This is a genomic window from Stomatobaculum longum (assembly GCA_000242235.1).
In the GTDB taxonomy this organism is placed as follows: Bacteria; Bacillota; Clostridia; order Lachnospirales; family Lachnospiraceae; genus Moryella; species Moryella longum.
The window spans coordinates 1-115,343 of sequence record JH590863.1 but is presented as its reverse complement, the minus strand read 5'-3'; the positions used below and the strand labels follow the sequence as shown (position 1 = coordinate 115,343).

General features: G+C 58.0%; 97 protein-coding genes, 5 tRNA genes and 1 rRNA gene (1 of these 103 running past the window's edge). 14 read left to right on the top strand and 89 right to left on the bottom strand.

Annotated elements, in window-relative coordinates:
* The 7 genes in view from HMPREF9623_RS06320 to HMPREF9623_RS06290 are tightly spaced (at most 39 nt apart) and all read right to left on the bottom strand, a layout consistent with a single transcriptional unit that may run on beyond the window.
* Window positions 1–508, bottom strand: the 5' portion of a protein-coding gene (locus tag HMPREF9623_RS06320; RefSeq protein WP_009533062.1) for an NUDIX hydrolase. It extends 5 nt beyond the left edge of the window; the window shows 508 of its 513 coding nt (coding positions 1–508); its start codon is at window positions 506–508; its stop codon lies beyond the left edge, outside the window.
* 39 nt (window positions 509–547) lie between these two features.
* The gene (locus HMPREF9623_RS06315) at window positions 548–1,333 is read right to left on the bottom strand and encodes an ABC transporter ATP-binding protein (RefSeq protein ID WP_009533061.1); all 786 of its coding nucleotides are present in this window, start codon (window positions 1,331–1,333) and stop codon (window positions 548–550) included.
* Window positions 1,330–2,325 carry a FecCD family ABC transporter permease gene (locus tag HMPREF9623_RS06310; protein ID WP_040799851.1) on the bottom strand — a complete coding sequence of 332 codons (996 nt, stop codon included), beginning with the start codon at window positions 2,323–2,325 and terminating at the stop codon, window positions 1,330–1,332. The genes HMPREF9623_RS06315 and HMPREF9623_RS06310 overlap by 4 nt, the downstream gene beginning before the upstream one ends.
* The gene (locus HMPREF9623_RS06305) at window positions 2,322–3,500 is read right to left on the bottom strand and encodes an ABC transporter substrate-binding protein (protein WP_009533059.1); all 1,179 of its coding nucleotides are present in this window, start codon (window positions 3,498–3,500) and stop codon (window positions 2,322–2,324) included. Before HMPREF9623_RS06305 ends, HMPREF9623_RS06310 begins: the two co-directional genes overlap by 4 nt.
* A complete protein-coding gene (locus HMPREF9623_RS10895) occupies window positions 3,497–4,660 on the bottom strand; it encodes a nitrogenase component 1 (protein WP_009533058.1) in 1,164 nt (387 codons plus the stop codon). Before HMPREF9623_RS10895 ends, HMPREF9623_RS06305 begins: the two co-directional genes overlap by 4 nt.
* Window positions 4,657–5,898 carry a nitrogenase component 1 gene (locus HMPREF9623_RS06295; RefSeq protein ID WP_009533057.1) on the bottom strand — a complete coding sequence of 414 codons (1,242 nt, stop codon included), beginning with the start codon at window positions 5,896–5,898 and terminating at the stop codon, window positions 4,657–4,659. The genes HMPREF9623_RS10895 and HMPREF9623_RS06295 overlap by 4 nt, the downstream gene beginning before the upstream one ends.
* The gene (locus HMPREF9623_RS06290) at window positions 5,895–6,659 is read right to left on the bottom strand and encodes a nucleotide-binding protein (protein WP_009533056.1); all 765 of its coding nucleotides are present in this window, start codon (window positions 6,657–6,659) and stop codon (window positions 5,895–5,897) included. Before HMPREF9623_RS06290 ends, HMPREF9623_RS06295 begins: the two co-directional genes overlap by 4 nt.
* A gap of 135 nt (window positions 6,660–6,794) precedes the next feature.
* Between HMPREF9623_RS06290 and HMPREF9623_RS06285 the strand changes: the two genes are divergently transcribed.
* Window positions 6,795–7,445, top strand: a complete 651-nt coding sequence (locus HMPREF9623_RS06285) for a Crp/Fnr family transcriptional regulator (protein WP_009533055.1) — start codon at window positions 6,795–6,797, stop codon at window positions 7,443–7,445.
* 32 nt (window positions 7,446–7,477) lie between these two features.
* Here HMPREF9623_RS06285 and HMPREF9623_RS06280 read toward each other — a convergent pair whose 3' ends face one another.
* The 17 genes from HMPREF9623_RS06280 to HMPREF9623_RS06200 form a co-directional block, all read right to left on the bottom strand.
* The gene (locus HMPREF9623_RS06280; RefSeq protein ID WP_009533054.1) at window positions 7,478–7,894 is read right to left on the bottom strand and encodes a hypothetical protein; all 417 of its coding nucleotides are present in this window, start codon (window positions 7,892–7,894) and stop codon (window positions 7,478–7,480) included.
* Between the two features lie 183 nt (window positions 7,895–8,077).
* A tRNA-Ser gene (locus HMPREF9623_RS06275) sits at window positions 8,078–8,165 on the bottom strand.
* A gap of 58 nt (window positions 8,166–8,223) precedes the next feature.
* Window positions 8,224–8,691 (bottom strand): hypothetical protein, encoded by a 468-nt coding sequence (locus HMPREF9623_RS06270; RefSeq protein WP_009533053.1) that lies wholly within the window; start codon window positions 8,689–8,691, stop codon window positions 8,224–8,226.
* Entirely contained in the window at window positions 8,681–9,766 is a 1,086-nt protein-coding gene (gene mnmA, locus HMPREF9623_RS06265) for a tRNA 2-thiouridine(34) synthase MnmA (RefSeq protein ID WP_009533052.1), read from the bottom strand. Before mnmA ends, HMPREF9623_RS06270 begins: the two co-directional genes overlap by 11 nt.
* A gap of 19 nt (window positions 9,767–9,785) precedes the next feature.
* Window positions 9,786–10,871 carry a DUF1189 family protein gene (locus HMPREF9623_RS06260; RefSeq protein WP_009533051.1) on the bottom strand — a complete coding sequence of 362 codons (1,086 nt, stop codon included), beginning with the start codon at window positions 10,869–10,871 and terminating at the stop codon, window positions 9,786–9,788.
* On the bottom strand, window positions 10,864–12,024 hold the full coding sequence (locus HMPREF9623_RS06255; protein ID WP_009533050.1) for a cysteine desulfurase family protein: 1,161 nt from the start codon (window positions 12,022–12,024) through the stop codon (window positions 10,864–10,866). The genes HMPREF9623_RS06260 and HMPREF9623_RS06255 overlap by 8 nt, the downstream gene beginning before the upstream one ends.
* Window positions 12,021–12,944, bottom strand: a complete 924-nt coding sequence (gene metA / locus HMPREF9623_RS06250; protein WP_009533049.1) for a homoserine O-acetyltransferase MetA — start codon at window positions 12,942–12,944, stop codon at window positions 12,021–12,023. The genes HMPREF9623_RS06255 and metA overlap by 4 nt, the downstream gene beginning before the upstream one ends.
* Window positions 12,945–12,995: 51 nt before the next feature.
* Window positions 12,996–14,960, bottom strand: coding sequence for an NAD-dependent DNA ligase LigA (gene ligA / locus HMPREF9623_RS06245; protein WP_009533048.1), 1,965 nt, complete (start codon window positions 14,958–14,960; stop codon window positions 12,996–12,998).
* Complete coding sequence (locus tag HMPREF9623_RS06240) at window positions 14,942–15,811, bottom strand: pseudouridine synthase (protein WP_009533047.1); 870 nt, start codon at window positions 15,809–15,811, stop codon at window positions 14,942–14,944. The genes ligA and HMPREF9623_RS06240 overlap by 19 nt, the downstream gene beginning before the upstream one ends.
* Before the next feature lie 157 nt (window positions 15,812–15,968).
* A complete protein-coding gene (queA, locus tag HMPREF9623_RS06235; protein ID WP_009533046.1) occupies window positions 15,969–16,994 on the bottom strand; it encodes a tRNA preQ1(34) S-adenosylmethionine ribosyltransferase-isomerase QueA in 1,026 nt (341 codons plus the stop codon).
* Window positions 16,994–17,833, bottom strand: coding sequence for a hypothetical protein (locus tag HMPREF9623_RS06230; RefSeq protein WP_009533045.1), 840 nt, complete (start codon window positions 17,831–17,833; stop codon window positions 16,994–16,996). The genes queA and HMPREF9623_RS06230 overlap by 1 nt, the downstream gene beginning before the upstream one ends.
* An 844-nt stretch (window positions 17,834–18,677) precedes the next feature.
* Window positions 18,678–18,751 (bottom strand) — tRNA-Arg (locus tag HMPREF9623_RS06225).
* A 51-nt stretch (window positions 18,752–18,802) separates the two neighbouring features.
* Window positions 18,803–20,869, bottom strand: a complete 2,067-nt coding sequence (gene uvrB, locus HMPREF9623_RS06220) for an excinuclease ABC subunit UvrB (protein WP_009533044.1) — start codon at window positions 20,867–20,869, stop codon at window positions 18,803–18,805.
* Window positions 20,866–21,681, bottom strand: a complete 816-nt coding sequence (locus tag HMPREF9623_RS06215) for a tyrosine-type recombinase/integrase (RefSeq protein WP_009533043.1) — start codon at window positions 21,679–21,681, stop codon at window positions 20,866–20,868. Before HMPREF9623_RS06215 ends, uvrB begins: the two co-directional genes overlap by 4 nt.
* Window positions 21,682–22,011: 330 nt before the next feature.
* Window positions 22,012–22,584, bottom strand: a complete 573-nt coding sequence (locus HMPREF9623_RS06210; protein ID WP_009533042.1) for an NUDIX hydrolase — start codon at window positions 22,582–22,584, stop codon at window positions 22,012–22,014.
* Window positions 22,585–22,588: 4 nt separating this feature from the next.
* Window positions 22,589–23,455 (bottom strand): hypothetical protein, encoded by an 867-nt coding sequence (locus HMPREF9623_RS06205; RefSeq protein ID WP_009533041.1) that lies wholly within the window; start codon window positions 23,453–23,455, stop codon window positions 22,589–22,591.
* Window positions 23,456–23,703: 248 nt separating this feature from the next.
* Window positions 23,704–25,398 carry a cell wall-binding protein gene (locus HMPREF9623_RS06200; protein WP_009533039.1) on the bottom strand — a complete coding sequence of 565 codons (1,695 nt, stop codon included), beginning with the start codon at window positions 25,396–25,398 and terminating at the stop codon, window positions 23,704–23,706.
* A gap of 456 nt (window positions 25,399–25,854) precedes the next feature.
* On the opposite strand from HMPREF9623_RS06200, the gene HMPREF9623_RS06195 reads away from it, so the two are divergent.
* From HMPREF9623_RS06195 to HMPREF9623_RS06185, 3 genes are all read left to right on the top strand, one after another.
* On the top strand, window positions 25,855–27,654 hold the full coding sequence (locus HMPREF9623_RS06195) for a phosphotransferase (RefSeq protein ID WP_009533038.1): 1,800 nt from the start codon (window positions 25,855–25,857) through the stop codon (window positions 27,652–27,654).
* Between the two features lie 119 nt (window positions 27,655–27,773).
* Entirely contained in the window at window positions 27,774–28,742 is a 969-nt protein-coding gene (locus tag HMPREF9623_RS06190; protein ID WP_009533037.1) for an N-acetylmuramoyl-L-alanine amidase family protein, read from the top strand.
* A gap of 8 nt (window positions 28,743–28,750) precedes the next feature.
* The gene (locus HMPREF9623_RS06185; protein ID WP_009533036.1) at window positions 28,751–30,610 is read left to right on the top strand and encodes a GH25 family lysozyme; all 1,860 of its coding nucleotides are present in this window, start codon (window positions 28,751–28,753) and stop codon (window positions 30,608–30,610) included.
* A 97-nt stretch (window positions 30,611–30,707) separates the two neighbouring features.
* Here HMPREF9623_RS06185 and HMPREF9623_RS06180 read toward each other — a convergent pair whose 3' ends face one another.
* From HMPREF9623_RS06180 to rpoB, 11 genes are all read right to left on the bottom strand, one after another.
* Entirely contained in the window at window positions 30,708–30,971 is a 264-nt protein-coding gene (locus tag HMPREF9623_RS06180; protein WP_009533035.1) for a hypothetical protein, read from the bottom strand.
* A gap of 62 nt (window positions 30,972–31,033) precedes the next feature.
* Window positions 31,034–31,303, bottom strand: a complete 270-nt coding sequence (locus HMPREF9623_RS06175; protein ID WP_009533034.1) for a hypothetical protein — start codon at window positions 31,301–31,303, stop codon at window positions 31,034–31,036.
* A gap of 13 nt (window positions 31,304–31,316) precedes the next feature.
* Window positions 31,317–31,994, bottom strand: coding sequence for a hypothetical protein (locus HMPREF9623_RS06170; RefSeq protein WP_009533033.1), 678 nt, complete (start codon window positions 31,992–31,994; stop codon window positions 31,317–31,319).
* 152 nt (window positions 31,995–32,146) lie between these two features.
* A complete protein-coding gene (locus HMPREF9623_RS06165) occupies window positions 32,147–32,341 on the bottom strand; it encodes a hypothetical protein (RefSeq protein WP_009533032.1) in 195 nt (64 codons plus the stop codon).
* A 117-nt stretch (window positions 32,342–32,458) separates the two neighbouring features.
* The gene (locus HMPREF9623_RS06160; protein WP_009533031.1) at window positions 32,459–33,931 is read right to left on the bottom strand and encodes an alanine/glycine:cation symporter family protein; all 1,473 of its coding nucleotides are present in this window, start codon (window positions 33,929–33,931) and stop codon (window positions 32,459–32,461) included.
* A gap of 192 nt (window positions 33,932–34,123) precedes the next feature.
* Window positions 34,124–35,323, bottom strand: a complete 1,200-nt coding sequence (gene tuf, locus HMPREF9623_RS06155) for an elongation factor Tu (RefSeq protein WP_009533030.1) — start codon at window positions 35,321–35,323, stop codon at window positions 34,124–34,126.
* A 99-nt stretch (window positions 35,324–35,422) separates the two neighbouring features.
* Complete coding sequence (gene fusA, locus HMPREF9623_RS06150) at window positions 35,423–37,546, bottom strand: elongation factor G (RefSeq protein WP_009533029.1); 2,124 nt, start codon at window positions 37,544–37,546, stop codon at window positions 35,423–35,425.
* A gap of 15 nt (window positions 37,547–37,561) precedes the next feature.
* Complete coding sequence (gene rpsG / locus HMPREF9623_RS06145) at window positions 37,562–38,032, bottom strand: 30S ribosomal protein S7 (RefSeq protein ID WP_009533028.1); 471 nt, start codon at window positions 38,030–38,032, stop codon at window positions 37,562–37,564.
* Window positions 38,033–38,205: 173 nt separating this feature from the next.
* Window positions 38,206–38,625: a 30S ribosomal protein S12 gene (rpsL, locus tag HMPREF9623_RS06140; RefSeq protein WP_009533027.1), complete on the bottom strand. Its 420-nt coding sequence runs from the start codon at window positions 38,623–38,625 to the stop codon at window positions 38,206–38,208.
* 138 nt (window positions 38,626–38,763) lie between these two features.
* Window positions 38,764–42,456 carry a DNA-directed RNA polymerase subunit beta' gene (gene rpoC, locus HMPREF9623_RS06135; protein WP_009533026.1) on the bottom strand — a complete coding sequence of 1,231 codons (3,693 nt, stop codon included), beginning with the start codon at window positions 42,454–42,456 and terminating at the stop codon, window positions 38,764–38,766.
* A 44-nt stretch (window positions 42,457–42,500) separates the two neighbouring features.
* Window positions 42,501–46,340, bottom strand: coding sequence for a DNA-directed RNA polymerase subunit beta (gene rpoB / locus HMPREF9623_RS06130; protein WP_050806344.1), 3,840 nt, complete (start codon window positions 46,338–46,340; stop codon window positions 42,501–42,503).
* Window positions 46,341–46,582: 242 nt separating this feature from the next.
* Between rpoB and HMPREF9623_RS06125 the strand changes: the two genes are divergently transcribed.
* Window positions 46,583–47,029, top strand: coding sequence for a hypothetical protein (locus HMPREF9623_RS06125; RefSeq protein WP_040799980.1), 447 nt, complete (start codon window positions 46,583–46,585; stop codon window positions 47,027–47,029).
* 48 nt (window positions 47,030–47,077) lie between these two features.
* Here the strand turns inward: HMPREF9623_RS06125 and HMPREF9623_RS06120 are convergent, their stop codons facing one another.
* From HMPREF9623_RS06120 to HMPREF9623_RS10885, 10 genes are all read right to left on the bottom strand, one after another.
* On the bottom strand, window positions 47,078–47,530 hold the full coding sequence (locus tag HMPREF9623_RS06120) for a DUF1934 domain-containing protein (protein ID WP_009533023.1): 453 nt from the start codon (window positions 47,528–47,530) through the stop codon (window positions 47,078–47,080).
* A 14-nt stretch (window positions 47,531–47,544) separates the two neighbouring features.
* Window positions 47,545–48,438 carry a glutamate racemase gene (gene murI, locus HMPREF9623_RS06115; protein WP_009533022.1) on the bottom strand — a complete coding sequence of 298 codons (894 nt, stop codon included), beginning with the start codon at window positions 48,436–48,438 and terminating at the stop codon, window positions 47,545–47,547.
* Window positions 48,439–49,500: a D-alanine--D-alanine ligase family protein gene (locus tag HMPREF9623_RS06110; RefSeq protein WP_009533021.1), complete on the bottom strand. Its 1,062-nt coding sequence runs from the start codon at window positions 49,498–49,500 to the stop codon at window positions 48,439–48,441.
* Complete coding sequence (locus HMPREF9623_RS06105; RefSeq protein WP_009533020.1) at window positions 49,497–50,213, bottom strand: GntR family transcriptional regulator; 717 nt, start codon at window positions 50,211–50,213, stop codon at window positions 49,497–49,499. The genes HMPREF9623_RS06110 and HMPREF9623_RS06105 overlap by 4 nt, the downstream gene beginning before the upstream one ends.
* A 25-nt stretch (window positions 50,214–50,238) precedes the next feature.
* Window positions 50,239–51,153, bottom strand: coding sequence for a 4-(cytidine 5'-diphospho)-2-C-methyl-D-erythritol kinase (gene ispE, locus HMPREF9623_RS06100; RefSeq protein ID WP_009533019.1), 915 nt, complete (start codon window positions 51,151–51,153; stop codon window positions 50,239–50,241).
* A gap of 47 nt (window positions 51,154–51,200) precedes the next feature.
* Window positions 51,201–51,869, bottom strand: a complete 669-nt coding sequence (locus tag HMPREF9623_RS10890; RefSeq protein ID WP_009533018.1) for a GNAT family N-acetyltransferase — start codon at window positions 51,867–51,869, stop codon at window positions 51,201–51,203.
* On the bottom strand, window positions 51,866–52,399 hold the full coding sequence (locus HMPREF9623_RS06090; RefSeq protein ID WP_009533017.1) for a peptidylprolyl isomerase: 534 nt from the start codon (window positions 52,397–52,399) through the stop codon (window positions 51,866–51,868). The genes HMPREF9623_RS10890 and HMPREF9623_RS06090 overlap by 4 nt, the downstream gene beginning before the upstream one ends.
* Before the next feature lie 173 nt (window positions 52,400–52,572).
* On the bottom strand, window positions 52,573–53,175 hold the full coding sequence (locus tag HMPREF9623_RS06085) for a Maf family protein (protein ID WP_009533016.1): 603 nt from the start codon (window positions 53,173–53,175) through the stop codon (window positions 52,573–52,575).
* A complete protein-coding gene (locus tag HMPREF9623_RS06080; protein ID WP_009533015.1) occupies window positions 53,175–54,278 on the bottom strand; it encodes a ComEC/Rec2 family competence protein in 1,104 nt (367 codons plus the stop codon). Before HMPREF9623_RS06080 ends, HMPREF9623_RS06085 begins: the two co-directional genes overlap by 1 nt.
* 19 nt (window positions 54,279–54,297) lie before the next feature.
* Window positions 54,298–54,951: a hypothetical protein gene (locus tag HMPREF9623_RS10885; RefSeq protein WP_009533014.1), complete on the bottom strand. Its 654-nt coding sequence runs from the start codon at window positions 54,949–54,951 to the stop codon at window positions 54,298–54,300.
* A gap of 159 nt (window positions 54,952–55,110) precedes the next feature.
* Here HMPREF9623_RS10885 and HMPREF9623_RS06070 point away from each other — a divergent pair, with 159 nt between their 5' ends.
* A complete protein-coding gene (locus tag HMPREF9623_RS06070; RefSeq protein ID WP_009533013.1) occupies window positions 55,111–56,646 on the top strand; it encodes a BCCT family transporter in 1,536 nt (511 codons plus the stop codon).
* Between the two features lie 287 nt (window positions 56,647–56,933).
* On the opposite strand, the gene HMPREF9623_RS06065 is transcribed toward HMPREF9623_RS06070, so the two are convergent.
* The 32 genes from HMPREF9623_RS06065 to HMPREF9623_RS05910 all read right to left on the bottom strand — a co-directional run bounded on the left by HMPREF9623_RS06065 (window position 56,934) and on the right by HMPREF9623_RS05910 (window position 94,941).
* Window positions 56,934–57,551, bottom strand: coding sequence for a superoxide dismutase (locus HMPREF9623_RS06065; RefSeq protein WP_009533012.1), 618 nt, complete (start codon window positions 57,549–57,551; stop codon window positions 56,934–56,936).
* A gap of 124 nt (window positions 57,552–57,675) precedes the next feature.
* Window positions 57,676–58,656 (bottom strand): glycosyltransferase family 2 protein, encoded by a 981-nt coding sequence (locus HMPREF9623_RS06060; protein ID WP_009533011.1) that lies wholly within the window; start codon window positions 58,654–58,656, stop codon window positions 57,676–57,678.
* Entirely contained in the window at window positions 58,649–59,488 is an 840-nt protein-coding gene (locus tag HMPREF9623_RS06055; protein ID WP_009533010.1) for a LicD family protein, read from the bottom strand. Before HMPREF9623_RS06055 ends, HMPREF9623_RS06060 begins: the two co-directional genes overlap by 8 nt.
* A 9-nt stretch (window positions 59,489–59,497) precedes the next feature.
* The gene (locus tag HMPREF9623_RS06050; RefSeq protein WP_009533009.1) at window positions 59,498–60,841 is read right to left on the bottom strand and encodes a glycosyltransferase family protein; all 1,344 of its coding nucleotides are present in this window, start codon (window positions 60,839–60,841) and stop codon (window positions 59,498–59,500) included.
* Window positions 60,826–62,718 carry a hypothetical protein gene (locus HMPREF9623_RS06045; protein WP_009533008.1) on the bottom strand — a complete coding sequence of 631 codons (1,893 nt, stop codon included), beginning with the start codon at window positions 62,716–62,718 and terminating at the stop codon, window positions 60,826–60,828. Before HMPREF9623_RS06045 ends, HMPREF9623_RS06050 begins: the two co-directional genes overlap by 16 nt.
* Before the next feature lie 22 nt (window positions 62,719–62,740).
* On the bottom strand, window positions 62,741–64,942 hold the full coding sequence (locus HMPREF9623_RS06040) for a hypothetical protein (RefSeq protein WP_009533007.1): 2,202 nt from the start codon (window positions 64,940–64,942) through the stop codon (window positions 62,741–62,743).
* On the bottom strand, window positions 64,923–65,705 hold the full coding sequence (locus HMPREF9623_RS06035) for a glycosyltransferase (RefSeq protein ID WP_009533006.1): 783 nt from the start codon (window positions 65,703–65,705) through the stop codon (window positions 64,923–64,925). The genes HMPREF9623_RS06040 and HMPREF9623_RS06035 overlap by 20 nt, the downstream gene beginning before the upstream one ends.
* Window positions 65,702–66,352, bottom strand: coding sequence for a D-sedoheptulose-7-phosphate isomerase (locus tag HMPREF9623_RS06030; protein WP_009533005.1), 651 nt, complete (start codon window positions 66,350–66,352; stop codon window positions 65,702–65,704). Before HMPREF9623_RS06030 ends, HMPREF9623_RS06035 begins: the two co-directional genes overlap by 4 nt.
* 44 nt (window positions 66,353–66,396) lie before the next feature.
* The gene (locus HMPREF9623_RS06025; RefSeq protein ID WP_009533004.1) at window positions 66,397–67,647 is read right to left on the bottom strand and encodes an LL-diaminopimelate aminotransferase; all 1,251 of its coding nucleotides are present in this window, start codon (window positions 67,645–67,647) and stop codon (window positions 66,397–66,399) included.
* 105 nt (window positions 67,648–67,752) lie between these two features.
* A tRNA-Ala gene (locus HMPREF9623_RS06020) sits at window positions 67,753–67,825 on the bottom strand.
* 90 nt (window positions 67,826–67,915) lie between these two features.
* Window positions 67,916–69,157, bottom strand: coding sequence for a peptidase T (gene pepT / locus HMPREF9623_RS06015; protein WP_009533003.1), 1,242 nt, complete (start codon window positions 69,155–69,157; stop codon window positions 67,916–67,918).
* 73 nt (window positions 69,158–69,230) lie between these two features.
* Complete coding sequence (locus tag HMPREF9623_RS06010) at window positions 69,231–70,307, bottom strand: hypothetical protein (protein ID WP_009533002.1); 1,077 nt, start codon at window positions 70,305–70,307, stop codon at window positions 69,231–69,233.
* A complete protein-coding gene (locus HMPREF9623_RS06005) occupies window positions 70,304–71,476 on the bottom strand; it encodes an ABC transporter permease (protein WP_009533001.1) in 1,173 nt (390 codons plus the stop codon). The genes HMPREF9623_RS06010 and HMPREF9623_RS06005 overlap by 4 nt, the downstream gene beginning before the upstream one ends.
* Window positions 71,473–72,144: an ATP-binding cassette domain-containing protein gene (locus HMPREF9623_RS06000; protein ID WP_009533000.1), complete on the bottom strand. Its 672-nt coding sequence runs from the start codon at window positions 72,142–72,144 to the stop codon at window positions 71,473–71,475. The genes HMPREF9623_RS06005 and HMPREF9623_RS06000 overlap by 4 nt, the downstream gene beginning before the upstream one ends.
* Window positions 72,145–72,147: 3 nt before the next feature.
* The gene (locus HMPREF9623_RS05995) at window positions 72,148–73,641 is read right to left on the bottom strand and encodes a hypothetical protein (RefSeq protein WP_009532999.1); all 1,494 of its coding nucleotides are present in this window, start codon (window positions 73,639–73,641) and stop codon (window positions 72,148–72,150) included.
* A gap of 132 nt (window positions 73,642–73,773) precedes the next feature.
* Window positions 73,774–77,613 (bottom strand): glycosyltransferase, encoded by a 3,840-nt coding sequence (locus HMPREF9623_RS05990; protein ID WP_009532998.1) that lies wholly within the window; start codon window positions 77,611–77,613, stop codon window positions 73,774–73,776.
* Complete coding sequence (locus HMPREF9623_RS05985) at window positions 77,610–78,914, bottom strand: ABC transporter ATP-binding protein (RefSeq protein ID WP_009532997.1); 1,305 nt, start codon at window positions 78,912–78,914, stop codon at window positions 77,610–77,612. The genes HMPREF9623_RS05990 and HMPREF9623_RS05985 overlap by 4 nt, the downstream gene beginning before the upstream one ends.
* A gap of 18 nt (window positions 78,915–78,932) precedes the next feature.
* Window positions 78,933–79,736, bottom strand: coding sequence for an ABC transporter permease (locus tag HMPREF9623_RS05980; RefSeq protein WP_009532996.1), 804 nt, complete (start codon window positions 79,734–79,736; stop codon window positions 78,933–78,935).
* A 12-nt stretch (window positions 79,737–79,748) separates the two neighbouring features.
* On the bottom strand, window positions 79,749–81,749 hold the full coding sequence (locus tag HMPREF9623_RS11715) for a DUF2142 domain-containing protein (RefSeq protein ID WP_009532995.1): 2,001 nt from the start codon (window positions 81,747–81,749) through the stop codon (window positions 79,749–79,751).
* Window positions 81,733–82,125: a DUF2304 domain-containing protein gene (locus HMPREF9623_RS05970; RefSeq protein ID WP_009532994.1), complete on the bottom strand. Its 393-nt coding sequence runs from the start codon at window positions 82,123–82,125 to the stop codon at window positions 81,733–81,735. Before HMPREF9623_RS05970 ends, HMPREF9623_RS11715 begins: the two co-directional genes overlap by 17 nt.
* Window positions 82,122–82,835, bottom strand: coding sequence for a glycosyltransferase family 2 protein (locus HMPREF9623_RS05965; protein ID WP_009532993.1), 714 nt, complete (start codon window positions 82,833–82,835; stop codon window positions 82,122–82,124). Before HMPREF9623_RS05965 ends, HMPREF9623_RS05970 begins: the two co-directional genes overlap by 4 nt.
* Complete coding sequence (locus tag HMPREF9623_RS05960) at window positions 82,832–83,779, bottom strand: glycosyltransferase family 2 protein (protein ID WP_009532992.1); 948 nt, start codon at window positions 83,777–83,779, stop codon at window positions 82,832–82,834. The genes HMPREF9623_RS05965 and HMPREF9623_RS05960 overlap by 4 nt, the downstream gene beginning before the upstream one ends.
* A 2-nt stretch (window positions 83,780–83,781) precedes the next feature.
* A complete protein-coding gene (locus HMPREF9623_RS05955) occupies window positions 83,782–85,068 on the bottom strand; it encodes a lipopolysaccharide biosynthesis protein (RefSeq protein ID WP_009532991.1) in 1,287 nt (428 codons plus the stop codon).
* On the bottom strand, window positions 85,065–85,964 hold the full coding sequence (locus HMPREF9623_RS05950) for a glycosyltransferase (protein ID WP_009532990.1): 900 nt from the start codon (window positions 85,962–85,964) through the stop codon (window positions 85,065–85,067). The genes HMPREF9623_RS05955 and HMPREF9623_RS05950 overlap by 4 nt, the downstream gene beginning before the upstream one ends.
* On the bottom strand, window positions 85,961–86,959 hold the full coding sequence (locus tag HMPREF9623_RS05945; RefSeq protein WP_009532989.1) for a glycosyltransferase family 8 protein: 999 nt from the start codon (window positions 86,957–86,959) through the stop codon (window positions 85,961–85,963). Before HMPREF9623_RS05945 ends, HMPREF9623_RS05950 begins: the two co-directional genes overlap by 4 nt.
* 58 nt (window positions 86,960–87,017) lie before the next feature.
* Window positions 87,018–88,691: a 2-isopropylmalate synthase gene (leuA, locus tag HMPREF9623_RS05940; protein ID WP_009532988.1), complete on the bottom strand. Its 1,674-nt coding sequence runs from the start codon at window positions 88,689–88,691 to the stop codon at window positions 87,018–87,020.
* 63 nt (window positions 88,692–88,754) lie between these two features.
* The gene (glmM, locus tag HMPREF9623_RS05935; RefSeq protein ID WP_009532987.1) at window positions 88,755–90,116 is read right to left on the bottom strand and encodes a phosphoglucosamine mutase; all 1,362 of its coding nucleotides are present in this window, start codon (window positions 90,114–90,116) and stop codon (window positions 88,755–88,757) included.
* A complete protein-coding gene (gene rfbD / locus HMPREF9623_RS05930) occupies window positions 90,116–91,036 on the bottom strand; it encodes a dTDP-4-dehydrorhamnose reductase (RefSeq protein ID WP_009532986.1) in 921 nt (306 codons plus the stop codon). The genes glmM and rfbD overlap by 1 nt, the downstream gene beginning before the upstream one ends.
* Window positions 91,036–92,058 carry a dTDP-glucose 4,6-dehydratase gene (rfbB, locus tag HMPREF9623_RS05925; protein WP_009532985.1) on the bottom strand — a complete coding sequence of 341 codons (1,023 nt, stop codon included), beginning with the start codon at window positions 92,056–92,058 and terminating at the stop codon, window positions 91,036–91,038. The genes rfbD and rfbB overlap by 1 nt, the downstream gene beginning before the upstream one ends.
* Before the next feature lie 22 nt (window positions 92,059–92,080).
* A complete protein-coding gene (gene rfbA / locus HMPREF9623_RS05920) occupies window positions 92,081–92,962 on the bottom strand; it encodes a glucose-1-phosphate thymidylyltransferase RfbA (RefSeq protein ID WP_009532984.1) in 882 nt (293 codons plus the stop codon).
* Window positions 92,963–93,019: 57 nt separating this feature from the next.
* Window positions 93,020–93,844: a class B sortase gene (locus HMPREF9623_RS05915; RefSeq protein WP_009532983.1), complete on the bottom strand. Its 825-nt coding sequence runs from the start codon at window positions 93,842–93,844 to the stop codon at window positions 93,020–93,022.
* Window positions 93,845–93,918: 74 nt separating this feature from the next.
* A complete protein-coding gene (locus HMPREF9623_RS05910; protein ID WP_009532982.1) occupies window positions 93,919–94,941 on the bottom strand; it encodes an ATP-grasp domain-containing protein in 1,023 nt (340 codons plus the stop codon).
* A 137-nt stretch (window positions 94,942–95,078) separates the two neighbouring features.
* Here HMPREF9623_RS05910 and HMPREF9623_RS05905 point away from each other — a divergent pair, with 137 nt between their 5' ends.
* Together HMPREF9623_RS05905 and HMPREF9623_RS05900 are read left to right on the top strand one after the other, a co-directional pair.
* Window positions 95,079–95,558 carry an S-ribosylhomocysteine lyase gene (locus HMPREF9623_RS05905; protein ID WP_009532981.1) on the top strand — a complete coding sequence of 160 codons (480 nt, stop codon included), beginning with the start codon at window positions 95,079–95,081 and terminating at the stop codon, window positions 95,556–95,558.
* Between the two features lie 189 nt (window positions 95,559–95,747).
* Entirely contained in the window at window positions 95,748–97,598 is a 1,851-nt protein-coding gene (locus tag HMPREF9623_RS05900) for a L,D-transpeptidase family protein (protein ID WP_009532980.1), read from the top strand.
* Window positions 97,599–97,696: 98 nt separating this feature from the next.
* Here the strand turns inward: HMPREF9623_RS05900 and HMPREF9623_RS05895 are convergent, their stop codons facing one another.
* Window positions 97,697–98,113, bottom strand: a complete 417-nt coding sequence (locus HMPREF9623_RS05895) for an acyl-CoA thioesterase (protein ID WP_009532979.1) — start codon at window positions 98,111–98,113, stop codon at window positions 97,697–97,699.
* Between HMPREF9623_RS05895 and HMPREF9623_RS12150 the strand changes: the two genes are divergently transcribed.
* From HMPREF9623_RS12150 to HMPREF9623_RS05875, 4 genes are all read left to right on the top strand, one after another.
* Window positions 98,112–98,705, top strand: coding sequence for a Y-family DNA polymerase (locus HMPREF9623_RS12150; RefSeq protein WP_083826778.1), 594 nt, complete (start codon window positions 98,112–98,114; stop codon window positions 98,703–98,705). The two genes, HMPREF9623_RS05895 and HMPREF9623_RS12150, sit on opposite strands and share 2 nt — an antisense overlap.
* A gap of 270 nt (window positions 98,706–98,975) precedes the next feature.
* The gene (locus HMPREF9623_RS05885) at window positions 98,976–99,677 is read left to right on the top strand and encodes an NYN domain-containing protein (protein ID WP_009532978.1); all 702 of its coding nucleotides are present in this window, start codon (window positions 98,976–98,978) and stop codon (window positions 99,675–99,677) included.
* 360 nt (window positions 99,678–100,037) lie between these two features.
* Window positions 100,038–101,426: a Y-family DNA polymerase gene (locus HMPREF9623_RS05880; RefSeq protein ID WP_009532977.1), complete on the top strand. Its 1,389-nt coding sequence runs from the start codon at window positions 100,038–100,040 to the stop codon at window positions 101,424–101,426.
* Window positions 101,427–101,601: 175 nt separating this feature from the next.
* A complete protein-coding gene (locus HMPREF9623_RS05875; RefSeq protein ID WP_009532976.1) occupies window positions 101,602–102,984 on the top strand; it encodes an aminotransferase class I/II-fold pyridoxal phosphate-dependent enzyme in 1,383 nt (460 codons plus the stop codon).
* 4 nt (window positions 102,985–102,988) lie between these two features.
* On the opposite strand, the gene HMPREF9623_RS05870 is transcribed toward HMPREF9623_RS05875, so the two are convergent.
* Complete coding sequence (locus HMPREF9623_RS05870) at window positions 102,989–103,459, bottom strand: hypothetical protein (RefSeq protein ID WP_009532975.1); 471 nt, start codon at window positions 103,457–103,459, stop codon at window positions 102,989–102,991.
* Between the two features lie 289 nt (window positions 103,460–103,748).
* On the bottom strand, window positions 103,749–104,597 hold the full coding sequence (locus HMPREF9623_RS05865; protein WP_009532974.1) for a patatin-like phospholipase family protein: 849 nt from the start codon (window positions 104,595–104,597) through the stop codon (window positions 103,749–103,751).
* A 235-nt stretch (window positions 104,598–104,832) separates the two neighbouring features.
* Between HMPREF9623_RS05865 and HMPREF9623_RS05855 the strand changes: the two genes are divergently transcribed.
* Window positions 104,833–105,456: an ECF transporter S component gene (locus tag HMPREF9623_RS05855; RefSeq protein WP_009532973.1), complete on the top strand. Its 624-nt coding sequence runs from the start codon at window positions 104,833–104,835 to the stop codon at window positions 105,454–105,456.
* A gap of 98 nt (window positions 105,457–105,554) precedes the next feature.
* Here HMPREF9623_RS05855 and HMPREF9623_RS05850 read toward each other — a convergent pair whose 3' ends face one another.
* From HMPREF9623_RS05850 to HMPREF9623_RS05840, 3 genes are all read right to left on the bottom strand, one after another.
* Window positions 105,555–105,860 carry a hypothetical protein gene (locus HMPREF9623_RS05850; protein ID WP_009532972.1) on the bottom strand — a complete coding sequence of 102 codons (306 nt, stop codon included), beginning with the start codon at window positions 105,858–105,860 and terminating at the stop codon, window positions 105,555–105,557.
* A 10-nt stretch (window positions 105,861–105,870) separates the two neighbouring features.
* Window positions 105,871–106,224 (bottom strand): hypothetical protein, encoded by a 354-nt coding sequence (locus tag HMPREF9623_RS05845; protein ID WP_009532971.1) that lies wholly within the window; start codon window positions 106,222–106,224, stop codon window positions 105,871–105,873.
* A gap of 286 nt (window positions 106,225–106,510) precedes the next feature.
* Window positions 106,511–108,703, bottom strand: a complete 2,193-nt coding sequence (locus HMPREF9623_RS05840) for a Tex family protein (RefSeq protein WP_009532970.1) — start codon at window positions 108,701–108,703, stop codon at window positions 106,511–106,513.
* A 315-nt stretch (window positions 108,704–109,018) separates the two neighbouring features.
* Here HMPREF9623_RS05840 and HMPREF9623_RS05835 point away from each other — a divergent pair, with 315 nt between their 5' ends.
* Complete coding sequence (locus HMPREF9623_RS05835) at window positions 109,019–110,434, top strand: amidophosphoribosyltransferase (RefSeq protein WP_009532969.1); 1,416 nt, start codon at window positions 109,019–109,021, stop codon at window positions 110,432–110,434.
* A gap of 854 nt (window positions 110,435–111,288) precedes the next feature.
* On the opposite strand, the gene HMPREF9623_RS05830 is transcribed toward HMPREF9623_RS05835, so the two are convergent.
* The 6 genes from HMPREF9623_RS05830 to HMPREF9623_RS05805 form a co-directional block, all read right to left on the bottom strand.
* Window positions 111,289–112,662 (bottom strand): MATE family efflux transporter, encoded by a 1,374-nt coding sequence (locus HMPREF9623_RS05830; protein ID WP_009532968.1) that lies wholly within the window; start codon window positions 112,660–112,662, stop codon window positions 111,289–111,291.
* A gap of 745 nt (window positions 112,663–113,407) precedes the next feature.
* Window positions 113,408–113,941: a folate family ECF transporter S component gene (locus HMPREF9623_RS05825; RefSeq protein ID WP_009532966.1), complete on the bottom strand. Its 534-nt coding sequence runs from the start codon at window positions 113,939–113,941 to the stop codon at window positions 113,408–113,410.
* 88 nt (window positions 113,942–114,029) lie between these two features.
* Entirely contained in the window at window positions 114,030–114,395 is a 366-nt protein-coding gene (locus HMPREF9623_RS05820) for a DUF488 domain-containing protein (protein ID WP_009532965.1), read from the bottom strand.
* Window positions 114,396–114,503: 108 nt separating this feature from the next.
* Window positions 114,504–114,574: transfer RNA gene (locus tag HMPREF9623_RS05815), tRNA-Cys, on the bottom strand.
* An 8-nt stretch (window positions 114,575–114,582) separates the two neighbouring features.
* Window positions 114,583–114,655: transfer RNA gene (locus HMPREF9623_RS05810), tRNA-Asn, on the bottom strand.
* A gap of 62 nt (window positions 114,656–114,717) precedes the next feature.
* Window positions 114,718–115,343 (bottom strand): 23S ribosomal RNA (locus HMPREF9623_RS05805); the annotation flags it as partial.

The window sequence follows — 115,343 nt, the reverse complement described above, 5'->3', positions numbered from 1 at the left end:
CTGGTATTTCCCCGGCTTCTGTCTCTTTTTGCCGAGTTCGGAGGGGCAGCGGACTGCCGTTTAACTTTGCCGCCGTCAGGGCATCGCCCTCATAGCACAGTTTCAGCGAAAAGAACGGGATATTCCGCTGTAACAGGGGCAGGAAAATGCGGTCGCCCTCCCAGAGCGGCAGCTTTAAGACCTCCTCCTTCGGAACCCAGGAAGAAATGCCCTCCTCCGTATCGTGGTATTCCCCCGTGAAGCCGTCCGCCAAAAAGAGGTGCATGTGTTCCGCCTCATAGCGGTCGGAAACAAAGGTCACGATACCCGCATAGCGGTAATGCGTGAGGGTGTAGCCGGTCTCCTCAAATACCTCGCGCGCCGCGCACTCCTCCGGGCTCTCCCCTTCCAAAAACTTGCCGCCGACACCGACATACTTGCCCTCGTTGATATCGTTCTTCTTGGTCACACGGTGTAGCATGAGCCACTTCCCGTCGCTCTCCAGATAGCATAGACTTGTGCTGTACATGCTTGTCTCCTCCGACTGTTTGCCTTTTATTATAACGGCTCAGAGAACAAAGGGGATGACGGTGCGGTAGTTTTTTTGACCGAGCTGCAGCTCGGCAATTTGCACGGGGAGGCTGTAGAGCTTTTGCAACTTTTCCTCGGTGAGCAGCTCCGCCGCGAGCCCGCTCTCACTGCAACGCCCCGGATACAGCAAGAGAACGCGGTCGGCCAGTTGCAGCGCATGTTCCGGGAAGTGGGTGTTGATGAAAAACGCCAACCCTTCCTGCTCTTTCAGTTCCTGCACGGTCTTCAAAATGCGATACTGATTTTTAAAGTCCAAATTGGCCTCAGGCTCATCGAGTACCATGAGTTCCGGTTCTGCCGCCAAAGCGCGCGCAATCAGTGCCATCTGCAATTCACCGCCGCTGATACGCGAGCAAAGTTTTCCCGCGATATTCGTGATTCCGATTTTTTCAAGACAATTGCGCGCAATGTGCTTATCGTGCTCGCGCGGTTGGGAAAAAAGCCCCACATGTACCGCTCGCCCCAGTAGGACAAGTTCTTCCACGGTATAGGCAAAGCTGTAACGCCTCGCCTGCGGAACATAGGCAATCCTTCGAAACAGTTCTCGCGCCGAAAACTCTCCCACCGGCTTTCCGTCCAGAAAACTACCCCCGCGTTGAAAGGGTGCAAATCCCAGTGCAGCTCGGAGAAGACTGGTTTTACCTGCGCCGTTCGGGCCGAGCACTGTGAGTATTTCACCCTTTGAGAGCGATAGGTTGATGTGTTCAAAAAGGGGCTTATCCGCCCCGTAGGCAAAGCAGGCATCTCGAAGTTCAAATTTCATTCCTGAATTCCTCCGGTTTTTCGGAGCAACACAATAAACACCGGTGCACCGATTGCCGCCGTGAGTACCGAAAGCGGCAATTCCGACGCGCTCACACTCCGCGCAAGCGTGTCGATGCAGAGCAAGAAAAGAGCACCCAGAATTGCAGAGCTCGGCAATACCAGGCGATTGTCGTTTCCGAAGAGCATTCTCGCTCCGTGCGGCGCGAGCAAGCCCACCCAACCGACTTTCCCCGCAAGAGACACAACCGAAGCAGTAATCAACGCCGAGAATAGAATTATCACCGCGCGGAGCCGCTGTACTTTCAGTCCCAGTGCTCTGGCCTCATCCTCGCTGAGCGAAAGCGCATTGAAACGCCAGCGCAGGGCAAGCAAGACCGCAATCCCGAGAAGAATCGGGATACTGCCGAGCAGCACGGCGCGCAGTCCCACTCCCGAAAAGCTTCCCATCAACCAAAAGGTAATTTGCGGCAGTACATCCTGCGGATCGGCCGTATATTTCATAAGCGAGACCATGGCTTCGCAAAGTGCCCCGATGACGATGCCGGAGAGCACCAACATCATCGCCGAACTCTGTCCCCTAATTTGACTTAAGCGGCACACCAGTCCGATTGCCAGTACCCCAAAGACAAAGGCGAGTGCCTGTATCCCTGCCCCGTTTAGGCGAAGCAAAATGCCAAGGGTGGCACCGAGAGACGCTCCGGTTGCCGCGCCGAGTGTATCCGGGGTTGCCAACGGATTTGAGAACATACTTTGAAAGGCCGCTCCCGCGACCGATAGTCCCGCTCCGGCGAGTGCCGCGAGCAAAGCCCGCGGCAGACGCACCTGCATTACGACCGCATACAGTCTGCTATCCGCAGGCTCCCGCCCGAGCAGCACGCGGGCGCACTCCGAGAGTTTTAACGGATAGCGCCCGATACACAATGCGACAATAAAAGCCAACAACAGCGCCGTAAGAGAGAGCAGGAGCCACAAGCCGACTCTCCGTCTCATTTCTTGACCATCCCCTCCGCAGCCTGTTTCGACGGGTTGTACATCTTCTTAAGCATCTCATCCGTAAGCTCTACATTGTAGTACTGTGCGAAATACTCACGCGTAATCCGATCGATGTCCAAATCCGCAAATTTTTCAGGATAAACTGTCTTCGCAAGCCACTGCAACGTGACCGGCGTATCTGCACCCGGCGTAAAGGTACGGTAAATTCCGAGCGGCATCTTGTAGACTTCATGGTTCTGCACAGCCTTTACCTTAGACCAATCATCCGAGCCGATACGGTTCTCATAGAGATCTTCCGGCTGTGTACCGGTGAAGTTCGTAATCAGAATCAAATCCGGATTCCACTGATACACCTGCTCCATATTGATCTGCACCGTTTTACCGTCCGGAATCTCTGCCGCCACATTGATTGCACCGACGGCATCCGTCCAGTACTGTCCGAAGAAGTTCTTACCGGAGGCCACCATGCCGGAGTCGTCATAGCGGAACAAAACCAGTACCCGCTTTTTCTCTTCTTCCTTAAGGCTTCCGACCCTCTCTTGCACCAGCTCATAGGCCTTTCGACTGTAAGCTTCAATTTGAGCGGCTTTTTCACTGCCGCCGAATATCTGATCCAACAGGGAAATCCATTGTTCGTAAGTTGCAATCACATCAAAATTATACTTGGACGGAATTACACAGATGGCCGGGATACCCGCATTCCGCAGCGCCTCCGCGTTATCTTTCGTGACGCCGATTACAATATCGGGATTCAGCTTCATAACTTCTTCGACATTGAGCTCGTTCCCCTTTGCAAAGCCGGTCTCCGCCTTCAGAATCTCCGGGTAGATGTCCCCCAACAAACCGTTCTGCGCCGCACTCATGGACACCGGATGAATGCCGACAATCTTATCCGCCGAGCCGAGATACACACTGAGCACCGAGGCCATCGGGTAGACATCTCCGACTACGATACGGTCAATCTTCTCCGGAATTTCCGTAACCGCTCCGCTGTCATCCGTAACTGTACGGCGCGCTGTCTTAACAAGCTCGGTCTCAGAAACGGCAACCGTCGTACTCTCCGTTCCGCTCGCAGCGTTCCCCGATGTTTCCGACGCCTGTTGTTTTCCGCAAGCGACTGCCAGTGCCGCCGTGCAGATCAATGCAAGCAAATACAATGGACGCTTTTTCATCTTTCTTCCTCCGATTCTATTCTGTACTTCCACGCTTCTTCATCCAGTAAATTCCATCTCTCTTTTTCACACACACGACTTGATACCGCATGCTGCGGCAGAGAGAGCTCCGCAATTCCTTTCTTGGATCTGAGAGCGAGCAACAGCGGATCCGCAGCGATGCCATCGAACCCTTCCTCATTGATTCGCTCGGCGATACGCTCTTCCTTCACACAAACTTCCACTCCCAAGTCCTCGGCCTCCTGTCCCGGAAACACCGTTTTACAGTGTACTTCCTTGCCTCGGCTTCTGAGATAGTTTCGTAGTGAATGAGCAATTAATGCGTCGTGAAAGAGTAACCACGATGCCTTTGTTTGATGCTTCTCTTCCCCGCCCGCTTCCGGCGCAAAAACGCGAGACACGCCGCTCTCTTCAGTCGCAAAAAGCATTTCAAAATAGGACTTCCATGCTTCCTCTCCGATCGGAAAACCTGCGAGATACGGCGTTCCGAAAATTTTTTCTGCCTCCTTTGCAACACGAAATCCCGCTGTAGTAAGCGCAAGGTTCACCGTCGCACTGCCGAAATGCCGTATGTTATCAAGCCCTGTAGACCGCACTCGATATCCCGCCGAACGGAGCCGCGCCGCAAAGTAAGCTTCCTCCGTCTCCGTAAGATCCAGGGGGGAGAGACCGCAAAGATTGAGCGTGCGCGCTTCACGTGACTGCTTTCCTTGCGCAAAACGCGCAAACAGCGTATGCCAAGCTTCCGCAATCCCGTCCTGATAGGAACCCTCCATACCCGCGGTCGGAAAACCAAAGGCCGGAATTCCGAGCTCCGCCTCCAACTCTCGCGCGACGCCTCGAAAATCAAAGCCGATAACATTGGGCACCGGGCTCCCGACAATCGCAATAAAGGCCGGTTTCAACTCATGTGCAGCTGCGCATATCTTCCTGATCAGCTTCTCATCATCCCCAAGTGCGGCATCTGTTTTTCTAAGCCCCGTGCAGTAGACCGAAGAACAGCTTCCGTACCAACGCGGCTCATCAAAGAGCGCGTAGTTTCCCGTGCAACCGGAGGCGTCGTGGATACAAATCATACCGCCGAGCGGGAAGAGCGCCGAGCACACGCCGGAATAATCTGCCGCAAAAGGCGGTAGGTACATGGCAAGACGACTTCTCATACGATTCCTCCGTAGGCCTCTATGCTTGTGCGGAGATCTGCTTCTTCCGCCGCACTCTCTCGTAAGCTGCGCATCAGCCGTATGAGGCCGTCATAACCGTACATGCCTTCATCGGACGCGAGATCTAACAGGTGGCGACTACCCGCATAGTAGGCAACCTCACTGCCGATTGCGAGCGTATCGCTCCTCTCCTGTTGCGCGTAATCCAGCGTTCTCTCAGGCGCCAATGCTTCACGAATCCTGAGGGAAGGTAAGCTCTCCGAGAGTCTTGTTTTCGCCTCACGCTCTATGGGCAACAGCTTACTGAGAGAGACCTCCCGCACACAGAATCCGTAAGCATGTAGAGTTTCCGCCAGTGCAAACGGACGCCGCACCGCACTGTCGGAAATCAGCAGCGGAAGTTCGCCCAACGCCTCCCGGGTCTTTGCGATTTCCGCCTTTGCTTTTTCCTCCCAGTCTATAAGCTCTCCCGAAAAATCATGCCCGAGTGCCTGCCCAAGCGCTTCATAATTCTGTTTGATCTCCGAAAGCGAATAACTGACCGGTTGAAAGAGAGCCGGGATTCGGTTGCGCTCCGCAAGCCGCGACGCCCCCGGCTTTGCATAGGGCTCCGTGATAATTGCCGCTCGCACCGCGCCGAGTCGCTGAAAAGAGGCAAAATCTTCCATATCGGGAAGCTCAATCAGTTCTTCTCCGATGCGACTGAGCAATAGGCGTAGATCCGAGCTCTCCGGAAGTTTCACATTGTTTCCAAACAGCCCTACAGCTCTATGCTTTGTCTCGGCAATCGGAAGTAAACTCATCATGCTCTGATACGCCGTGACCAGCGGCGGCAACTTGGTGTCCGCGGCAATCGGATTCATATGGCAGGCTCGGAATATAATATCCGGATGCCGCTCCGATAGTTCCGCCAAGATAGCTTCTAAGTCTGTGCCGATGAAGTCGTCCAGACAGGAGACAAAGAGGAACAGGACCTTCAATCTCTCCTCCAGACGACAGAGATACTCCTCGGCACCCTCCAACAGAATATCGTCATAGCCTCTGATAATGTCCTCTCTCGTTAGGTAGAGATAGGCCATGCGGTTCTTGTAGCCGTGTTGGAATGCCCCCAGGGCACCGTGTCGAAAGCAGGCACTGGGGCAGCAGAACAGAAGCTGACTTTCCGGCACCAACTGTGTCATTCGTATGGGGCCCCAACCGCCGTGTGCCGGAGAACAGTAATGCAAACTCTCTTTCATACTTTCTCCTCTCCGTTCATTAAGCCTGCTACAAGCTCAGCCAACGCAAAGTAATCCGCCGCCACCTCACAGTCCGGAAAGGCTTCTATGACGGTACGTCCACTCTCCTCAGCTCGTTGAACATCATCGCTTCGGCGTATTGTTTGTAAAATATTGAGTCCGCTCTCCTCCGCAAATCGTTCCACCAGTGCCCTCTCATCCTTGACACGTCGCTCGTTCAAAATGAGACCGCGCACTCGCGCATAGCCGCGCTTTTCGAAATGTTTGACCGCGCGGTTGATGTTGTCGGCTGCAAAGAGTGCCATCATCTCGCCGGATGTCACAATCAGCACATGTTCGGCATAGCCGTCACGTATCGGCATTGCAAAACCACCGCAGACCACATCTCCCAGCACATCGTAGAGCACGATGTCCGGCCTATAAATTTCAAACGCTTCCAATTCCTCCAGCTTTTGAAAGGCCGAGATAATACCCAGACCTGCACAGCCCACACCGGGCATGGGCCCCCCTGACTCGACGCAGAGCACACCGCCATACCCCTCGTGCACCAAGTCTTTGAGCTCGATTTCATCTCCCGTCTCCCGCAGTGCTTCCAAAACCGAGCATATCTTTTTTCCACCCAATAGGTTCTTGGTCGAATCAGCCTTCGGATCACAACCGATCTGCATGACACGGTAACGCTTGCTGAGCGCCGCCGCCAAATTTGAGCAAGTGGTTGACTTTCCGATTCCTCCTTTTCCGTAGATTGCAACTTTTAACACAAAGTTCCCCTTTCCCTTGCTTTTTTGACCGCCTTACTCTACACTTCAGTTAGTTATTGTTTGCTAACTACTTTAGTTTACTTGAACTAACACCTTTTTGCAGTTGCACACGCAACAGTGCGGAAATGAGGCCCCATGCTAACTCCTGCTCACTTGCAACGCGCTTCTTGCTTTCAGCATTTTTCTGACGAGGACTGTGTCCGTTTCTTAGACGCCGTGCCACACAGTACGCGCTGTTTTGCCCCCGGGGAGACTGTTTTTCTCCCCGGAACGACCATTCGCCGCAGCGCATTGATACTCTCAGGCCACGTTCACATCTGCCATGCCGCCGGCGATACGGAAACCATTGCCGCCGTGTACGGTCCCGGCGAATTGATCGGTTGCTCCTTTGAGCTTTCCGGCACGGTCAATGACTGTTGCTGCATACGCGCTGCGGTCCAAAGTCAATTGCTTTTTTTCTCCATCCTTGACTTTATTCGCAACGGAACACAGCTCAACTTTTACTCCAGATTTATTGAGGACTTTCTTCGTTCTTACGCACAGGCCCCCATCTCATTGAACCGAACCATACAAGTGATGAGTGAAAAGACCCTGCGAGAAAAGCTTCTGCGCTTCTTCTCGGATTTGTCCCGTGACGCAGACTCCCGCCGATTTTATCTATCGCTAAATCAAGAGCAACTTGCCCAGCGCATCGGCTCGGAGCGCAGCTCTGTCTGCCGCGAGCTCGGAAAACTGCGCCAAGAAAGAATTCTGAAATTAGAAAACGGGTGGGTGGAACTTTTATAGTTCCACCCACCCGTTTTTCTTTTTGATTTACTTTACTGCACCCTGTCGCGGAATTCCCGCACCGCCGCCTCGCGGTAAATCTTCCGGCCGCGCTCGGAGAGCCGCACAAAGGTGATGTTGTCGCGGAGTTCCAGAACAATCGCGTCGAAGGCGTCCAAGTACTTATAGACCGCCTCGTTGTCCATGCGCACCTTGCCGTCCACATAGGCGCGCTCCAGACCGCTGTTCTCGTGCTGACGGATAAAGCGCCGCGAGACACGGTTTCGAAGCTCGTCAAAGAGCCAGTCGAGGGTTTTGACCGTCGGGGCAATGTAGCCGAGCAGATTGACCGCCTCAATCATGCGGAGCGGCGCTTCTTCCTCGTGCTCCCGCTTGTCCTCATCCATCCAGAAGAGCTTAATCGGCATCTCCCGCTCAAACATTGCGACAATCTCTGCGATATCTCCCATCTTCTCTCCTCTGCGCTTCGCGCACCGGTATCGTTTGACTGGTATCGCTGTCATTGTAACACGCCGCCCCCGGCTTTCCAAGGGACGAGACAGAGACACGCCCGCGGAAGAAACCGGGCACAGCTTGTCCGGAACGACAAAAAAGAGCTGTAGAGAACTTCTTCTCTACAGCTCTTTACTTCGCGGAGAGCATGGGATTCGAACCCACGCACCGGTCACCCGGCCTAACGCATTTCGAGTGCGCCCCCTTGAACCGCTTGGGTAACTCTCCGAATACCCAAAAAGTATAGCAGAGCTTTCCGGCTTTGTCACGCAAAATTTTGCAATTCTCAGTGCGGTGCGACGCCGACCTCCGCGCTCTCATATTCGGTCTGTACCTCGGTGCCCGGGGCGCTGTGGTCTGCCGTCTCAAAGTCCTCCGCCGCGCCGTAGACGATTTTCCCGTTCCGGTCAAAGCGGAGCCAGCGCACATTGACCGCGGTGCAGCGCAGTGCGTCGCCCCGCTTTACCTTGCCCGCGACGGTTCCGTCCGTGCCGGGGCGGTCGCGGAGCTCGCTCTCCTCTGTCTTGCAGTAGACAATCTGATTGCTGTCGCTGAAGCGGTAGCCGTTTACAATGTCCTCCGGGCGCGCTTCTACGGTGCCCGTACCGTCCGCGCTCTCGCTGCCGCTGTGCAGTTCCATCACGGAAGAGCTCTCCGCAAGGCTTATGGTCACCTGCTTCTTTTTGCCGCAGGCCGTGCACATCGCGAGCGCAAGCGACAGCGCGAACACCGCCGCAATTCTTCTACTTCTCAATGGTCCCTCCTCCGAGCACGATGCCCGCCTCCGTATAGAGCACAACGGCCTGTCCCGGCGTCACGGCGCGCTGCGGGGTCGGAAACATGACCTGTATCTTCCCGTCCGGCAGCACGAGAACCTCGCAGTCCGCACCGCCGTGGTTATAGCGTATCTTCGCGCGGCAGCGAAGCTTTGTCCCGCTCTCCGGCGGCGAAACCGCCATCCAGTTCACATCGTCCGCGAGAAGCTTTGACGCAAAGACCTCCTCGCCCGTGCCGAGCACGACTTCATTGGTTTCGGGGCGAAGCGCGGTCACATAGCGGGGCTCCCCGAAGGCGATCCCGAGCCCCTTCCGCTGTCCGACCGTATAGTGGGTAATGCCTTTATGCCGCCCGAGCACCTGCCCCGCCGTGTCCACAAAATTGCCCGCCGCACTCGGCTCTCCCGTGCTCTCGTCGATAAAGCGCGCGTAGTCGCCGTCCGGCACGAAGCAGATTTCCTGGCTGTCGGGCTTCGCGGCGACCGGAAGCCCGGCTGCCGCCGCAATCGCGCGAACCTCCGGCTTCTCATACGCCCCGATCGGCATCAGGGTGTGCGAGAGTTGCCGTTGCGTCAGATTGTAGAGCGCATAGGTCTGATCCTTGGCGGCGGTCTTCGAGAGACCGAGCGCATAGCGCCCGTTCTCCAGGCAATGTACCTGCGCGTAGTGGCCGGTCGCGATATACTCCGCGCCGAGCAGGAGACTCCGCTCAAGCAGCGCCTCCCACTTCACAAAGCGGTTGCAGGCGATACAGGGATTCGGGGTGCGCCCCAGGCGGTACTCCCGCACAAAGTAATCGATGACATCGCGCTTGAATTCCGCGCGAAAGTTCATCACATAGTAGGGAATGTCCAGCACCTCGGCGACACGGCGCGCGTCCTCCACGGCGGAAATACCGCAACAACCGCCCTTTTTCTCGACCTCGCACTTTGTCTCGCTCTGCCAGATCTGCATGGTCACGCCGATCACCTCATAGCCCTGCTCTTTCAGGAGATAGGCCGCGACCGAGCTGTCCACGCCGCCGGACATCCCGACGACCACCTTCTTTCCCATCCTGTACTTCCTCTCTGTCTCAGAAACTCCAGCCGTCGCTCGGCGTGATGTCGTCTCGCGGCGGTGTTTCCGCCGTATTGTCCGCGGCTTTCTTCTCGCCCGCGCTCTCATCCGGCGCTGTATCTTTGTCTCCGCTGTCGTTTGCTTCCGTCTCTGCTTCCGTCGCAGTCTGTGCTTCTGTCTCGGTCTGCGCTTCGGTCTCACGCTCTGCGCCGGACGCTGCCTCGTCCTCGCCGCTCTGCTTCTCTTCCGGCGCGAGTTCCGGTGTGACCGCGCGAACACTTGTATCGCTCGTACGCGGCGCGCGGTCGTCTCCGGTGTTCCGCGCGTTTCCCGCAGCTCGCATGCACTGCGCGGCGCGCGCCACGATAAAGAGGTCCAGAACAACCGCCGGATACATGGTGAGATCCGTGTCAAAACCAAACAGCGCAAGCAGCGCGACAATGAGCGTGGACATGGTCCGCGCGTAGCCGGTCAGGCGGTAGGTGCTGCCGAAATCGGTATAGACGCCGACAAAGCGCAGAAGCAGCGCCGCGAGCACGGCTTCCACGAGATTCAGCAGGAAAAAGCCGATCAGGAAACCGGCGTAGATAATCACGCCCGCGATGATGAGCCCCCATTTGACATAGCCGGTGAGGGAGAGCAGCGTTTCTTTGCTGATACCGTCCCGAAAATCGTGAAACTGAATGGTCCGCAAGTCTGCGGCAATGCCGCCGCTGTCGTTTTTCATCACAAGCTGATCCGCATCGCCGAGAAGCACGACCGATTTCAGCGCCATCAGCGTGCGTGTCTCCTGCGCATTTAAATCAATCTTGTGGCTCGCATCCGTATTGATGTCCACATAGTAGTCCGCGCCCTCCCGATGATAGCCGCCGGGCACCGAGAGCTTGCCGCTTTGAATCGTGAATTCGGGGATATTGGCCTCAAAGAAATGACGCACGCCGCCTTGCCGCTGCCAGAACATGCCGAGCGGCAGCGCAAAGCCCGTGAGCCAGGTCAGCAGGCAGAGAAAGGCGCAGTAGGCGAAAAAGCGGCCCGTCCGCCGCCGCATGAGCTGCCGATAGTCTTTTAAGCGAAACAAAGCACTCCGAAAGTCTTTAAACATTTTGTTCCTCCTGTAAGCCTTTGACGCAGTTTGTGACGATCTGTGCGGCTTTCCGCACTTCCTCCTCCGTATTCTCCGCGCCGAAGCTGAAGCGAATCGAGGCGCGCGCCTCTTTTTCGCTTCGCCCCATCGCGAGGAGCACATGAGAGGGCTCGAGCGCACCGGAGGCGCAGGCCGCGCCCGCGCTCGCCGCAATGCCCGCCTGATCGAGGAGAATCAGCAGAAGTTCCGCCGAGACACCGGGAAAACAGAGATTTAGGTGTCCGGGAAGCCGCGCGGTCTCGCTGCCGTTTCGGTATACGGCGGGAAGCTCTTCCCGCAGCAGGCGGAAGAACAGCTCCGTGAGCACCCGCTTCTTTTCTCCGCTCTCCGCCATCTCCGCGAAGGCGACCTTCGCCGCCGCTGCCATCCCGACGATTCCGGCGACATTTTCGGTTCCGGCGCGCCGCCCTCTCTCCTGCGAGCCGCCGTGTAAAAGCGCGCCGACAGCAAGACCGCGGCGTATATAGAGAAAGCCGACGCCCTTCGGCCCGCCGAACTTGTGGGCACTCACCGAAAAGAGATCCGGCAGTTCTTCGCCGAGTAAGCTCTTAAGCGGTAACTGCCCGTAAACCTGCACGAGGTCGCTGTGCAGCGGAACATTCCGCTCCCTGCAGCGCGCGAGCAGTTCTCCGAGCGGTTGCAGCGCGCCGGTCTCGTTATTAGCCCCCATACAGGAGACGAGCGCCGGTCGCTTTGCCAACAGGGCGTCGAGCCCCGAAAGTGCTGCGACGCCGTCCCCGGTGACCGGGAGCAACGCATAGTCGAGAAGTCCGGTCTCTTTGCCGTAGCGCAGGGTCTCGAGCACCGCGTGGTGCTCAATCGCCGCGCTGACGAGAAAAGGCGCTTCGCCGCGCGCCCGTGCGGCTTCCGCCATCGAAAGCAGCGCCCAGTTATCCGCCTCCGTGCCGCCGGAGGTGAAGTAAAGCTCTTCCGGCAGGCAGCCGAGGGTCTCCGCGATCTCCCGTCTCGCCCGGCTGACCGCCTGCCGCGCCCTTCTGCCGCTCTCATAGAGCGCCGACGGGTTTCCGCACTGCGCCGTCAGGTACGGGAGCATGGCTTCGAGTGCCGAAGGGCAGAGCGACACAGTCGCCGCATGGTCCAGATAAATCACGGCTTCTCTCCCTCTTCGAGGAGATAGGGCGTGACCTGGTACACATAATAGTTCAGCCAGTTCGTGTAGAGCGTATTTGCCATGTTCCGCCAGGAGAGCAGGGGACGGCCGCTCGGGTCATCGTTCTCATAGTAGTGGAGCGGAATCTTCGGCTCCATGCCCCGCGCCTTGTCGCGCCGATACTCGCTGTCCAAGGTCATGCGGTCGTACTCCGGATGCCCCTGCACAAAAATCTGCCGTCCGGTCTCGTCCATGAGGAGAAGCACGCCCGCCTCGTCCGACTCCGCCAGAATCGTGAGCTCCGGGTGCTTTACAATGTCCTCGCGCCGCACCTCGGTCCAGCGGGAGTGCGGGCAGTCCATGTAGTCGTCCATGCTCCTGACCAGCGGCACCGAGTGGTGCAGCACCTTGTGGCAATAGACACCGGAGAGCTTCTCCTTTCGCGGGTACTTCTGAATCCCGTAGTGATAGTAGAGCCCCGCCTGCGCGCCCCAGCAGATATGGAAGGTCGAGGTCACATGGGTCTTTGACCACTCCATGATTCCGCAGAGTTCCTCCCAATAGCTCACTTCCTCGTAGGGCAGGTTCTCGACCGGCGCCCCCGTGATGATGAGGCCGTCGAAGTGACGGTGCTTGACCTCATCAAAGAAGACATAAAAATTCGAGATATGGCTCTTACTCGTGTGGGTCGCCTCGTGGGAACTGGTCATCAAAAAGGTGCAGTCCACCTGAAGCGGCGTATTTGAGAGCGCGCGGAGCAGCTGGAGTTCCGTGTCCTCTTTGAGCGGCATCAGGTTCAGAATCAGGATCTGCAGCGGGCGAATGTCCTGCGACACCGCGCGTTTTTCGTCCATCACGAAGATGTTCTCCTGTTCCAAAATTGCCTTTGCCGGCAAATCGTTCTGTATGCGTATGGGCATTGCCGCACCTCCTGTTCATTGCTTTGACTCAGCGGCCTTGCCGCTGTCCGCTCACGACTCCGCCGCGAGAAATTCCGCCTCGCTCAGAATCGGAATGCCGAGCTCGTGCGCCTTCTTGTTTTTGCCGGAAGTCGAGTGAATGTCGTTGTTGATGAGCGCCGTGGTCTTTGCGGAAACCTCTCCCGCAACCTTGCCGCCGCGCGCCGTGATATAGTCCTTGAGCGCCGTCCGGTTCGGGAAATTCACGAGACTGCCCGTGATCACATAGGTCTGTCCCGCATAGCGCTGCGCCTCCGCACCCGCACTCGCCTCGGGTTCCAGCGTCACCTCTTGCAGGAGTTCGTCAATAATCTCCCTCTCCTTCGGGTCCCGGAAAAAGGTCACAATGTCCGCCGCCATCACTTCGCCGATGCCGTCAATGCCGGTCAGCGTTTCGACATCGGCCGTGAGCAGCGCCTGTATATCGCCCTGAAACGCCTTTGACAGCACCTTGGCATTCTGCACGCCGACGCCCGGAATGCCGAGCCCGTAGACAAAACGGGACAGGGGCAGGTGCCTTGCCTTCTCGGCCGCCTCGATCAGTTTTGCCGCCGAAGTCTCGCCGAAGCCCTTCATCGCCGCAATCGCGGCCTCCGCGCGCTTTAAGTGAAAGAGATCCGCGTAGCGGTGGATGAAGCCCTCCTGAATCAGTTTTTCGAGCGTGGTCTCCGAGAGCCCGTCGATATGAAAGGCGTCGCGGCTTGTCATCAGCGCAAAGCGCTTCACGCGCTTAATCGCACAGTCCGGGTTCACACAATAGAGAGTCTCGGCGTCGTTCTCCTTGCGGCGTTCCGTCGCCGTGCCGCAGACCGGGCAGTGCGCGGGCGGCTCTGCCGTGTCGCTCTTGGTTAAATTTTCCGCAATCTGCGGGATTATCATATTCGCCTTGTAGACCAGAATGTGGTCGCCGAGGCCCAGTTTCAGGCTGCGCAGCACACTCACATTGTGGATGCTCGCGCGCCGCACTTCGGTGCCCTCAAGATCCACCGGGTCAAAGATTGCAACCGGGTTGATGAGCCCCGTCCGCGAGGGGCTCCACTCGATTTCGCGGAGCACAGTCTCCGCCTGTTCATCCTGCCACTTGAACGCAATCGCATTCCGCGGAAACTTTGCCGTTCTGCCGAGCGAGTCGCCGTAGGCGATGTCGTCGAGCAGGAGCACCAGTCCGTCCGACGGAAAGTCATTCTCCGGAATTTTCGCCTCAAAGCGCGCCACGGCTTCCCGGAGCATGTCCGCCGTCACCGCCTCAAACTCGACGACCTCAAAGCCCTGGTCTCTAAGCCACGCAAACTGCGCGGCGCGGGAATTGTTGAAATCAACCCCCTCTGCCTCCACCAGGGAGAACGCGTGAAAGTAGACGCCGCGCGCGGCCGTGACCGCCGGGTCGAGCTGGCGCACCGTACCCGTGCAGAGATTGCGCGGGTTCTTGTACTTGGCGTCGGTATCCGGCAGTTCGCGGTTAATCCGGCCAAAGTCCGAATAGCGCATCAGCGCTTCGCCGCGGAGCAGGAGCTCTCCCTGATAGGGAATGCGGAGCGGCACATTGCGGAACGCGCGCACATTGTTGGTCACGAGTTCGCCGATGTAGCCGTTACCGCGCGTCACCGCCTGGTAGAGTTCGCCGTTCCGGTAGCGGAGCACAATCGTGAGGCCGTCCATCTTCCAGGAGAGCAGGGCCTTCTCCGCGCCGAGCCAGGCGATCAGCTCATCCACACTCTTTGTCTTGTCGAGCGAGAGCATCGGCTTTTCGTGCGTGATTTTCGGGAGCGACGAGACCACCTCATAGCCGACGCGCTGGGTCGGCGAGCCGGAGAGCACAATGCCGCTCTCCTCTTCGAGCTTTTGCAGGCGGTCGTAGGCGCTGTCGTACTCAAAGTTACTCATGAGCTCGCGGCTCTCCTGGTAATAGGCACGCGCCGCGGGGAGCAGGCGATCGATTAACGCCTGCATCTCTTCTCTTACTTTTCTCTCTTCCATGCCCCGCCATCTCTTTCTCTGCGCTGAAAGTACGCCTTTTGCCGCGCCGCATAGTTTTTCTTTCGCCGCGCTTCCGTGCGCGCGGTTTTCGCGCTCCTGCCGGTGAATGCCTTCGGCTTCTCTTCGAGCAGGGACAGCAAGGTCTTCTGCTCGGCCGCCGTCACATTCCGGAACGCGCCGCTGTGGAGATTGCGCAGGGAGATATTCATGATGCGGATGCGCTTTAAGCTGATCACATGATAGCCGCAGGCCTCGCACATGCGGCGAATCTGCCGGTTTAAGCCCTGCTTCAAAATAATCGAAAAGCTCGTCTTGTCGCGTGCCTCCGCCTTGCAGGGCAGCGTCGTGACCTGCAGTTCCTCGAGGTGCACGCCGCGCCTTAATTTCTCCAGAAAAGCCGGCGTCAGCGCCTTATCGACCCGGACAATGTACTCCTTCTCGTGCCCGTTCTCGCAGCGGAGAATCTGATTCACAAGTTCGCCCTGGTTCGTGAGGAGCAAAAGTCCCTCCGAGTCCTTGTCGAGCCGCCCGATCGGATAAACACGCTCCGGGTAGTCGATTAACTCCACAATATTCGGCGCGCGGTCGTTGTCCGTCGTCGTGCAGACCACGCCGACCGGCTTATTCACCGCAAGCAGAACCTTCTTTTTGGACGCCAGTTCCTCGACCGCGCCGACCCGCCTGCCGTTCACCTTCACTTCCATACCGGCAGAGACCAGCGTCCCGAGTTCCGCCGTTTCCCCCGCGACCGTCACCTTGCCCGCCGCAATGAGCCGGTCGGCTTCCCGGCGCGAGCATACGCCCGCCGCACTCAAGAATTTGTTGATGCGCATTCCCTCGCTCTGATTCACTGTTCTCCCCCTCCGGCGCTGCTTTGCGCCGCTCTCCTACCGCTGTAACTTATAATTATAGGCAAAGCTGTCCCTTTCAGTCAAGTTTAGCCGCCCTGCCGCGCTGTACAGAAAAAGACCGGTGCTCTCGCCCCGGTCCTCTCCCGTTTGTAACATCTCACTCGATCAACATCGCATCCCCGAAGCTGAAAAAGCGGTAGCGCTCCTGCACGGCCTCACGGTAGGCATTTAAAATCTTCTCTCTCCCGGCGAGCGCACTGACCAGCATGACCAGGGTCGACTCGGGGAGATGGAAATTGGTAATCAGGCAGTCCAGAATGCGGAAGCGATAGCCCGGGTAAATAAAAATTTTGGTGTAACCGCTCTCGGCACGGAGCGTTCCGTCCTCATTCGCCGCGGATTCGAGCGTACGGCAGCTCGTCGTGCCGACACACACAATGCGGCCGCCCGCCGCCTTTGCGCGGTTCACGGTCTCTGCTGCCTCCTCGCTCACCACATAGAACTCCTCGTGCATGTGGTGTTTCAGAATATCCTGCTCCTTGACCGGGCGGAAGGTGCCGAGTCCTACATGGAGGGTAATGCGGACAATGATAACGCCCTTCTCCTCCAGCGATTTTAACAGAGCCTCGGTGAAGTGAAGCCCCGCGGTCGGCGCCGCCGCACTGCCCTCGTGCGCCGCGTAGACCGTCTGGTAGCGGTTCTTGTCCTTTAACTGATGGTGAATGTAGGGCGGCAGAGGCATCTGCCCGAGCTCGTCGAGAATCTCCTCAAAGACGCCCTCGTAGGAGAAGCGCACAAAGCGGTTGCCGTCCTCGGTCTGCCCCACAATTTCGCCAATCAGTTTCCCCTCGCCGAAGCTGATCTTCGTGCCGATCGGGCACTTTCTGCCGGGCTTCACGAGAGTCTCCCAGGTTCTGTCCTCTTTTCGCGTGAGGAGCAGCACTTCGATCTTCGCGCCGGTGCCGACCTTCTCACCGATGAGGCGCGCCGGAATCACCTTCGTATCGTTTAAGACCAGGCAGTCGCCGGACTTCAGGTACTCTGCAATGTCCCGGAAATGTCTGTGCTCAATCTCGCCGCTCTCCCGGTGCAACACCATGAGCCGCGAGGAAGCTCTGTCCTCGAGTGGATCCTGCGCAATCAGCTCCTCCGGCAACTCGTAGTAAAAATCTTTTAACTCCATCAGCCTTCCGTCCCTTCCGAAGCCGCCGTGGTCGCTGTGGTCTCTGCGGTCGTCTCTGCCGCGCTTGTCTCCGCCGCGCTCGTGCCCGGAATTTCGATGACCGCATCGGTCACCGCCTCCGTGCTCTCCTCGGTTGCTTCCTCCGCGGCTGCGGCCGCGCTGCCGCCCGCGCGGAGTTTCTGGTAGAGCGAGCCGAGTTTTGCGTCGCTCACAATCGCCTTTGCGAGCGCCGTCCGGTAGTCATTGTTCATCTTCTTGACCGCCTCGCTGCCCTCGGCCGCCTTAATTGCCGCCCGCTCCGCCTCCGTCAGCGACTCGTCCGGCTTCATCTGCAGCCCGTCGCCGGTGCTCACAATGTAAGCGCGCAGCAGCACGGGTGCCGGCGTCTGAATCTTTTTGAACCACGCCTGACTCTCGATGTAGGCGATGTAGCTCCCCGTCTCAACGCCCGGAATCACATAGGTGATTGTGTTCTCGAACGCGTCGTAGAGCTTCTTCTCCGCCGCCATCTGCTCCTGCAGCGCGGTCGGCAGTTCCTGCCCGCTCATGCCGAAGACGCGGTACAGCTCCTCCGCGTCGCCCTGGGAGCGCGCGGTCAGGTAGTCCTGCACGAGCGTGTTGATTGCGTCATCCGTGCACTTCTCGGGCGCGGCGGCCGCATAGTCGTAGCCGCTCTTCCCGGCCTTTTCCGCCTTCGGCTTTGCCGTCTTTTTGTGATCCAGCGCGAGAATCACGAGAATCAGGATGAGCGCCGCAAGCGGCAGCAGGAGAAAACGCCCGAAACGCTGCAGTGTGAGCTCATCGACCCCAAATATCTTTCTATCTTTTTCGTATCGCACTCGTTTAACCTCCGTTGTAATTCACCTATTTTACCATGATTCCAAAACAGACTCCAGTCCGCAATTTTCGACCCGCCGCCTGTCGCTTCACCCTGCCTTTCCCGCAAGGTTTGTCCCGGGAAGGTAAGCTCTGCGCCTATCGCCTTCCTCTCGAAACATACGGTTTCCAAACTGCGCAGCGCGACATGATGCCTTGCATCGCAATCATTTGCGGCGGCAAGGCCGCCCCGTGCCGCCTGCTGTATTGCACTGCCGCGTCATCTTCCGTCCCGCCTTTCCCGCAAGACCTGTCACAGGAAAAGAACTTCCGTACCTCCCGGCCTTCCTCTCCCAACCTACCGTTGCCGAAAAACCGTACACGGCGAAAATGTCTTGTATCGCAATCATTTGCGGCGGCAAGTCCGCCCCCGTACCGCCTGCTGTATTACACTGCCTGCGTCATCTTCCGTCCCGCCTTTCCCGCAAGGTTTGTCTTGGGAAGGTAAGCTCTGCGCCTCATCGCCTTCCTCTCGAAACATACGGTTTCCAAACTGCGCAGCGCGACTTTATGCCTTGTATCGCAATCGGCGGCGGCAAAGCCGCCCCGTGCCGCCTGATGTATTGCACTGCCGCGTCATCTTCCGTCCCGCCTTTCCCGCGAGGTTTGTCCCGGGAAGGTAAGCTCTGCGCCTCATCGCCTTCCTCTCGAAACATACGGTTTCCAGACTGCGCAGCGCGACATGATGCCTTGTATCGCAATCGTTTACGGCTGCACGGTGCCGTTCCCGTGCCGCCTGCCGTCTCGCGCTTTCCGGCAAAATCCACACAAAAAAAGAGAAGCCCGGTTCGGGGCTTCTCTCATGTCTGTGTCTGGCGGGATTCGAACCCGCGACCTTCAGAGTCGGAGTCTGACGCGCTATCCAGCTGCGCTACAAACACAAAGTACCCTACTACTATACCTTGTTTTGCGCCGGAGAGCAAGGCTATCTTTTACCCCCGCTTGTTCCGCTTGTGTTCCGCCGGTTTCTCGTAGCGCACCTGGGCGGCGCGCTGCACTTCCGCCGCCTTCTCGCGGCTCTCGGGGTCGCTCCGAAGGCGCAGCACCTCTCCCATGCGGTCGCGGAGTCGCGCGGCCTCCTCGAAGTTCAGTTCGGCCGCGGCCTGCCGCATCTTCTTCTCGAGTTCCTTCGAAAGGCGGCGAAGCTCGGCGTCGCTCATCGACTCCGGGTCCTTCTCCCAGGTCTTCTCGTCCGCAATGACCGCCTTGGTCAGCATAATCACATCGCGAACCGCCTTTTTGATCGTGGTCGGCGTGATGCCGTGCGCCTTGTTGTAGGCCTCCTGCACCGTGCGGCGCCGCTCGGTCTCCGAGATGGCGCGGCGCATCGAGTCCGTCATGTTGTCGGCGTACATGATGACATGCCCCTCGGCATTTCGCGCCGCGCGGCCTATGGTCTGCACGAGCGAGGTCTCCGAGCGCAGGAACCCCTCCTTGTCGGCGTCCAGAATCGCGACCAGCGAAATCTCCGGAATGTCGAGCCCCTCGCGGAGCAGGTTGATGCCGACCAGCACATCGAACTCGTCAAGGCGCATCGCGCGAATAATCTGCGCGCGCTCCAGGGTATCGATGTCCGAGTGCAGGTAGCGGACGCGGATGCCGACCTCGCGGAGATAGGTCGTTAAGTCCTCCGCCATGCGCTTGGTGAGCGTCGTGACCAGAATCTTATTCTTCTTCTCAATCTCTTTGTTGATCTCGCAGAGCAAATCGTCAATCTGCCCCTCGACCGGGCGCACCGAAATCTCGGGGTCAAGAAGACCGGTCGGGCGTATCAGCTGCTCGGCGCGCAGTAACTCATGCTCTGCCTCGTAGCGGTTCGGCGTCGCCGAAACAAAGAGCATCTGGTTCATGCGCTCCTCGAACTCCGCAAAGTTCAGCGGGCGGTTGTCCATGGAACTCGGCAGACGGAAGCCGTACTTCACAAGCGTCGACTTTCGCGCAAAGTTGCCGTTGAACATGCCGCCGATCTGCGGAATCGTGATATGGCTCTCGTCGACAATCGTGAGAAAGTCCTTCGGAAAATAGTCAATCAGCGTAAACGGCGGCTCGCCCGGCTTCTGTTCGGTCAGAAAGCGCGTGTAGTTCTCAATGCCGGAGCAAAAACCGGTCTCCCTTAACATCTCGACATCGTAGTGTGTCCGCTCCTCAATGCGCTGCGCCTCGAGAAGCTTATCCTCGCTCTTTAAGAGCTTCACATAGTCCTCGCACTCGGCGAGAATTTCCCGCGCCGCCCGCTCGATTTTTTCGCGCGGCACCACATAGTGGTTCGCCGGGTAAATCGAGATGTGCAGAACTTCCGCGAGCGGATTGCCGGTCAGCACATCCGTCTCGGTGATTTTGTCGATTTCATCGCCGAAGAACTCAATCCGGTAGGCGAGCTTGTCCTGATCCGCAGGGAATATCTCGATCACATCGCCGCGCACGCGGAAGGTGCCGCGATGAAAGTCGAGGTCGCTCCGGTTGTACTGGATGTTGATGAGCTCCGCAATGACCTCGTCCCTGTCCTTCTCCTGCCCCGGCCTGAGGCTCACCATCATGTTCTTATAGTCGGTCGGGCTGCCGAGACCGTAGATACAGGAGACACTCGCAACCACAATCACATCCTCCCGCTCGAGAAGGGCACTCGTCGCCGAATTCCGGAGCCGGTCAATCTCCTCATTGGTCGCGGCATCCTTCTCGATGTAGGTGTCGGTCTGCGGCACATAGGCCTCCGGCTGATAGTAGTCGTAGTAGGAGACAAAGTACTCAACCGCGTTGTTCGGAAAGAACTCCTTCATCTCGCTGTAGAGCTGCGCCGCGAGCGTCTTGTTGTGGGAGATGATGAGCGTCGGCTTCTGCAACTCCTGAATCACATTTGCCATCGTAAAGGTCTTGCCCGAGCCCGTCACGCCGACCAGGGTCTCAAACTGATTGCCCGCGCGAAACCCGTCGGCCAGTTCTCGTATGGCCTTCGGCTGGTCGCCCGTCGGCTGAAACTCACTGTGCAGTTCAAATTTCATCGCTTGCCTCCGCTCCGCGCTCTCACGGCTCTCTGCTTTGCCGCGCGGCTCTCGCGGAGCATGCGGTGCACGGCATAGCTGTTCTTTAAGGACTGGGGCGTCACCTCGCCCGCAATGCCCGCTTTTTGCCCGTAGGCGCGTATCATCTTCCACACGCCCTGACGGCTCAGCGCGCCGCCGCTCAGGTTAAAAAAGAGATGCTCTTCTTCCGCGGTCTTTAAAAGTAACGGCCGCCCGGACTCGAGGTACAGACAGAGTGCCTGCCGAAGTTCCTCGTCAAACGAGACCACGCGCTCCCGTCCTCTCGACTGCTGCCGTACATAGCCGAGCTGTACATCCACATCACCGGTCTTCAGCGAGATGAGCTCGGAGACTCGGAGACCCGTCGCGCAGAGAAGCCCGAGCATCGCGCGGTCGCGGAGCTGCTTTGCACTGCTCCCCTCGGTCTCGCGGAGAAAGCTCTGAATCTCCTCCTCCTCGAGAATATACGGATCCCGGTGTTCCTGCCGCATGCAGCGCAGTCCCTCCGCCGGGGAGGTGAGATAGCGGCCGCCCGCCGTCTCATACGCAAAAAAAGCGCGGATCGAAGCCGCCGCGCGGTTAATGGTCGCCGCCGAAAAGCCCTCCCGCTCGAGCCAGAGCAGATAGGAATTCAGTCTGAGCTCGCTGACTGTCGAGAGGGAAGTGACCCCTTCCTGCCGAAACCAAGCAAATAGTTTTTTTAAATCCCGCTCATAGGAGAGCAGTGTATTCTCCGCCATGTGCCGCTCTTCCCGGAGCGCGCGCAAAAATGCCCGCAACGCTTCTTCCATTCCGATCGCCCCCTCACCCTCATTGGTCACACCAGTATAGCGGTGCGGCACCAAAAAAGCAAACCGCGCGACAGCCGCTTTTTGGCAGCTGTCGCGCGGTTTGCCTGTCCTGTTTCAAAATATGGGATTTTCCTTTATGTAAACCTCATATCTTGCGCTTTTGTTCTTAATTTTACCCCGGACATCCGCCATTATTTTTTTAAACTTCTTTTTTCTCCGAAATCTACGATCCCGAGGGCAAAATTCCGAAGGCTGCCCCGCTTCCCGTTTTCTCTTCGGAAAACAAAGACACCCGGGCGCCGTCACTTACCGGCGCTTCCGGGTGTTTCATCAAGTTCTGTTTGATCGGCTCTGCTTCAGCGCATAGGCCGTGAGCCCGGCGACCGTCTTCGCGTCCCGGATCTCGCCGCGCTCAATCCGCGCGAGGAGTTCCGAAAGCTCATAGGTCTGCACATCGATCACCTCGTCGGGGTCCAAATGCTGCTCCCCCGGCAGGAGATTTTGCGCGACAAAAATATCAATCTCCTCGTCGCAGAAAGCGACGGTCGTGTCAATCCGCAGCAGAAATTCGAGCGCCTCGGGACTCTCCGCCCGCATACCGGTCTCTTCCGAAAGTTCACGGAAGGCGCAGAGCACGCGCGGTTCTTCGGGGCTGTCCACCTTGCCGGCCGGCAGTTCCAGCGTAAAGCGGTCCAGCGCATTCCGGTACTGCCGCACCATCAGGATGCCCCCGTCCGGGAGCACCGGCACCACGGCGGCGGCGCCGTCGTGGTGAATAAAGTCCCAGCTTTCTTCTCTGCCGTTTGCGACCACGAGGTCACGGTACACCTTTAGAATCGTGCCCTCGTAGGCGAGCTCCCGCTTCTTTCGCAGAACCCTGCCTCTCTCCCGGTCCGCTTCCATCGCTTTAGTACTCGTTCTTATTCGCGAGGTGACCGTGTCCCGCGTCAGCGCTGTACACCGGCGTCGTGGTCGTGTCGTAGTTGTAGACCGTGTCCTTCAGCTCGACAATCTCGCTGCCCTTCAGCGTCGCCTCGAACATCATCTTGTTCTCGATCATCTTCTTCGTGGAGCTGTAGTGGCTCGTACCGTTCACGCGCTGCGAGCTTCTATAGGTCGGAAGCGTGAGTTCAATGCCGGTCGCAACCGGGCGCAGAATCACTTCCGAAGTCGAGCTGTCCGCATTGACCTTGCGGAGGCGCTGCGCCGAGAGCATGTAGTGGTTGCCCGCCGCATCCGTGAGGCGCACCGAGTAGCCGGACTCCTTCGGCGTTGTGCCGTCCTTCTTCGGCGTGTTGCTTGCACGCAGCACACCGCGGCCCGCATTGTTCTCGGCGGTCAGTTTGCCGACGCCCGGGAGCTCTACGGTGTCGCCCTTCTTGATTGCCTTGATCTCGTCGTTCGTCTTGAACGCCGTGTCAAAGAGATCCGCCTTAATCTTATAGCTGTTCGAAGCCTCGTCGAGGCTCGCCTCGGTGATCTTAAAGATACGGTTGCCGTTCACCTTATACTGCGAGACTGCGCTCTCGCCCTGATCCTGTGCATTGCCGCTCGCCTGCTGCGCTGCCTTGGTGCTCGGCTGGCCGTTCCAGTAGCCGTTCACATCGACCTGATAGCCGTCCGGCGTCGTGGTGCTCGTGAGCCAGGTGCTGTCACTTGTCATGTAGCGCCACTGTCCTGTCTTGTCCTGCTTCCAGGCTGCCGCAAATGCCGTGGTACTCATCGCAAGGGTCAGCGCCGAAGCGGCTGCGACTGCAAATAATTTTCTCATCATTTCTTACCTCCGTTCCGCCGGAACTGTTCCGGCACTGTCCGCATTATAGCGAAGCTCTCCCCGAAAAGGCAAGGGTGTTTCCGGGATTGTAAGACTTCTTCCCTGTTTCGTAAGAGTTTTGCAAGCTTCAATGCACAGAAATTTCACCGTTTTTACGTCAGCAAAACAGGAGGGCATTTCTGCCCTCCTGCTGCCGCAATTAGTATTTCATTTCGAAATGATGATACTGAAACTTACTGCCGCTGAAATTAGTTGGTGCCGATGATCTGCTTGACCTTGTTGTTGCCGTCAAGCACAACCTTGAAGCCGTCGCCGTCAACCTTAGAGCCGCTCTTCACGACATTACCGGAGACATTGATGACAACATAGTCGCTCGTGAGGCTCGAGATGTCAAGGCCGGTAGCCGTACCGGTCGTGCCGGTCGTGCCGTCCGTGTAGACAACATCGCCCTTGTTTGCCTGGCCGACCTTGCCCGAATTCACATCCTTGCCAACAAGGTGATTGTCGAGGACAAACTTGCCAACCGTGACTCTCTCAAGCGTGTTCTTGTTGAGGAGCTCAATCTTGTTATCAGCATCAGCCGTCATCAGCATGCCGCCGAGGTAGTACTTCTTCTCGTTCATGCCGTTGATACCCTGGCCCTTCTTTGTGCCGCCCTTCTTGAAGCTGAAGGTGAAGCTCGTGCCATCCAGCGTAATTCTCTGGTTGCCGGTCTTCATGGAGCCGTCCTTATCCTCGTTGTCCGAGAAGTAGTAGAAGCCCCAGTCGCTGCTCGGGGTGTTGATGCGTCTAGCCGCTTTCTCGAAGGACTCCTGGCTGTCATACTTGCCGTCGTTGTCAGCGTACTCGAGAATATCGTTGCCGCTGGTGCGGAGCATAGCAAGGCCGGAAATCATGCCGCCCTTGAGGTCGAACGCGTACTTCTTGCCCTTGATGGCCTTGATCTCGCCGGCAGCAATCTTGCCGTCGCCGGTTGCATAGTACCATCTGTCAGTGCCGTCATCGTAGTCCTTGTAGTTGAGGTAGTAACCCGGAACCACCTTGAACCAGCCCTTGGTGAAGCGAGCGCCGTCCTCCGGAGAGGAGAAGTACATGAACTCCTTCGCGTAGCTCTTGGTTGCAGTTGCGGTAGCATTGTTGTTGGAACCTCTTCTGCTCAGCTGGTTGTCAGCATCATTTGCCGTAGCAGCGTGCCAGTCAGCAATCATGCGGCCGTACTCGTCAAAGCCGTACTTTCTGCCGTTGATGGTCTTGTTGGTGCTGGAGGTCTGCTTCACGCCCGAGGACTTGAAGTAGAACCAGCGAACCTGGTCGGAATCCCAGTAGGAATCGCCCGGCTGCTCGGTCTCAGCATCTGCGACATCGGTCAGTGCAATCTCTCTCCAGCCGACGCTCATTGCGCCGTCGTTCTCGTCGCCGAAGTAGTAGTCGCACTCCTGGTAAGCGTTGTCATCGTAGTTCGTGACGCCGTCTTCCTTCTTGACCCAGCCGTACTGCATCTTGCCGTCCTCATCGAAGGCATAGGTCTTGCCGTTGATGACCTTCTTGAAGATGTTGCCGGAGCTGTGGCTGTTCTTGTAAGCCTTGCCGTTTGCCTGGAAGTAGTACCACCAAACATCCGGCTGGTTCTCCTCGCCAGCTTCCGCGTTGTCGATTGCGACCCAACGGTTGCGAACCATAGCGCCGTTTGCATCGACATAGTAGTAATCATCGTTGTCCTCGATCAGGCTGTCGGTAGCCATGTTGCCTGCATCATCGAGGTAGAAACGGTTGTCGCCGGAGTACTCCCAAGCGTTTGCAACCTTCTCACCCGCTCTGTTGTAGTACACCCACGTTCCGTCCTCTTCCTGCCAGCCGGTAGCTGCGAAAGAAGTCATGGATGCACCGATTGCAAGAAGCGCTGCTGCGGAAACGACTGCAGCAATTTTTGTCTGCTTTCTCATAATAAATGCACTCTCCTTTTCACTGTTGTTTTGAAACCACTGAAATCCCTAATTGCGTACGAAGAGATTTTACCGCGCTTTGGCGTAAAAATCAACTTACAAATACCGCCCAGCGGTTCCTCTCTTGCTTACAGGACACAGTATAGACCTAGTCTCGCAAAATATCTATAGCTTTTCTCTGGCTATTTCCTTACAGAAATATTACAAAGACACGCTTTTTCCGCATTTTTGTATTTATATCCGTACAATCCTGTGTTTTACCCCCGAAAGCGGTGGAAAAGCCCCCGCCGTCAAGTCTTCTTTTCTTTTTTTCTCCACCTGCATAAAAAGACTTTTTCTCTGCCTCGCTATGCACGCTCCGCTACCCACTTTCCGCACACTCTGCTATACTGTTCATATATTTTGATTTTCAGTTGCGGATGAACACTCTTCACCCTGTGCAAAGGAGATGATTCCATGGATAAACTTGCTTTTCTGCTCCGGGAACTCGCAGCCGAGCCTGCCCTGACCCAGCGCGCCCTGGCATTCCGCCTGCGGAGTTCTCTCGGCAGCGTCAACGCGCTCTGCGCCGAGGCCAAGGAAAAGGGGCTTTTAACGGAGACGGCGGCGTCCGGACAGCAGCTCACGGAGGCCGGTTTTGCCTACCTATTACCCTACCGCGTGGACGGCGCGGTGATTCTCGCGGCGGGTTTCGGCTCCCGCTTTGTGCCGCTGACCTACGAGCGCCCGAAGGGACTCCTCAAGGTAAGCGGCGAGCGCATGATCGAGCGGCAGCTTCGGCAGCTCCGTGAAGTCGGCATCACCGACATCACCCTCGTGGTCGGCTACTTAAAAGAGGCCTTCGAGTATCTGATCGATAAGTACGGCGTGAAACTCCTCTATAACCCCGACTATGCGACGATGAACAATATCTCCTCGGTCTACCGCGCGGCGCAGCTCTTCGAGGGTAGAAACATGTATCTTCTCTCCTCCGACAACTGGATGCGGGAGAATCTGTTCCACACCTACGAGCCCGGCAGCTGGTACGCGGCGGTTCACGCGGACGGCGAAACCCGGGAATGGGTTTTACACTATAATAAGAAAGACCTCATCACTTCGGTCGAAATCGGCGGCCGGGATGCCGATGTGATGTACGGACCGGTTTACCTGTCCCGCGACTTTAGCGCAGTTCTTCTCCCCGCCCTGAAAGAAGCCTACCGTACCCCCGGCAAGGAGCAGTATTACTGGGAAAATGTGTACCTCGATCTCCTCGCCGCCAAAAAGGCGCCGCCGCTCAGTGTGAATTTGCAGCCGGACGGCGTGATCTACGAATTCGAAAATCTAGAAGAACTCCGCGCCTTCGACGCCTCCTATCGCGACCACTCGGACAGCAAGGCCATGGCGCTGATTGCCGAGGTGCTGAAAGTCCCGGAGTCCGAGATTACCGGCATCGAGTGCCTGAAGGCGGGCATGACAAACCGCTCCTTCTTATTCCGGGTCAAGGGCAAGGCCTACATCTGCCGTATTCCGGGCGAAGGCACGGCACAGCTCATCGACAGAAAGGCCGAGGGCGAGTGCTACCGCGCGATTGCGCCGCTTCACCTCGCCGAAGAACTGATTTATTTTAATCCGGACAACGGCTATAAAATCTCGGTCTACTATGAAAATGCGCGGACGGCCGATCCCGATTCCGAATCGGATCTCCGCGCCTGCATGGCAGTCCTAAAGAAACTGCACGAGGCTCCCTGCCGCGTGTCCCAGCGCTTTGACCTCGGCGAGCGCATTGCCTTTTACGAGTCTCTCTGCCTCAAAAAGGGTGAGATTCCGTTCCTCGACTACGCCGAAGTCCGCGAAAAAATGAATCGCCTGCTCACTTGGATTCACAGCTTACAGCGTCCGGAGACCCTCTCCCATATCGACCCCGTCTACGCGAACTTTCTTTTTACCGGGGAGGGCATCAAGCTCATCGACTGGGAATATGCCGGTATGGCGGATCCGCTGATTGATTTTGCGATGGCGACCATCTACGCGGAAAAGGATTTTGGCTACGCTTTCCGTCTCCTCGACTACTACGGTGACACCGATGTGCCGCGGGATAAGGCCGAGCAACTTGTGACCGCCTACATGGCGCTCGGCGGCTTCCTCTGGGCGCTCTGGGCTGTCTACAAAGAGGCGCTCGGCGTCTCGTTCGGCACCTACCCGCTCACGCAGTACCGCTACGCAAAAGAGGGCTACCGGCGCTTCACCGAGCGCGAAAGTGACGCGGACAGCCTGTGACTTCATTGAAGAGTAAAGCAACTGTAAGGATTCTTACCGCGCGGAAGCTTTCTCGCACTTCAAATATCTGCTACAATGAAACAGATAAGTTCGAAGCACACAAAAAGGAGGACTTTTTCATGAAGAAAAAATATCTTGCGGCTGCGGCGCTCCTCGCAGCGCTTGCGCTCACGCCGACCATGAACAGCTTTGCGGCGAGCGGCTGGACTTCCGAGAACGGCAACTGGGTCTACTACGATAACGACGGCAACCGCCATAAAGGCTGGATTCAGACCAAGGACGGCTACTACTACATGGATACCGCGAGCGGCGTCATGCTGAAGGGCTTCAAGAAGATTGACGGCAAGTGGTACTACTTCAGCAGCGACGGCCTCATGCAGACCGGCTGGATCAAGGACGAGGGCAAGTGGTACTACTGCCTCGAGGACGGCGTCCTCGTGCAGGAGAACTGGCTCAAGGTCGGCGAAAACTACTTCTTCATGCGCGGCACCGGCGAGCTCGCCGTGGGCTGGCGCAACATGAGCGGCAGCTGGTACTACTTCAAGGCGGACGGTCGCTGTGCGTTCAAATGGATGAAGATCGGCAACGACTGGTTCTGGATGGGCACCGACGGCAAGATGAAGACCGGCTGGCAGCAGGTCGAGGGCATCTACTACTACTTCGGTCAGGACGGCAAGATGAAGACCGGCTGGCTCTCCGACGGCACCAACCGCTACTACATGGATCCCGAGAGCGGCAAGATGGTTCACAACTGGAAGCAGATCAACAATGCGTGGATGTTCTTTGACGCAAACGGCCACATGATGACGGGCTGGATTCATGTGAACGACCACTACTACTATCTCGGCACCGACGGAAAGATGGTCAGCAATACAACCCTCACCTTAAACGGCGTGAGCTATACCTTCGACGGCAACGGCGCTTACACCGGAAACGAGAGCGTTCCGGCAACCGAGGTGAGCCTTTACAAGGAGCCGAAGCAGGAGGCCGAGACCGCGAGCAGTGACACGAAGAGCGGCGCTTCGAACGGCAAGAAGGGCCTCCCGAGCGACAAGACCACAGGCCCCGGCGTCAAGAAGAATAACTGAGGCCCGCCATGCGAAGAAAGGGTAAGCAGCTCACCGCCGCAGTACTCAGTCTTATCTGTTTCTTTTCTCTCTGCCTGAGCTCTTACGGCGCCGGGAATGCAAAACTGAGCCGTCAGAGCGGCGGTACGTATCGTCTCTTTGACGGGAGCTCCACGATTGACGGCGTACTGCACCGCGGCGTGGATGTGAGCCACTGGCAGGGCGACATTGACTGGGATAAGGCGCGCGCGGACGATGTGGACTTTGTGATGCTCGGCACCCGCTACAAAGGGGACACCGACCCGAAGTTTCGCGAGAATGCCGAGCAGGCCGTAAAATCCGGTGTCAAAATCGGTGCCTACATCTACTCCTACGCGACCACGCCCGAAGAGGCCGAGCAGGAGGCAGACTTCATTCTGAAGCTCATCAGGGACTATCCAATTTCCTACCCGATTGCCTTCGACGCGGAAAATGAGAAAACGCTCGGCTCGCTTCCGAAAGCGCAGATTTCGGCGATTGTACACGCCTTCTGCAAGAAGATCAGCGACGCCGGTTACTATCCGATTCTCTACGCGAACGACTACTGGATTCAGAACAAACTCGACATGCCCTCGCTCTCGCAGTACCCGGTCTGGGTCGCCGCCTACGAGCGGACGCCGAAGTATGATCGCTATGTGATGTGGCAGGGCACGGACTCCGGCGCGGTCGCGGGCGTACAGGGCAATGTGGACATTGACCTCCAGTTTGTCGACTTCTCGGACAAGATTCCGCCGAACAGCTGGAAAAAGTTTGACGGCGTCTGGTACTACTACGAAAACTACCGCATGCAGAAGAATGCGCTGATTTTCGACGGCAAGGACTCCTACTATCTGCAGGACGACGGCACGATTTACACCGGCGGCTTTAAAGAGGTCGATGGTTCCAAGCGCTACTTTGAGCCGTCGAGCGGCAAAATGCGGCTCGGCTGGCGGCAGATTGACGGCAAGTGGTATCACTTCTCCGAGAGCGGCGCCCTCGAAATCGGCTGGATTTCCGACGGCGGCAAGTTCTACTACGCCGCCCCGGACGGCACCATGCAGACCGGCTGGCTGGATGACAACGGCAGCCTCTACTATCTGAACCAAGACGGTTCCATGCAGACCCGCTGGCTCATGCTGGAGGGCAACTGGTACTTCCTCGGCGACGACGGCGTCACGGAGAAAGGCTGGCAGACAATCGACAATCTCCGCTACTATTTCGGGCAGGACGGGAAGATGCTGACCGGATGGCAGAAGCTTGACGGCAAGTGGTACTACCTCGGACAGGGCGGCGACAGCAAGACCGGCTGGCAAAAGATTGACAACAGCTGGTACTACTTCGGGCCGGACGGCGTCATGCAAAACGGCTGGCAGCAGCTTGGCGGCAACTGGTACTACTTAAACGGCAGCGGTGCCATGAAGACCGGTTGGATTCAGGTGAACGGCAGCTGGTACTATCTGAATAAGGACGGCGTTCTGCAGACCGGCTGGCAAAGTATAAACGGCAGCTGGTACTATCTCGGAAGCGACGGCGCCATGCGGACCGGCGTCACCGATGTGGGCGGAACGCTCTACTCGCTCGGCAGTTCCGGCGCGATGCAGACCAATACCGAAATCGACTACGCGGCAAAGCACTGGACCATAGACGGCAGCGGCGCGATGCACGAGGCAGCCGTGCCCGATAGCGGCGCGCGGAATGAGCAGCTGACCGTCTCGGCCGGCGCAAAAGTCGGCCGGGCACCGGGTAGCACAAAGCAGGCCGAACTCAAAGCGCCGACCGCGGAGACCGAGAGCGCCATAGAGCAGGTTCCGGCGCTTACAGTCAGCGCCCCCGCGCAGAAAGCCAGCGTGGGGCACGCGCCCGGCGAATAAGAGCACGAAAAAACAGACAAAACAAAGAGAGGGAAGCGGCGATTGCCGCTTCCCTCTTCTTCTCTTTTCTATCCCGCAAATCGATTCCTTCTCTGTGTCAGAACAGCAAGGCCCGCTGTAACACTGTCACAGACACCACGAGCAACAGCACCAAAACGCCCAGCACTTTTTTCCACACGCGCTTTGTTCCCAGGAGCCATCCCAATCCGATTGCAAGCCCGCCGATGAGGACAAGCCATAACTCCGTTCTCTCGGAAAGTTTCGGAATCACCTTTAACATGGACAGGACATCGATTCCTATTACCAAGTTCAAAATACCGTCCGCCAGTTTTTCAATCCTTTGGGCTTTTTTTTCATCCATGATTCTGCCTCCCTGTCAATGCAGTCGATGTGACCTTTGCTTTCTTCAGGCAGCCGTTTTGATCACATTCCCCTGCCAAATCCGCGCGCAAAGGTAAGCGCAAGCATCAGAGCTGCTACAAAGCACGCAATCCCCGCCGCCTTCTCCCACTTTGCCTTAGCACCCCAGCACATTTGAATTCCTGTCACGAAGACCAGCAACAGCATGGTAAGGTTCCATGAGGCCTCGGAACGAGGAATTACCGCAAAGCTCTGCAATCCCATCAGAATCGCTATCAACGCCAAGACTCCCGATAGGATTCTTCTCCCAAGCAAAAGCTTCTTGTCACTCATTGGTTGCCTTCGTTTAATACCTCTGCACACCTGTGATTGTCTTCTGTGTGCTCCAAACATAACGCCGTCCACCGCGCGTGCGATAGAACTTCTCGACCTTAATGCTTAATTTAAATCCATGTGAAGAGTCATTCGGAATGGCATATTTCAGCATCTGCAAAATCTCTCCCACTTTCCTTGATAAATCACCCGCAGCCTTTGTCTCTGGTATCCACGATAAGAAAAAACCCACAACATTTGCTGCTTTTCCGGTCTCGCCAACTGCTTGTCTTACCTGTGCAAATGAAATATACTCTGTCGTATGCGTGATAGTCGACTGCAATTCGATTCCGTTTCCCTGTTCCTCGAGCTGCACTGTCTTTCCGGTGATGGAAGAGTAAACTGTGTTGCTTGTTGCATCATAGAGCATATACTGCTCTTCTCCGGTATTGAGATCACGGATTGTCACTTTTCTTCCTGTCGCGGTGTTTTCCGTACGAACCAGTTGAACACCGGACTCCGATTCTACCCGTATCGTTCCGGCATTCACTTGTTCCAGCCGAATATGCTCTGTCCCCAGATCCAACTGTTGCACACCGGCATAAGCAGGTACACTCGACAGCGCAAGCAGACTTGCACTGAGCCCACAGCACAGTGCTCTTTTTACACCGGATGTCAGCCGTCTCTCAACATTTTGTTTCTTTGTCTTCATCGATGTTACCTCCTTTTGAATTCATCTGACACCTCTATTATATAAATTAGTTTAATTTAATCAACCACTTATCCCTTACAGTTTTATGAATATAAGCTTACAAAAAGCGCCCCGCCCGGGATTCGCCGGGCGAGGCGCTTTCTTACAAAACCTTATTTCAGCAGATAATTTCCGGTGACCAGCGAATATACGCCGAGCACCACGACAATGATGCAGGCCAGAATGTTGAGCGGACGGATGCGGATGCTCCACCCTTTCTCATTGGCCACTTTGATTAACAAAATCTGTCCGACCGCCAGGACGGCGCAGACCGCTGTGACAATGACAGTCATCATCTGTGCATTCATACCGATTCCCCCTTGCTGTTCTCCGTTTTGTCTCATGGACACCGAAGAGCAGTATAGCACAGACGATCACACTTTCCCACAGGAAACCGCTGCTCTTTGCCCTTTCGGCCTGCCGCCTCAGGGTCTTCTTCTGCGCTTCATGCCGCGCTCATAGTCCTTCAGTGCGGTGATTGCATCCTTGCTGAGCGGGTACATCACAATCAGGTTAAAGATGGTCATGAGGCCTATGCCCACATCGCCGAGATCCCAGACCACCGAGTACTGCGCGAGGCCGCCCACAAAGAGCATGACGAGCGCAAAAATCTTATAGCCGAACTGCGAGCCCCAGTTTGCGCCGAAGAGGTAGGCAATGTTGCTGTGCGCGTAAAAGAGTATCCCGAGGAAGGTCGAAAAACTGAAGAGCCAGAGCACCAGCGCGATGAAGAAGACACCGAAGCGCCCGAAGTGGTACTGCATCGCAGTCTGGAGCAGATCCATGCCGCTGAGATTCGCAAGTTTATTCTGGGGCGCGAGCAGCATGAGGAAGGCCGTGCAGGAGCAGATGACCAGCGTGTCAATGAACACGCCCGCCGCCTGGAAGAGGCCCATCTTGACCGGGTGGTTGGCATCCGCCGCAGCCGCCGCACAGGGCGCCGAGCCGCTGCCCGCCTCGTTCGAGAAGAGGCCGCGCTTCACGCCGTTCATCAGGACAGCGCCAAAACCGCCCGCCACAATCTGCCGGAATCCAAATGCCTCCGAGAAAATGCGCCCGAAGACCGACGGCAGGAGGCCAATATTCCGCACAATCACAAAGACCGTCATTGCAAAGTAGATGCCCGCCATGAAGGGGACAATCAAATCCAGCACCTTGGCGGTCGCATGCTTCCGAAGCACAATCACGGCCGCAATCGCGACCAGCACAACGGTCGAGTAGAGCGGTGAAATTTGGAACGCATTTTCAAAGGCCGAGGAGACCGAGTTGCCGATGACCTGGCTGATGCCGCCCCAGCAGATTAACGCCGAAATCGCAAAGAGAATCGAGACAAGGTTTCGCTTGCCGCGGAACTCGGTCTGGGCTTCGATCTCCGCCTCGGAGCGCGCCCCCTCCCGGATGCGGCGTTTCAAGAAAAAGTCGTGGATATAGTACGCCGGGCCGCCCCAGTAACCGCCGTAGAGCGGGTCCTTCTTCTTGTAGAGCTGGGCGAGCGTCGCTTCGACAAAGGCCGTCGAAGCGCCGATGATTGCGGTGACCCACATCCAGAAGACCGCACCGGCACCGCCCGCCGAGATAGCCGCGACCACGCCGACCAGATTGCCCATGCCGACACGGGTCGCAGTCGAGACAATGAGCGCCTGCATGCCCGAGAGCCGTCCGCTCGTGGGATCGGCCGCGTCCCTGCCCTCCTGCTTTTCCAGCAATACGGAAATCATCTCCGGGAACAGGCGGAGCGGCAAAATGCGCGTCCGTATCGTGTAGAAAATGCCCGCCGGAATCAACAGCAACACCATGAGCGAGAGTCCGATCGAACTGCCGCCCGGCAGCGGAATCCGCAGCAAATCGCCCCACAAAAACTTTGTCATACCCTCTATGATCGCAACAATCGGGTTCATCCCCACATCCCCCTGTATCTCACTTACTTTTTCGCTTTAACGTGCTAAATTATACAAAGAACATTATACGCCCTTTTTCGTTTTATACAAGGGCTTTTACAAATACCAAAGAGGCCGGAAGCTCTCGCTCCCGGCCTCTTCACCGTAGGATCGTAATCGCCGCGTGGCGATGTTAATTTAAATCAGATCTGATTACTCGATGATCTTAACGACTCTGCCGGAGCCGACGGTTCTGCCGCCCTCGCGGATAGCGAAGCGGAGACCCTGCTCCATAGCGATCGGGTGAATCAGCTCAACCGTCATCTCGACATTGTCGCCCGGCATGCACATCTCGGTGCCTTCCGGAAGGACGCAAACGCCGGTCACGTCGGTGGTTCTGAAGTAGAACTGCGGACGATAGTTGTTGAAGAACGGCGTGTGACGGCCGCCCTCGTCCTTGGTCAGGACGTAAACCTGAGCCGTGAACTTGGTGTGGCAGGTAACCGTACCCGGCTTAGCCAGAACCTGACCGCGAAGGATGTCCTCTCTGTTGACACCGCGGAGAAGAAGGCCGACATTGTCGCCTGCCTCAGCGTAGTCAAGGAGCTTTCTGAACATCTCGATACCGGTGACGACAGTCTTTCTGCCCTCGTCCTTGATACCGATGAGCTCGACTTCGTCGTTGAGCTTCAGAGTACCTCTCTCCACACGGCCGGTAGCAACGGTACCGCGACCGGTAATCGTGAAGACATCCTCTACCGGCATCAGGAACGGCTTGTCGTTCTCGTGCTCCGGCTCCGGAATTGCCTCATCGACAGCGTTCATGAGGTCCATGATCTTGTCGCCCCACGGGCCGTTCGGATCCTCAAGAGCCTTCAGAGCGGAACCGCGGATGATCGGGACATCATCGCCCGGGAAGCCGTAGTCGTTCAGCAGCTCTCTGATCTCCATCTCGACGAGGTCAAGGAGTTCCTCATCGTCGACCATGTCGCACTTGTTCATGAAGACAACGATGTACGGAACGTTAACCTGACGAGCGAGCAGGATGTGCTCACGGGTCTGTGCCATAACACCGTCGGTTGCAGCAACGACGAGGATAGCGCCGTCCATCTGAGCTGCGCCGGTGATCATGTTCTTGACATAGTCAGCGTGTCCGGGGCAGTCGACGTGTGCGTAGTGACGAGCTTTGGTCTCGTACTCGACGTGGGCGGTGTTGATCGTGATACCACGCTCTCTCTCCTCCGGTGCCTTATCGATGTTCTCGAAGTCGACGATCTTGTTCGTGTCGGAGGGCAGTCTGGTTGCGAGAACCTTCGTGATTGCCGCAGTCAGAGTGGTTTTGCCATGGTCAACGTGGCCGATGGTGCCGATGTTGCAGTGGGGCTTGGTTCTGTCAAATTTAGCCTTAGCCATTGAAATTTCCTCCTTGGTGAAATCCGAAATATAATCTCAGATTATCAAAATATACTAGTCTGAATTATAGCTTATGCGGGGAATTTAATCAATACCCGCTCACTTCTTGTCCGAGAGAATCTTGTCCGCAATGTTCTTCGGAACCGGCTCGTACTTCTCGAAGAACATCGAGTAGTTACCGCGGCCCTGCGTACCGGAACGAAGATCGGTCGAATAACCGAACATCTCGGAAAGCGGAACGAACGCCTTAATCATCTTGCCGCCGGAGATGTCCTCAAAGCCCTCGACGCGACCGCGACGGGAGTTGATGTCGCCGACGACGAAGCCCATGTAATCCTCCGGGATCGTGACCTCGACCTTCATGATCGGCTCAAGCAGCACAGCGCCGCCCTTCTGCATGGCATCCTTGAATGCCAGAGAGCCTGCGATGTGGAAGGCCATCTCCGAGGAGTCGACCTCGTGGTAGGAACCGTCGTAAACGGTTGCCTTGACACCGAGCACCGGGTAGCCGCCGAGGATACCGCTCTTTGCAGCCTCCTGGATACCTTCATCGATCGGGGCAATGAACTCCTTCGGGATTGCACCGCCGGTCACGGCGTTGACAAACTCGTAGGTCTTCTCTGCGTTTGCGTCCATCGGCTCGAACTTGACTTTACAATGGCCGTACTGACCCTTACCGCCGGACTGCTTGACATACTTGGACTCGACATCCACCGGCTTGGTGAAGGTCTCCTTATATGCAACCTGCGGTGCGCCGACATTTGCCTCGACATTGTACTCGCGAAGCAGACGGTCGACAATGATCTCGAGGTGCAGCTCGCCCATGCCGGAGATGATGGTCTGACCGGTCTCCACATTGGTCGTCGCATGGAAGGTCGGATCCTCCTCCGCGAGCTTCTGCAGCGCGTCGATCATCTTGGTCTGGCCTGCCTTGGTCTTCGGCTCGATGGCGATGTCGATAACCGGCTTCGGAATCTCCAGGGACTCGAGGATGATCGGATGCTGCTCGTCGCAGATCGTATCACCGGTCGAAGTTGCCTTGAAGCCGACAGCAGCGGCGATATCGCCGGAGAACACCTTCTCAAGCTCCATTCTCTTGTCTGCGTGCATCTGCAGAATACGGCCCACGCGCTCCTTCTTCTCCTTCGAGGAGTTGAGGACGTAGGAACCGGTGTTCAGCGTGCCCGAGTAGACGCGGAAGAACGCGAGACGGCCGACGAACGGGTCGGAAATAATCTTGAATGCGAGTGCGGAGAACGGCTCCTCGTCGGAAGCCTTGCGCTCGTCTTCCTCGCCGTCCAGCGTCCAGCCCTTGATAGCCGGGATGTCCAGCGGGGAGGGCATGTACTCGATGACAGCGTCAAGGAGCTTCTGGATGCCCTTGTTGAAGTGTGCGGATCCGCAGCAGACCGGAACGGCGTTGTTCTCGCAGGTGCCCTTGCGGAGCACTCTCTTCAGCTCGTCGATCGACGGCTCCTCGCCCTCGAGATACTTCTCCATGAGCTCCTCGTCGAGGTCGCAGATCTGCTCCACCATCTTCTGGTGCCACTCATCCGCCTCGTCCTTCAGCTCTTCCGGAATGTCGGTGATCGAGATGTCGTCGCCCTTGTTGCCGTTGTAGATGTAAGCCTGCATCTCCACGAGGTCGATGATGCCCTTGAAATCGTTCTCCTTGCCGATCGGCAGCTGAATGCAGACCGGGTTCTTGCCGAGACGATGCTCAATCTGGTCGACCGTCATGAAGAAGTTCGCGCCCATGATATCCATCTTGTTGATGAATGCGATACGCGGAACATGGTAGGTATCCGCCTGTCTCCAGACGTTCTCCGACTGGGGCTCAACACCGCCCTTTGCGTCGAAGACACCGACAGCGCCATCCAGGACGCGGAGCGATCTCTCAACCTCGATTGTGAAATCGACGTGTCCGGGCGTATCGATGATGTTGATGCGGTGTTCCTTCGCACCCGGCTTGACCTGATTTCTCTCCTGCAGGGTCCAATGGCAGGTCGTTGCGGCAGACGTGATCGTAATGCCGCGCTCTCTCTCCTGCTCCATGTAGTCCATTGTGGAGGTACCTTCGTAGGTCTCACCGATCTTGTAGTTGACGCCTGTGTAGTAGAGGATGCGCTCGGTCAGTGTCGTTTTTCCGGCATCGATATGCGCCATGATTCCGATATTTCTGGTCCTCTCGAGAGGGTACTGACGTTCTTTACTTGCAGCCACTGACTCTCCTCCTAATTAAAATCTGTAGTGAGCAAAAGCCTTGTTTGCCTCTGCCATCTTGTGCATATCTTCTTTTCTCTTGACTGCGGAGCCGGTGTTGTTTGCAGCATCCATCAGCTCTGCCGCGAGACGCTCTTCCTGCGTCTTCTCACCGCGCGCGCGGGAAAAGCTCGTGAGCCAACGAAGCGCAAGCGCCTGTCTTCTCTCCGGCTTCACCTCGATCGGCACCTGGTAGGTCGCGCCGCCGATTCTCTTCGCCTTGACCTCGAGCACCGGCATGATGTTGTTCATGGCAGCCTCAAAGACCTCGACCGGCTCCTTGCCCGTCTTCTCGCGAATGCGTTCAAATGCACCGTACACAATCTTCTGTGCGATGCCCTTCTTGCCATCCAGCATGATCTGGTTGACCAGCTTGGTCACAACCGCGTTGTTGTAAACCGGATCTGCCGGAACAGTTCTCTTTCTTGTCTGTCCTTTGCGTGGCACGTTACTTCCCTCCTTAATTATGCGGACGGCACCATCCCCGTCCGTGAATTAGATCATCGGTACTCATCCCATTAGGTTGTTCGTGCGGATTCTGATTTATTTCCTGCAACCTGCAGCACATATCACAATCGTGCACTTATGAGTCTATGATCGCCTGGTTCTGCGGCGTAAGATTACTTCTTCGCCTTCGGACGCTTAGCGCCGTACTTGGAGCGGGCCTGCTGGCGGTTTGCGACACCTGCGGTATCCAGCGTTCCACGGATAATGTGGTAACGGGTACCGGGCAGGTCCTTGACTCTTCCGCCGCGGATCAGCACAACGCTGTGCTCCTGGAGATTGTGGCCCTCGCCCGGGATGTAGCTCGTCACCTCAACGCCGTTCGAGAGACGGACTCTCGCGATCTTTCTCAGCGCGGAGTTCGGCTTCTTCGGGGTCGCCGTCTTGACGGCGGTGCACACGCCTCTCTTCTGCGGGCAGTTGTCGGCAATCGGCTTCTTGTGAAGCGAGTTGAAGCTTCTGAGAAGCGCCGGAGCCTTGGGCTTGCGCTCGGAAGTTTCTCTGCCTTTTTTGACTAACTGGTTGAATGTAGGCATTCTTCTGTTTCCTCCTTGTGATAATGTTCTGCGGTTGCGTTCCTGCAGTTTTTTGCGTTTCCCGGACATAAAGATATGGCATGTCCATAGGGCACGCCATATCAATATACGCTGTATTTACTTGTTTGTCAAGCAGACTCAGGCATCCGCGCCGTCGTCCGCGAGCTCTTCGACCGCGCGCTCCACAGCGTCGCGCGTCTCCTCTTCGGGGAGCGTCTCATCGATCTCGTCGCGGATGTCGAGCACTGCCGGATCGTCGTCCGAAATCTCCTCGACCGCCTCGCTCTCCGGCACATCGGTGTCGAGCTTCACGTTGCGGTAGCGGCGCATGCCGGTACCCGCCGGAATCAGCTTACCGATGATGACATTCTCCTTGAGGCCGATCAGGTGATCGGTCTTGCCGCTGATGGCCGCCTCGGTCAGCACCTTCGTGGTCTCCTGGAACGATGCCGCGGAGAAGAAGGAGTCGGTTGCGAGCGAAGCCTTCGTGATACCGAGCATGATCTGCTTGCCCTCGGCCGGGGTCTTGCCCTCGGCAATGAGCTTCTCGTTCATCGCGTTGAACTCGAGCACATCCATGTTGATGCCCGGCAGAATACCGGCATCGCCCGCGTCCTCGACATGAATCTTCTTCAGCATCTGGCGGACAATGACCTCGATGTGCTTGTCGTTGATCTCAACACCCTGTAAGCGGTACACGCGTTGCACTTCGCGGAGCATGTAGTCCTGCACGGCGCGAACGCCCTTGATCTTCAGGACATCGTGCGGGTTTAAGGAACCGCTCGTCAACTCGTCGCCGGCCTCGAGTCTCTGGCCGTCCGAAACCACAATGTGGGAGCTGTACGGGATCAGGTAGGTCTTCGAGTTGCCGTCCTCCGGATTCGTGACGATAATCTCGCGCTTCTTCTTCGTATCGCGGAACTCGACCACGCCCGGAATCTCGGCGATGATTGCGAGACCCTTCGGCTTTCTCGCCTCGAAGAGCTCCTCGACACGCGGAAGACCCTGGGTGATATCGCCGCCTGCGACACCGCCGGTGTGGAAAGTTCTCATGGTCAGCTGCGTACCGGGCTCACCGATCGACTGTGCCGCGATGATACCGACCGCCTCACCGACCTGCACCGCCTGGCCGGTCGCCATGTTGGCGCCGTAGCACTTCGCGCAGATACCGTTCATGCACTTGCAGGTGAGAATCGTGCGAATCTTGACCGAAGTTCTGCCGGTCTTCTCGAGGACGCGCATCACTGCCTCGGCGCGCTTCGGCGTGACCATGCGGTTTGCCTTGACCACGATTTCGCCGGTGTCCGGATCCACAATGTCCTCGGCGATGTAGCGGCCGGTGATTCTGTCCTGCAGACCCTCGATGGTCTCCTTGCCGTCCATGAAGGCCTTGATCTCCATGTTCGGGATTTCCTTGCCCTCGGAGCAGTCCACTTCGCGGACAATGAGATCCTGCGAGACATCGACCAGACGTCTGGTCAGGTAACCCGAGTCTGCCGTGCGGAGAGCCGTATCCGAAAGTCCCTTGCGGGCGCCGTGTGCGGAGATGAAGTACTCCAGAACGTCGAGTCCCTCACGGAAGTTACTCGTGATCGGGAGTTCGATTGCGTGACCGGTCGTATCCGCCATCAGGCCTCGCATGCCGGCGAGCTGCTTAATCTGCTTATCGGAACCGCGGGCACCGGAGTCCGCCATCATGAAGATGTTGTTGTACTGGTCGAGACCTTCGAGCAGATCCTTGGTGAGCTGCTTATCTGTCTCCTGCCAGGTCTTGATGACCTCTTTGTAGCGGCCCTCATCGGTCGTGAGACCGCGGCGGAAGTTCTTGCTGATTTCCTCCACGCGCGCCTGTGCCTTCGCGATGAGTTCCTTCTTCGTCGCCGGAACCGTCATGTCGGAAATCGAAACCGTCATGCCGGCAATCGTCGAGTACTTGTAGCCGATCGCCTTGATGTCGTCCAGCACTTCCGCCGTGCGGGAGAGGCCGTGCACGTTGATGACCTTCTCGAGAATCTGCTTGCACTGCTTCTTCTTGACGAGGAAGTCAATCTCGGGCTTCAGCGCATTCTCCGGCTTCGAGCGATCCACAAAGCCGAGATCCTGCGGAATGATTTCGTTGAAGAGAATGCGTCCGGCCGAGCTGTCCTGTACTTCCGAGAGCACGGTGCCGTCCGGCATCTTCTTCGTAAAGCGGACCTTAATCTTGGTCTGGAGCGTAATCTCGTGGTTCGCGTAGGCGAGCAGCGCCTCGTTCGGGCTCTTGAAGAACATTCCCTCGCCCTTTGCGCCGTCGCGCTGCTGGGTCAGGTAGTAGATGCCGAGCACCATATCCTGCGACGGAACCGCGACCGGGCCGCCGTCCGAAGGCTTCAAGAGGTTGTTCGGCGAGAGCATGAGGAAGCGGCACTCGGACTGCGCCTCGACCGAGAGCGGCAGGTGGACTGCCATCTGGTCGCCGTCGAAGTCCGCGTTAAATGCGGTACAGACGAGCGGATGGAGCTTGATTGCCTTGCCCTCGACCAGAATCGGCTCGAAGGCCTGGATGCCGAGGCGGTGCAGCGTAGGTGCGCGGTTTAACATGACCGGGTGCTCTTTGATGACATCCTCGAGGACATCCCAGACCGCAGTCTCCATGCGCTCCACCATCTTCTTCGCGCTCTTCACATTGTGCGCCGCACCGTTCTCGACAAGTTCCTTCATGACGAAGGGCTTGAAGAGCTCGATTGCCATCTCCTTCGGGAGACCGCACTGGTAAATCTTTAATTCCGGGCCGACCACGATAACCGAACGGCCGGAGTAGTCGACACGCTTGCCGAGCAGGTTCTGACGGAAGCGTCCCTGCTTGCCCTTCAGCATATCGGAGAGGGACTTAAGGGCGCGGTTTCCGGGACCCGTGACCGGGCGGCCTCTTCTGCCGTTATCAATCAGAGCATCGACCGCCTCCTGCAACATGCGCTTCTCGTTGCGGACAATGATGTCCGGTGCGCCGAGCGTCAGGAGACGCGCGAGACGGTTATTGCGGTTGATGATGCGGCGGTAGAGGTCGTTTAAGTCACTCGTTGCGAAACGGCCGCCGTCGAGCTGCACCATCGGGCGGATGTCCGGCGGAATGACCGGAACCACCGTGAGTATCATCCACTCCGGGCGGTTGCCGGACTTCCGGAACGACTCCACGACCTCGAGGCGCTTGATGAGTTTGGCGCGCTTCTGGCCCGAAGCCGTCTCGAGTTCCGCCTGCATCTCCTCGGATTCCTTCTCGAGGTCAATATTCTTTAAGAGCTCGAGTACCGCCTCCGCGCCCATACCCGCGCGGAACGCATTGTCGCCGTACTGCTCCTCCGCCTCGCGGAACTCCTTCTCGGAGAGAATCTGCTTGTAGGACAGGGCGGTATCGCCGCCGTCGAGCACCACATAGGAGGCAAAGTAGAGAATCTTCTCGAGAATGCGCGGCGAGAGATCCAGAATGAGTCCCATGCGGCTCGGGATGCCCTTGAAGTACCAGATGTGCGACACGGGGGCCGCAAGCGAAATGTGACCCATGCGCTCTCTGCGGACCGAGGCTTTGGTCACCTCGACGCCGCAGCGGTCGCAAATCACACCTTTGTAACGAATTTTCTTATATTTTCCGCAATGGCACTCCCAGTCCTTGCTCGGTCCGAAAATGCGCTCGCAGAACAGTCCGTCTTTCTCGGGCTTCAGCGTTCTGTAGTTGATGGTCTCCGGCTTTTTGACCTCGCCGTGCGACCACTCCAGAATCTTCTCCGGGGACGCAAGCCCAATGCGAATGGCGTCAAACGTAATCGGCTCGTAACCTGTTGTTGTTTCGGGCATTCAGTACAGCCTCCTTCTCTTGAAACCGCGAAGTGATCTGACACTTACGCTTCTCCCTGTGTGTCATCTTCCGTCGCTTCTTCTCCGACGTTCACAAGTTCGCCGTCCTGGAACTCCTGCGTCGAATAGCCCGCGCCCGCAAAGTTGTCCTCGTCGCGATAGCGTCTGGAATCGCCCTCGAGAATAGAGCGCATGCTCACATTTTCCTCGTCGACATTTTCCTTCAGCTCTACCTCTTCGCCGTTCTCGCGGAGCACACGCACATCGAGGCCCAGCGCCTGCAGCTCTCTGAGCAGAACCTTGAAGGACTCCGGCACGCCTGCCTGCGGAATGTTCTGTCCCTTGATGATGGCCTCGTAGGTCTTGACACGACCCACGACATCGTCCGACTTGAAGGTCAGAATCTCCTGCAGCGTGTAAGCCGCGCCGTAGGCCTCGAGTGCCCAGACCTCCATCTCTCCGAAACGCTGGCCGCCGAACTGCGCCTTGCCGCCGAGCGGTTGCTGCGTGACCATTGCGTAGGGGCCGGTGGAACGCGCGTGAATCTTATCGTCTACCAGGTGGTGCAGCTTTAAGTAATGCATGAAGCCGATTGTGGTCTCGCCCTCGAACGGCTCGCCGGTGCGGCCGTCGCGGAGCTGTACCTTTCCGTTTCGCTGAATCGGCACACCTCTCCACTCCTCGCGGTGATCGAGGTGTTCCTCGAGATACTGCATGACCTCCGGGCGCAGCACTTCGCCGTACTTCGCCTTGAAGTCCTCGAAGCTGCCGTTTGCGTAGTCGTTCGCCATCTCGAGCATGTCCATGATGTCGTTCTCGTCCGCGCCGTCAAAGACCGGGGAGCTCACGTTGAAGCCGAGCACCTTGGCCGCGAGTGAGAAGTGAATCTCCTTGACCTGTCCGATGTTCATACGCGACGGCACGCCGAGCGGATTCAGCACAATGTCGAGCGGACGGCCATTCGGCAGGAAGGGCATATCCTCGACCGGAAGCACACGCGACACGACACCCTTGTTGCCGTGGCGGCCTGCCATCTTGTCGCCGACCGAAATCTTTCTCTTCTGTGCGATGTAAATGCGGACATTCTGGTTCACGCCCGGGGAGAGCTCATCGCCGTTCTCTCTCGTAAAGACACGCGCCTCCACGACCGTGCCGTAGGCGCCGTGCGGCACCTTGAGCGAGGTGTCGCGGACTTCTCTGGCCTTCTCGCCGAAGATTGCGCGTAGCAGTCTCTCCTCCGCCGTGAGCTCGGTCTCGCCCTTCGGCGTCACCTTGCCGACCAGAATGTCGCCGGCGCGAACCTCCGCTCCGATGCGGATGATGCCGTTGTCATCGAGATCCCGGAGCGCGTCGTCGCCGACCCCCGGGACATCTCTCGTGATCTCCTCCGCACCGAGCTTCGTGTCGCGCGATGCGCACTCGTACTCCTCGATGTGAATCGAGGTGAAGACATCGTTCTGCACGAGGCGCTCGGAGAGAAGAACCGCGTCCTCGTAGTTATAACCCTCCCAGGTCATGAAACCGATCAGCGGGTTCTTGCCGAGTCCGATCTCGCCGTCGTGGGTCGAAGGACCGTCCGCAATGACCTCGCCTTCCTCGACATGGTCGCCCGCGTTCACGATGGGCTTCTGGTTGTAGGAGTTCGACTGGTTCGAGCGCTGGAATTTCGTGAGTTTGTAGTGCTCGATCTCGCCGTTGTCGTCGCGGCGCACCGTGATTTCGCTGCCCGCGCTCATCACGACCGTGCCCGCGTGGCGCGCAACCTGGCAGACACCGGAGTCGACCGCCGCCTTTGCCTCCATGCCGGTGCTCACGACCGGCGCATCGGTCAGCATGAGCGGAACGGCCTGACGCTGCATGTTCGAGCCCATCAGTGCGCGGTTTGCGTCGTCGTTCTGGAGGAACGGGACCATGCTCGTCGCGACCGAGAAGACCATCTTCGGCGAGACGTCCATGAGGTCGATGAGACGCTTCTGGAACGCCGAAGTCTCCTCTTTGTGTCGGCCGGAGACATTGTTGTGGACAAAGTGTCCCTCTTCGTCGAGCGGCTCATTTGCCTGTGCGACAATGAAATTGTCTTCTTCATCCGCCGCGAGATACACGACATCGTCCGTGACACGCGGATTCTTCGGATCCTCGGATTTATCGACCACGCGGTAGGGCGCCTCGATAAAGCCGTAGGGGTTGATGCGCGCGTAGCTCGCGAGCGAGTTGATGAGGCCGATGTTCGGACCTTCTGGGGTCTCGATCGGGCACATTCTGCCGTAGTGGGTGTAGTGGACATCTCGAACCTCGAAACCTGCGCGGTCTCTCGAGAGACCGCCCGGGCCGAGGGCCGAGAGTCTTCTCTTGTGCGTGAGCTCCGAGAGCGGGTTGTTCTGGTCCATGAACTGCGAAAGCTGAGAGGAACCGAAGAACTCTTTGACCGCCGCTGTGACCGGCTTGATGTTGATCAGGGACTGCGGCGTAATCTCGCTGATGTCCTGGGTCGTCATGCGCTCTCTGACCACGCGCTCCATGCGGGACAGACCGATGCGGTACTGGTTCTGCAGGAGCTCGCCGACCGCGCGGATGCGGCGGTTGCCGAGGTGGTCAATGTCATCGATCGAGCCGATACCCTCTTCGATCTGCATGTTGTAGTTGATCGAAGCAAAAATATCTTCCTTCGTGATGTGCTTCGGAATCAGGCGATCCACATGCCGCTTCACGTACTTCTTGACGTCGACCTTGTTCTCCTCGGCCTCCTTCAGGACTTCCATGAGCGCCGGATAGTAGACCGGCTCCACAATGCCGTACTCGGTCGGATTCTCCATATCGACATAGTTGCGGATATCGACCATGAGGTTCGAGAGCACTTTCAGCGCGCGCTCGGGCGTGCTCGTGCCCTTCACCATCACATACGGAATGCCCGCGTCCTGAATCTCGGTCGCGAGTTCTCTCGTGATCACCGTGCCGCTCTCCGCGAGAATCTCGCCGGTGTTCGGATCCACGGCATCCTCTAAGAGCTCCTTGCCGACCACGCGGTTCTTTAAGTGGAGCTTCTTATTGAATTTGTAGCGACCCACGCGCGCAAGGTCATAGCGGCGTGCATCAAAAAACATCGAATGTAGCAGGCCTTCCGCCGACTCGACCGAGAGCGGCTCGCCCGGACGAATCTTGCGGTAGAGCTCGAGGAGACCGTCGTTGTGATTCTCGGTTGAATCCTTCAGGAAGCTCGCCTCGAGCTTCGGCTCATCGCCGAACAGATTCTTGATGTCATCGTTCGAGCCGAGGCCGAGCGCGCGGAGCAGCACCGTGACCGGCACCTTTCTCGTTCTGTCGACGCGGACATTAAACACGTCGTTCGAGTCGGTCTCGTACTCGAGCCATGCGCCGCGGTTCGGAATCACCTGGCAGAAGTAGCATTCCTTTCCGACCTTATCGTGTTCAATCGTATAGTAAATACCGGGGGAACGAACCAGCTGGCTTACGATGACGCGCTCTGCGCCGTTGATGACAAAGGAACCGGTGTCCGTCATGAGAGGCAGATCGCCCATGAAGACTTCGTGCTCCTTGTGCTCGTCCTTATCCTTATTGTACAGCCGCACTTTGACCTTCATCGGGGCTGCATATGTGGCATCCCGCTCCTTGCACTCCGCAATGCTGTACTTTGCCTCATCGCGGTAGAGCTGAAAATCCACAAAATCCAGACTGAGGTGTCCGGCAAAATCCTCAATGGGGAAAATATCGCGGAATACCTCCCGCAATCCCTCTCCCAGGAACCAGTCGTAAGAATCCTTCTGGATCTCTATGAGGTTCGGCATCTGCAAAACTTCCTTCTGGCGGGAGAAGCTCATGCGAATGCCCTTTCCGGCTTTAATCGGACGCATATTGCTTTTTTCCATGTACGTTATCACCCCTATACTTGAAAGACCAATGGTTACCCGTGCGGATTAAGGCCCAAAGGGCATACTTCGCCCTAAAGGCCTACGAGTCCACAATAGTGCAAACTTCATCCTAACATTCCGATTGCAAGCTGTCAAGCGACAGTCTTGCGTATTTTTTCCGACTCTGCTATACTTTTGAAGCGTCCCTTTATTTTCAGGATAGACGTAAAACCAAAATTGACGGGGGATTCCAGACAATGATGAATACCGTACTCACGGTACTGCTCGTGCTCCTTGTGATCGCGGCAGTCGCACTTGCCGTACTTTATTTTGTCGGCAGGCGCTTACAAGAGAAACAGGCGGCTTCGCAACCGGCCTTCGAGGCGGCCAAGCAGCTCGTCACGATGTTGCCGATAGACAAAAAGAAAGTCAAGCTGAAAGACGCCGGCTTTCCGAAACTGGTCTGGGAGCAGACCCCCTTCTATCTCCGCTGGATGAAAGTCCCGGTCGTGAAGGCAAAGGTCGGCGCAAAGATTATCACCCTGATGGCGGATGAGACAGCCTTCCGGCAGCTCCCCCTGAAGCAGGAGTGCAAGGTCATTGTGAGCGGCATCTACATCGTCGAGGTGAAGGGCGTGCGCGGCGGCGCGGTTCCCGCAATCCCGAAGAAGCGCTCCCTCTTAGACCGCATTCTTCACAGAAAATAATACAAAAAACAGCAGGCGCGAAAGCGCCTGTTTTTTTGTGCCTGTCATTCAGATTTCGTCCGGCATACCCTCTCTCGCGCGCACTTCGACCTTCATCTCGCAGTCTTTCAGAAACGCATCGCCGACATCCATCGCGTAAATCAACTCCGCCGTGATACAGTTCTCCGTGACCGTGACGCGGAAATCCGAGGTGCTGATGCCGATCAGAAATGTGCCGTAGGGCGTCCGGTAGTTGCAGCGCGTGCGCTCCGCGCTGTTTAAGAAACAGAGTTCCGCCGTACAGCCCCCGCGCTTTTCAATGCGCATCGAGCTGCCGTCGATTCGCAGCGTGTTTTTCGTGCCGAAACTCTCCTCCTCCGCGGGCTCCTCATAGACAATTTCATGGATGCCCTCATCCGTGCAGCGGTAGGTCCCCGGCACCAGGAGTTCCACGTCTTCGCTCTCGCTCTCGCCGCCAATCAGATGCTTGCCGCTGATGGTCACCAGCACATCTTCCGTCATGGCTCTCCCTCCCGTCAATATTCTTCGATTTCGATTTTTTTCGCCTCCAGGTGTTCCGTCGGCAAAATGGAGTTGGCAAAATCCCGAAAATTCTCGGCGAGATCGCTCACATAGAAGCGATACTTGCCCTCCATGTTTCCGTCCCCCGGGTTTAAGAGCTTTTCCCGCGCAAGGATGTCCCGGAGTTCCGTTGCGGTCTCATAGGCCGGATTCACGAGCGTCACTTCCTCGCCCATGACGCGCCCGATCGTACTCCGGAGCAGCGGGTAATGTGTGCAGCCGAGCACCAGGGTGTCGACATACTTCTCCTTCAGTTCCTGCAGATAGCGCGCCGCCATTTCGTCTGTCACGCTGTCGTGAAGGAGTCCCTCCTCGACGAGCGGTACAAACATGGGGCAGGCCTTCTGGAACACGCGGATGCCCGGCGAAATGCTCTGAATAACCTTCGGATAAATTTCGGAGTTGACCGTGCCGCGCGTGCCGATCACGCCGATGCGCCCGTTTTTTGTGGCGCGCACCGCGCTCAGGGCGCCCGCGTAAATCACCCCGATCACCGGGATTTCATTTTCCTCCGCCAGCGTCTTTAAGGCGTGAGAACTCGCCGTGTTGCAGGCAATCACAATTGCCTTCACACCCTTCGTCTTTAAGAAGCGCACAATCTGGCGCGAAAAGCGTATGATTGTGTCCCGCGACTTTGCGCCGTAGGGCAGCCGCGCCGTGTCACCGAAGTAGACCATGCGCTCGTCCGGAATCTGGCGCATTAATTCTCTGACGACCGTGAGCCCGCCGATGCCGGAGTCAAATACGCCGATCGGAGCGCGCGCGTCGATGGTAAACTTCTCGCGGCGCTCCCGCTTCGGCACATAAAGTTTGACCGGGTCCTGCTCGTCAAATATCTCGCCGTCCATTCAGGCCTCTCTCTCAAACGCGAGCTCCATGAGCTCTTTCACGAGCGTCTTCTTGTCCTTGCCGCGCGCCGCAAAGAGCATCGGATACATGCTGATGGCCGTGAAGCCCGGCATGGTATTGATCTCGTTGAAGATGACCTCTCCCGCCGCCGTCACAAAGAAGTCGACGCGGGACAGACCGTAGCCGTCGAGCGCATCAAAGATGCGGATTGCCGATTGGCGCACTTCCTCCGCGCTGCCCTCCGGAAGCTCCGGATCCACAACGGTCTTCGACTCCGCATTGTAGTACTTCGCGTCGTAGTCATAGAAATCGGCCGCCGCGAGAATTTCGCCGACACCGCTCGCCTGTACCGGGCGTGCGCCGCCGCCGAGCACCGCACACTCAATCTCGCGCCCCACAATGCACTCCTCGATCAGAATGCGGCTGTCAAAGCGCGCCGCCTCACGGAGCGCCTCCGCGAGCTCCTCTCTCTTGTGCACCTTGGTCACACCGCAACTTGAGCCCGCATTGCAGGGTTTCACGAAAACGGGGTAAGAAAAGCGATCCTCCGTTCGGTCAATGACGGCGCACATATCCTTGAGTTCCCGGCTCGTCACCAGAAGAAAATCCGCCTGCCGGATGCCGAGCGAATGCACAACCAGCTTGGCGACGCCTTTGTCCATGCCGACCGCCGACGCCGTGACGCCGCAGCCGACAAACGGAATCCGCGCGAGTTTGCAGAGGCCCTGAATGGTGCCGTCCTCGCCGTAGAGACCGTGCAGCACCGGGAAGACCAGATCGATCTTCACGCGGGTAATCGCAGCCTGCTCATGAATCATGAGGCACTGCTCCGTTGCGTCCGGCGAGAGCACGGCGCCAACCTTCGACTCTCTCCAGCTGCCGTCCTCGATGTCCTCGACGCGGTTCACCTTGACCCAGTGTCCTTCCTTCGTGATGCCGACCAGCACGAGATCATAGGCTTCGCGATCAATATTGTGAATGATATTTGCCGCCGAGAGGCAGGAAATCTCGTGCTCCGAGGACTGCCCGCCGAATAGTACCGCAACTGTTTTCTTACTCATCTTTTCTTTGCCTCTTTTCGTTTTGCGCTTTTCTTCTCCAGGAGTTCCTCGCTGAGACGCTTGGAAATCGTGAGCTCCTGGTTGTCAATGTGCTCCCGCATCGTCTGACGCGCGAGCGCAATGTTCCGCGTCTTCACCGCTGTGAGAATCTGCTCGTGCTCGTGGAGCAGAATCTGGCGCTTGCCCGTATCCTTGATGTACTCCAGACGATAGCGGTACATCTGGTCGCGCAGATTGTTTAACATCTGCACGAGCTTGTCGTTATAGGTGCCCGCATAAATCGCGTCGTGAAAGAGCTCGTCCGCCTGGGCGATCCGTATCATATCCTTTGCATCGAGCGCCTCACGGAAGCCGATTCTGGCTGCCTCGAGCCGCTCAATGTCATCGCTGTTCATGCGCTCCACCGCGAGTTCGACCGCGAGATCCTCGAGCGCCCGGCGCACTTCGAGCACATCCCGGAGACTCTTCTCCGTGATACCGGCCACCTCCGCGCCGCGGCGCGGCATCATCGTGACTAGGCCCTCGAGTTCCAGTTTGCGTATGGCCTCGCGAATCGGCGTGCGGCTCACACCGAGCTTCTTTGCGAGCTGAATTTCCATCAGGCGCTCGCCGGGTTCCATCTCGCCCTTTAAAATTGCCTGCCGCAAGGTGTGAAATACAACATCGCGAAGCGGCATATACTCATTGACCGTCATCTTAAATTCTTCCGGCATAGCGCCTCCTTCCTGTTCCGCGCGCTCATATGGTCGACGCGCTGACTTCTTCCGCAGAGACCGGGCGGCACAAAAAGAAAGCTGCTGCCGGAAACTGTTTCTTACCTGTAGCGATGCACTGTTCCGCCTTGTCCCGCTCGGCCTCCGGGAACACCGCAAAGAAAGCCGAGCCACTGCCGCTCATTGCGGCGCCCGCAGCGCCGCTCTCCATGAGAAACTGCCGGTAGTCGAGGAGGACGGGCTGCAACTCCGTCGCCGGCTTTTCGAGCGCATTCTGCAGCGAAGCGCCGAGCAGCGTCACATTCTGTCCCTGCAGCGCATTTTTCAAAAGTCTCGCATCCGGCTGCTCCCAGGGGCGCAGTGTTTTGAGCGAGAGCGCCGCATAGACCGCCTTGGTCGAACTGCCGCAGGGCGGCTTTACGATTACCAAGTGGCAGGGCGGCATCGGAGAAAGCGGCGAGAGCACTTCGCCTATGCCCTCCGCGAGCATGGTTCCGCCGCTCACACAGAAGGGCACATCGGCGCCGAGCGGCAGTGCCAGCTCTCGCAGCGCTTCGTCGCCAAGCGGCAGCGAAAAGAGCGCTCTAAGTCCCCGCAGGACAGCCGCCGCATCCGCCGAACCGCCGCCGAGCCCCGCCTCCGCGGGAATTTGTTTTTTCAGTTCAATCCGGACGCCGCCCGGAAGGCCGCAGTGCCGGAACACGGCTTCCGCCGCCCGAACGGCGAGATTCCGCCCGTCGGTCGGCAGCGACGGCTCATCGCAGCAGAGCGTTATGCCCTCTTCCGCCGTCCGCGTGAGCAAGAGCTCGTCCGCAAGGCTTATGCTCTGCATCCCCGTTCGGAGCAAGTGATAGCCGTCCGCCCGGGTGCCGAGCACCTCAAGCCCGAGATTGATTTTTGCAAACGCCCGCGCGCGGACGCTCTCCCTTCCTGTTTCCATACCAACTCCCCTGTCGACACGCCGTTCCGCATCCCGGGCGCTCTCGCTCAGCCTTTGTATACAGAACTTTCACGCTTTACAAAAAGACGGCACTGAGGCGCGCCGCCCGCACGGTTCCACTGCTCTTCGATTTTTGCCGCGACTGCGCAGCCGGCCCGGTTCTCCGGCACGACGCGTATCTTGGCCGCCGTAAACCCGAGCTCTGTTTCGGCATAGCGAAGGGCCGCGAGCCCCGCTTCCGCCGCATAGCCCTGTCCTCTCGCTTCGGGCCGCAGGGCGTAACCCAGTTCCGGCGGCTCCTCCGGTGAAAATCCGATCAGCCCGAGAAAGCGCGCTTCGCGCAGCTCTCGATCGCGCCGAAAGAGCGCCCAGAGGCCGTAGTCGAAAAACACATACTGCGTCTCGATATAGCGCCGCAAAAACGCTTCGTCTTTGAGCCCCTCCCAGTCGCCGCCGAGATAGCGATTCTCTTTCGCCGGGAGCGAAAAAGCCCGCAGGGCGGGGAGGTCTTTCATTGAGAGCTCGCGGAGAAAGAGACGCTCTGTCTCCGCAATCGGCGCGGGACGGCCGCACTTCCGGCAGGCCGCCCGAAGGAGCAGGCCCTCGGTCACCGCCTCCCAGTCCGTCACATTGACATCGCCCCGCCAGGGCTCATCAGAAACGGTGACATTTATCTCTGTCCCGTCCTCGAGCGAAACCGCATAGGTTTTTGTCAATACTCGATTTCCGGCAGCTTCTCCGGCTCCGGATAGGTCTCACCGAAGGTCTCGACCGTGACGGTCTTAATCTTCTGGTCTTTCAACGGCTTATCCGCCGCATTCGTCTTTGTCGTCGCAATGCGGTCCAGGACATCCTCGCCCTCGATCAGCTTGCCGAACGCCGCATAGCCGCCGTCCAGATGCGGTGCCGCCTTGTGCATGATGAAGAACTGGCTACCCGCGGAATCCGGAATCGAGGTGCGTGCCATCGAAATCACGCCTCTCTCGTGCTTTAAGTCATTCTGCACGCCGTTCTGCTTGAACTCGCCTTTGATCACATAGCCGGGGCCGCCCTCGCCGTTGCCGATCGGGCAACCGCCCTGAATCATGAAGCCCTCAATGACACGGTGAAAAATGAGGCCGTCATAAAACCCCTTCTTTGCGAGGCTCAGGAAATTGTTGACCGTACCCGGTGCGACCTCCGGATAAAGCTCCAGTTTCATGACGCCGCCGTCCTCCATGGTAATTGTTACGACTGGGTGTTTCATTGTCAGCTTCCTCCTTGTGATTGTATCTTCATAAAAACATAAGCCTATTATAGCGGGAACTCCCGCGCTTGTCTATGCGGGGGAAGGAGCGCGGACAGCGGGATTCCCCCGCGGGGTTATCTCGGCGCAAAAAAAGAGAACAGCGCCGCAAGGCAACCCTGTTCTCTCCGGTATTACGATTCGCTGTTCGCTTCGTTCTGTTCTTCCAGCGCTTTCCAGGCTTTTCGGAGCGCCCCGAGCGGGAGACCGACCACATTGCTGTACTCACCCTCGATTTTCTCGATATAGCAGGCAAAGCGCCCCTGAATGCCGTAGGCCCCCGCCTTATCCAAGGGTTCACCGCTGTCGACATAGGCCTGAATTTCGTCCTCCGTCATCGGCGCGACAAAAACCTGCGTCTCCGCCGCAAAGACCCGCTCCTTGGTTTCTCCGGCGAGGAGCAGCGCGACACCGGTGTAGACCTCATGCGCTCTGCCCTGCAGACTGCGAAGCATCTCCGCCGCCGCAGCGCGGTCCTTCGGCTTCCCGAGGATTGCGCCGTCCCGCACCACGACAGTGTCCGCGCCGATGACCAGCGTTCCGGCCGCCTCCGTCGCGGCGACACAGCCCGCCTTCCGGCGCGCGAGTTCCTGCACAAAGCGCGCGGGATCCCGTTCCGAAGAGCTCTCATCGACTTCGCTCGGCTGCACGCCCGGGCAAAGTCCGAGCTGACGGAGCAGGTCCAGGCGGCGCGGCGAAGCGGAGGCGAGCACGATGCGTCTCTCACCGAGGCGCATCAGCGAAGCACCTGGTCGCCGTCTTTCGCGACCACATGGGTCTTCACGCCGAGCTGGCGCATCCAGCCTCTCACTTCAAGCGTGCGCCAGTTACCGCTGTTTAAGCCGCCGCCGTTATTATTTTCCCAGAGCCAGAGCGGTGTCGGCCAGAGGCAAATCTCCGGCTTTACCATTTCATAGACATTGCGTCCCACGCCCTGCTGGCCGTGGTGCGCCATCTGCACGATGTCCGCGCGCAGCGCGCCGGGGTTGTTCGCATAGTCCGCGACGAGCTGATTGCCCGCCTGAACGCCCATATCGCCGAGGAACAGAATCTTCCGGCCGCTCACATCGAGACGATAGGCGACCGAAGAGTTGTTAATCGAGTTCACGCTCGAGAGGTAGGGATCGTTCATCACATGGACCGTGATGTCATCGATCGGAATGTTGTCACCCTTGTGCACGGTGTGACGTGCGCTCTCCGGCAGCGTCTCGATCGCGCTGCGGCACTGTGCGACCATGTCCGCGCGGTACGCCTCATTCGTGTTGTACCACTCCTGCGGCTGGAAGTTGTAGTAGACCGCATCGATTTTGATTCCGGAATTCGGATCCTGCAGAATCTTGGTCAGTGCGCCCACATGGTCCGAGTGCGGGTGGGTGATGAACCACGCCGTCACATGACCGCCCTTCGCACGGAGCACTTCCTTCAGGTGTTCGGTGTCGTGCTCGGTGCCGCCGTCAAAGACCAGGACTTTGCCGGCCTTCGTCGTGACGACAAAGCTCATCATCTGGCTTGCCGAACGCGGCGCGACCAGCATGAGCTCATCGCCGCCGAAGAGCGTGCTCGTGACCACCTTGGCCGCGCCGCTGTTCACACCCGAACCGTGGGATGCCGCCGCCGTGGTCGCCTGCACTGCCGCCGTGCTGCTCTGGTTCGCCGCTGTCTCTGCAGTGCCGACCGAATTCTGATCGACCACCGCACCGCCGGAAGTGCCGCTCTCCGTCGCGGCGGCCGTGGTCGCCGCCGAAGCGCCGCGCTGTACCACATCGGCGCGCACGCTGCCCGCCGCGAGGGTTACCAGTGCCAAAGTCAAAGCCGCTGTGCGGCGAATTAATTTTCTCATGCTGTCCTGCCTCCTAGCTTTACTCTCCGCTGTACAGGCCCGTCCGGTCGCCTGTGTACTTGCCGCCCGGCACCTTGACACTGCCGTCCGTCAGAATGACTTCGTTGACACCGTCATACTGAGAGAACGGCACTACGGCCTGATTGCTGCCCGCCGGAATGGTCATGCTGACCAGATACTTGTCCGGCTTTAAAATATCCGTCTCGCGGAACACCTGAATGTTGACGGCGTACTTCTGATAGAGACCGCCGTAGCTCTCCTCCGAGCTCGCCGCAATCGAGAAATCCTGCTCCGCGCAGGCATCGTTGAACGCGCGAATCAGCTCGTTTGCGTAGCGAACGCCGTCCTCCTCGGTCGCTGCATTGTCGAGCGGCCAGATCAGCATGACCGTCTTGTTGTTCTCGTCCACGACGGTGTCGATGTACTTCGAGAGCGGATAGTCGCTCACGTTGTCTTTGAGGAGATCCTCGCAGGAGCTCTGTGCCTCGTCAAAATTCAATTTGATGTCGTCGTGCATCACGGCATCCTGCCCCTTGCCCTGCTCCGCAGCCGCCGAAGCCGCCGCCGAAGCCGCGAGCTGTCCGCGCTTCGGTCCGCAACCGCCGAGAAACACTGTCGCGCCGAGAAGCGCCAATCCCGTTGTACAAGCCCAAATCCGTTTCGTTTTTTTCATCGTCCATTCACCTCTGCTCACTTAATTCCGCATTATAGTAAATGCCATACTATTTTAACAGCATTTTCCCTACTTTGTCAGAAAAGCTTAAAGTTTCTCTCTTGTCAAACCTGGCGCAGGGTGGTAAATTGTTCAATATCGGAGGTGTTAAAGACGAAAATGAACAAGAAGCTCTCACAGCGCATCGACTGGATGATTACGCTACTGCCCTTTCTGCTGATTCTGGCACTCTGCCTGACCTTTTTCACCGCACCGGAGGCTTCCGGCGCCGCCCTGAATGCCATTAGAAGCTTTCTCGGCGAGGAGTTCGGCTGGTACTATCTGCTTATCGGGCTCGGCATCTTTCTGCTGACCCTCTACCTCGCCTTTTCCCGCTTCGGCCCTATCCGCCTCGGCGGCGACCGCCCGCAGTACTCCTTCTTCCAGTGGGGCAGCATGATGTTCACGGCGGGACTCGCGGCGGATATTCTCTTCTACTCGCTCTGCGAGTGGATGACCTACGCGACCGATGTGCATGTGCGCTCGCTCGGCGACCCACAGGACTGGGCCGGCAGCTTCTCCTTATTCCACTGGGGACCCGTTCCGTGGGGCTTTTACCTCGCGCTCTCGGTCGCCTTTGCCTTCATGATTCATGTTCGGAAGCGCAACAAGCAGAAATACTCGGAGGCCTGCCGTGCGCTCTTAAAGCAGCACACCGACGGCATCCCGGGGCGGCTCATTGACCTGATTGCAGTCTTCGCGCTGATTGCCGGTACCGCGACCACCTTTGCGGTCTCCGCGCCCTTGCTCTCCGGCGCAATCTCCGCAATTTTCTCGGTCAAGGACAGCACGGCGCTGACCATCGCGATTCTGCTCTTCATCTGCGTGGTCTACACCGTCTGCGCCTACTTCGGCATCCACGGCATCTCGATCATGGCAGCCTCCTGCACCTGGCTTTTCTTTGCACTTCTCCTTTATGTGCTTTTCCTCGGCGGCATGCCGCGCTACATTCTGGAGACCGGTCTCTCCTCGATCGGCAATGTCGCACAGAACTTTATCTCGCTCTGCACCTACACGGACCCGCTTCGAAAGACCGGCTTTGCCCAGAACACAACCATCTTCTACTGGGCCTACTGGATGGTCTGGTGTGTCGCGACGCCGTTCTTCATCGGCAGCATCAGCCGCGGCAGAACCATACGCGAGGTGATACTCGGGGGCTATGCGGCGGGGCTCCTCGGCACCTGGGTCTCCTTCATTGTGCTCGGCAACTACGGCCTCGGTCTGCAGATGTTCGGAAAAATCGACCTGCTCGGCATGTATGCAGAGAGCGGCAATCTCTATGAGACCATACTCACGATACTCCGCACTCTGCCGGGCTACCGCTTCGTACTGATTCTCCTCGTGCTCGCCATGATTGCCTTCTACGCGACCTCCTTTGACTCGATTGCCGTGGTCGCGAGCGCCTACTCCTACCGCGAGATGTCGAGCGACGAGGAGCCCGACCGGAGACTCAAGCTCTTCTGGTCCATCCTCTTAATTCTGCTGCCCATTGCGCTTCTCTTCTCGGAGAGCTCCATGGCGAACCTGCAGACTGTCTCAATCATCGCGGCTTTCCCGATCGGCTTTATCATGATACTGATCCTCGCCTCCTTCTTCCGGGATGCCTCGGACTACCTAAAGGAGCAGGAGCAAGAAGGAAATGCGAAAGAGCACTGAACCGAACCGAAAGGTCCGAACAAAAAACCACCCCGACTACGCTGCGGGGGGTGGTTTTGCTACTGCGCGGAACCTTCGGGCGAAGCGGGCCGCAAATCCACGATAACCGGTTCCGGGCGATTGAAAATCCGCGAGGCTCTTGTCGATTCTCTCGCGGCGTTTCCGCGCTGTATACTCCCGCCGCTTCGCCGCTTTTCAGCCTCAGCGAAGTCTGCAAAAAGGCGCCGCAGTCTTCTGCGACGCCTTTTTTGCTTTCGTGTTTTGATGCCGTTTTTGTCACCGCTCTCTTATGCGAGTACCGCCTCGTACTTCTCCGCGACCTTCTTCCAGTCGAGCACCTCGAAGAATGCCTTTACGTAGTCCGGGCGCAGGTTCTTATACTTTAAGTAGTAAGCGTGCTCCCAGACATCGATGCCGAGAATCGGGACAAAGCCCTTGCTCTCCATGAGAGGGTTATCCTGGTTTGCGCTCGCAGAAACCTGAAGCTCTCCGTCCTTGTTGGCCGAGAGCCATGCCCAGCCGGAACCGAACTGCCCGACCGCCAGCGCCGTGAGCTTTTCCTTCAGCGCCTCGACGGAGCCGAACTGCTTCTCAATGGCCGCCGCGAGCTTGCCTTCCGGCGCGCTGTGCTTCTCCGGGCTCATAATCTCAAAGTAGAGATTGTGGTTATAGTAGCCGCCGCCGTTATTCCGGAGTGCCTTGCGGCTCGCCTCGTCCTTCACCTCATCGAGGGAAGAGAGAATCTGCTCTGCGGACTTGCCCGCAATGCCGGCAGCCTCGACCGCCGCATTGAAGTTCTTGGTGTAGGTCGCGTGATGCTTGGAGTAGTGGGTCTCCATGGTCAGGGCGTCGATATACGGCTCCAGTGCCGCGAATGCGTAATCCAGCTTTACCTGCTCAAACATAGTGGGACTCCTTTCGTTGGGTTCCTGTAATACAGGAATCATTCTTGTTATCATCACTATAGCATATTCCGAAAAACTTGCAAGGAGAATTCCCAGTATTTTACTGGGAATTCTCCTCTTCTTGTTACGCTTCTGTTTTTTTGTCTGTCAAAACACCGTGCTCCGCCGCCCGCGCGCCGCGCTCTGCCGCGACAATGTAAATCGGGCGCCCCTTCACTTCCTGAAACAGAACGCCGATGTACTGTCCCATGATGCCGAGAATCAGAAACAGCATGCTGAACATGAAGCAGATCACGACGATGATGGTTGTGTAGCCGTCCGGTGCGCCGAAGCGTAGCTTCGTGAAAATCGAATAGAGGAGCAGGAGCACGCCGAGCGCACCCGAGGCGATTCCCGCATAGATGCCGAGCCGGAGCGGCAGGTCGGAAAAGCTCATAATCGTATTCATCGAGAACCGGAACAGTTTCCGGATCGAATACTTGGAATGGCCCGCCGCGCGCTCCGCAGCCTCATAGGAGAGGGTCGTGCTCCGGAACCCGAGACTCTGCACATAGCCGCGAAGAAAGCGCACCCGCTCCCGGTAGTCGTGCCGCAGCACTTCCGCCGCGCGCGCCGAGATGCCGAAAAAGTCCGATGCGTTTTTCTCGAATCTGGTGCCGCTCAGCGCATTCATAACGCCGTAAAATCCGGCGGAAGTGATATTTTTGATGAGCCCCGCCGAGCGGTTTGCGGTACGCACCATGCTGATGACATCAAAGCCCTCGTTAAACGCCCGCACAATCTCCGGAATGCACTGCGGCGGATGCTGGAGATCTGCGTCCATGCAGATCACATTGCCCTCCGCGTAGTCGATGCCCGCGATCATCGCGGCCTCGTGCCCGAAATTCCGCGAGAAATGCAGGACGCGGATGCGGGCGTCCTCCGCCGCGAAGCGGTCCAGAAGCTCCGCGCTCCGGTCACTGCTCCCGTCATTGACAAAGAGGAGGGCATAGGGTCTGCCGCTCCTCTCCAGCACTTCCGTGAGGCGCTCCCGGCAAAGCGGCAGGGCCTCCTCCTCGTTAAATACCGAGACCACAACGGTCAGGATATTTGTTCTCTCAGCCATAAATTTGAATCCCCGTGCTCTCGTGGGACGGCCGCCGCTCTTCCTTCGGCGGCAACTGCATATAATCCCCGTAGATTTTCGTGAGTACCTCGTCGTAATGCTTCGGAATGCAGAGCGTGCAATCCTCAAAGCGAATCTGAATCCGCTCCTGCGCGACGGCATCCGGCAGGCGGATGTCGATGTAGCCGGGATCGTAATTCGAGTAGTACCACTCCGCTGTCTGCTTTTTGTTGGCCCGCCGCGCAACTTTGTCCTGGAGGGCAAAGAGCTTTTTCATCGGCACCAGCTTTCCCGCGCTGCTGCCGAGAAATACCGCACTCTTCTGTCCGAGGCTGTACTTCCCGTAATTGAGTGTTCTCCGGTGTCCCATCGCGAGCGCGTAGAGCGCCTTCTGTTCGAGCAGCGTATGTGCGCCCGCCTGTCCGTCCGGCAGACGGTCCAGGATAAAGATATCCACCCAGAGATGGTTTAACTTCTCCTCGTAGTAGGCAGTCTCCGCATCCGGGTTCCGCCGTCTCGAGTACTCGTAGATGATGCGCGGCGTGAAGTCGTAGAAACGCCTTCCGCCCTGAAAGCTCTCCGGCAGCAAAAGATGCATGCCTTCGCAGAGTTCCCGCGGTGCGACCTTCCGGAACGCCTCCCACTGGTTCCGCGTCATCACAATATCGGCATCGTCGTCCCAGGGAATAAAACCGCCGTGGCGAATCGCACCGAGCAGGGTACCGGAGTCCAGCGCATAGGAAATCCTGTACTTCTCACAGATTCGGTGTATCTCTTTTAAAATTTTCAAGTTCGCTTCCTGCACTGCCTGCAGGCCATAGGCATTATTCATGAGGCGATTCTACTCCTTTTTTTCATAAAACACATTTAAGTTTTTATGTTGTAACAGAGACAGTGCTTTCCGTATCCGGACAGGATCATGGTAGGAAAGAACCTTGACGAGGGTCTCATCGCTCTCGGCCTCAAAATTTTTTGCGACCGTCCGCATCGCGAGAAAGTTTTCTTTCCGGTAGGGTGCCATGTGAATTTCGTGCGCTGTCGTGGCGAGATTGCCGAGGCAAAAGACAAGCAACGAAACGGCGGCGAGTCGGCGCGCGCCCTGCCTCCCGCTGTCCCGTGCCGCTAGGAAAAGAATCAGCAAGAGCCCCAGCATGCCGACCTGATACTGGAGCGCATAGCGGGAACTCATGCCGTAATTTTCCCGGAGAAAAATCCAGCGGGAGGCCGTGACCAGCAGATGGTTCAGAAAGCCCGAGGCAATGAGGCAAAGCGGAAAGAGGCTCCGCTCCTTCTCTATGAGTTTTGCCGCGCGCCGAAACGCAAGGGCGTAGAGCGCGAGCACCAGAAGGCCGAGTCCCGTGAAGACAAAGCCCGGCAGCTGTCCCGCACTCTCCTGCCCGATGATCTCGGAGGCAAAAGAGCGCACAAAGAAGCGCGGCAGGAGCAGGGGATGCGCCCGCACAACCGTGAAAATCGAGTCCGTCGTCGCGCCGTGTCTCTCTTCGACCGAAAGGCTGCGGCTGATGAGATAGAGCCCGAAGGGTAGCAGCACCGCGAGCACGCGAGCCGCGCTCTGCCGAAAGTCCCGCCGAAAGCGAAGCACGATGACAAGTTCCGCGAGCACGGCGGTCAGCGCGTAAATCGCACAGTAAGGTCCCGCAAAAAAGAGTATCGTGAACGAGGGCAGCCAGAGCAGGCGCCTTGCCGCCTTCCTGTCTCCGGTCTTTTGCAGCAGTGCCTCGAGACTCAGATAGTGGCAGAAAAAGAGCGCAAAGGCCGCAAAGTGCACCCAGCCCGAGCCGTTGGTCAGCATCTCCCACTTGTTCAGCGAGAACATGAGGAGCATGAGGAGCGCCGTCACCGCGAGCGGCAGCCGCTTTCTCTCGCAGTAGCGCCCCAGGAGATAGGCATTCAAGGAGAGAAAGGCTGCGCCGAGCACCATGTCGAACATCGTGCTGTAGTGAAAGAAGCGCACATTCACAATGCGCTCTAAGTAGTTGACCGGAATCCGGGTCAGGACATCGCCGTGCAGGTAGGGTGACAAGCTGTACACATTTTCAAGATAGCTGTTCACGAGGCGGATGTAGTCGGTGTAGACCACATTCACGCTCGCAGACCGGAGATAGGCCGTCAGAAAGAGAAAGCCGAAGAACGGCAGGAGCCGAACCGTTATTTTTCTTCCCATGCCTTCTCTCCTTCTCCCGCATCGACATCAAAGCGAACCAGCAGCGCGAGCGGCGTATCGCCGCGCTGTTCGGCGGCATTCTCCACCTGAAAGTTCGTCGAAAAGCGGAAGCTGTTAAGCGCAAAGGGCGTCCCTGCGACCGTGAAACTCTCGCGATTTTTCGTGAGCGGGAAATGCTGCACGCTGTTTCCGCTCTCGACCGTGATTTCCTCGCCGCCCCGCAGGGTGCCGGGGTAGGTCACACGGAAGTGCAATTCGCCGCTCTCCTGCAGCAGAATGCGGAGGGATGCGCGCTGATCCATCCACTCGTCTTCATAGTAGCCGTAGTCGACCGCGCACTGCAACTCCCGCACCGCCTTGGTCTCATCGAGAAACGCATTGTGTGCGGGGTCCTCAAAGAGCACGAGCATATCCGGATGCACGAGCCCGATGTCATAGACCGAGGCCACATGCCGGACCACCGTGCCCTGCCCGGTGTGCGCCGGATCAAAGGTCTTAAAGAAGGTGCGCCCCGTGAAATCGCTCATCTCATAGCTGTTGCCGACAATCACGATGTCCTTGCCGAGCATCTCTCTCCCGTACCTGCCGTAGGTCACATCGGCGAGGGAGTTATAGCGCGCCTGATCCGGAAAGAGATAAATCTTCGGGATAAAACGGCGGTAATACTGCTGCATCACGAGACTTAACAGGGCAACAACCGAGAGCAGCGCAAGCGGCACCGCATTGTCAAACTGATAGCGGCGCTTCGCCTCGGGGTCCGCGTTCCGCGCCTCGCAGGAAGCCCGCCGGATTCCGTAGAGATAGGCGAGTAGTAGGAGTTGAAACGCATAGAGCACATAGACCCAGCGGAGCTCCACGCGTATCGTGACCGCCGAGGCAGCCGCGGAGCCGATCCAGAAACCGAGGAAAAAGACGAGGTCCCTAAGGAGCTTCATGCCCTCCGCCCCGCGCTTCCGGTACCTTCTCGACAAAAAGAGCTGGTAGAAGCTGATCAGCAGGTAAAAGAGCATCGCGAGGTTCCAGAACAGCACCAGCACTTTGACACGAAACGAAGTATCCTGCCAGGGGCGGCCGCAGAGGTGCTCCGGCCCCGCATTGACCCCAATCGAATACAGCGCTTCGAGCACAAAATTCGTAATCGCCCCCTGCACGGTGAAGGTGTCCTTTAAGCTGGTGCCGCCGGTGCCCTCGGGCGAGACCGTCCCTATCATCAAAAGGCGTATGCCCTGCATCAGCAAAAAGACCGCGACGACCGCGAGATAGCGGTACCACTTTTTGTCCCGTCTAACGAGTAGGCAGTAGAAAAACATGGGCAGCAGCACCATGTAGCGCTCATGCGTGAAGCAGTTCAGAAAATAGACGAGCAACGCGAGGCAAAAGTTCTTTGTCTCCGCCCGCCCCCTCAGGTAGCGGTACAGGAAAAAGGCCTGCAACACCGCGAAGAAGACGCCCATGGTCTCCATGAGGCCGAGCAGCTGCCCGATCTGGTAGTAGGCAAAGTGAGAGCCGAGAAACAAAAAGCCCACGGCAAACGCAACCGCGCGGTTTCCGGAGAGGCGCTTGGCAAAGAGATAAAGGAAACCCGCGAGCCCCGCATTCAGCAGAATGTTGAACGGGACAATCCAGTCGATGTGGTGGCCGATGAGTTGCAACTCCAGCCAAGACGCCGCCCAGTAGACAAAGCGGCAGCGGGTGGAGCCCTGCGGAAAGGCATATTGCCAAAAACTCTGCTCGCCCCAGCAGGACCAGGTGTAGAGATCGTCCTTGTAGAGCCCGCTGATCCGGAACTGCCGGTTCACAAAGAACGCCCAGGCGATGAGCGCGGCGAGCAGCAAGAGATCGCTGCGGATATCCTGTTTCTTTTGCTTTTCTCCCATGGCTCCTCCTTGTCTTGGCGCGCTAGCGCGCGCGGTGGTAGCGATAGAGGGCATTTCCCTCCTGCCGTATCACGACTTCAATGCTCCCCTCTTCCTCGAGATAGCGGATGATATCGGCCGCGCGGCTGTGATCCGCCAGAAACATATCGTCCGTATAGAGCGCGTCTATGCCCGCACGGTCCAGAAATTCCTTAAAAAGATCCAGCGTCTTCACGAGATACACATTGCCGCCGCTCCCCGCGAGGTCGGTGTAACTTTGCGCGTCACAGGGCAGCAGGTAGCACTCCGGCTCGGCCGCCAGGGTCAGAAGGCGCATGCGCGGCGCATTTTTCACATAGCGGTAGATGGGCTCGCCGCCGTCGAGAATCAACGTCTCTTCGGCGAGCCGCCCGTGCGGATAAAAAAGGCCGGCCCGCTCCTCATAGCCCGTATAGCCCCGCGCGCCCGCCCAGTTGGTGAGGCAGAGCATCAGGACAGCGAGCAGGGCCGCCGGGCTAAGCGCCCGGAATAACAGCGCGCTCTTCTCCCGCCACAAAAGAAAGACCGTGAACAGAAGCAGCAGATAAAAGAGGCCGTAGTAATTGCCGTCAATCTGATGCAGGCGCTCGAGCGAGAGGAGCAGCAAAACACCCTGCACCGCGAGGAGACAGCCCGGCAAGGCCGCGCTGCCCGCCCTTTGCGGCGTTTCCCTGCGCCCGCGAACGCAGAGCGCAAGGAGCAGGACGGGAATCAGTGTCGTGCCCCAGGCAATCCGGATGTGCAGCCCCGCTTCCCCGACCGGCGTCAGAAACAGAAGGCGAAGGCGCAGGAGAAGCGCAAAGAGACGCGCTTTCCCGGAGAGCTCTGCCCCGGCGTCCGGGAGACTCTGCACGGCGAGCGGATATCTGCCGCGAAAACCGAGTGTCTCAAAGAGGCCGGTGAAGACCGAGACCAGCGGATAACCGGTCAGATGCAGCGTCCGAAGCGTCACGGCCGCAAGCGCTGTCAAGGTAAACAGCAGCGGGAGCAAAAGCTGCCGCCACGGTGTCTTATCTTTCTGTCCGCCCCCGGCAAACAGCGTGATATGTCCTCTCCGCCGTCCGTATAACAGCGCGTAGAGGAAAAAGCCGATGAGTAAGCCCCCCGAAAAGACCGGCGCCGTCGGTTTCAGCATGAAGGTAAAGAGCAGCGCGCTCGCGGCAAAGGAAAAAGCGACACGGCGCTCCGTACCGCGCCGCCGTTCCGCGCGGCGCACTTCCCGCACGGCATAGAGCTGAAATAAAATCGTGATGAGATCGGTCTTCGCCGAGACGCTTAAGTTCATGACGCCGGGCAGCAGCGCGGCGACAGCGACCGGGTAGAGCGCGCTCTTCTCTCCGATTTCCGCTCTGCAGAAATCATAGAGAAGAAATAAGAGCAGCAGCCCGAGGCAAAAGGAAAAGGCAAGTGTCGGGCCGTAACTTTTCCCGAGGTATAGCGGCAAGGTCAGAATTTCGAGCCCCTTCGGGTAAAAATAGACCTGATTCACCGAGCCGAGCGCCTCGAAAATGCCCCTGCCGTTGTCGAGCACAAAGGGCGAGCGGAGCGCATAGCGGAGGGAATCGTAGTCGACTGCGAGATTCAGGCGGCCGAGCTGCACGAGTACAGCCGTGATTGTGAGCGCCCTGACAGCGCTCTCTCCGACGCTCCGCCGCACATCCGCCGCCGCGCCGGGAAGCGCTCTGCTTCGAAGCCCCCCGGTGGCAAGTGCCCGCCCTGCGGTGAGCAGCGCAAGCAGCGAAAATACGCCCGCCAGCGCGCGCCAGGTGAAAAGACCGCCGATATGAAAGCCTGACAGCAGGCCGACCAGCGCAATCCAGCACGCCGCCCCCGTCAGGAAACCGCGATACAGCTTCTCCGCCGTGGCGGCGATCTCCGCACGGCGGTATAAGAGCGCCATGCCGGCAAGACTCAACATAAGAACCCAGAATCCCGCCATGAGCACACTGCACAGTGCCAGATGGCGGAACGCGAAGCTGAGTAGCAGGAGAACACGCGCTATCTTTCGCTGCCCGCTCCCGCAAATCCGATCGACACAGAAAAAGAGCAGGTATACAAACACGGTCTCGAGGAGCATCGCCGCCGTCCGCGGGTCCGCGAACTGCTCCGCAAAAAAGCCGTCCCCGGCGAGGCCGTGCGCCGCAAACAGACTGAGTCCCGCAGCAGCTGCCGCGAGCAGCCCCGCCCTACGCCCCGTAGTCCACATAGGCACTCCGGTAAACGCGCATCAGCAGTTCCGTGACGGGTTCCGGCCACATTCTGCGGAACATCGCTCTCTCCTCCCGCTCCCGCACATGATTCTCCGTGAGCGCCGCGGTCGCCGCGCCGCTGTGAATCCGATAGAGTAACAGGCTCTGCTCCGCGACCACCCAGCGCCCGCTCGCCGCTGCGAGCTGCCAGAGCAACTCCCAGTCGAGCACAAAGCGGCGCGAGGTCGAAAAGGGCGCCTCACCGAGCGCATCCCGCCGATAGGCGCAGGACGGGCAGACAATCGGATTGCCGAAGCGAAGACTGAGGCGCTTGCCCGCCGTACAGGTCGAAAGCAGCGGGAGCCGCAGCGGAACGCGCAGCAGTTTTTTCACGAATTCCGCCTTGCTCCGCGGCTGAATTCTGCCGTCCCGGAGGATGCGCGCGTCCGTCGTAAAGAGCGTGAGATCCGGATATGCCTCCGCCGTGCGGTACAGGGTCTCGGCATAATGCTTTGCGTAGACATCATCCTGGTGGGCGAGCGTCACAAAGTCGCCGGAAGCCTGATACAGCGCAAAGTTCCAGTCCGCCCCGATGCCGGGTTCTCCGTCCCGCACACAGTAGCGAAAGCCGTACTGTGCCGCGAGCCGCTCGAGGAAGGGACTCGGCGTCGCCGTGCAGAGCAGTCTCTCCGAGGAAACAGTCTGTCCGGCGAGCGAGCGGAGGCAGCGCTCCAGATAGGGCGAATCCCCGTAGGCACAAACCGCAAAGCTGTGCGTCATTTGTTTGCGTCCTCCCCAAAGAAGGCAGTCTCGAGCGCGAGGCAGAGGGCGTGGTAAATCGGCAGATGCAGCTCCTGAATCCGGTAAGTTTCCTGCCGCGGCACAATGAGCGCCACATCCGCGATTTTTGCGAGCGCGCCGCCGGTCTTACCCGTGAGGGCAATGACCTTAAGGCCGAGCGCCCGCGCGGTCTCCGCCGCATTCAGAACATTCTCGGAATTGCCGGAGGTGCTGATGGCGAGCAGCACATCGCCCGCTCTGCCGTAGCCGTAGACCTGCTGCGCCATGGCAAACTTCCAGTCGCCGTCATTGCCGAAGGCACTCTGCAGCGCATCGTGTCCCGTGATTGCGATGGCCGGAAGCGCGCCCTCCAGCATCGCGGCGACGCGCGCGCCGCGCTCCCCCTGCGCGCTCAGGGTCTCACGCACCGCAGTCGGAATGCTGCGGCGAAAGGCAAAGCTCTTCATGAGTTCGCCGACCATGTGCTCGCTGTCGGCCGCGCTCCCGCCGTTTCCGCCGACCAGCAACTTACCGCCCGCCGAAAAGGCGCTCCGCAGCACTTCCAAGGCGCGGTAGAGCTCTGCCCGGAGGGGGGCAAGTTCCGTGTAATGCGTGAGCAAAAGCTCCAGGTTTTCTTCTCTCTCCATCTATCTGCTCCTCTCTGCCTGTTTCCGTCTTTTCGGGTCTGTGCTTACAGCTGTAAGGCCTGTATGCGCGCCATCGCTTCGACTGTGTCCTCGTAGGTGCCGAAAGCCGAGAAACGGAAATAATGCTCGCCGTGCGGTCCGAAGCCGGAGCCCGGCGTGCCGACCACCGCCGCTTTCTCCAACAGTGTATCAAAAAACTCCCAGCTCGTCATATCGCCGGGCGTTTTCACCCAGACATAGGGCGCGTTCACACCGCCGTAGACCGAAAAGCCGGCCTTTTTCAGGGTTTCGTACATGTAGTGCGCATTCCGCATATAGTACGCGACCTGCTCGGCGGTCTCCCGCTGTCCCTCAGCGGAGTAGACGGCCTCGCCCGCGCGCTGCACAATGTAGGGTGCGCCGTTGAACTTGGTCCCGTGGCGTCTGCTCCAGAGCGCGTGCAGCTCGACTTCCTCGGTCGTGCCGTCCGCGCGCTTCACCTTTTTCCTAAGATCGTGCGGCACCACCGTCGCGCCGAGGCGAAGCCCCGTAAAGCCCGCCTTCTTCGAGAACGAGCGGAGTTCAATCGCACAAGTTCTCGCCCCCTCGCACTCGTAAATCGTGTGCGGGACATCGGCTTCGGTAATATAAGCCTCATAGGCCGCGTCAAAGAGAATCACGCTGCCGTTCTCGTTGGCGTAATCCACCCAGCGCTGCAGCGCTTCCTTCCGCATGACAGCACCGGTCGGGTTGTTCGGCGAGCAGAGGTAAATGAGGTCCGGTGCCTTGCCCGCCGGAAAGGCCGGTGTGAAATCATTTTCCGCGGTGCAGGGCAGGTAGGTGATGCCCGCATAGATGCCCTTCGCCGCGTCGTAGTCACCGCTCCGGCCCGCCATCACATTCGTGTCGAGGTACACGGGATAGACCGGGTCGCAGACCGCGACTGTGGAATCGAGGCTGAAAATTTCCTGGATATTGCCGGAATCGCTCTTTGCGCCGTCCGAAATAAAAATCTCATCCGAACGAATCTCCGCACCGCGCGCCTTATAGTCGAATTCGACCATCTTATCCCGGAGGAAGGCATAGCCGTTTTCCGGCCCGTAGCCGCGGAAGGTCTCCGCTTCTCCCATCTCGTCGACCGCCTTGTGCAGTGCCTGAATGACCGCCGGGCAAAGCGGCTTCGTCACGTCGCCGATGCCCATCCGGATGACGCGCTCGCCCTGATGCGCGTCGGTAAAAGCGGCGACCTTCTTCGCAATCGTCGAAAACAGATAGGAACCCGGAAGTTTCAGATAATTCTCGTTGATTTGATACATACAATACTCCTTCACTGCAAAACCTGTGACTGCTTTCTCTCCCGTGAGACGCACGCCGAAAACGCGAAAAGCCGCAGGGCTTCTGCCTGCGGCTTTTCTTTTGAATGGAGATGGAGGGATTCGAACCCTTGACCCCCACGTTGCGAACGTGGTGCTCTCCCAGCTGAGCTACACCCCCACGGGATTTGAGCGGTACTACCGTACCAACAGGTAATATCTTACACCCAATCCCAAAACTTGTAAAGCTATCTTTCGTTTCCTTACAATTTTATTTCGCCTTTTTTCCGATCATCTCGGTGACAAGGGTCTTCAGGACCTCAATCATGCGGTAGAAGTCGGTGACATTCAGGTACTCGTAGATGCCGTGGAAGTTCTCGCCGCCGGTCGAGATGTTCGGGCAGGGCAGTCCCATGTAGGAGAGCGTCGCGCCGTCGGTGCCGCCGCGAATGGCCACCGTGCTCGGCGTGATGTCGTTCTTCCGGAAGGCTTCGCGCGCGGTCTCGATCAAATACGGATAGGGCTCCACCTTCTCCTTCATGTTGTAGTAGCTGTCTTTCACCTCTGCCGTGAGCTTCGCCTCGGTGTGCGCGTACTTTTCATTCAGCTGCTCCGCGACTGCGAGGAAGGTCTTCTTCATGCCCTCAAACTTCTCGCGGTCGTGCTCGCGGATGATGTAGCGAAGTTCCGCGGAACTCTCATCGCCCTTCATCTGGCAGAGGTGGAAAAAGCCCTCAAACCCCTCGGTGTTCGCCGGAGTGCAGGGCGGCAGGAGGGACTGGAACTCCATGCCGAGCATGACGGCACTGACCATCTTATTCTTCGCGGAACCCGGGTGCACATTCACGCCCTTGATGTGCAGCGTGCCGGAAGCCGCATTAAAGTTCTCGTACTCGATGCCGCCGATTTCACCGCCGTCCACCGTGTAGGCGACTTCCGCGCCGAAGCCCTTCACGTCGAAGAACTTTGCGCCCTCTCCGATTTCCTCATCCGGCGTGAAACCGATGCAGAGCTCGCCGTGACGGTGCTCCGGATGCTCGTGCAGATATTCGACGAGCGCCATGATCTCCGCGACACCGGCCTTGTCGTCCGCGCCGAGCAGCGTGCTGCCGTCCGTGACCAGGAGCGCATCCCCCTTGGCGAGTTCCAGCTGCGGGAAGGTCTTCGGCGAGAGCACTTCGCCGTGTCCGAGCGCAATGTCCCCGCCCTCATATTTCTCGATGAGGCGCGGCTTCACATCCGTGTCGCTCGCCGCGGGCGAGGTATCCATGTGGGAGATGAGACCGAGCGCCGGTGTCACCGCATTTTCCGCCTCTGTGAGATTCGAGGGAATGCGCGCATAGACATAGCATTTGTCCGTGAGACGCACATCCTTTGCGCCGAGCTCCTTTAAATCCGCCTCGAGCTTCCGCGCAAGGTCGAACTGCTTCTCGGTGGACGGGTGCGTTCCCGACTCCTCCGAAGACTGGGTGTCTATTTTGATATAAGAAATGAGTCTCTCCAATGCATCCATATTCCTGCCTCCTTCGTTTTCAGTCGCAGTTTTTTTCGTAGCTTTTACAGTTTCCATCCTACACGATAGACTTTCATAACTCAACCACCGGGGCCAAGGTTCCGGCCGCCAGTTTGAGATAATAGTACAGCGGGTTTACGAGCTCAAGCGCGCGGATGCCGAGGTCCAGAAATACAGGCGCGCCGAGCAGGCAGAGGAGTAAGAGCGGCAGCAGAAGCGCGAGCAGGATTTCCTGCCGTCCCCGGGTCAGCGTGCCGATTACCGACACAAAGAGCAGCACCAGGAGATTCAGGCAGAGCAGGGACAGGGCCTCCCGCCCCGCACTTTGCATCAACCCGCCCGCAAAGAGTAGCGCCAGGAGCCCGAGACTCGCCACCGCCTGTACCGCGAGCAGATAGCGGAGCGCAAACCGACGTTCAGCCGCCGCGGACGCAAAGGAAAACAGCCCCTTCCGTCTGTCATCGAGAAAGTAGAGCAGCGCGACAAAACTCATCAGCAGCAGCCAGAGCGCGCCGAGTCCGCGGAGCGGCGAGCGGAGGTAGCTCTGCCGCCGCACCGTCTGTCCCGCCGCATTCTCGTACGAGATTAGCTCACCGCCTATTTTCACATCCGCATAGCGCGCATCCAACTCTTGCCGGACGGTCGGACTGTCCGGATGCAACGAAAACTTCTCCGTGAGAAAACGCCGATAGACGGATTCGGAAATCTCAGGGTAGAGCGCGCGGTACAGCACTTCGCGGGACAAAAGCACAACCGCGCTGTCCTCCCGCTCGAGTACCGTGACCAGAGGAATATTTTTGCCGCCAGCGCGCTTCTCGATCCGCGCTTCGAGGTCGGACGGCAGAATCCACGCGGCGTCCAGTCTGCCGTTACGGAGCTGTTCCCGCGCGCGCCGTTCATCGGCGACTCTCTCGATGCGGAGCACCGTATCACCGGTCAGCAGTCTGTCCGCGACCCTCCGATTCACTTCCGGCTGCTGCCCTTCCTTCTCTTCCGTGACCAGACCGATTCGCAAAATACCGCTCTCCCCGCGGCTTCCGAGCCGCAAAAAGAGTCCGAGCAGCGGCAGAAGCAGGCAGAGGAACAAAAAACTCTTTTTTCGGAAGAAGCGCTTTACAAGCAAGAACTCCCAGCGAAGTATCTGTCTCATGCCTGCCTCCTTCCCGCACGGCAGAGCGCCGCGAGCAGAAGAAACAGCAGTGCAAAGAGCAAAAGCCATGCTCCCTGCCAAAGAAGTGCTTCGGCAGAGCTCCCCGCTGTGAGGTTCTGCAGATAGGAAAAACACTGTCCGCTCGGGAGCGCGCGGCTGACCCGCTGCCAGCTGTCGGGAAAAAAGGCGAGCGGATAAAAGCAGCCGCTCACAAAGGAAACGGTGATTCCCGCGAGCAGCTGTAAAAAAGCGCCCGCCAATATCCCCGTCGCGAGCTCATAGAGCAGGAACTGGAAGGCTGTCGATGTGCAAAGCACCGGCAGAATTCCCGGAAATTTTCCCCGCAGGATGACGATGAGCGGCAGGCACGCGAGTAACTGTAACAGAAAGTAGGCCGCGTATTCCGCGAATAGCTGGCGGGTGCGGGATACCCCCTCCGCCGCGAGCAGGTTCCCGAGCACCCGGGAGCGTCCCGCCGCAAAGGGCAGTGCACTGACGCCCGAGGAAAAGAAAAGAAAGCAGAGCAGTGCCGCCGCATAGTAGCGCGCTATCGAGACATCCCGAAGCGGCTCAACGCTCGCCGTCCGGTAAGCCTGATTCCGGTTTAGGACCAGTGCGAGATAGCGGAGATTCAGCTCTGTCAGCAGCTTCTCGTGCCGTGCAGCCGCGCCGTGGGCGTCAAAATAGCCCTCCGCCGCATAGATGCCTCTCTCGGTCTCTTTTAAAATCACCTCTGCCGCACTGCCCGCCTCGCGAATCAGCGCGCTGTTTAAGCCCGCCTCGAGGCCGCCGCCCACATAGCGTATGGTCTTATTCTCGCCGTCGGCGAGCGCGGAGAGAAAATCATCCGGCACATCCAAATAGGCCTGGATTTCACCGCGCCGAAGAGCCGTCTCCGCGGTCTCCCGGTCCATCTGCTCATAGGAAATCGCAAAGCGGGAGCTGTCCATATTGTTCAGCATCCCGAGCCCCGTCCCGAGATAGGTCTCGCCTCTGCCGCCGACAACACCGAGTTTCAGCTTGGCGCTTCCCTCCGCCGAGGGCGAAAAGAGCTTTGTCAGAAAGAACGTGAGCAGCGCCGCCGACAGCAGCAACAGGACATTCGCGCACAGCGCTCCCGGAAGGCTTCGCAGCGCTCTCTTCCACTGCGCCGAAAAATAGCGTCTCATAAAAACAGTGCCTCCGCCGCCGCCTGATTTGCCGGGTGCGGAATATCCCGCAGGATGCCGTCCTTCAGAAAGACAAGCTGATCGCAGTGCGCAAATTCCGCAAAGTCGTGGGTCACGAAGAGTGCCGTGCCGCCTCCCTCCGTAAAGCGCTTTAAGTAGGCGTAAAACTTTGCCTTTCCCTCCATATCGAGCGCCGCGGTCGGTTCGTCGAGTAAGAGAATCTTCGGCGCACGCAGCACGGCAATCGAGAGCGCAAGGCGTTTCTTCATGCCGCCCGAAAGTTTGGCGACCGGCTTTTTCAGAAACGCGGTCGCGCCGAGCGCCGTAATCGCCCCGTCTTCCGCCATGCCTCTCTCTATGGCTTTTCTGTCGTGCCAGAGCAGTAAATTGTCAAAACCGGACAGTTCCTCCATCAGCGGATTCGCCTGCGGCGAAAAGCTGACCAGCGCCCTGCGGCGCGCCTCATGCCCGAAGAGCTCTTCCCCGTCATAGGTAAAGCTCCCGCCGTCCGGTCGCAGAATTCCTCCCAAAACGGAAAGAAGTGTGGTCTTCCCGCCGCCGTTGCCGCCGAGAATGCCCACACAACTTCCGTTCGCCGCCTGCAGGTTAATCTCCCGCAGGACAGCGTTCTTTCCGTATTGCTTTTGAATCTTTGTTAAAACCAGCATTGCTTACTGCATGTAACCCGCGCTCTTCAGCGAATTCTCCATGAGGTCCAGATAGTTCGACGGGATATCCGTCTGACGAAGCTGACCGAGGAAGCCGTTCCAATTCGCGCCCTTCACAAAATTCTCGGCCTCTGTGTTGTTCGAGACATCCACACTCGCATCCTCTGCCGGTGCCGTCGGCTCCTCGCCGCCCTCGCTTCTGGTCGAATCCAGCGCCACGGTCACAAACTCGTTGTCGTCCTTGTTCACCGTCACGGTCATCTTCGTGCTCTTCTCGGTCTCCGCGACATCAAAGCCGAAGCTGAATGCGCTGAGATCCATGACACTCGTGCTGCTGCCGCCCGCGAGCTTGAACTTACCCTTTGCCGTGAGCTCACCCTTCTTCATTGCCGCAAGGTCAAGCTCATCCAGCGTGAGCACGCCGACCTGCTCGCCGTTCTGCGTGAAGGTGAACACACCGCTCATCTTCTTGCCGTCATTCGAGCCGCTGCCGCTCACATTGAACAGCTCCTTGCCGTCCTCCGAGAACGAGACCTCCGACGCGAACTCATTGCCCTTGTTCGGCGCCTTCATCGAGAAGACATAGTTCTCGTTCGAATTCGGGTTCTCGATGCGAATCTCACGCGCCACAATCTTGTCGCCCTCGCCGAGCCAGATGGTCGAAATCAGCTTGCCCTGAATCTCGGTCGGGTTGCTCTTTGCCTTGTCGACTTCGTCCTTGAACTGCGCGTAGCCGTCATCGCCCACAAAGCCCTTGACCACTGCCGCGAGATCCTGGTCATCCGAAGCGGCTGCGACAATCTTCTTCTGCAGTTCGGTCAGCTGCTCGCCCTCAAAGGTCGCCTCGAGCTTGGTCGCATTGACGGTGTGATTGCCGACCGTCACATCCTCTTTCGATTCCTGCACATTCTTTGCCTCGTCGGTGATCAGCTTGCTGTAGCCCGTAATCACCTTGTCGAGCTGCTTGCCCTCCGGCATCTTCTTATACTGCTCGAGCGCGCTCGCGAAGCTCTCCGTGCCGCCAAGCGCCGAAGCCGGAATCTTCATATACTTCTCGGCGAGTTCCGGAATCTGCAGGTAAACTGCCTCGTCCGACATGAACAGGTTCATCGTGCCGAGCGGCTTCTCGTTCAGGCTGAGCGCCACATTCTCCTCGAGTGCGGTCTTGCCGACCTTGGCTTTCATCTGCATGCCGAGCTTCGTAAGCCAGGAAAAATCCGTGCCGCCCGAGAGCGCCTGCAGCGTCTGCTTTGCGCCATCCGAGACGGTAATCGTCATCGTGCCCTCGCCGCTCGCGACCTTGTCGCTCGCGAGCTTTTCCCGCGAAGTATCATAGGCGCCGAGGAAGCTCTCGCTGAACTCCTTGACCTGCTTCTGCTCTGCCTCCTTATAGCGCTGATCCGGCGAAGCCGCCGCCTTTTTGCCGCAACCGGTCGCCAGTGCCAGTGCCGCCGCTGCGCCGACCGCCGCTCTCTTCCATCTTCCGAACAATCTCATTGGTTTCCTCCCTTTCCGCCCGATTCCGGGTCATGTGAGCAGTATATCATGTTTCTTTTGTTCACGGAATGTTCACAAAATATATTAGGATTTTCTTTTGCTTTCTGTAAGAACTACCTTCCGCAAGAGCGCTCAGGCAAAGTCATCTTTCAATTCCGCCCAGACTGCGTCCATGCTGTTGTGCGCCCGGATATAGCGCGCGGCGCGTTCCGCCATGGCCGTGAGCGCGTCCCGATCCCGGTACAGCCGCAAGGTCGCATCCGCAAAATCCGCGGCATCCTCCCGGATTTCCATAACGCTCGCCGCGTCCGGAATACCCTCCGCGCCGATCGGCGTCGTGAGCACCGGCGCGCCGTAGTAGAGCGCCTCGATGACCTTGCCCTTCACGCCTGCACCGTAACGAAGCGGCACGACGACAAGGCGGCAACTTTGGTAGAGTTCCGCAAGCCGCTCGTCCGAGACAAAGCCGAGAATGTGAATGCCCGCCGCCGGATTGTCGAGCGCCTTCAGTTCGTCCGGCACCTTGGAGCCCGCAACATAGAAATTGACCGACTCCTCCGCGCGTATCCGCGGAAACACTTCTTTCAGGAACCAGAGCACCGCATCCAGATTCGGCGGGTGCGCAAAGCCTCCCACAAAGAGCAGACCCTCGCGCTTCTCATAGCCGAAATCGCGTTCCGGCGGGAAACTGTCCCAGACATAGGCGGTCAAGGGCTTCACGCGTATGGTCTTGTCGATTGCGTGAATTGCCTTGCACTCGTCCGCCGAGGGATAGAAACTGAGCGCTGCCTTCCGGAGCAGCGAGAACTCGACGCCCTTCCAGTAGGCCGAGGCATCCCGGTGCTCTGTCTCCCCGGTCAGCTCGTACTCGCGGCGCTCCCGCAGGAAGTGGAGGTCGTGACCGTAGTAGAGGACGCGGACGGAAGTCCGCTCCTGGATGAAGTCGATGTACTTGCTCGCAATGTGCGGGCGGTTCAGATAGACAAAGTCCAGATCCGCCGCGTGTTTTTCGATCCAGTCCCAGATGCCCTGCTGCATCGCCGGGCCGTAGAGCACCTCAATGCCGAGCTGCGTGAGCGCCGTCGTGTAGGGCTCCTCCGCCGCGAAGTTATCGCCGAGGAACTTGACCTGATAGCCCTGCTTCACGAACATTTTCAGGTACTGCCAGGTCGTGCGGCTGCCCGCGTCCTTGTCAAAGGTCGGCACATAGTGATCCACCACGAGGATAATCTTCTTGCCCTTGCTCCGCTCGCGCGCCCGGAAGGGATCCGGATTGCCGTTGTTCTCAAACTGCTTGGCGAGCTCTTTCTTCCACTTCTCCTTTAATTTCTCGGTGTTCTCGATCTGATAGCGCTTTAAGCCCGTGCCCTGCACATCTGTGCCGTTCGAGATGCCCTCAAAGTGAATGACCACCGACTTCGGCTGATAGACCACGCGGTAGCCGTGTGATCGCACCTCAAAGGCGAGGTCGGAGTCCTCGCAGTAAGCGGGTGCATATCGCGTGTCAAAGCCGCCGATTTCCTTCCAGAGCGCGTGCCGGATCAGAATCGCCGCACCGGACATGTAGTCGACATCCTTCACATAGTTGAATTCCGGAAGCGAGGGGTCCTGAAGCCGCCCGTAATTCCAGCCGGAGGCATCGCTCCAGATGATGCCGCCCGCCTCCTGAAGCCGCCCGTCCGGGTAGACGAGTTTCGAACCCGTCATACCGATGCCCGGGTCTTCGTCCATGAGTTTTAAGAGCCAGGAGAGATAGCCCTCGGTGACCTTCGTGTCGTTGTTCAGGAAAAAGAGGAACTCACCGCGCGCCTTTGCCGCCGCCTGGTTACAGTTCTTTAAGAAGCCCTGATTTGTCTCGTTTCGCGCGATCACCAGCCCCTCCGCAAAGTCCGAAAGGCGCTTGGTCGCGTCGGTCGAGACATCGTCCGCGATAATGACCTCATAGGAGATGTCCGGCGTGTGCTCAAGAATCGAGACCAGGCAGGCGTAGGTATACGCAATCTGGTTATAGCAGGGGATGATGATCGAGACCCGCGGCGCGTCGAACTGCGGGAACGAAAGTTTCCCGTGCTCGCGGTAAATGTCGCCGATTGCGAATTCGCCGTCGATCAGATTTCTGCCCTCCGGCGTGCTGACCAGTTTCCGGTGCCGGATCGGATGCCGGATCGCATCGAGCCGGAACAGGAAGCGCTTCCGCTCGCCGGATCCCTTCGGATACTTCGCGTTGAAAATCGCACTCGCCTTCCGGCGGAGGCGGGAATAGAGCGTCTGGTGGCGACTCAGATACTGTAGGGTCTCCGCGAGCTGTCCGTTCTCCCGGCGAAGATCCCGTATCATGGTCTCGAGGTTCACGACATGATTGTCCGTTAAACGCTTCACCTCGGTAATTTTCTTGATTTCCGCATCGCGGATGCGGATTTCCTCCCAGGAGGCCGCGAGCTGTTCTCTGGTCTCCTCGAGCGTGCGCTCCGTCCGCGCGATGATCTCTGCGTTCTGCTGCGAGACAATGAAGCGGTCCAGGAAGCGCGCCTGCTCCTTTCCTGCGACGCCGCGCTGAAAGCTTGCCTCTTCCGCCGCAAAGCGCTTGCACTCCGCCGCCGTGACACCGAAGCGCTGTAAAAATTCCGCCTCCGTGCCGAGCCCGAGGCTCTCCCGCTGCTGTTCGTAGAAGGTGCGAAGCGCGCGATAGCGCACATAGTTTTTGTCGAGCGCGGTCTCGGAGACCCACTCGCAGTCGATGCCGGTCAGCGGAAGGTTCTCGATTTCGGTCTCTGCCGTGCCGCCGGTCACGAGAAAGTTATCGAAAATCGCATCGATGTTGTGGACTTCGCCGCCGCCGATCAGCCGGTCCAAAGCCCGCTCGAGCGTGTCCTCGAGCGGCGCCCCCGCGGCAATTTCGCGGCAAATGCGCTGCGAAAAATTCTCGCCGAGCACATAGGGGAAGCAGGCACTCGTCAGACCGTTTTCCGTCCGTATCTCCGGAGGCGCGTAGGAAATATCCCTGCCCTCTTCCCGCAGGCAGCGAAGCCGCTCGGCAAACGCCGCGATGTGCGCGTTGCCGTCCGCGCTCAATGCGCGCTTTTCAACCAGACGCGTGCCGTCCGCCTTTTCCCAAATGATTGTGACCAGGCGGTAGCGCGCATCGCGGTTTCGGTTGTATTTCACATAGACCGGGCGCGATTCCGGTGTTGCCGCCCCTTTGGTCCAGCAGGCGAGGAAGGAATCCGCAAAGCGCGGGTAGAGCCCGTCGCGACACACTTCGTTATACTTTGCGCCGACATTGATTGCGACATAGGTCGGGAAACCGTAGGCCGGTATCACGCGGGACAGTTCACCCTCTTCCGGAAGGCGGCGCTCCGAGTAGACCGTATCCGCCAGATTTTTGAGCGGCTCCGGGAAGTAGAAAAAGCTCTCCCCGCCCTCCGCGGTGATGTCCGCCGTGAGCGCCTCATAGCTCAGCGCGTTCTCGCCGAGTTTTTGTCCCGCAAAGGCGCGGACGCCGTAGGCATTTTCCGCGGCAATGAAAAGTGTGCCGCCGGGCGTAAGCAGTTTCCGCGCGGCGGAAAGTGCCGCCGCGCTCTCGTCCCCCAGCGTTCCGTCAAAGAAAATGTAGTCAAACGCCCCGGAGAGCGCCGTGCTCTCCGCACCGAGTTCTCCGGACACTGTCTCAAGTTCTCCAGACAGCCGAAAGGTCTCTTTTCTCTCCCGCAGAAAGGCGAGCGCTGCCTCATCCGTGTCGAGCGCCGTAATCTTAAGGCCCTTCCGAAGAAGCAGGGGCAGGAGCCCCCCGTCGCCCGCACCGGCAAGTAAAAGCGTTGCGCCCGCGCGGAACGGGTACCAGTCGAGAAGACTCTCGCGGCGGTCGGAAAAGAGCTCTAAGGTCTCAAGCTCCGGGTTTTCGTCGAGCATGTGCGCTGTATCGTTCCCGTAGCGCTCGAGCAATTCCTTGGCTTTTTCAATTCTCTCGCTCATGCCTTCTCCTCCCTCACAGCCTCAACTTCCGAGTCCATATCGTAGTAGCCCACGGTGTTCTTATTCGAGATGACCGTCAGGCTCAGCACATTGTAAAGTCTGTGGTAGACCACATGCTCGCCGTTCTCATAGCCGGTACAGCTCATCGAGAGCAGGTATTCGCCGCCCTGCAGATTCATCTTCTGCCGGAACGAGACCGTGTAGACATCGCCGTCCTTGACCGGCTTGATGTCCGCACCCTCGAACATCGTATTCGTGCCGGTGATGTCGGTGCCCTTCTTGTCGCGGAGCGTGTAGGTGAAAATCGGCATCTCGATCGGCGCGTGGAAGCGGATGCGCTCCCGTATCGTGAACATCTCCCCCTTTAAGAGGAGGTTCGTCACATTGCCGCGCGCGTCAAGGGTTCCGAAGTCCTCAAAGCTCGCTCTGCCGTCGCCGTACTCCTGCACCTCGGGGTTTAAGTTCATCCGCTCCTTCATGCTCTTGTCCGTGTGCACCTCCCCGACCGGCAGGCCGAGCGCCTCTTTCTTCTGTTCGATCAGGGCTTCGGCGAGCTCGTCGGTCTGGTTCGCCAGTATTTTTTTATAGAGGTCCACCATCTTCCCGGCCTCACCCTGCGCCACGAAGTGTCCGCGGTTTAGGAGCACCACCTTGTCGCAGTACTTGATGATGCTGCCCATGTCGTGACTAACCATCAAGATAGTCGTGCCGTTCTTCATCATCTCCTCCATACGGCGGTAGCACTTTGCCTGGAAGAAGACATCGCCGACCGAGAGGGCCTCGTCGACAATCAAAATCTCCGGATCCACATTGATCGCGAGCGCAAAGGCCAGGCGCACGAACATACCCGAGGAATAGGTCTTGACCGGCTGGTTCACAAAGTCCCCGATATCCGCAAAGCGGAGAATGTCATCCATTCTCCGCTGCATCTCCTCGCGCGAAAAGCCCATCATGGTGCCGTTCATATAGATATTTTCGAGGCCCGTGTATTCGCTGTTAAAGCCCGCGCCGAGTTCGAGGAGCGCCGAAATATTGCCGGAGACCTCGGCTGTGCCCGTGGTCGGGCTCAGCACGCCGGTGATAATCTTCAGTATGGTCGACTTGCCGGAGCCGTTCGTCCCGATGATGCCGACGGTCTCGCCCTTCTTCACATCGAACGAGATGTCCGAGAGCGCAAAGAAGTCGCGGTGATAGGACTTGTGGGTCAGGCTCACCGCCTCCTTCAGCCGGTCAATCGGCTTGTCGTAGAGCTTATAAATTTTGCTGACTCCCTGCACCGAGATTGCCAGATTTTTATCCATGAATCAGTCTCCTTTTTCTCACAGCACATCGGAAAAATGCGGTCTGAGCTTCCGGAACAGGCGCAGTCCCAGCGCGAGCAGCACCAGGGTCACGGCCCAGTAATACACAGTCTGCATGGGGCGCTCAAAGAACCAGTTTCCGGAAATCATGCTGTCTCGGTATCCGGTCACAATGTAATGAATCGGATTCAGCTTCAAAATCGGCAGGACTTTCGGCGGGAAATTGTCAAACATTTCGGGCGCCCACATGATGGGCACCAGCCACATGCCGAACTGCAGCAGAATGCTGACGAGCTGCGCCATGTCCCGGAAAAAGACCTGCACGGACGCCGTGATCAAAGTCAGCGCGAGAATCAGCACGGAGAGCGCCGCGCTATAGTATAAGAGCTGAAGCCAGGTCGCGAGCGGCAGTCTGCCGTAGCAGAAAAACATCGCGATCATAATCATCACGAAAATCGCGTGCACGAAGAGGCAGGACACCAGCTTGATGACCGGCAGCACTTCCACATTGAAGACCACTTTTTTGACCAGATAGTGGTATTCCTGCAGACAGCCGGTACCGGCATTCATCGCCTCCTGGAAAAAGAACCAGGGGACAATGCCGGGCACCAGCCAGATCACATAGGGCACACCCGGAATCGGCGGCACCGACTTAAAGCCGAGCTGGAAAATCATGAAGTAAATCAGCACGGTCACGATGGGCTGGACAAACATCCAGATAACACCGAAGTAGGAGCCGACAAAGCGCTTCCGGAAATCCGCCTTGGCGAGCTCAAAAATGAGCTTCCGGTTTTTTACGAGCTCCCGCATGAGTTTCGTCATACAACAATCTCCTCAGACTCTCAGCACGGCAAGCGCAAAAATGCGGATTCCCACGCAGAGATTTAATATCACAAAGCCGTAGGGCACGAGGCGCTTAAACGGCAGTCTGCTCTGCAACATCCGGCTCTGCAGGCTGAATAAAAAGACCGGCAGAAGGGGCAGGAAATATCTGCCCTGTACACCCTCAATCCAGACAGCGTCGCGGGAGGTCCAGGCGAGCAGCATGGCCCCGAGAACCCCGAAGAAGCTAAGCGCGCCGACCAGGAAGGCAAAGAGCCGCGCAATGCGGCCGGGCACACCGACTTCGATATAGTGCGGCAACGCGTTCTCGTCCGCCTCTTCCGCAGCGCTCACGGCCTCGCTTGCCGCTGCCTGCGCAGCCACAGCCGCCTCGGCCTCCCGGAGTGTCTCCGCGGCCTCCGCGACATGCTCGCCGAGCGGTGCGGTCAGCACTTCCCCGGCAGCGGCCTGCTGCGAGACTGCGTCGAGTGCCGTCTCCATCTCCGCCTGTGCGCTGTCCTCGGCCTGTGTTGTCTCTGCCGCGACCGCGCCTGTCCCTGTCTCGGGCAGTGCTTCCGCGCCTGCCGCCGCTCTCTCACTCTCTTCCCGCTCGCGCGCCGCGCGTCTTGCGGCCCGCGTGCCGGGCACCAGGATGCGCACGGTTTCTCCCGTGCTGTCGGCGACGGTCAGGCAGAAGAGCCCGAGCGCAAAGAACAGCGTCTGTAACCCGGATGCGCCGAGCAGCGGATCCAGATTGCCGAGTTTCGTCCCTATCATCTCGCCGCCCCAAGTCAGAATGCAGGCCGAGAAACTGTTCAGCAGCATGCGGAGCGTGAACAGGGGGTGCGAGAAGAGTTCCGCGGCCGTAAAGCCCGCGTGGCGCAGATCGGCGCTCACATTGCCCGTCTGCGCCGCAACCGCCGGGAAGAAATAGGCCTCCAATACGTCCGCATTGACCGCGAGCACCGCCGCAATCAGCGAGAGCAGAAGAATCAGGAAGCAGAGCAGCTTTTTGCCGCCCCCGCCGAACACGCGCGCCGGCACGAGCCAGAGTAAGAGAATCAGCGGCGCATAGACCAGCTTGCAGGGGCCGAAGAGCGCCGCGAGCGCGCAGAGCGCAAACAGTTCCCGCGCGCGGATTTCCTCCGCGCCGTAAGCGAGCTTAAAAATGAGCGCCGTGAAGAGAAACACGGTTCCGATTAAACCCGCGTCATAGGAGAGCGAGGCCGCGAGACTCACGCTCATCGGCAAAAGTCCCGCCGCCGCAAACCAGCCCTTGCCGAGCGGCGTCGTTCTGACCGCGAGCGCGGTCAGCGCGACATAGCAGCAGAGATTTAAGAATTTGCCGAGGAACAGAAGTCCCATGGTTCCGAGCCCGAGTGCGCGCGCAATCGAAAAGCCGATGGCCTGCGGCAGGTAGAAGACCGGCGTCGTGTGCACATCCGGAATCGCCGAGGCGACCGGTTTTGTCGAAAAGGCATAGCGCTTATCCCAGTCCTTGACGGCGCGATAGGTGGTCTGCTTGACCGGATTGCCGAGCACTTCCGGCACGCTCTCCTCGTCGTCCGGCACCAGCGGCGTCTTGACGCCGTTCATATCTTCGAGCGGATAGTCGACGGCGCGAACCGCCGTGAGTCCGGCCGGGCGAATCAGCGGATCCTCGAGCATCATGTTCGAAGAAATGCGATAAGCAGTGCTGTAGTGGCTCAGCTCATCGGGCGCCGAGAGTCCCGGCATCACCGCGAGGTACAGGACCCCGAGCACCATCGCCGAAAAGGCATAGGCGCGGTACATGCGGTCTCCCTTCCGGCTCCAGAGCAACGCGGCAAAAAGCGCCGTGATGACGGAAGCCGGAAACAGGAGCTCGTAGAGGACAAAGAGCAGATTGTCCTCGAACTGTGCCGCCGCATTCAGCGCGGAAACTGCGCCGTAAAGGCCGCAGATGACAACCAGAAAAATGCCGCAAAGGAAAAACGGCAGCGTCCGCACGGCTTTCTCATTGTTCCGATTCATGATTCCCCCCGTTCTGTCGGTTCAGACTCTCCTGCTGTTCCTCTTCCCGAAAGCGCTCCCTGAGCGCCATGGTCTGCGCGAGCGAACTCAGCTTTTCCTCGAGCAGTGAGACCTTCAGGCTCAGCGCAAAGACTTTCATGAAGAGTAAGGCAATGACCAGCAAAAACAGAAGATTTGCCGGTGACTGCACGCCAAACAATTCCGTCAATTTGTAAAGAATGGGCGGAAAGGCCGCGAGCAGAATGAAGAGCAGCGCGCAGAGCACCCAGAAAACACTGTCTTCGATCTGCATCTTCGACTTGCGAATCCGCGCCAGCACCACGGCACCCGCGAGCAGCGATACCGCCAGTAAAAACAGTCTCAGTCCGACACTCATGTCTCTTTCCCTCCGCCGCGCCGTTGTTCCGCCCGGAAGCTCTGAATCAACAGAATCGAGAGCAGCATGCGCGTCATGTAGCGCACGGAAATCCAGGGAGTCAGGTAACTGGTCCCCGCCGTCCGGAGATCCATCTCCGCCTGAATTTCCCGGAACCTTACACCGTTCTTCGCAAGAAACGAGAGCGTATCCGGCTCCGGCGGGTAGTTAATCTGCCGCGAGAAGAGCTCTATCATGCGGCGGTTGTACATCCGCATGCCCGAAGTCGGATCCTCGATGCGCACGCCCGAGGCGAGGCGTATGGCCGCCGTAATCATGCGGCTCCCGAGCATGCGGAGCGTGCGCGGCTTTTTCTCCGTCACAAAGCGGGACGCAATCACAATTTCGGCGCCCGCCTTGATTTCCTCGTACATCGCGGGGATGTACTCCGCCCGGTGCTGCCCGTCGCCGTCAAACTGAACCGCGGCGCGGTAGCCCTTTTCGTCGGCATAGCGCATCCCCGCGCGAAACGCCCCGGCAAGTCCCAGATTGACCGGCAGATAGAGCGCGCGGTAGCCGTTCGCGCGGAGTATCTTTGCGGTGTCGTCGGAGGAACCGTCGTTCACGACCAGATAGTCCGCCTCCGGGAGTTTCTTTCGACAGCCTTCCACGACGCGCTCTATGCTGCCCGCCTCGTTGTAAGCCGGAATAATGACCAGGATTTCTTTCATGCACACTTCTCCCAGTAACTGCGGTTCATCGTACAGCGCGCTCTGAGCCACTTCGGCAACAGGCGGTAGCGCTTGCCGAGCGCATAGCCGAAATACTTTGCCGCGCTCAGCGCAAAGAGCCGCGGAATTTCACGCCCCTCGCCCTGCCGCTTTAAAAAGCGCGCCGTGCGCCGCACCATGCGTATGCCCTCCGCCTCACTTTTCAGATCGGCGAAAATTTCGGGGTGCTCCGCCTGCGAGACCGCGAGGTCAAAGTTCCGGTGAAACTGCTGCGCCGGGGTATAGCAGTGCGAGTGATAGACCCGCGCATCCGCGCAGTAGGCGAGGGTCCCGCCGCTCTGTAAGAGCCGCGCCGCGTAAATCATATCCTCGTTAAAAATCGCGCGGGGCGGGAAACCGCCGAGCGCATCAAAGCGCGCGCGGACATAGGCCGCGCAGACATTCGAGGCAAAATAGGTCTTGATGCCGAGCTTCTCTTTGTCCGCCTCGGTCTTCAGAAAAGACTGGTCGCCGTAGTTATAGCGCCGCGTGAATTTCTCGAGAATGTCCGCGTCCGGGCTCGCGACCTGACGGCCGTAGCTCATCTCGGCCTTGCCGTTCACGAGCGGAAACAGCAGGCGCTCGAGGAGCTTGTCGTCACAGGGGACGGCGTCCTGCGTCATCATCACAAAGTAAGGCGTCTCCGAAAATAAGACACCCGTATTCCGCGTCCCGCCGTGGTCAAATTCTGCCTTGGAGAGATGATGAATCTCACAGCGCTCCGAGATGCCGAGTGTCTCAAGCCGCCCCTCGGCCCCGGCGGCGTCCCAGTAGGCGCGCTCCGTATTCATGAGAATAATCCTGTGCAGCGGAATGCTCTGACAAGCAAGCTGTGCGAGCAGCTGAAAGAAGCGCTCGTCCGGGCGATAAACCGGAATAATCACATCGAGTTCTGTCTCTCCCATTATTAAGCTTCCCCCCTGAATTTACTGTCCTGCCGAAGCGCCTGCGCGGTTGAAATCGCAAAGAGCAGCGTGAGTAAGAGCATCATGCCGCAATATGAGAGCGCCGCGCCGCGCATACCGAAGCGCTGCACCCCCTGCTCCGCGCTGAGCCAGGCGAGTCCCGTCCCGAGCACATAGATGAGAAAAATCAGTCCCTGCCGCTCGAGAATCACCAGACAATAGTATAACAGATTTAAGAGCGCATAAAAGCCGCCGCCGAGAATCACGAGTAAAAGTTCCGTCCTGAGCCCCCGGAGCGCTTTTCCTGCCTCTACGCCGACTAGGAGAGATAGCACCGGGATGCCGAGCAGCCAGGCAAGCCCTGCGCCAAATAAGGTCAGCACGAAAATCAGACCGCCGATTTTCGCGACCGTCGCCTGAAACGCTGCCTTATCGCCCCGCTCCCGCTGCTCGGAGAGCAGGGTCAGCACCGGGCGTATCACAAAGTTCGCCATGAGATTGATGACGGAGGTCGGAATGAAAATCGTCGTATAGTAGCTGTTGTCCGCCGCTGTGAGATAGCGGTTCACTGCATATTTACTCGCCGCAAAGATATAGAGATCCAGAAACGCGCCGAGAAACAGCCAGCGGCTCTTGGCGAAGAGATGCCGGATATACCCTCTCCGGCGTTCCGTTCTCACATTCGGCAGGCAGGAAAGCGGCGCGACGCAGCAGAGCAGGATCATGCCCGCCTGCCCGATGAGGGCGCCGAGGCAGGCGGCAACCAGCGAGCGCGTCACAAAGAGCAGCGCCAAAAAGACCGCGACACTACCGAGTGTCCGGAACGCATTGCTCTTTCCGGCGAGATACAGTCTCCCCTGCCGCTGAAATTCCGAATCATAGCAGTCGGCAAAGCCGTCCAGAATTTTATAACCCGCGGTCAGAAAGAGCACAGTCCGCGCCTCACCGGACGCACTGAACAGAAAGCCGTAGCCGAGTGTCGAAAGCACTGCCGCCGCGCAGCTGAGTAACCGGAACGCCCGGTACTCGCCGAAGGTCGCCTGCTCTCCCGCATCCGTCACCTGCACCGGCCGCATGCCGAAGTAGGCGACAATGAAAATCTGCTGCCCGAAGGTTGAAAAGGCAAAGAAAAAAATGCCGCCGGCCGCCGCGCCGAGTGTCCGCGTGACCACCGCGCCGAGCAGCATACTGGTCAGCGCATAGATAAAGGAGCCGGCCATGTTCCAGAGCACATTGCGCTTTGCGATGTTGGTCTCGCTCCCGATAAAGAAACTGCCGATTCCGTTCATTTTCCCCCGCCCGTCAAAAAGATTTCCAGCCGTATCAGCGCAAAGCAGAGTTCCGTGAAGAAGAGCTTTGCTCTCCCGCAGCCGAGGTAATGCCGGAAGTAGAAGCGCATTGCCCTCTCCCTGAGCCTCTGCCGGTCGAGTGCCCGCCGATAACTCTTGCCGATGCTCGCCGCGTGACGGTGAAGATAGCGCTCTGTCGTGAGCAGCGCTGTCTCCGCGCCGATCCGCCGCAGCCGCTGTCCGAGAATATACTCTTCCTCGTAGAGAAACACGCGCTCGTCGTAGCCGCCCGCCGCGAGAAAACGCTCTATGTCAACGAGGAGCAGCGAACCCGGCACGCAGTCGACCGGCGCCAGTTTTGCGCGGTAGTGACTTTTCGGATAATGCAGGAGCGGCGTAAACAGACGCCGCGCGACCGGCCCCGCCTCGAGGAGGTCCGGGAGCCAGGTCCGGAGCGGAAACGCCGCCGCGCCGGAGAGCACATTCGCGCGGCTCCCCGGCAGTTCAGCCGCTTTTCCGTGGGAAGGATTCACCTGTACCGGCGCGAGCACGGCGATTGCCGGATTTGCCCGCATCGCCGCGACGAGCGCAGCGAGGCAGGAAGCCGTGAATTCCGCATCTGGATTCGCAATCAGCGCATATTGTATGCCCTTTTTCGCCGCGTAGCGGATGCCGAGATTATTGCCCGCGCCGTAGCCGTCGTTTCTCTTTGCCGCGAGCACTGTGACCTTCCCGCCCGCAACCGCCCGAAGCGCCGCGAGGCTCCGATCCGTCGAGGCATTGTCGACCACGATGATACGATCCAGCGCCGCATAGTCCCGGATGTGCCGTATCTGTGCGAGCGTGGTCTCGCTGTCATTGTAGTTGACCACTACGGCCGCTGTGCGCTCTCTCATACCTTTCCCGCCTCCCGCATCTTCCGCCTTCTCTCCTCCGCACTCTTTTTCACATAGCGCCGTCCGATAGCAAAGCGGAGCGAGGGGAAATGTCGCGTCAGGAGATTCATGCCGTGGTAGCAGAGAAGATACGCCTGCTTGCCGCCCTCCGGCGCCGCATCCTTCCAGGGTGTCCGCGCAAGATAACAGAGATAGGCCCTCCCGTAGGGGTTATAAGCGCCCTGCCGCCAGGGTCTCTCATCTCCCGCGTAGTGAAGAATCGCCGGGTGGCGCTTTGCCGCCTCGAAACGCCGCTCGCCGATTTTCCGGTAGGCCGGCGAAAAGACCTCGAGCGACGCATAGGAGAAGTAATAATAATTGGTGATGAAATTATAGGCAGGGTGCAGGGTCGCAATGCGTCCCCGAAGGAGCCCGTTAATGGCGTCCTGATCCTGAAAGAGGCAGTAGGGCGCAATGCTCCCGTAGTAGTCGAGCAACTGTCTGCCGATGTCTTCCGCTCTCCAGCGCGCGAGGTCCACGAGCATGACGCCCGCGTTAAAATACGACGCCTCCGGCAGTATCCCGAGATAGGCCTTGACCTCGTGGTAGATGGTCGGTTCCTCCGCCATTGCGAGCAGCGCACCGCGAAGATCCGCCGTATACATGCGGTGCAGGCTCCGCTGCACCACGGTGTCACAGTCCAGGTAGAGGACACGCTTCACTTCGGAAGGCAACAGTTCCCCGAGGAAAAAGCGCCCCAGTGTGCTCAGATTGAATCTCCCGGTGTCGGGCCGCTCCGGGAAACGCTCTTCCAGATTCTCACAGGGCAGAAGAATCAGTTCCCGTCCGAAATCGGCCGCGAGTGCCTGTAACTTCTCCGCTGTCTCTGTCCGTATGCCGGTGTCCAAGAGATAGACCGTGAGTTCCTCTTCGTCCGGATTGCAGTCGCAGAGCGAGGCGAACGAGACCGCAAAGTGCCGTGCATAGGCCTCGTTCGAGACATAGACCACGTTCATCCGCATCCCCTCCTATGGAAACAGCCCGGAACGCGCCGGGCTGTATGAAATCAGCTTTTTAGTAGAACAGACGGTTTACCGCCGAGAAAATACCGCGGAGCGAAGCTCTCGTGATGTTGCTCGAGATGCCGACACCGTAGGTCGTGCGTCCGCTCTTCTCATCCAGCATGTGGATGTAGGAAGCCGCCTGCGCGTTGGAACCCTGACGCAGCGCGTGCTCGGAGTAATCGAGAATGCGAATCTGCAGACCCAGTGCCTCAGCGAGGCCGTGGCGCACCGCATCGATCGGGCCATTGCCGACGCCCTCAAACTGCCGCTCCTCGCCGTTCAGCGTGTAGGTGCAGACAGCGCGGGTCGAGAACTCACCCTCCTCGAGACCATTGTCCGAAATCACGCACTTCTTGAAGTGTACCGGCTCCTTGCGGTCGAGGTAAGCGCGCTGGAACTCGGCGTAAATTTCCTCCGGTGCAATCTCACCCTGCTTCTCGGAGAGTGCCTGGATGATATCCGCGAACTCCTTGTGCATGCCCTTCGGCAGCCGGAAGCCGTAGAAGGTATCCATGATGAACGCGACGCCGCCCTTGCCGGACTGGGAGTTGATGCGGACCACCGGCTGATAGACTCTGCCGATGTCGCTCGGGTCGATCGGGAGGTAGGGCACCTGCCAGTAGGGATTGTTCCGCTCCCGCATCGCCTGCATGCCCTTGCTGATGGCATCCTGGTGAGAGCCCGAGAAGGCCGTGAACACGAGCTCGCCCGCGTACGGGTGGCGCGGCGGAATACTCATCTTCGTGCAGCGCTCATAGACCTCCGCAATCTCCTTCTCGTTCGAGATGTTGAGATGCGGCTCTATGCCCTGCGAATACATGTTGTAAGCCACGGTCAGAATGTCCACGTTGCCGGTGCGCTCGCCGTTTCCGAAAAGCGTGCCCTCGACACGGTCCACACCCGCAAGCAGCGCGAGCTCGGTCGCCGCGACACCGGTGCCGCGGTCGTTGTGCGGGTGGATGCTGACCACAATCGAATCGCGATTCTTAAAGTGACGCACCATCCACTCAATCTGGTCCGCATAGACATTCGGCGTGTTCATCTCGACCGTCAGCGGGAGGTTGATGATGACCTTCTTCTCCGGTGTCGCCATCCCCCACTCGTCGAGGACCGCCTCGCAGACCTCGAGCGCAAAGTCGAGTTCCGTCCCCATAAAGCTCTCCGGGGAGTACTCGAGGATGATGTCGTCGCGCCCGAACTCCTTCATGCAAGCCTTGACCGTCTTGACGCCGTCTATGGCAATCTGCTTAATCTCCTCGCGGCTCGCGTGGAAGACCACGTCGCGCTGCAGGGTATTGGTCGAATTGTAGATGTGCACAATCGGATTCGGAATGCCCTCGATGGCCTCGAAGGTTCTGCGAATCAGGTGCTCGCGGCACTGCGTGAGCACCTGGACATGCACATCCGACGGGATCATCTTCCGCAGCGCAAGCAGACGGAGGAAGTCGAACTCAATCTGAGAGGCCGCCGGAAAGCCGATCTCGATTGCCTTAAAGCCCAGCTTTAGCAGGAGGTTGAACATCTCTGTCTTCTCCTCGACAACCATGGGCTCCACGAGCGCCTGGTTGCCGTCCCGAAGATCGACCGAGCACCAGATCGGTGCCTTTTCAATCTCACGATTCGGCCACTCGCGCTCAGGGAAATGAACGACCGGGTTCCGTTGATATCTCTCGATATGATACATAACTCTCTCCTTCCGAAATTCTGTAAAACAAACTACTTTGACTCCGATTCCTGTATCGCGGTCTCAGGACTCGAGCGTGAGTCCCTCGGCCGCCAGCACGCCGACAAGGCGTTCGACCGTCTCGTCGCAGAGCGCTTCGCTCGACGCCTCGACCATCACGCGGATCACCGGCTCCGTGCCGCTCGCGCGAAGCAGCACTCTGCCGTCACCCGCGAGAGCCGCTTCTTCCCGTTTGACCGCCGCGAGCACAGCCGCATTCGTCTCGGCCGCCGCCTTGTCTCTGACCGCGACATTCTTAAGCCGCTGCGGGTAAATCGTGACCTCTCCCGCGAGTCTCGAGAGCGGTGCCTTGGTCTCCATCAGCACTTCCATGAGTTTCAGTGCCGTCACCATGCCGTCGCCCGTCGTCGCGTACTTTGCGAAGATGATGTGGCCGGACTGCTCGCCGCCGAGGCGGTCGCCGCTCCGCTGCATCTCCTCGTAGACATACTTGTCGCCGACCTTGGTCTTCTCGTAGGCAATGCCCTCGCGCTCGAGCGCTTTGTAAAGTCCGAGATTCGACATAATCGTCGTCACGATGCGGTTGTTTGCGAGTTCGCCGCGCTGCTTCATGTACTTGCCGCAGATGTAGAGAATGCGGTCGCCGTCCACAAGCTCGCCGTTCTCATCGACCGCGAGGCAGCGGTCCGCATCGCCGTCAAAGGCAAAGCCGATGTCGCAGTGCTCCCGCTTGACGATCTCGATCAGATTCTCGATGTGCGTCGAGCCGCAGCCGAGGTTGATGTTTGTGCCGTTCGGCTCCGCGTGAATCACAATCGTCGTTGCGCCGAGCGCGTCGAACACATTTTTCGCGATGCTGGACGCCGAGCCGTTCGCACAGTCGAGCGCGACTTTCACATTCTTAAACGAGCGTGTCGCGAGCGAAATTAAATGGCCGATGTAGCGGTGGCGTCCCGCCGAGAAGTCTGTCGTGCGGCCGATATTCTCGCGGCGCGCGAGCGGCAGTTCCGCCGGCGTCCCGTCAATCCACGCTTCGATCGCTTCGATGACGGACTCCTCCATCTTCTCGCCGTTGCCGTTCAGGAGCTTAATGCCGTTATCATAAAACGGATTGTGGCTCGCGCTGATCATGATGCCGGCGTCAAAGCCCTCGGTCCGCACCACATAGGCGACACTCGGGGTCGGCGTGACATGCAGGAGGTACACATCCGCGCCCGAGGCCGTGAGCCCAGCCGAGAGCGCATCCTCGAGCATATAGCTCGAGCGGCGCGTGTCCTTGCCGATTGCAATCTGGCAGCGCGCGCCGTCCGTGTGCTTCTGTCCGTAGTACCAGCCGAGATACCGTCCCACCTGATAGGCATGCATCGGCGTGAGCTCAACATTGGCCTCGCCGCGAAAGCCGTCTGTTCCAAAATATTTGCCCATTACGCTTCCTCCCGGAGCAGTTTCACATAGCGGTGCAAAGCGTCCCGCCAGTCGGGCAGCGGTGTAAAGCCCTGCTCTCTCAACTTCTTCTTCTCGAGGCGGCTGTTAAACGGGCGCATTGCCTTTGACTGTCCGTATTCCGCCGTCGTGACCGGGGTGACCTTCGTGTCCATCCCCGCCTCTTCGAAAATCGCCTTTGCGAATTCGTACCAGGAGATGTAGCCGCCCTCGTTGGTCGCATGGTAGGTGCCGTATTTCTCGGTCTCGACCATGTCCGCGAGCAGAACCGCCAAATCCAGCGTATAGGTCGGCGTGCCGATCTGGTCGTTGACCACGCGGAGCTCCGGGTGAGTCGCGCCGACGCGGAGCATGGTCTTGATAAAGTTATTGCCGTTCACGCCGAAGACCCAGGCAATGCGTACAATGAAATACTTACTGAGCTGCTGCCGCACCGCTTCCTCGCCGTAGAGCTTGGTCATGCCGTAGACATTTTGCGGATCGAAATCGCGGCAGTCCGGCTCCCAGGGCGCCGTGCCCTGCCCGGAAAAGACATAGTCGGTGCTGATGTACATCATCTTCGCGTCGATTTCGCGGCAGGCAGCCGCAAGGTACTCGGTGCCGAGCCCGTTGATTTTCTGTACCAACTCGCGCTTGTCGGCATCTTCCGCGGCATCCACAGCCGTCCAGGCCGCACAGTGAATCAGCACATCCGGCTTTACTTCGCGCATCACGCGCTCTACCGCCGCGCGGTCCGTGATGTCGAGCGGCACATAGCGACAAGTCGTGACCGCCGTGCCGTCCTGCACGCCGCTGTATGTCGCCGCAAGATCGGAGCCGATCACCTCTTCGCCGCGACGCAGCAGTTCATTCACGACATCGTGGCCCAGCTGGCCCGCGACGCCGGTCACCAAGGCGCGCATCAGAGGCGCTCCCCATACATTTTCTCAAAATACTTCTGATACTCGCCGCTCACAATGTGCTCCCACCAGTCGCGGTGATTCAGGTACCAGTCGATTGTGACCGGGATACCTGTGTCGAAGGTGTACTCCGGCTTCCAGCCGAGCTCGGTCTCAATCTTGGTCGGGTCCATCGCATAACGGAGGTCGTGACCCGGGCGGTCTTTCACAAAGTGAATCAGGCTCTCCGGCTTGTTCAGCGCGCGGAGTATGGTCTGCACGACCTCGAGATTGCTTCTCTCGTTGTGGCCGCCGATGTTATAGACCTCGCCGACTCTGCCCTTTCGCACCACGAGGTCGATTGCGGAGCAGTGATCCGTCACATAGAGCCAGTCGCGCACATTCTTGCCCTCGCCGTAGACCGGGACTTCCTCGTTGTTCAGCGCGCGGCTGATGACGAGCGGAATCAGCTTCTCCGGAAAATGGTAGGGGCCGTAGTTATTCGAGCAGCGGCTGATGGTCACCGGCAGCCCGTAGGTTCTGTGATAGGCCTGCACAAAGAGATCGGCCGCTGCCTTCGCGCTCGAATAGGGCGATGAGGTGTGGAGCGGGGTCTCCTCGGTGAAGAAGAGGTCCGGGCGGTCTAAGGGCAGATCGCCGTAGACTTCATCGGTCGAAACCTGATGATAACGCTTTATACCGTAGGTGCGGCAGGCATCGAGCAAGGTCGTCGTGCCGACCACGTTTGTCCGCACAAAGACCTCCGGATCCGTGATACTGCGGTCCACATGGGACTCCGCCGCAAAGTTAATCACAATGTCCGGCTTCTCCTTCTCGAAAAAGTCAAAGACAAAGGCTCTGTCCGCGATATCACCGCGCACAAAGCGGTAGTTCTTCTTGTCCGCGACCGGCGCAACGCTCTCCAGATTGCCCGCATAGGTGAGGAGATCCAGGTTGATGATCTCATCCTCCGGATAGCGATTCACCTCGTACTGCACGAAGTTGCTGCCGATAAAACCTGCGCCGCCTGTCACTACTATTTTCATCTCTCTGTCCTCTCTCGCCTGTTTACTGTACCAGATATTTGCCGTCCAGAACGTCTCGCAAGTACTTGCCGTACTCATTCTTCCGCATGGACTCTGCCGCTTCCGCGAGCTGCTCGCCGGAAATCCAGCCGTTTAAGTAGGCGATTTCCTCGAGGCAGGCAATCTTTCTGTGCTGGTGGGTCTCAATCGTATAGACAAAGTTGGTCGCCTCGACGAGCGACTCGTGCGTGCCCGTGTCAAGCCAAGTGAAGCCCTGACCGAGCAGATTCACCTCGAGCTCGCTCTTTTCGAGATACAGGCGGTTCAAATCGGTGATTTCGAGCTCGCCGCGCGCACTCGGCTTTAAGCTCTTCGCAAACTCGACCACGCGGCGGTCATAGAAGTAAAGTCCCGTCACGCAGTAGTTCGACTTCGGCTTCTCCGGCTTCTCCTCGATCGAGACCGCGCGCCCCGCCTTGTCGAACTCCACAATGCCGAAGCGCTCCGGGTCGTCCACATAGTAGCCGAACACCGTCGCGCCCTGCTCGCGCCCCGCGGCGCGGAGCAGTTGCTCCTTTAAACCGTTGCCTGCGAAAATATTGTCGCCGAGTATCATTGCGACGCGGTCGTCGCCGATAAAGTCCTCGCCGAGCAGAAACGCCTGCGCGAGACCGTCCGGGCTCGGCTGCACCGTATAGGAGAGCGAGAGTCCGAACTGACTGCCGTCGCCGAGGAGTTCCTCAAAGCGCGGTGTATCCTCCGGCGTCGAGATAATCAGAATGTCCCGGATGCCCGCCGTCATCAAGACGGAAAGCGGGTAGTAAATCATCGGTTTGTCGTAAACCGGAAGCAACTGCTTACTGGTGACCTTGGTCAGCGGATAAAGCCGCGTGCCGGAACCTCCGGCGAGTACAATTCCCTTCATGTTGCCTCTCCCCCTGCTGGTAGTTTTGGGTGATGCCGGTTCTTATGTTGCCTGCTGTTACGGTTGCTTTTCGATGGCAGCCGGTTTGACCGGATTGCCCGCCGCATCCACCTCGTAACAATAGAGGATGGTGCGCGCGTCGTTAAACTCATAGGAGCAGGTTACAAACGAGAACAGTTTGTCTACGCCCTCCGCCGGCAAATCGCGGAACTCGCAGCCCTTCGTCATCTGATCCACATAGGCATTGAACTCCCGGCGGTCCGAAAACTCGATGCGGCGCTTATCCTCGCCCGCGTCCGTGTAGAGTGCGGCGAGCGGCTTTAAAATATAGGTGTGCTCCGGCGTGTAGAGATACACTCTTCGGTGCGCCTCAAAGAAACTCTTTTTCTTGAAATTGACGAGTGGCGTGAACATGGTGCCGTTTTTCATGTGATGACCATACATCAGATTCTGGAGCGTCGAAAAATCCGGGGCGTCGTCGCCGTCCAGGAAAACGCCGTCATACGAGCCCTCGCGGCCGTCGATATCGCGGCGCAGATAATATTCGTTGTCCGCCTCGCGGTACAGAATCGGATAGTTGACATCGGTACCCGGCACATAGAGCCATGCGACCACATCCGGATTCTTGGCCTTGAGCGCCGCAAAGTCAATGACGCGCGCCGCATCCGCATCCTGCTCCGGCAGAGTTGCCGCCGTGCTCTCTTCTCCTGCCGCCGCCGTTGTCTCCGCTGCCTTGGTCTCGGCCGCAACCGCCGTCGGCATCTCCGCATAGCGCTTGATATGTGCGCTCCGGTCTTGGAGCCGCTTCCCGTTTGCGATGCCAAGCAACAAAATCAGGACTATCAGCGCGACATGCCTGTTTCGTTTCTTCTTCTCGTCCATATTCCTCCCTTGGCGTCTTGTTTTCTCTTCGCCAAAAAAGCGCAGCAGAAGCATAACTGCGCTTTTTTACTATATCACTCTTTTGTTACCACTTCTATATATTTCTTAACCTGCCAGCCGGGCGTAATCCGCTCCGTTATGTCCTCCGGAATGCTCTCGCCGCGCCAAGCCCCGAGGTGCAGCCGCACGGCGGGAAGACCTGCCCGCTCCGAAAAACCGATGCCGCCCGAAAAGCGCGGGTTGCACTCGAGGAAATGATACTTGCCACCCGCATCCTTGATAAATTCAAAGTTCACGCAGCCGATGACGCCGAGTTCCGCCGCGAGCGCTCCGCAAATTGCCTCGAGCTCGCTGTCCCGGAATACCTGCACCGAGAGACCGGCCCCGCGCGGCGTCCGGATATACTCCTCCCGCGCGAGCGCGAGCGTATGCCCTGCGCTGTCCCGGATTGTGTCCACACAGACCACGCGACCCGAGATAAAGGGCTGCGCGAGATAGCCCTCCGCCCGGCCGAGCATGCGAAGCTCGAGGAGCGCGCGCGTCAGCGCCTCGCGGTTTCCGATGCGGAATACCCCCTCCGAGCTTCTGCCGTTGTCCGGCTTTAAGATGAGCGGCATGTGGCGGAGCAGCCACTGCTCTCTCTCCTCTTCCGTGCGGTGCGGCATGCGGAAGGTCGGAATCGTCACAAAGCGCTCATTCCCCGCGCGGCGGAATACCGCCTCCGCTGCCTCCTTGCTCTGCTTCTTGTGGCGCGCACGCTGCAGCAGTTCCCCGGACGGCGCGAGCAAAAGGGCGCCTCCGAGCTGCTCCGTGTCCGCGCCGAGCACATCGAGTTCCGCATCGGTCAGCGGCAATATGCCGTCAATCTGTTCCCGCTGAATCACCGCGCCGAGCTTCTGCAGATATTCCTCGCGCGCGTCACAGCGCGGCAGCTGATAAAACGCCTGCACTTCCGTGCTCTCCGAGAGCAGTTCCGCCGGATTGACATCCGTTCCGACGACATAACAGCCCTCTTTCTTCAACTCCCGGATCACGGCGGGTGCCGCAAACGAGCCGATTGCCGTCACCAATATACGTCTCACTTCTCTTGTTTCCATCGATATTCCCATCCTTCCGCGCACTGCGCTTGCATTCCGAATTTTACTGTGTTAGGCTAAAACTTTACCATAACTATCAAGAATGTCAATCGGGGAGCGAACCGCGCCGGCACGGCGCCCGCAAGAGGAGGCTGCATATGGAAAAAATCACGAGCTTTACTGTCAATCACCTGAACCTGGAACCCGGCGTCTATGTATCCCGGAAAGATGCGGTCGGCCCCGAGACGGTCACCACCTTCGATCTCCGCATGACTGCGCCGAACAAGGAGCCCGTCATGAATACCGCGGAAGTCCACACGCTCGAACATCTCGGCGCGACCTTCCTCCGGAACCACGCGGACTTCGGTGCACGCGTCCTCTACTTCGGCCCCATGGGCTGCCGCACCGGCTTTTATCTCCTGCTCCGCGGCGACTATGAGCCCGCCGACATTCTGCCTTTGCTCCGTGAACTCTTCCGCTTTGTCACGAACTTCACGGGCGAGGTCCCGGGTGCGGCCGCACGCGACTGCGGCAACTACCTCGACATGAACCTGCCGATGGCAAAATGGGAGGCTCGCCGCTACCTGGAGCGCGCCCTGAACGCACCGCGGCCGTCGCAGCTTCGCTATCCGGACTGAGAAAAGCTTAAACTGTAAGAAAACCGTCAGGATTAAACACCGTTTTTTCACTGCGGCGGTTGACGCAATATGTTAAGATATTATGAGTTCTATGTTGCGCTCTGCGCATCGCGGGCTGTTCCGCACACTGTGGCAGCCCTGCTTCTCAACTGTATGAATTGACTCTGATTTCAGGAGGTATCCCAAGGTATGAAATTAAATCTGAAACGAGGCGCGGCCCTAGTGCTCTCTGCCTCAATGACCTTACAGGCACCTGTCCCCGCCTTCGCAAAGGTGTCCGGACACAGCGCAAACCCTGCCGCTTACAGCACTTCCGCAAGCAGCGAGGCGCAGCTCACCGCACCGGAGGGCACGGGCAGCCAGAGCAGCGCGGCTGCCGCAACTTCCGCACCGGCAGCGACATCCACCGGCACCGGCGCAGAGACTTCCGCTCCCGCCTCGACCGAGACCGAGGCGCAGACCTCGGCCGGCCAGCCTGAGATCGGCGGCCAGGCGACGAGCCTCGACGAAACCCAGAACGCAGCGCAATCGCAAAACCCGAGCCCTGCCTCCGATGCAACCAATCCGGACGCGAAGTTCCCGTCCAGCACCGCACAGTACACCGCTACCTACACGGCGACCGAGAAGTCGGTGAACTCCGACTACAGTCTGCCGGGCAGCGTGGATTTTGCGGGCAATCCGGGGCGCGATGACCTCTCCTCGATTTTCGAGAATGCGGGCTTTGAGGCACTCGGTACCGGCAACACCCCGGCGGACCCGGTTTTAAACCAGGTGCAGATTGCGACCTACCAGATGCGCGATGCGGCCGGCAATGTAATCGACGACACCGCGACCAATAACCCGGGCAAGGGTCTCTTCTCGGCGAACGGCTTCTCGAAGTTCTACATGATTCACTCCGGAATTGCACGCATGTACTACCGCGTCTACACCGATCAGCACGGCTGGAGCCCGTGGGCGGCTTCGAAGGAAATTACGCCCTACAACGAGGACGGCGCAAAGGTACAGGCCATCCAGATTCGCGTGAAGGGCATGGCGCACCGCTACAACGATGTCTACTACAAGGTCATGCTGAACGACGGCACCGTCCTCGACTGGGCAAAGAACGGCCAGACGACCGGTACCATGGGCTCCGACCGCTACATTGTCGGCATCCGCGTGGGCTTCTGGCACAACACCGAGCACTTCCCCTATGCTTCGAAGAACCTGATGGTCGGCAAGTATGAGGGCGCTTACCGCGACGGCACTGGCGTTCACTACTCCTCCCACAGCGGCACCCCGTACACGGGCTGGGGCTTCCTCGACAATGTCCAGCACTACTTCATTGACGGTGAACCGGCGCGCGGCTGGCACTATGTCGACGGCTACAAGTACTACTTCAACAACGACGGCTCCGTCGTGACCGACCTCGAGACCATCATGGGACCGCAGGCTTCCTACCAGATCAACTACAACCAGGGAACCCGCACCATGTACATCATGGCGAAGGACGGCGACAACGGCTACATCATCCCCTATAAGACCTTCAACTCGACGAGCGGCCCGGATACGCCGATGGGCAACTATAAGATTTACGCGAAGTACGATGTCAAGTACATGCACGACGATGTCCCGGCGGCCATCTACTGCAAGTACTTAAACCGCTTCTACAACGGCTTCATCATCCACTCGATTCTCTACTACAGCGCAAAGCTTGAGCTGGATGCGATCACCTTCAACTACATCGATGACGCGGCGTCCGGCGGTTGCCTCCGCCTGCTGACCGGTTACTCCTACTGGGTCTATAAGAACTGCGGCAACGGCACCGTGGTTCACATCTACAACGACCCGTGGAACAAGGGACCGGTTGAGAAGGATGCAATCGAGGTTCCGATTCCGCGCGACCAGAAGTGGGATCCGACCGACCCGAGCTCCGGCGAGGCAGCGGCGGCACTCCAGGCAGCGGCTCAGCTTGAGCAGCAGAAGGCAGCTGCGGTTGCGGCAGGCCAGCTGAAGCTCACAGCAGAAGAGCAGCAGCTCGCGGACGAATTGAAGAAGAACTAAAGCGCCTTTAAAAGCGCTCACAGCGACGTAAAACGCGGCGCGGGACTATCTCCCGCGCCGCGTTTTCTATTGTGAATTGTCCGGCTTTAAGTCTCCCCTTACTTCATTGCGTCCAGGATTGCATGAATTTCGGGCTTACTCCGCTTTAAGGAGATGAGTTTGTGTTCCGCATCGAGATAACAGTGTTCGCTCTCTCCGGTGCAGCGGAGCTCTCCGCTTGTTTTCTCTGTCACCCGATAGCAAAGCCGCATGCGCGCACCGTTGTAGTCCGCAATTTCGACCGCAATCCGGAGTGTCTCCGGAAAACAGGACATCATGTGATACTTCGCCGAGACCGAAACCACGGGGCTAATCACGCCCGCCGCCTCCATCTCCTCATAGCCGAGCCCGGCCTCTTCCATGGCCGCGGTCCGTGCCTCCTCAAACCAGCGAATATAGTTCGAGTGGTGCGCAATCTGCATCTGGTCTGTCTCGTAATACTGAATCTTGTGATCCCAAACGTAAGTCTTTCCCATGTTTCCTCCGGCGCAGGCGGAAACACATGTTCTTTTGCCCGCGCTCCTGCTATACTATCACATAGTAAGGCGCCTGGGTCTTTCAATTTTCGGAAGGAGGTCTCGCTTGTCCCGCATTGTTTTTCATATTGACGTGAACTCGGCGTTTCTGTCCTGGAGCGCGCTCGAGCGGCTCGAACAGAATCCGGACAGCGTTGACCTCAGAACCATCCCCTCTGCCGTCGCGGGCGATGTCGCCTCGCGCCACGGCGTCGTGACAGCAGCCTCGATTCCCGCCAAACGCTGCGGCGTACACAGCGGCCAGCCCGTGAGTTGCGCCCGCAGTGCCTGTCCCGGACTTGTGCTGGTCTCCGCAAACGCCCCGGGGCAAAGAGCCACTCGGCGGAGCTCACAACAACGACAGACATTGAGAAACGCAACGGAGCCACAGAGCTTGAGTTCCATATCGGAAAAGCTTTCTTTTCCGTCGATGAAGCCACCCGATCTCTTTTCCTTACGCAGTTCCGGCACTTCCTTGCCGGTGAAACAGAAGACACCGCCGGGGCCTAATCTAACCGACACTGGGAGCGCCTATACTATAAAGGCAGCATAGACTTTGTTTCGGATTCGGACAAATAGAGCACTCCCCGCACGCGCAGGGGTAATCCTAATTTTCCCAGTTTACGCATTCCCCGCATACGCGGGGGTGGGTGGGTATTCTGTATACTTTTTGTAAACTTCTTGCCCTCTGATTCAAGGCGTGCTACTATGTGGGTACCGATACACTTCGGCAATAAAAGTACACCCCTAGTAGTACCCCCCCATTATCAGGGACCGGGAGAGCCTAGGGGTGTTTTTTTGTGTCTAAAAAGAGGAGGATTCTATGATCAGAACAGCCATTATGATTGACGGGGCTTTCTATCGCCGTCGCGCTTATCATTTTTGGGGCGAAAAGCATCCCGAACAACGCGCTGCGGAACTCTATAACTATTGCAAGCAGCACATTGCGAAAAATGGACGCGAACCGGACCGTATGAGCTTGTACCGCATTTTCTATTACGACGCACAGCCTTCTTCACGCCGTATTTTTCATCCTCTTTTACAGCGCACCGTTGATCTTGGCAAAAGCGACACTTTCAAGTGGTCAAACGATTTCTATCAGGAACTTCGCCACCAACGAAAATTTGCCCTTCGCCTTGGTTATCTCGCCAGCGAACAAGCTTTCTATACCTTGCGCGAAAAATCCTTAAAGCGCCTCATGAACCGCACTTTGACTGTCGATCAGTTGACAGAAGCCGACTTCACATTGGAAATCAAACAAAAGAGCGTCGATATGATGATTGGCGTTGACATCTCTTCTGTGGCCTTCAAGAAGCAGGTCGACAGAATTATTCTGATTGCCGGAGACAGTGACTTTGTGCCGGCAGCAAAACAAGCCAGAAGAGAAGGCGTCGACTTCATACTTGATCCCATGAGAAAAGATATAAAGCCGGATCTCTTTGAACATATTGATGGTATACGGACAAATGCTCCGCACGAAAGAGCTGGGGACACCAAAGATTTGCGTGATGGGTCCCCGCAATGAGCCCGCACATGCATGTGCAACTGTGAACCGGCTGCGCAGCCGGAAGAAGCGGCTTAGCGTAGAGACATAAAAACAAACAAAATAAGGTGCCCACAACTGCAATTGCGGACACGCTTCCGAACCACGGATCATGATTCGGCTATGTATCGGTAGCAATATCACCAATTGTCCGTAAACCGTTCTCGCCGTGGATGATTCGCGCGTATCACACGCAAGACAGCATTGACAACTACGAGCGCGGCCATAACACAGGCATCATCAAAACTCTTGGGGGGGCCATCTCGATTCGTTCGCATTCGAGTGTGATATCATCACATAGTAGGGCGCATGGGTCTTTCAATTTTCGAAAGGAGGTCTCGCTTGTCCCGCATCGTTTTTCATATTGACGTGAACTCGGCGTTTTTGTCCTGGAGCGCACTCGAGCGGCTTGAACAAAATCCCGACAGCATTGACCTCAGAACGATACCCTCTGCCGTTGCGGGCGATGTCGCCTCGCGCCGCGGGGTCGTGACAGCCGCCTCTATCCCCGCAAAACGCCTCGGTGTGAAGAGCGGCGAACCGGTCAGCGCGGCGCTCCGCCTCTGCCCGAACTTAGTTCTGGTCGCTTCGAATTTTTCCTATTACCGCCGAAAATCCGTTGCCTTTCTCGAGATTCTTAACCGCCACAGTCCTGCGGTGGAGCAGTTTTCAATCGACGAGGCCTTTCTCGATATGAGCGCGCGCTTCTCGGACCGCAGGCGGGAAGAAGCCGCGATACGCGCGTGTGCGGCGGCCATTCAGACAGAAATCCGAGAGACCCTCGGCTTCACGGTCAATGTCGGCATCAGCGAAAATAAGCTCCTCGCCAAGATGGCGAGCGATTTTGAGAAGCCTGATAAAATCCACACGCTCTGGCCCGAGGAACTCTCCGCCAAATTCTACCCGCTCCCCATACGCGCCCTCTTCGGAGTCGGCGGCCAAAGCGCCGAAAAATTGCTGCGTTTCGGCATTCACACGATAGGCGAAGCCGCTGCGACGCCCTGTGAGGTCCTACAGCGCATTCTGGGGCCGAGTGCCGGGAAGGCCGTCTATCAGAGCGCGCGCGGCATCAACCACTCCGCCGTGCGGCGGGAGCGCCCGCAGGCAAAGAGCCACTCTGTGGAGCGCACAACAACGACAGACATCGAGAAACGCAACGCGGCGACCGAGCTCCCGCCCCTCCTCTCGGAACTTGCGGAAGAACTCTCCTCGCGCCTCAAAAAAGCAAACGTTCGCGCCGAGACGCTCGTGATTATCGCTAAAACAAGCTCTTTTCAGCGCCACACGCGCCAGCAGCGCCTCCTTGTCCCGAGCAACGAAAAAGAAGTGCTCGAGGCGAGCGCCCGCGAACTCTTTTCTGTCCTTTTGGAGGGCGAGGACGGTCTGTTCTCAAAGCGGGAGGCCCTGCGCCTCGTCGGGATCGGCGCCGCCCGCCTCGAAGACCCGCAATATCAACAGCTGTCCCTCTTCTCCCTGCCAAGCGCTGCGGAAGTGCGGGAAACAGAAGCTTGTGCTGCGGCGGAGGCAGCCGAGACCGAAAAACGTGCCGCGGCGGCGGCGGCCCAAGCCGAAAAGCGTAGAAAGCTCGGCGAAATGCAGGCCGCAATCTCCGCCCGCTACGGAGACAAGGCTTTGCTTCGCGGCGGGGCGCTGCTCTCTGCCGAGAGAAATGAGATACCAAACACGCAGATAAAATCAAAACAGCAGGGAGCTGAAATCAAAGAGCCCTGATACGAAATGCGCGAAGCAAGCAAACGGAAGGTCGATACCCCGGGCGCTATGACGGCACGCAGATACGCCGCTTCCAAATCACAAATTGCTGGACGCATCTCGGAATACCGAAGGCTCTTTTGAAGCGGACAGACACAAGATACCGATACCTAACGGAAGCAGGAAGGAAACGCCGATGAACACACCGATTTATGACTTTGTGAGCGATTACATACGCGCCGGGAGAAGCCGTCTCCACATGCCCGGTCACAAGGGACAGAGCGCCTTCGGCGCGGCGCTCTACGGCATTGAGGCGCGGGATATCACGGAGATTCACGGCGCGGATGTGCTCTCGGAGGCCACGGGCATCATAGGCGAGAGCGAGGCGAATGCGGCCGCCCTCTTCGGCACGGCGCTGACTCTCTACTCAACCGAAGGCAGCAGCCTTGCGCTCCGCACCATGCTGGCCTTAGCGCTCTCCCGCGCACCGCGCATCCCGGGCGAACGCCCGCTCCTCCTCGCCGCGCGAAACGCGCATAAGAGCCTCCTCTACGCAGCAGCTCTCCTCGACTTTGACATTGCCTGGATTTATCCCGATGACACAGCGCTGGACAGCGTCTGCTCCTGTCACCCGAGCCCGGATTCGGTATGCGCAGCGTTACGCACCCTGCCGCGCCCGCCCTTCGCTGTCTTTTTGACGAGCCCCGACTACCTCGGCTTTCTCGCAGACATCCGCGGCATTGTTCGCGCGGTCGATGCGCACTGCGGCAAGGGAGCAGTCCCCGTCCTCGTCGACAACGCCCACGGGGCCTACCTTCACTTTCTCGAAGAGCCCCTGCACCCCATGGATCAGGAAGCCTATCTCTGTTGCGACTCCGCGCACAAGACCCTGCCCGTCCTGACCGGTGGCGCCTACCTCCATTTCAGTGCAGAGGCAGCCGCGGAAGTCGGTTCGTCCGCGCGCCGCACCATGGAGCTCTTTGCCTCGACCAGTCCCTCGTATTTGATTTTACAGTCCCTTGACCTCTGCAATGCCTACCTCGCGGACAACTACCCGGCCCGCCTCTATGCCTGCATACGCCGCATTGAGGGGCTTAGCTACTATCTGCGCACCCTCGGTGCGGAACTCTGTGCAAGCGAGCCGCTGAAACTTGTGCTCGGCAGCGGCGCTCTTTCGGGGGAGGAGGTCGCGGCGCTCTTTCGCGCCCATCAGATGGAGGTCGAATTCGCGGATCTCTCCGCCGTGGTGCTCATGTTGACCCCGGAAAACCGGCCCGAGGATTTTCTCCGCATCGCCTCCCTCTACCGCGAGGAAGCCGCTCTCTGGACAAAAAAAGAGACGGCAAAAGAGCCGTCTCTTCGTCTTATTCCTCTGCCGCGTGTCTTAACGATACGGGAAGCCATGCTGTCTCCGCAGGAGACTGTCCCGGTCACGGAGGCCGTGGGGCGCATACTCGGCCAGCCCACGGTTTCCTGCCCGCCCGCCGTTCCGCTCGCAGTGAGCGGCGAACGCCTCTCGGCGGACTTGCTTCCGCTCTTTCTTCGCTACGGCGTCACCGAGGTCGCCGTCGTGCGGTAATCACTCAGAGGCTCTGTAAAACCAGCATCTGGTAGGCGTGATACGCCACCTGAACCGGCGCCGGGAGTAGCATATCCGCGGCCGCCTCAATGAGAATGCGGCGGTTTAAGCGCCGCTTCCAGAGGGAACTCATCTTCTTGCCCTGCTTCTTTAACTTCTTTAAGTCGACAAAGTCGACCGGCGTATTCTGCTCGATTTCCTTCTTGCCGAGCTCTGCCAGAGCGCGACGGTTTTCTTCGACCGCCGCCGCAAGATCCTCTTCGGAAATCCCGCGTATGGTCGCGAGCAGTCGCTCCCGGTCGCCGCGGAAATTCAGCGCAATGCTACCGGTCGCCCAGTAAGTGCGGATGCGCTGCACGCCCTCCGTCTTTTCGAGAAGCCCGTGCAGAGCCTCGTACTCCTTGTAAGAAAGCTGCCGTCCCAGAATCTTTACGCGGAGGCTACCACCGGTCTCATGTACCACCTTACATTTCATACTTTCCTCTTTCCATCCTCCTCTCGGCGAGAGAAGGCTTATTTTATTTAGCGAAAACTCACAGAGGAAAGTATAGCATAACTCGGCGAAAAATCATATTTCCGAGATCTTCTTCCGTTCTTCGATTGCAGGCACGCTGCGGATGCAACAACGATTCTTTTTCTGCCGAAACACCCATAAGATGTCTGTGCCGCTCCCGCGCACGTAGACCCGCGCCACGCCCAAGCTCACAGACGCGCATCCGTTCGCCGGGATTGCTCGCTATGCGGCTGCGAATATGGTGTTCTTCTCACTCCCCGAGGTAGGCACGGACTCGCTCCAGCGCACGTAAGCCCGCGCCGCGCCCAAGCTCATAGACACGCATCAATTCGCCGGGATCGCTCGCAATGCGGCTTATGCCGAGCTCCTCCCGGGGGTAAATTAAGAGCGCCCGCCCGCGCTCCGCCTCTTCCTCGACAAAGCGTATGTTCTGGTTGTAGGTGAGGTGGCGCATCTTCATCGCAAGGGAGGCGCGCGGATAGCCTTTCAGTGCTACCCCGACGATGGTCCCGGAGGCACCGCGTTCCTTCCGGTAGCCCTTGGGGCGTGTCAGAATCACCACGTTTTTCTCATAGCCGAGACTCAACATCTTTTTCAGCGGTATCGAATCGGTGATACCGCCGTCCAAGAGCTTATGCCCGTCCACCTCGACAATCCGCGCCACCAGCGGCATCGAGGCCGAAGCGCGCATGTACTCGACATCGTGGGCATCGCCCTTCTCGCAGCGGTAGTAAAAGGGCCTCCCGGTCTCCACATCGGTGCAGACCACATAGAACTCCATCGGATTCTTTTGAAAGGTCTCCGTGTCAAAAGGGAACTTTTCAAACGGCACCTCGCGATAGGCAAAATCCTTGTTATAGAAGTCGCCTGTCAGTAAGAGGGATCGGAGCGAGCCGTAGCGCGGGTCCGCGCCGTATTTTAAGTTATAGCGGAGCACGCGCCCCGGCTGATTGGACTTATAGTTGCAACCGAACACAGCGCCCGCGGACGTGCCGATGGCGCCCTCAAAGACAATTTTATTTTCCAAGAAGACATCCGTGACACCCGCGGTAAAGAGCCCGCGCATGCCGCCGCCTTCCATGACCAACCCACGTTTCATAGACTATCCTTTCCGTGTAAGAACCATACAGTCTGCATTATAGCGAATTCCGATTGCGACTTGCAAGCTTCCGGTCTTTTCAGCCTGCCGTTTCGTGCTATAATAAGCCTGCTTCGGCACAATTCCCGCCGCACCTTCGGCAGCAGGGAACTGCGGCTCTCCGGAGCGGAACCCGCGGCAGCGTCCGCACATCTTGTTTCGTCGTATCTCCGAGAGAACGACAGAAAGGACAACTATGTATACACCCAAAAACCGTATTCTCTACCTGAGCCAACTTGCTCTCCTCGTTGCGATTGAACTCGTGATGAAGTTAGTCGGCCTCGGCTCCGTCCCCATCGGCCCGCTGTCGATGTCCTTCTTAACGGTCCCGATTGCGGTCGCAGCCATCCTGCTCGGACCCTTCGCGGGCGCCGTGACCGGCGCTGTCTTCGGCATCACCGCATTTTATGAGTGCGTGAGCGGAACTTCGCCGCTCGGCCTCGCGCTTCTGCAGTTCAGTGTATTCCACACCTTTATGCTCTGTGTGACCATGCGCATCCTCGTGGGGCTCTGCACCGCCTGGATTTTCCGCCTGGTGCTCGGCGCGAGCAAGCGGAAAAATCTCTCCTTCCTGATCGGCGCCGTTGCAGCGCCCCTCACGAACACGATTTTCTTCATGGGCTACATGGTTCTTTTCTTCTATCAAACCGAGCCGATTCAGGCCCTTGCGAGCGCACTCCACGCGACCAATCCCCTCGCCTTCATTGTGCTTCTGGTCGGCCTGCAGGGCGTGATCGAAGTCGTGGTGAGCGGCATCGTGAGCACCCTGATTGTGAAAGTCCTGTCCCGCCTCCTCGCGGCGCAGCAGGAAATTCGCTGATTGCGTTTTTCACTGAAGCTGTGCCATGAAAGCGAAAAAGAGCTTGTCATCCGCCGGATGACAAGCTCTTTTTTCTTCTGTTTTCCCGGTTCGTGCGCTCACCCCAGGCGCTGCCGTACAAGCATAAACAACAAGGCAGCCATCAAAATGCCGAATTCCGCCTTCGAAAGCAGCTTCTCTTCAAGGCGGTGCAGACAGTATAACGCGGCATCCGCCTCCTGTAACTTCTGCGCCCGCTCGGAACGGAGCAACCGCTCGCTGTCCATACGGCATATCAGTAAGCTACCGATGAGCCAGAGTATTCCCAAGCCTGCCGCAATTTGCAAAAGCGGCAGCTCTGACAACAGCTTTGACGCGAGTACTTCCGCCACAGCCAAGGAGATAATCAGCACGCCCAGCACCATACAACTCCTCTCATGACATATGAAACTGCGCAATGCCGAGTATCGCTGCAATTCCCAAAACAAGACGCTCTGCCGGAATCACCCTGGTCAGGTAAAAGCGCTGCAGACGATACAGGTCTGTATCCGTCTCCCGCAACGCCTGCAGGCGCTTATGATTCAACAGATGTTCTCTGTCCGTTCGAACCTGAATGAAATAGAAAACCAGCCAAAGCGCCCCTGCAGACAGCAAAGCAATCAGAAAAAACATTCCGAACTGTGAAAAATAACGCTTTGAAAGAAAAGTTACTACAACCAACAGCGCAACCAACAGTTCAAACGCAATGCGAAGCACAAAGAGACGGTGCAAGGTCTTGTAATTTGACATAACAGTTCCCTCCGTAAAAGGCCATTTAACATATAACCTTCCCCACTTGTGCCGACATACTCTGTCACTACACTTCACACGGCGGTGACCGGTCCTGCTTCTACGCCGCGTCTGCTCTATCCGCGGACTGCCAAAGAATGATGCTCCCCGGCGAGACTTCCTAAGAAGCTCTATATACTAATATTACTATATACCTCATTTTTTCAAGAAAAGGCAATCTTTTATGTGTTTTTTTTATCGCCCCTGTATGATTGTCCCGGTTCAATCCTATCGGGCGAACCTTTTCTCAGCCCAGTATCATCGACAGCCCGATTCTCTGCTTCTTGACATCGGCCTCGACCACCTTGACCTCGACAACGTCGCCGACTTTCACGACCTCCGAGGGGTGCTTCACGAACTTGCCCTTCTTCATGCGGGAGATGTGCACGAGGCCGTCCTGGTGTACGCCGATGTCCACAAAGGCGCCGAAGTCAATGACGTTTCGCACGGTGCCGCGAAGTATCATGCCGGGCTTCAAATCCTCAATCTGCAGCACATCGCTCTTTAAGATGGGCTTCGGCATGTCCTCGCGGGGATCGCGCCGCGCCGTCGTGAGTTCCTTCTCGACACTCTCGAGCGTAACCTCGCCGACCGAGAGCTGCTCCGCGAGCGCCTTTCGCTTTGCCTTATTGAGTTTAAAGCTGAGACGACCCTCTCGAAGCTTCTCCTCGCTCTCCCCCGCCGCATCGAGAATGGCCTTCGCGAGCGCATAGCTCTCCGGGTGCACGCCGGTATCATCGAGCGGGTTCTCGCCGCCGCTGATCCTTAAGAAGCCCGCGCACTGCTCAAACGCCTTGGGCCCGAGCTTCGAGACTTTTAAGAGCTCCTTCCGGTTCTTGAATTTGCCGTTCTCTTCGCGGTAGCTCACAATATTCTTTGCCGTGGTCTTCGTGATGCCGGAGATATAGCGGAGCAGAGGGGCCGAAGCCGTGTTTAAATCCACGCCGACCGCGTTCACGCAGTCCTCGACCACGCCCTCCAGCGCCTCACCGAGACGCTTCTGCTCCATGTCGTGCTGATACTGCCCCACGCCGATGGACTTCGGGTCAATTTTCACGAGCTCCGCAAGCGGATCCTGTACGCGGCGCGCAATCGAGGCCGCACTGCGCTGTCCCACATCGAACTCCGGAAACTCCTCGGTCGCAAGCGCACTCGCGGAGTAGACCGAAGCGCCAGCCTCGTTCGTAATCACATAGGAGACCTTCTGCGGAAGCTTCTTTAAGACCTCCGCGACAAACTGCTCGGACTCGCGGGAAGCCGTGCCGTTTCCGATCGAGATCAGGGTCACACCGTACTTCTCGATAAACTCTCGCAGCTTCTCCGCCGCCGCGCGCTGTTTCTTCTCATTGGTCGGCATGGTCGGGTAGACCACCGCAGTGTCCAGCACCTTGCCGGTCTCGTCCACGACCGCGAGCTTACAGCCCGTGCGGAAGGCCGGGTCCCAGCCGAGCACCACCTCGCCCGCAATCGGCGGCTGCATGAGCAGCTGATGCAGGTTCTTCCGGAACACCTCAATGGCGCCCGTCTCCGCCGCCTCGGTGAGCTCGTTCCGAATGTCGCGCTCCACCGCAGGCGCCATGAGACGCGCGTAGCTGTCCGTAATCGCGCGGTCCATCGCCTCGGCAGTGTTCCTATTCTCTGCCTTAATCAGGCGGCCGCGGAGGGTCGCCAGAATCTCCTCACTCGGTGCCTCGATGTAGACCCGCAAAATCTTTTCCTTCTCGCCGCGGTTCATGGCGAGCACGCGGTAGCCGGTCGCCTTCATCAGAGGCTCGCGGAAGTCATAGTAGGTCTCGTAGACCGCCCGCTTCTCTCTCTCCTTCTCGGCTTCGTTCTGCTTCTCCGCGCTGCCCTTCTGCTCGCGCCGCGCCGCGCAGAGCTGACCGCCCCGCTTGGTCGTGTCGCGCACGTAGCTTCGAATGACGCGCGCGTCGGAAAAGCGCTCCGCGAGTATATCCAGAGCGCCCTGGATGCAGAGTGCCGCAGTACCGATGCCCTTCTCCTCGGAGATGAAGCGCTCGGCCTCTTCCTCGAGACTCTTCTCGGTCTTCTGCGCCCAGATGAGATCTGCGAGTTCGCTTAAGCCGCGCTCTATGGCCACCGTAGCGCGGGTGCTGCGCTTCGGGCGGTAGGGGAGGTAGATGTCCTCGAGCTGCACCAGAGTCTCCGCCGCATCAAGCTGCGCGCCGAGCGCCTCCGTCATCTTCCCCTGCTCCGTAATCGCCGCGCGTATCTTTTCGCGGCGCTCTTCCAGATTGCGAAGTGCGGTGAGCCGCGTATCAAGGGTGCGCAGCTGTTCATCGTCCAGCGAGCCGGTCACTTCTTTCCGGTAGCGGGCAATGAAGGGTATGGTCGCGCCCTCGTCAATCAGCTGCACCGCTGCGTCAACCTGCTCTGTCCGGACGCCGAGTTCCTCTGCAATTTTCTGATGAATGTTCAAATGATCTCCTCCTGCGCGATAGTATTTTTCTATTTTAATATGTCTCTGTCCGAATTACCAGCCTTCGCCACTGAGCCCCCGCCCGACAGCTGTCAATCGACATGGCTTGTTTTCCTGCGCTCACTTTCGTGAAAAAATGCGTCCACTCTGCATACCTATGTGCAAACCATATCTTTTTTCACTTGTTTTCCGCTTGTCTCTACCCAAAAACCGGCACTGTTTCCGCCACCCGCGCCTTGCATTCACCACTTGAATCGATTATGATTTTCACGAAGTCTTTGGTATCATGTATGCGCACTTTGAAAGGAAGGTCCTATGGGCGGTATCTTTGCATCGGCACTCAAGGAAGATTGTGTCTTTGATCTCTTCTTCGGCACGGATTATCACTCCCACCTCGGCACCCGCCGCGGCGGCATGGCTGTTTACGGAAAGGACGGCTTCGACCGTTCCATTCACAACATTGAGAACAGCCCGTTCCGCACCAAGTTTGCGGACGATGTCAAGCAAATGCACGGCAATCTCGGCATCGGATGTATTTCGGACTATGAGGCGCAGCCCCTCATTGTGCGCTCTCACCACGGCACCTACGCAATCACAACCGTAGGTCGCATCAACAACCTGAATGTTCTCTCGGATGAGCTTTTAAAGAACAACGGCTCTTCCTTCCTCGAGATGAGCGGCGGTATCATCAACCCGACGGAGCTCGTTGCCTCTCTGATTAACCGGAAGGACAACCTGATTGACGGCCTCCGCTATGCGCAGGAAATGATTGACGGCTCCATGAGCATTATGCTCCTGACCCCGCAGGGCATTTACCTGTCCCGCGACAAACTCGGCAGAACGCCGATTGTCATCGGCAGAAAGGACGAGGGCTTCTGCGCTTCGTTCGAGAGCTTCGCCTATCTGAACCTCGGCTACGAGGATTTCCGCGAGCTCGGCCCCGGCGAGATTGCCGTGATGACGCCGGAGGGTGTCACGACGCTCTCCGCCCCCGGCAAAAAAATGCGCATCTGCACCTTCCTCTGGGTCTACTACGGCTATCCGTCTTCTTCCTACGAGGGTGTGTCCGTCGAGGCCATGCGCGTGCGCTGCGGCCAGGAGCTCGCAAAGCGCGACCATATGACCCACGACCAGATTGACTCGGTCGCCGGTGTCCCAGATTCCGGCACCGCACACGCCATCGGCTATGCGAATGAGTCCGGCGTCCCGTTTGCGCGTCCCTTCATCAAGTACACGCCGACCTGGCCGCGCTCCTTCATGCCGACCATCCAGGACAAGCGCGATCTCATCGCAAAGATGAAGCTGATCCCGGTGCATGAGCTCATTGAGGGACAGCGCCTCCTCTTAATCGACGATTCGATTGTCCGCGGCACGCAGCTCCGCGAGACCACGGAGTTCCTGTACCGGAGCGGCGCAAAGGAAGTTCATGTGCGCCCCGCCTGCCCGCCGTTGCTCTTCGGATGTAAGTATCTGAACTTCTCCCGCTCGACCGGCGAGATGGAGCTCATCACGCGGCGCATGATTCGCGACGCCGAGGGCGAGAATGTGAGCCGTGAAGTCCTGAGCGACTACGCAAATCCGGACTCCGAGCGCTATCAGGCGATGCTCGATGTGATCTGCAAGCAGCTGAACTTCACAACCCTCCGCTATAACCGCCTCGACGACCTCATCAAGGCTGTCGGCATCGACCGCGACAAGCTCTGCACCTATTGCTGGGACGGTCGGGAATAAGCACCCGATAACGCACGAAAAAGCACTATTCTCTTTGAGAGCAGTGCTTTTTTATTTCCGAACACTCGCCGGTTCTTCCGCGTACATTCCCTTTCACAGTTCCTTTGCCGAAAACGGATTTATTCGTCTCTCTATGTTTAGACCTCTACAATCTATCGGCATGGCCCTGCGTCTTGCATTCCCCCCTTCAATCTGATTGTTCGTATGTATGTCAATTAGGTCCCGTAGCGAAGCAATCGCATCAGCAAATTTCTCGCCTTGACAAGGCGTTCATGCGTCGGTCTACGCTGACCGCTCTCATCTACTGTCATCCGGTTCAAACATGAGCGAAACAGACAAAAAGAGCCGGTATCAGTTCCCTGTGCTCACATCCCCTCATGTCGGAATTGAATTTTCCTCATCTGTTTTTTCGCAAACACAAACTCGGTTGTAATCCTCACTGAGCAGGTATTGCGGTGCCACCGCTAAGTTCCGGCCTTATTCCGCCCGCATTTCATACAAGGCCTTCCATCGCCCTTTATCTTGTTTCAAAGAAGATAAAAGTTCCTCCGCGCTTCATTCTGCCGACGTTGCAGGGCTTTCTATCAAACTCTTTTTGTCCTATAACTCTCTTTTTGCCCTATAACTCCTTTTTGTCTTATAACGCTCTTTCATATAAAAACGGCTCCCGTCGCCTGTGCGAAGAGAGCCGTAAAAAGGGAGGAGGCCGGGTGCTTTCGCCCCCGGCCAGTATATGAAAAAAAGATGTTCGCGGTTTCCCGCTTGCTATGTCTATATGATAGCGAAGAGTCGTGATGAATTCATGTGCGACTTGTAACTCTTTTTCAAAGAAATCATGAACAAACTATGAATGCTCAGTCCTCCCGAATGCCGATTAACAGGCGCAGTTTCCGCAGGCAGTGGTGAAAGGCCGGGATCAGGAAGCAGTCCGCCGAGAGCCAGGCAAGCGGCGAGGCAAAGAATACCGCGTAGATACCAAAGAAGCGAACACCGATAAAACCGACCAGGGTGCGCGCAATCATCTCCGAGACGCCCGAAAGAATCGCAAAGCCGGAGTATCCCATGCCCTGAATCGTAAAGCGCCATATATTGACGACGGCGAGTGCAGCATAGAACGCGGAATTTGCGAGCAGGAAGAGACGCGCCTGCCGCACAATCTCCGTCTGATCCGGCGAGAGAAAGAGCAGCGGCAGCTGATTGCCGAACAGGAAGCAAATCAGGAAGGCGAGCAGGCCGTAGGCAATGCCGATTCTGGTCGCGACATAGACGCCGTCCTGCACGCGCTGTAACTTGCCCGCGCCGACATTCTGTCCCGCATAGGTCGCCATCGTCGCACCGAGCGCATCGTAGACGCAGCAGAAGAACATACTGATTTTCTGACCCGCCGTCACCGAGGCGACCGTCACCGTGCCAAGCATATTGACGGCGCTCTGCAAAATGACGGAGCCGATTGCCGTGATGGAATACTGCAGCCCCATCGGCAGTGCCATTGAAAGTAGAATCCGGCATTTCCGCGCATCAAACTGCATCTCCCGCGGCGCAAAGCGAAGCAGCGGGAACTTTTTCCGCATGTAGAAGATGCAACAGATTCCGGATACCGCCTGCGAGAAGACTGTCGCGAGCGCCGGGCCGTTCACACTGAAGCCGAAGCCGACAATCGACACAAAATCGAGGACAATGTTCACGACGGAGGCGAGAATCAGAAAATAGACCGGCGTCTTGGAATCACCCAGTGCGCGAATCAGGCTCGCCGTCACGTTGTAGAGGTATGTGGTCGGTATCCCGAGGAAGATGATGAAGATATACTGATACGCATAGGGCAGAATGTCCTCCGGCGTCTGCGTCAGAATGAGCAGCTGCTTTGTTAAGAGCGCCACAAGCCCCGTCACCGCTACGGAGAAGATCAGCGAGAGCCAAATCGTATTCGCGATGAATTTCCGCATATCCACATAGTCCCGCGCGCCGAAGCGCTGTGCGACCGGAATCGCGAAGCCCGAGGACATGCCGATCACAAAGCCGTTGATCAGAAAGTTAATGGCCGCTGTCGAGCCGACGCCCGCAAGCGCCTGAACACTCAGAAAGCGTCCTACAATGACGGTATCCGCCATGCTGTAAAATTGCTGAAACAAGGTGCCGAGCAACATCGGAATCGCAAATCCCAAAATCAATGCGGTCGGGCTTCCGACCGTCATATCAACAATTGCACTTCCTTTCTTTTTCGTTGTCATACTGTATCCCCCAAAATAACGATAAAAAAACAGGACTGACCGAAAACGCGTCAATCCAACTGCATGTTGTTCCGTTATACACGCTCTCGCCGTAGATTGCAAGCGGCGGAAACGCTTCCTTTTTTACCATTCCCTTATATTGCATACAAAACCGCCTCAAAACCCGGTTGCGACACAGGTTGTCCCGCGACACCCCGTGCGACTTTTTTGATGCCGTTCTACCGCGTCACAGGGTTTTCCGACACTCTTTTTGTCCTGCTTCGCTTCTTGATAGGATACTCCGGCTTATGAGCTTCCCTTCTGTAGAAAAAGGCTTGCCGCCTGCGCTTTGCTAAAACACCCTCTCCGAAAAGCAATGAAACTACCTCTCCGGAACTGTTCGGAACGCGGTGAAGTCCGAATTTTCAGAATCGTTCTTTTGCGGAGATAGCGCCGCATTGCCTGTACTTTACAAAAACAAAAAATGCAGAGAGACTGTAACTCTGCTTCTCTGTGGTCGTTCTCAACGATATAACAGGATACTTAAGACGCGCTCTTTTGCGGCAACAGCGTCATGTCTCTGTGCTGTGCTAAAGCCCCCCTGAGAAGCAATCATCTGCCCTTCGAGACTGTTCGGAACACCGTGAAATTCGAATCTTCGGAAGGCTCCTTTGCGGCACTGTCACCTGCGCTTTGCCAAAATAAAAACCGCAGAGAAGCAATGACTCTGCCTCTCTGCGGTTGTTCTCAACGATATAACGGATGCTTAAGACGCGCTCTTTTGCGGCAACAGCGCGGAATCGCTCGCGATTCGCTTGACAAGTTTCAGAATCGCATAGAGCAGGATGCACTCCGGCACGAAGAGAATCGCTGCCTTGATGAGTCTCGTCTTGACCAGGAGATGCAGCGCCTTGCCGTACATCATGGACAGCCAAATCGGATTCAACAGGAAACTAATCAATACAGTGTTAATCAGGCGGGCAATGACGACACGCTGCATCGACACCGGCTTCCGATAGAGAATCAGGCCGTAGACCACGCCGTTGATGATCGCGTTCAGTGTAAAGCCGGGGAAGAAGGGCCCCGTGGGACGCACCACATAGCCGAGCAGATCCGAGAGTGCGCCGACCGTTCCGGCCACAAAGGGTCCGAACAGAAAACCTGCGCTCGCGTTGGCGAGAAAGGCGAAGCTGAACTCCAATGTCGGCGTAATCGCAATTTTCAAAAACTTGAGCGTCACCGCGAGCGCCACAAGTAAGGCTGCCACTGTCACCGACTTTACGTTCTTCATGTGTTCCATGCTTTTTTCCTCCTGAGAAAAGTGCACTACGTTTCTTTATTTTATTGTTCGCCTGTTTCTTTCGAATCTGTCTGCCGCACGAGGACTTTTACAAACGCTTCTCTACCCAGTCCTTTAAGATCAGCACATGGTTGCAGGTCGGGCTTTTTGCGCCGTAAACCAAGGTCACATTTTCGGTCTTCAGCGTATCCCGGATGTAATCCACAAACGCCTCGCCCCGCGGATTGGCATCCAGTTCCTTCCGGTAGAGTTCCGAGAAGGTAGCAAAGCGCTCCTCCTCATGCCCGAACCACTTTCTGAGGTCCGGTGACGGCGTAATCTCCTTGTCCCAGCGCGTCAGTGCCGCCCGTTCCTTGGAGATACCTCTCGGCCACAAGCGGTCCACCAGAATCCGGCAGCCGTCCGTCGGCGCTGCGGGTTCGTAGACGCGCTTCATTTCCAGCACTCCCGCCATTTTCATATCCTCTTTTCTTGGTTTGGACCTCGTACATCCAAGATTTATTATAGATTCTTCCGGTTTTTTTGCAACAAAAAAACCGGCCCTTCGGACCGGTTTCGCGAGAGGCGACAACCGGATTCGGACCGGTGATCAGGGTTTTGCAGACCCACGCCTTACCACTTGGCTATGTCGCCATATTAAGCTCCTCGTGTTGGACTCGAACCAACGACACCGCGGTTAACAGCCGCGTGCTCTACCGACTGAGCTAACAAGGAATATTTACACCCTGAAAATCGCACACAGAACTTTTATCTATTCATCTCTTTTCCCAAACCCTTTGGTTAAACCCTCGACCGATTAGTAAGAGTCAGCTGAACGTGTCGCCACGCTTACACCTCTCTCCTATCTACCTTGTCGTCTTCAAGGGGTCTTACCGCTTTCGCATGAGATATCCCATCTTGAGGGGGGCTTCACGCTTAGATGCCTTCAGCGTTTATCCCGTCCCGACTTGGCTACCCGGCCATGGGGTTGCTCCCCAACCGGTGCACCAGTGGTCAGTCCATCCCGGTCCTCTCGTACTAAGGACAGCTCCTCTCAGATATCTTACGCCCGCGCCGGATAGGGACCGAACTGTCTCACGACGTTCTGAACCCAGCTCGCGTACCGCTTTAATGGGCGAACAGCCCAACCCTTGGGACCGACTTCAGCCCCAGGATGCGATGAGCCGACATCGAGGTGCCAAACCACTCCGTCGATGTGAACTCTTGGGAGTGATAAGCCTGTTATCCCCAGGGTAGCTTTTATCCGTTGAGCGATGGCAATCCCACTTTATACCACCGGATCACTAAGTCCTACTTTCGTACCTGCTCCACCCGTCGGTGTCGCAGTCAAGCTCCCTTCTGCCTTTGCGCTCTTCGAATGGTTTCCAACCATTCTGAGGGAACCTTTGAGCGCCTCCGATAC

Coding starts and splice junctions, on each gene's coding strand:
- HMPREF9623_RS06315 (WP_009533061.1), bottom strand. CDS start 1,333: ATGAAATTTGAACTTCGAGATGCCTGCTTTGCCTACGGGGCGGATAAG.
- HMPREF9623_RS06310 (WP_040799851.1), bottom strand. CDS start 2,325: ATGAGACGGAGAGTCGGCTTGTGGCTCCTGCTCTCTCTTACGGCGCTG.
- HMPREF9623_RS06305 (WP_009533059.1), bottom strand. CDS start 3,500: ATGAAAAAGCGTCCATTGTATTTGCTTGCATTGATCTGCACGGCGGCA.
- HMPREF9623_RS10895 (WP_009533058.1), bottom strand. CDS start 4,660: ATGAGAAGTCGTCTTGCCATGTACCTACCGCCTTTTGCGGCAGATTAT.
- HMPREF9623_RS06295 (WP_009533057.1), bottom strand. CDS start 5,898: ATGAAAGAGAGTTTGCATTACTGTTCTCCGGCACACGGCGGTTGGGGC.
- HMPREF9623_RS06285 (WP_009533055.1), top strand. CDS start 6,795: ATGCTAACTCCTGCTCACTTGCAACGCGCTTCTTGCTTTCAGCATTTT.
- HMPREF9623_RS06280 (WP_009533054.1), bottom strand. CDS start 7,894: ATGGGAGATATCGCAGAGATTGTCGCAATGTTTGAGCGGGAGATGCCG.
- mnmA (WP_009533052.1), bottom strand. CDS start 9,766: ATGGGAAAGAAGGTGGTCGTCGGGATGTCCGGCGGCGTGGACAGCTCG.
- HMPREF9623_RS06260 (WP_009533051.1), bottom strand. CDS start 10,871: ATGTTTAAAGACTTTCGGAGTGCTTTGTTTCGCTTAAAAGACTATCGG.
- metA (WP_009533049.1), bottom strand. CDS start 12,944: ATGCCCATACGCATACAGAACGATTTGCCGGCAAAGGCAATTTTGGAA.
- ligA (WP_009533048.1), bottom strand. CDS start 14,960: ATGGAAGAGAGAAAAGTAAGAGAAGAGATGCAGGCGTTAATCGATCGC.
- queA (WP_009533046.1), bottom strand. CDS start 16,994: ATGGAGTTAAAAGATTTTTACTACGAGTTGCCGGAGGAGCTGATTGCG.
- uvrB (WP_009533044.1), bottom strand. CDS start 20,869: ATGAAATTTGAACTGCACAGTGAGTTTCAGCCGACGGGCGACCAGCCG.
- HMPREF9623_RS06215 (WP_009533043.1), bottom strand. CDS start 21,681: ATGGAAGAAGCGTTGCGGGCATTTTTGCGCGCGCTCCGGGAAGAGCGG.
- HMPREF9623_RS06210 (WP_009533042.1), bottom strand. CDS start 22,584: ATGGAAGCGGACCGGGAGAGAGGCAGGGTTCTGCGAAAGAAGCGGGAG.
- HMPREF9623_RS06205 (WP_009533041.1), bottom strand. CDS start 23,455: ATGATGAGAAAATTATTTGCAGTCGCAGCCGCTTCGGCGCTGACCCTT.
- HMPREF9623_RS06200 (WP_009533039.1), bottom strand. CDS start 25,398: ATGAGAAAGCAGACAAAAATTGCTGCAGTCGTTTCCGCAGCAGCGCTT.
- HMPREF9623_RS06195 (WP_009533038.1), top strand. CDS start 25,855: ATGGATAAACTTGCTTTTCTGCTCCGGGAACTCGCAGCCGAGCCTGCC.
- HMPREF9623_RS06190 (WP_009533037.1), top strand. CDS start 27,774: ATGAAGAAAAAATATCTTGCGGCTGCGGCGCTCCTCGCAGCGCTTGCG.
- HMPREF9623_RS06185 (WP_009533036.1), top strand. CDS start 28,751: ATGCGAAGAAAGGGTAAGCAGCTCACCGCCGCAGTACTCAGTCTTATC.
- HMPREF9623_RS06180 (WP_009533035.1), bottom strand. CDS start 30,971: ATGGATGAAAAAAAAGCCCAAAGGATTGAAAAACTGGCGGACGGTATT.
- HMPREF9623_RS06175 (WP_009533034.1), bottom strand. CDS start 31,303: ATGAGTGACAAGAAGCTTTTGCTTGGGAGAAGAATCCTATCGGGAGTC.
- HMPREF9623_RS06170 (WP_009533033.1), bottom strand. CDS start 31,994: ATGAAGACAAAGAAACAAAATGTTGAGAGACGGCTGACATCCGGTGTA.
- HMPREF9623_RS06165 (WP_009533032.1), bottom strand. CDS start 32,341: ATGAATGCACAGATGATGACTGTCATTGTCACAGCGGTCTGCGCCGTC.
- HMPREF9623_RS06160 (WP_009533031.1), bottom strand. CDS start 33,931: ATGAACCCGATTGTTGCGATCATAGAGGGTATGACAAAGTTTTTGTGG.
- tuf (WP_009533030.1), bottom strand. CDS start 35,323: ATGGCTAAGGCTAAATTTGACAGAACCAAGCCCCACTGCAACATCGGC.
- rpsL (WP_009533027.1), bottom strand. CDS start 38,625: ATGCCTACATTCAACCAGTTAGTCAAAAAAGGCAGAGAAACTTCCGAG.
- rpoC (WP_009533026.1), bottom strand. CDS start 42,456: ATGCCCGAAACAACAACAGGTTACGAGCCGATTACGTTTGACGCCATT.
- rpoB (WP_050806344.1), bottom strand. CDS start 46,340: ATGGAAAAAAGCAATATGCGTCCGATTAAAGCCGGAAAGGGCATTCGC.
- HMPREF9623_RS06125 (WP_040799980.1), top strand. CDS start 46,583: ATGAATACCGTACTCACGGTACTGCTCGTGCTCCTTGTGATCGCGGCA.
- HMPREF9623_RS06120 (WP_009533023.1), bottom strand. CDS start 47,530: ATGACGGAAGATGTGCTGGTGACCATCAGCGGCAAGCATCTGATTGGC.
- murI (WP_009533022.1), bottom strand. CDS start 48,438: ATGGACGGCGAGATATTTGACGAGCAGGACCCGGTCAAACTTTATGTG.
- HMPREF9623_RS06110 (WP_009533021.1), bottom strand. CDS start 49,500: ATGAGTAAGAAAACAGTTGCGGTACTATTCGGCGGGCAGTCCTCGGAG.
- HMPREF9623_RS06105 (WP_009533020.1), bottom strand. CDS start 50,213: ATGCCGGAAGAATTTAAGATGACGGTCAATGAGTATATGCCGCTTCGC.
- ispE (WP_009533019.1), bottom strand. CDS start 51,153: ATGGAAACAGGAAGGGAGAGCGTCCGCGCGCGGGCGTTTGCAAAAATC.
- HMPREF9623_RS06090 (WP_009533017.1), bottom strand. CDS start 52,399: ATGAAACACCCAGTCGTAACAATTACCATGGAGGACGGCGGCGTCATG.
- HMPREF9623_RS06085 (WP_009533016.1), bottom strand. CDS start 53,175: ATGCGCCTCGGTGAGAGACGCATCGTGCTCGCCTCCGCTTCGCCGCGC.
- HMPREF9623_RS06080 (WP_009533015.1), bottom strand. CDS start 54,278: ATGAGAAAATTAATTCGCCGCACAGCGGCTTTGACTTTGGCACTGGTA.
- HMPREF9623_RS10885 (WP_009533014.1), bottom strand. CDS start 54,951: ATGAAAAAAACGAAACGGATTTGGGCTTGTACAACGGGATTGGCGCTT.
- HMPREF9623_RS06070 (WP_009533013.1), top strand. CDS start 55,111: ATGAACAAGAAGCTCTCACAGCGCATCGACTGGATGATTACGCTACTG.
- HMPREF9623_RS06065 (WP_009533012.1), bottom strand. CDS start 57,551: ATGTTTGAGCAGGTAAAGCTGGATTACGCATTCGCGGCACTGGAGCCG.
- HMPREF9623_RS06060 (WP_009533011.1), bottom strand. CDS start 58,656: ATGGCTGAGAGAACAAATATCCTGACCGTTGTGGTCTCGGTATTTAAC.
- HMPREF9623_RS06055 (WP_009533010.1), bottom strand. CDS start 59,488: ATGAATAATGCCTATGGCCTGCAGGCAGTGCAGGAAGCGAACTTGAAA.
- HMPREF9623_RS06050 (WP_009533009.1), bottom strand. CDS start 60,841: ATGGGAAGAAAAATAACGGTTCGGCTCCTGCCGTTCTTCGGCTTTCTC.
- HMPREF9623_RS06045 (WP_009533008.1), bottom strand. CDS start 62,718: ATGGGAGAAAAGCAAAAGAAACAGGATATCCGCAGCGATCTCTTGCTG.
- HMPREF9623_RS06040 (WP_009533007.1), bottom strand. CDS start 64,942: ATGTGGACTACGGGGCGTAGGGCGGGGCTGCTCGCGGCAGCTGCTGCG.
- HMPREF9623_RS06035 (WP_009533006.1), bottom strand. CDS start 65,705: ATGACGCACAGCTTTGCGGTTTGTGCCTACGGGGATTCGCCCTATCTG.
- HMPREF9623_RS06030 (WP_009533005.1), bottom strand. CDS start 66,352: ATGGAGAGAGAAGAAAACCTGGAGCTTTTGCTCACGCATTACACGGAA.
- HMPREF9623_RS06025 (WP_009533004.1), bottom strand. CDS start 67,647: ATGTATCAAATCAACGAGAATTATCTGAAACTTCCGGGTTCCTATCTG.
- pepT (WP_009533003.1), bottom strand. CDS start 69,157: ATGGATGCATTGGAGAGACTCATTTCTTATATCAAAATAGACACCCAG.
- HMPREF9623_RS06010 (WP_009533002.1), bottom strand. CDS start 70,307: ATGAGACAGATACTTCGCTGGGAGTTCTTGCTTGTAAAGCGCTTCTTC.
- HMPREF9623_RS06005 (WP_009533001.1), bottom strand. CDS start 71,476: ATGAGACGCTATTTTTCGGCGCAGTGGAAGAGAGCGCTGCGAAGCCTT.
- HMPREF9623_RS06000 (WP_009533000.1), bottom strand. CDS start 72,144: ATGCTGGTTTTAACAAAGATTCAAAAGCAATACGGAAAGAACGCTGTC.
- HMPREF9623_RS05995 (WP_009532999.1), bottom strand. CDS start 73,641: ATGAGATTGTTCGGAAGATGGAAGAGAGCGGCGGTCGGCGCAGCGGCG.
- HMPREF9623_RS05990 (WP_009532998.1), bottom strand. CDS start 77,613: ATGAGCGAGAGAATTGAAAAAGCCAAGGAATTGCTCGAGCGCTACGGG.
- HMPREF9623_RS05985 (WP_009532997.1), bottom strand. CDS start 78,914: ATGGATAAAAATCTGGCAATCTCGGTGCAGGGAGTCAGCAAAATTTAT.
- HMPREF9623_RS05980 (WP_009532996.1), bottom strand. CDS start 79,736: ATGACGAAACTCATGCGGGAGCTCGTAAAAAACCGGAAGCTCATTTTT.
- HMPREF9623_RS11715 (WP_009532995.1), bottom strand. CDS start 81,749: ATGAATCGGAACAATGAGAAAGCCGTGCGGACGCTGCCGTTTTTCCTT.
- HMPREF9623_RS05970 (WP_009532994.1), bottom strand. CDS start 82,125: ATGAGTGTCGGACTGAGACTGTTTTTACTGGCGGTATCGCTGCTCGCG.
- HMPREF9623_RS05965 (WP_009532993.1), bottom strand. CDS start 82,835: ATGAAAGAAATCCTGGTCATTATTCCGGCTTACAACGAGGCGGGCAGC.
- HMPREF9623_RS05960 (WP_009532992.1), bottom strand. CDS start 83,779: ATGGGAGAGACAGAACTCGATGTGATTATTCCGGTTTATCGCCCGGAC.
- HMPREF9623_RS05955 (WP_009532991.1), bottom strand. CDS start 85,068: ATGAACGGAATCGGCAGTTTCTTTATCGGGAGCGAGACCAACATCGCA.
- HMPREF9623_RS05950 (WP_009532990.1), bottom strand. CDS start 85,964: ATGAGAGAGCGCACAGCGGCCGTAGTGGTCAACTACAATGACAGCGAG.
- HMPREF9623_RS05945 (WP_009532989.1), bottom strand. CDS start 86,959: ATGAACGTGGTCTATGTCTCGAACGAGGCCTATGCACGGCACTTTGCG.
- leuA (WP_009532988.1), bottom strand. CDS start 88,691: ATGTATCATATCGAGAGATATCAACGGAACCCGGTCGTTCATTTCCCT.
- glmM (WP_009532987.1), bottom strand. CDS start 90,116: ATGGGCAAATATTTTGGAACAGACGGCTTTCGCGGCGAGGCCAATGTT.
- rfbD (WP_009532986.1), bottom strand. CDS start 91,036: ATGCGCGCCTTGGTGACCGGCGTCGCGGGCCAGCTGGGCCACGATGTC.
- rfbB (WP_009532985.1), bottom strand. CDS start 92,058: ATGAAAATAGTAGTGACAGGCGGCGCAGGTTTTATCGGCAGCAACTTC.
- rfbA (WP_009532984.1), bottom strand. CDS start 92,962: ATGAAGGGAATTGTACTCGCCGGAGGTTCCGGCACGCGGCTTTATCCG.
- HMPREF9623_RS05915 (WP_009532983.1), bottom strand. CDS start 93,844: ATGGACGAGAAGAAGAAACGAAACAGGCATGTCGCGCTGATAGTCCTG.
- HMPREF9623_RS05910 (WP_009532982.1), bottom strand. CDS start 94,941: ATGGAAACAAGAGAAGTGAGACGTATATTGGTGACGGCAATCGGCTCG.
- HMPREF9623_RS05905 (WP_009532981.1), top strand. CDS start 95,079: ATGGAAAAAATCACGAGCTTTACTGTCAATCACCTGAACCTGGAACCC.
- HMPREF9623_RS05900 (WP_009532980.1), top strand. CDS start 95,748: ATGAAATTAAATCTGAAACGAGGCGCGGCCCTAGTGCTCTCTGCCTCA.
- HMPREF9623_RS12150 (WP_083826778.1), top strand. CDS start 98,112: ATGTTTCCTCCGGCGCAGGCGGAAACACATGTTCTTTTGCCCGCGCTC.
- HMPREF9623_RS05895 (WP_009532979.1), bottom strand. CDS start 98,113: ATGGGAAAGACTTACGTTTGGGATCACAAGATTCAGTATTACGAGACA.
- HMPREF9623_RS05885 (WP_009532978.1), top strand. CDS start 98,976: ATGATCAGAACAGCCATTATGATTGACGGGGCTTTCTATCGCCGTCGC.
- HMPREF9623_RS05875 (WP_009532976.1), top strand. CDS start 101,602: ATGAACACACCGATTTATGACTTTGTGAGCGATTACATACGCGCCGGG.
- HMPREF9623_RS05870 (WP_009532975.1), bottom strand. CDS start 103,459: ATGAAATGTAAGGTGGTACATGAGACCGGTGGTAGCCTCCGCGTAAAG.
- HMPREF9623_RS05865 (WP_009532974.1), bottom strand. CDS start 104,597: ATGAAACGTGGGTTGGTCATGGAAGGCGGCGGCATGCGCGGGCTCTTT.
- HMPREF9623_RS05855 (WP_009532973.1), top strand. CDS start 104,833: ATGTATACACCCAAAAACCGTATTCTCTACCTGAGCCAACTTGCTCTC.
- HMPREF9623_RS05850 (WP_009532972.1), bottom strand. CDS start 105,860: ATGGTGCTGGGCGTGCTGATTATCTCCTTGGCTGTGGCGGAAGTACTC.
- HMPREF9623_RS05845 (WP_009532971.1), bottom strand. CDS start 106,224: ATGTCAAATTACAAGACCTTGCACCGTCTCTTTGTGCTTCGCATTGCG.
- HMPREF9623_RS05835 (WP_009532969.1), top strand. CDS start 109,019: ATGGGCGGTATCTTTGCATCGGCACTCAAGGAAGATTGTGTCTTTGAT.
- HMPREF9623_RS05830 (WP_009532968.1), bottom strand. CDS start 112,662: ATGACAACGAAAAAGAAAGGAAGTGCAATTGTTGATATGACGGTCGGA.
- HMPREF9623_RS05825 (WP_009532966.1), bottom strand. CDS start 113,941: ATGGAACACATGAAGAACGTAAAGTCGGTGACAGTGGCAGCCTTACTT.
- HMPREF9623_RS05820 (WP_009532965.1), bottom strand. CDS start 114,395: ATGGCGGGAGTGCTGGAAATGAAGCGCGTCTACGAACCCGCAGCGCCG.